General features: G+C 50.1%; 112 protein-coding genes, 3 tRNA genes and 4 pseudogenes (1 of these 119 running past the window's edge). 64 read left to right on the top strand and 55 right to left on the bottom strand.

Annotated features, from left to right (window positions below; all coding sequences use genetic code 11):
• The 7 genes in view from OGX84_RS16650 to OGX84_RS16620 are tightly spaced (at most 6 nt apart) and all read left to right on the top strand, a layout consistent with a single transcriptional unit that may run on beyond the window.
• Positions 1-248 carry the 3' end of a FliM/FliN family flagellar motor switch protein gene (locus OGX84_RS16650; protein WP_047458648.1) on the top strand. It extends 637 nt beyond the left edge of the window, so 248 of the gene's 885 nt are visible here — the last part of the coding sequence; its start codon lies beyond the left edge, outside the window; the stop codon is at positions 246-248.
• Complete coding sequence (gene fliN / locus OGX84_RS16645; protein WP_012133720.1) at positions 241-639, top strand: flagellar motor switch protein FliN; 399 nt, start codon at positions 241-243, stop codon at positions 637-639. The genes OGX84_RS16650 and fliN overlap by 8 nt, the downstream gene beginning before the upstream one ends.
• Positions 636-1,388: a flagellar type III secretion system pore protein FliP gene (gene fliP, locus OGX84_RS16640; RefSeq protein ID WP_047458650.1), complete on the top strand. Its 753-nt coding sequence runs from the start codon at positions 636-638 to the stop codon at positions 1,386-1,388. Before fliN ends, fliP begins: the two co-directional genes overlap by 4 nt.
• Before the next feature lie 2 nt (positions 1,389-1,390).
• Positions 1,391-1,663 carry a flagellar biosynthesis protein FliQ gene (fliQ, locus tag OGX84_RS16635; protein WP_012133722.1) on the top strand — a complete coding sequence of 91 codons (273 nt, stop codon included), beginning with the start codon at positions 1,391-1,393 and terminating at the stop codon, positions 1,661-1,663.
• A 6-nt stretch (positions 1,664-1,669) separates the two neighbouring features.
• Positions 1,670-2,443: a flagellar biosynthetic protein FliR gene (fliR, locus tag OGX84_RS16630; RefSeq protein WP_012133723.1), complete on the top strand. Its 774-nt coding sequence runs from the start codon at positions 1,670-1,672 to the stop codon at positions 2,441-2,443.
• Entirely contained in the window at positions 2,443-3,576 is a 1,134-nt protein-coding gene (flhB, locus tag OGX84_RS16625; protein WP_012133724.1) for a flagellar biosynthesis protein FlhB, read from the top strand. Before fliR ends, flhB begins: the two co-directional genes overlap by 1 nt.
• On the top strand, positions 3,563-5,659 hold the full coding sequence (locus OGX84_RS16620) for a flagellar biosynthesis protein FlhA (RefSeq protein WP_153258145.1): 2,097 nt from the start codon (positions 3,563-3,565) through the stop codon (positions 5,657-5,659). Before flhB ends, OGX84_RS16620 begins: the two co-directional genes overlap by 14 nt.
• 60 nt (positions 5,660-5,719) lie before the next feature.
• Here OGX84_RS16620 and OGX84_RS16615 read toward each other — a convergent pair whose 3' ends face one another.
• On the bottom strand, positions 5,720-6,709 hold the full coding sequence (locus tag OGX84_RS16615; protein WP_012133726.1) for a lysozyme inhibitor LprI family protein: 990 nt from the start codon (positions 6,707-6,709) through the stop codon (positions 5,720-5,722).
• 168 nt (positions 6,710-6,877) lie between these two features.
• On the opposite strand from OGX84_RS16615, the gene OGX84_RS16610 reads away from it, so the two are divergent.
• Positions 6,878-7,135: a hypothetical protein gene (locus OGX84_RS16610; RefSeq protein ID WP_024130634.1), complete on the top strand. Its 258-nt coding sequence runs from the start codon at positions 6,878-6,880 to the stop codon at positions 7,133-7,135.
• Between the two features lie 126 nt (positions 7,136-7,261).
• On the opposite strand, the gene OGX84_RS16605 is transcribed toward OGX84_RS16610, so the two are convergent.
• A complete protein-coding gene (locus tag OGX84_RS16605; protein ID WP_158661222.1) occupies positions 7,262-8,722 on the bottom strand; it encodes an EAL domain-containing protein in 1,461 nt (486 codons plus the stop codon).
• Positions 8,723-8,954: 232 nt separating this feature from the next.
• The gene (locus OGX84_RS16600; protein WP_047458657.1) at positions 8,955-9,299 is read right to left on the bottom strand and encodes an anti-adapter protein IraM; all 345 of its coding nucleotides are present in this window, start codon (positions 9,297-9,299) and stop codon (positions 8,955-8,957) included.
• 311 nt (positions 9,300-9,610) lie between these two features.
• On the opposite strand from OGX84_RS16600, the gene OGX84_RS16595 reads away from it, so the two are divergent.
• Positions 9,611-10,141, top strand: coding sequence for a hypothetical protein (locus OGX84_RS16595; RefSeq protein WP_012133729.1), 531 nt, complete (start codon positions 9,611-9,613; stop codon positions 10,139-10,141).
• Between the two features lie 115 nt (positions 10,142-10,256).
• On the opposite strand, the gene cueP is transcribed toward OGX84_RS16595, so the two are convergent.
• A complete protein-coding gene (gene cueP, locus OGX84_RS16590; RefSeq protein WP_012133730.1) occupies positions 10,257-10,805 on the bottom strand; it encodes a copper-binding periplasmic metallochaperone CueP in 549 nt (182 codons plus the stop codon).
• Positions 10,806-11,227: 422 nt separating this feature from the next.
• Here cueP and OGX84_RS16585 point away from each other — a divergent pair, with 422 nt between their 5' ends.
• Positions 11,228-11,419 (top strand): hypothetical protein, encoded by a 192-nt coding sequence (locus tag OGX84_RS16585; protein WP_012133731.1) that lies wholly within the window; start codon positions 11,228-11,230, stop codon positions 11,417-11,419.
• A gap of 76 nt (positions 11,420-11,495) precedes the next feature.
• Here the strand turns inward: OGX84_RS16585 and OGX84_RS16580 are convergent, their stop codons facing one another.
• Complete coding sequence (locus tag OGX84_RS16580) at positions 11,496-12,251, bottom strand: AraC family transcriptional regulator (protein WP_286458211.1); 756 nt, start codon at positions 12,249-12,251, stop codon at positions 11,496-11,498.
• A 106-nt stretch (positions 12,252-12,357) separates the two neighbouring features.
• Here OGX84_RS16580 and OGX84_RS16575 point away from each other — a divergent pair, with 106 nt between their 5' ends.
• The 15 genes from OGX84_RS16575 (at position 12,358) to OGX84_RS16505 (ending at position 27,656) form a co-directional block, all read left to right on the top strand.
• Positions 12,358-12,741 carry a nuclear transport factor 2 family protein gene (locus tag OGX84_RS16575; protein ID WP_230032352.1) on the top strand — a complete coding sequence of 128 codons (384 nt, stop codon included), beginning with the start codon at positions 12,358-12,360 and terminating at the stop codon, positions 12,739-12,741.
• A 773-nt stretch (positions 12,742-13,514) separates the two neighbouring features.
• On the top strand, positions 13,515-14,093 hold the full coding sequence (locus OGX84_RS16570) for a fimbrial protein (RefSeq protein ID WP_024130637.1): 579 nt from the start codon (positions 13,515-13,517) through the stop codon (positions 14,091-14,093).
• Positions 14,094-14,274: 181 nt separating this feature from the next.
• Complete coding sequence (locus OGX84_RS16565; RefSeq protein ID WP_049009526.1) at positions 14,275-14,973, top strand: fimbrial biogenesis chaperone; 699 nt, start codon at positions 14,275-14,277, stop codon at positions 14,971-14,973.
• Between the two features lie 31 nt (positions 14,974-15,004).
• Entirely contained in the window at positions 15,005-17,443 is a 2,439-nt protein-coding gene (locus tag OGX84_RS16560; protein WP_112002444.1) for a fimbria/pilus outer membrane usher protein, read from the top strand.
• Positions 17,444-17,458: 15 nt separating this feature from the next.
• Entirely contained in the window at positions 17,459-18,550 is a 1,092-nt protein-coding gene (locus OGX84_RS16555; RefSeq protein ID WP_058668655.1) for a fimbrial protein, read from the top strand.
• Positions 18,551-18,867: 317 nt separating this feature from the next.
• Positions 18,868-19,650, top strand: a complete 783-nt coding sequence (locus tag OGX84_RS16550) for a hypothetical protein (RefSeq protein WP_147491777.1) — start codon at positions 18,868-18,870, stop codon at positions 19,648-19,650.
• A 52-nt stretch (positions 19,651-19,702) separates the two neighbouring features.
• Positions 19,703-20,368, top strand: coding sequence for an EAL domain-containing protein (locus tag OGX84_RS16545; RefSeq protein ID WP_112002441.1), 666 nt, complete (start codon positions 19,703-19,705; stop codon positions 20,366-20,368).
• 45 nt (positions 20,369-20,413) lie between these two features.
• Entirely contained in the window at positions 20,414-21,001 is a 588-nt protein-coding gene (locus OGX84_RS16540; protein WP_200075537.1) for a LuxR C-terminal-related transcriptional regulator, read from the top strand.
• Between the two features lie 179 nt (positions 21,002-21,180).
• Positions 21,181-22,062 (top strand): glycine betaine ABC transporter substrate-binding protein, encoded by an 882-nt coding sequence (locus OGX84_RS16535; RefSeq protein WP_012133744.1) that lies wholly within the window; start codon positions 21,181-21,183, stop codon positions 22,060-22,062.
• 9 nt (positions 22,063-22,071) lie between these two features.
• Positions 22,072-23,616 carry an HAL/PAL/TAL family ammonia-lyase gene (locus OGX84_RS16530; RefSeq protein WP_286458210.1) on the top strand — a complete coding sequence of 515 codons (1,545 nt, stop codon included), beginning with the start codon at positions 22,072-22,074 and terminating at the stop codon, positions 23,614-23,616.
• Positions 23,616-24,239 carry an ABC transporter permease gene (locus OGX84_RS16525; RefSeq protein WP_110494632.1) on the top strand — a complete coding sequence of 208 codons (624 nt, stop codon included), beginning with the start codon at positions 23,616-23,618 and terminating at the stop codon, positions 24,237-24,239. The genes OGX84_RS16530 and OGX84_RS16525 overlap by 1 nt, the downstream gene beginning before the upstream one ends.
• The gene (locus OGX84_RS16520) at positions 24,236-24,868 is read left to right on the top strand and encodes an ABC transporter permease (protein ID WP_012133747.1); all 633 of its coding nucleotides are present in this window, start codon (positions 24,236-24,238) and stop codon (positions 24,866-24,868) included. Before OGX84_RS16525 ends, OGX84_RS16520 begins: the two co-directional genes overlap by 4 nt.
• A gap of 12 nt (positions 24,869-24,880) precedes the next feature.
• Entirely contained in the window at positions 24,881-25,852 is a 972-nt protein-coding gene (locus OGX84_RS16515) for an ABC transporter ATP-binding protein (RefSeq protein WP_112001121.1), read from the top strand.
• Positions 25,849-26,853 carry an ornithine cyclodeaminase family protein gene (locus OGX84_RS16510; RefSeq protein ID WP_012133749.1) on the top strand — a complete coding sequence of 335 codons (1,005 nt, stop codon included), beginning with the start codon at positions 25,849-25,851 and terminating at the stop codon, positions 26,851-26,853. Before OGX84_RS16515 ends, OGX84_RS16510 begins: the two co-directional genes overlap by 4 nt.
• The gene (locus OGX84_RS16505) at positions 26,850-27,656 is read left to right on the top strand and encodes a phosphate/phosphite/phosphonate ABC transporter substrate-binding protein (protein ID WP_200003487.1); all 807 of its coding nucleotides are present in this window, start codon (positions 26,850-26,852) and stop codon (positions 27,654-27,656) included. Before OGX84_RS16510 ends, OGX84_RS16505 begins: the two co-directional genes overlap by 4 nt.
• Positions 27,657-27,708: 52 nt before the next feature.
• On the opposite strand, the gene OGX84_RS16500 is transcribed toward OGX84_RS16505, so the two are convergent.
• Positions 27,709-28,641, bottom strand: coding sequence for a LysR substrate-binding domain-containing protein (locus OGX84_RS16500; protein WP_047458702.1), 933 nt, complete (start codon positions 28,639-28,641; stop codon positions 27,709-27,711).
• A gap of 171 nt (positions 28,642-28,812) precedes the next feature.
• Between OGX84_RS16500 and OGX84_RS16495 the strand changes: the two genes are divergently transcribed.
• The 9 genes from OGX84_RS16495 to OGX84_RS16455 all read left to right on the top strand — a co-directional run bounded on the left by OGX84_RS16495 (position 28,813) and on the right by OGX84_RS16455 (position 37,572).
• Positions 28,813-29,763, top strand: a complete 951-nt coding sequence (locus tag OGX84_RS16495) for a branched-chain amino acid ABC transporter permease (RefSeq protein WP_286458209.1) — start codon at positions 28,813-28,815, stop codon at positions 29,761-29,763.
• A 10-nt stretch (positions 29,764-29,773) separates the two neighbouring features.
• The gene (locus OGX84_RS16490) at positions 29,774-30,880 is read left to right on the top strand and encodes a branched-chain amino acid ABC transporter permease (protein WP_115609587.1); all 1,107 of its coding nucleotides are present in this window, start codon (positions 29,774-29,776) and stop codon (positions 30,878-30,880) included.
• Complete coding sequence (locus tag OGX84_RS16485; RefSeq protein WP_058668649.1) at positions 30,877-31,644, top strand: ABC transporter ATP-binding protein; 768 nt, start codon at positions 30,877-30,879, stop codon at positions 31,642-31,644. The genes OGX84_RS16490 and OGX84_RS16485 overlap by 4 nt, the downstream gene beginning before the upstream one ends.
• The gene (locus OGX84_RS16480; RefSeq protein ID WP_110494636.1) at positions 31,637-32,356 is read left to right on the top strand and encodes an ABC transporter ATP-binding protein; all 720 of its coding nucleotides are present in this window, start codon (positions 31,637-31,639) and stop codon (positions 32,354-32,356) included. Before OGX84_RS16485 ends, OGX84_RS16480 begins: the two co-directional genes overlap by 8 nt.
• Positions 32,357-32,383: 27 nt before the next feature.
• Positions 32,384-33,541 (top strand): branched-chain amino acid ABC transporter substrate-binding protein, encoded by a 1,158-nt coding sequence (locus OGX84_RS16475; protein WP_047458708.1) that lies wholly within the window; start codon positions 32,384-32,386, stop codon positions 33,539-33,541.
• A gap of 17 nt (positions 33,542-33,558) precedes the next feature.
• Complete coding sequence (locus tag OGX84_RS16470) at positions 33,559-34,041, top strand: L-2-amino-thiazoline-4-carboxylic acid hydrolase (RefSeq protein WP_114847662.1); 483 nt, start codon at positions 33,559-33,561, stop codon at positions 34,039-34,041.
• Positions 34,038-35,261 (top strand): Zn-dependent hydrolase, encoded by a 1,224-nt coding sequence (locus OGX84_RS16465; protein ID WP_112001122.1) that lies wholly within the window; start codon positions 34,038-34,040, stop codon positions 35,259-35,261. Before OGX84_RS16470 ends, OGX84_RS16465 begins: the two co-directional genes overlap by 4 nt.
• 268 nt (positions 35,262-35,529) lie before the next feature.
• Positions 35,530-36,513: a DUF1852 domain-containing protein gene (locus OGX84_RS16460; RefSeq protein ID WP_112001124.1), complete on the top strand. Its 984-nt coding sequence runs from the start codon at positions 35,530-35,532 to the stop codon at positions 36,511-36,513.
• 27 nt (positions 36,514-36,540) lie between these two features.
• Positions 36,541-37,572, top strand: coding sequence for a methionine synthase (locus tag OGX84_RS16455; RefSeq protein ID WP_104869049.1), 1,032 nt, complete (start codon positions 36,541-36,543; stop codon positions 37,570-37,572).
• A gap of 143 nt (positions 37,573-37,715) precedes the next feature.
• Here OGX84_RS16455 and OGX84_RS16450 read toward each other — a convergent pair whose 3' ends face one another.
• A complete protein-coding gene (locus OGX84_RS16450) occupies positions 37,716-37,895 on the bottom strand; it encodes an Hpt domain-containing protein (protein WP_047458716.1) in 180 nt (59 codons plus the stop codon).
• Between OGX84_RS16450 and OGX84_RS16445 the strand changes: the two genes are divergently transcribed.
• Positions 37,887-38,255 carry an outer membrane protein gene (locus OGX84_RS16445; RefSeq protein ID WP_258525179.1) on the top strand — a complete coding sequence of 123 codons (369 nt, stop codon included), beginning with the start codon at positions 37,887-37,889 and terminating at the stop codon, positions 38,253-38,255. The genes OGX84_RS16450 and OGX84_RS16445 overlap by 9 nt on opposite strands.
• A 518-nt stretch (positions 38,256-38,773) precedes the next feature.
• Here the strand turns inward: OGX84_RS16445 and OGX84_RS16440 are convergent.
• The 5 genes from OGX84_RS16440 to cscK form a co-directional block, all read right to left on the bottom strand.
• On the bottom strand, positions 38,774-39,799 hold the full coding sequence (locus OGX84_RS16440; RefSeq protein ID WP_012133762.1) for a LacI family DNA-binding transcriptional regulator: 1,026 nt from the start codon (positions 39,797-39,799) through the stop codon (positions 38,774-38,776).
• 28 nt (positions 39,800-39,827) lie between these two features.
• Positions 39,828-41,234, bottom strand: a complete 1,407-nt coding sequence (locus OGX84_RS16435) for a sucrose-6-phosphate hydrolase (RefSeq protein WP_047458718.1) — start codon at positions 41,232-41,234, stop codon at positions 39,828-39,830.
• Positions 41,234-42,604: a sucrose-specific PTS transporter subunit IIBC gene (locus OGX84_RS16430; protein WP_012133764.1), complete on the bottom strand. Its 1,371-nt coding sequence runs from the start codon at positions 42,602-42,604 to the stop codon at positions 41,234-41,236. Before OGX84_RS16430 ends, OGX84_RS16435 begins: the two co-directional genes overlap by 1 nt.
• 67 nt (positions 42,605-42,671) lie before the next feature.
• The gene (locus OGX84_RS16425) at positions 42,672-44,189 is read right to left on the bottom strand and encodes a carbohydrate porin (protein WP_047458720.1); all 1,518 of its coding nucleotides are present in this window, start codon (positions 44,187-44,189) and stop codon (positions 42,672-42,674) included.
• Positions 44,190-44,360: 171 nt separating this feature from the next.
• Positions 44,361-45,266: a fructokinase gene (cscK, locus tag OGX84_RS16420; RefSeq protein ID WP_012133766.1), complete on the bottom strand. Its 906-nt coding sequence runs from the start codon at positions 45,264-45,266 to the stop codon at positions 44,361-44,363.
• A gap of 100 nt (positions 45,267-45,366) precedes the next feature.
• Between cscK and OGX84_RS16415 the strand changes: the two are divergent.
• A pseudogene (locus OGX84_RS16415) lies at positions 45,367-45,723 on the top strand (DUF4113 domain-containing protein); the annotation flags it as partial.
• Between the two features lie 630 nt (positions 45,724-46,353).
• Here OGX84_RS16415 and OGX84_RS16410 read toward each other — a convergent pair.
• From OGX84_RS16410 to OGX84_RS16355, 12 genes and pseudogenes are all read right to left on the bottom strand, one after another.
• Positions 46,354-46,774, bottom strand: a pseudogene (locus OGX84_RS16410) (tyrosine-type recombinase/integrase); the annotation flags it as partial.
• A 54-nt stretch (positions 46,775-46,828) separates the two neighbouring features.
• The gene (locus tag OGX84_RS16405; protein ID WP_286458201.1) at positions 46,829-47,173 is read right to left on the bottom strand and encodes a hypothetical protein; all 345 of its coding nucleotides are present in this window, start codon (positions 47,171-47,173) and stop codon (positions 46,829-46,831) included.
• 14 nt (positions 47,174-47,187) lie between these two features.
• Complete coding sequence (locus tag OGX84_RS16400) at positions 47,188-47,556, bottom strand: TA system toxin CbtA family protein (protein WP_121265183.1); 369 nt, start codon at positions 47,554-47,556, stop codon at positions 47,188-47,190.
• Between the two features lie 20 nt (positions 47,557-47,576).
• Positions 47,577-47,894, bottom strand: a complete 318-nt coding sequence (locus tag OGX84_RS16395; RefSeq protein ID WP_275055238.1) for a type IV toxin-antitoxin system YeeU family antitoxin — start codon at positions 47,892-47,894, stop codon at positions 47,577-47,579.
• An 18-nt stretch (positions 47,895-47,912) separates the two neighbouring features.
• A complete protein-coding gene (locus OGX84_RS16390; protein ID WP_023233115.1) occupies positions 47,913-48,134 on the bottom strand; it encodes a DUF987 domain-containing protein in 222 nt (73 codons plus the stop codon).
• A gap of 8 nt (positions 48,135-48,142) precedes the next feature.
• Entirely contained in the window at positions 48,143-48,619 is a 477-nt protein-coding gene (locus OGX84_RS16385) for a JAB domain-containing protein (RefSeq protein ID WP_114263041.1), read from the bottom strand.
• Positions 48,620-48,634: 15 nt separating this feature from the next.
• Positions 48,635-49,099: an antirestriction protein gene (locus tag OGX84_RS16380; RefSeq protein WP_121265179.1), complete on the bottom strand. Its 465-nt coding sequence runs from the start codon at positions 49,097-49,099 to the stop codon at positions 48,635-48,637.
• A gap of 141 nt (positions 49,100-49,240) precedes the next feature.
• On the bottom strand, positions 49,241-52,084 hold the full coding sequence (locus tag OGX84_RS16375; RefSeq protein ID WP_275055239.1) for an Ag43/Cah family autotransporter adhesin: 2,844 nt from the start codon (positions 52,082-52,084) through the stop codon (positions 49,241-49,243).
• 72 nt (positions 52,085-52,156) lie between these two features.
• Complete coding sequence (locus OGX84_RS16370) at positions 52,157-52,843, bottom strand: WYL domain-containing protein (RefSeq protein WP_275055240.1); 687 nt, start codon at positions 52,841-52,843, stop codon at positions 52,157-52,159.
• A gap of 225 nt (positions 52,844-53,068) precedes the next feature.
• A complete protein-coding gene (locus tag OGX84_RS16365) occupies positions 53,069-53,896 on the bottom strand; it encodes a DUF932 domain-containing protein (RefSeq protein ID WP_047738083.1) in 828 nt (275 codons plus the stop codon).
• Positions 53,897-53,985: 89 nt separating this feature from the next.
• Entirely contained in the window at positions 53,986-54,849 is an 864-nt protein-coding gene (locus tag OGX84_RS16360; protein ID WP_121265177.1) for a GTPase family protein, read from the bottom strand.
• Positions 54,850-54,939: 90 nt separating this feature from the next.
• Complete coding sequence (locus tag OGX84_RS16355; RefSeq protein ID WP_121265176.1) at positions 54,940-55,851, bottom strand: hypothetical protein; 912 nt, start codon at positions 55,849-55,851, stop codon at positions 54,940-54,942.
• 393 nt (positions 55,852-56,244) lie between these two features.
• On the opposite strand from OGX84_RS16355, the gene OGX84_RS16350 reads away from it, so the two are divergent.
• The 6 genes from OGX84_RS16350 (at position 56,245) to OGX84_RS16325 (ending at position 63,512) form a co-directional block, all read left to right on the top strand.
• Positions 56,245-56,451: a helix-turn-helix transcriptional regulator gene (locus tag OGX84_RS16350; RefSeq protein ID WP_121265174.1), complete on the top strand. Its 207-nt coding sequence runs from the start codon at positions 56,245-56,247 to the stop codon at positions 56,449-56,451.
• Between the two features lie 382 nt (positions 56,452-56,833).
• Entirely contained in the window at positions 56,834-57,445 is a 612-nt protein-coding gene (locus OGX84_RS16345) for an inovirus Gp2 family protein (RefSeq protein WP_121265172.1), read from the top strand.
• 304 nt (positions 57,446-57,749) lie between these two features.
• On the top strand, positions 57,750-58,628 hold the full coding sequence (locus OGX84_RS16340; RefSeq protein ID WP_286458194.1) for a helix-turn-helix transcriptional regulator: 879 nt from the start codon (positions 57,750-57,752) through the stop codon (positions 58,626-58,628).
• A 34-nt stretch (positions 58,629-58,662) separates the two neighbouring features.
• On the top strand, positions 58,663-59,508 hold the full coding sequence (locus OGX84_RS16335) for a hypothetical protein (RefSeq protein WP_047738096.1): 846 nt from the start codon (positions 58,663-58,665) through the stop codon (positions 59,506-59,508).
• Positions 59,508-60,953, top strand: a complete 1,446-nt coding sequence (locus OGX84_RS16330; RefSeq protein WP_121265166.1) for a hypothetical protein — start codon at positions 59,508-59,510, stop codon at positions 60,951-60,953. Before OGX84_RS16335 ends, OGX84_RS16330 begins: the two co-directional genes overlap by 1 nt.
• Positions 60,954-60,989: 36 nt before the next feature.
• Entirely contained in the window at positions 60,990-63,512 is a 2,523-nt protein-coding gene (locus OGX84_RS16325) for a YeeR family protein (RefSeq protein ID WP_275055241.1), read from the top strand.
• Positions 63,513-63,701: 189 nt separating this feature from the next.
• On the opposite strand, the gene arsC is transcribed toward OGX84_RS16325, so the two are convergent.
• The 5 genes and pseudogenes from arsC to arsR all read right to left on the bottom strand — a co-directional run bounded on the left by arsC (position 63,702) and on the right by arsR (position 66,622).
• Positions 63,702-64,127, bottom strand: a complete 426-nt coding sequence (gene arsC, locus OGX84_RS16320) for a glutaredoxin-dependent arsenate reductase (RefSeq protein ID WP_121265162.1) — start codon at positions 64,125-64,127, stop codon at positions 63,702-63,704.
• 12 nt (positions 64,128-64,139) lie between these two features.
• Positions 64,140-65,429, bottom strand: coding sequence for an arsenite efflux transporter membrane subunit ArsB (arsB, locus tag OGX84_RS16315; protein ID WP_275055242.1), 1,290 nt, complete (start codon positions 65,427-65,429; stop codon positions 64,140-64,142).
• A gap of 46 nt (positions 65,430-65,475) precedes the next feature.
• A pseudogene (locus OGX84_RS16310) lies at positions 65,476-65,775 on the bottom strand (ArsA-related P-loop ATPase); the annotation flags it as partial.
• An 86-nt stretch (positions 65,776-65,861) separates the two neighbouring features.
• Positions 65,862-66,224: an arsenite efflux transporter metallochaperone ArsD gene (arsD, locus tag OGX84_RS16305; RefSeq protein WP_121265158.1), complete on the bottom strand. Its 363-nt coding sequence runs from the start codon at positions 66,222-66,224 to the stop codon at positions 65,862-65,864.
• A gap of 47 nt (positions 66,225-66,271) precedes the next feature.
• Positions 66,272-66,622: an As(III)-sensing metalloregulatory transcriptional repressor ArsR gene (gene arsR / locus OGX84_RS16300; protein ID WP_039272869.1), complete on the bottom strand. Its 351-nt coding sequence runs from the start codon at positions 66,620-66,622 to the stop codon at positions 66,272-66,274.
• A gap of 204 nt (positions 66,623-66,826) precedes the next feature.
• Between arsR and OGX84_RS16295 the strand changes: the two genes are divergently transcribed.
• Both OGX84_RS16295 and OGX84_RS16290 read left to right on the top strand, forming a co-directional pair.
• Complete coding sequence (locus tag OGX84_RS16295; protein WP_275055243.1) at positions 66,827-68,527, top strand: ATP-dependent nuclease; 1,701 nt, start codon at positions 66,827-66,829, stop codon at positions 68,525-68,527.
• 1 nt (position 68,528) lies between these two features.
• Positions 68,529-70,154: a UvrD-helicase domain-containing protein gene (locus OGX84_RS16290; RefSeq protein ID WP_286458186.1), complete on the top strand. Its 1,626-nt coding sequence runs from the start codon at positions 68,529-68,531 to the stop codon at positions 70,152-70,154.
• Positions 70,155-70,329: 175 nt separating this feature from the next.
• Here the strand turns inward: OGX84_RS16290 and OGX84_RS16285 are convergent, their stop codons facing one another.
• The gene (locus OGX84_RS16285; RefSeq protein ID WP_275055245.1) at positions 70,330-70,647 is read right to left on the bottom strand and encodes a DUF2326 domain-containing protein; all 318 of its coding nucleotides are present in this window, start codon (positions 70,645-70,647) and stop codon (positions 70,330-70,332) included.
• Here OGX84_RS16285 and OGX84_RS16280 point away from each other — a divergent pair.
• Positions 70,640-70,852, top strand: a pseudogene (locus OGX84_RS16280) (alpha/beta hydrolase); the annotation flags it as partial. The gene OGX84_RS16285 and the pseudogene OGX84_RS16280 sit on opposite strands and share 8 nt — an antisense overlap.
• A 254-nt stretch (positions 70,853-71,106) precedes the next feature.
• Here OGX84_RS16280 and lpxP read toward each other — a convergent pair.
• Entirely contained in the window at positions 71,107-72,015 is a 909-nt protein-coding gene (lpxP, locus tag OGX84_RS16275) for a kdo(2)-lipid IV(A) palmitoleoyltransferase (protein WP_248622763.1), read from the bottom strand.
• A gap of 210 nt (positions 72,016-72,225) precedes the next feature.
• On the opposite strand from lpxP, the gene OGX84_RS16270 reads away from it, so the two are divergent.
• Positions 72,226-72,609, top strand: coding sequence for a hypothetical protein (locus OGX84_RS16270; RefSeq protein ID WP_275055246.1), 384 nt, complete (start codon positions 72,226-72,228; stop codon positions 72,607-72,609).
• Here the strand turns inward: OGX84_RS16270 and OGX84_RS22775 are convergent.
• Entirely contained in the window at positions 72,575-72,751 is a 177-nt protein-coding gene (locus OGX84_RS22775; protein ID WP_353622264.1) for a YnfU family zinc-binding protein, read from the bottom strand. The two genes, OGX84_RS16270 and OGX84_RS22775, sit on opposite strands and share 35 nt — an antisense overlap.
• Positions 72,752-72,904: 153 nt before the next feature.
• Here OGX84_RS22775 and OGX84_RS16265 point away from each other — a divergent pair, with 153 nt between their 5' ends.
• Positions 72,905-73,138, top strand: a complete 234-nt coding sequence (locus OGX84_RS16265; protein WP_004132711.1) for a YnaE/YdfK family cold shock protein — start codon at positions 72,905-72,907, stop codon at positions 73,136-73,138.
• A gap of 19 nt (positions 73,139-73,157) precedes the next feature.
• Here the strand turns inward: OGX84_RS16265 and OGX84_RS16260 are convergent, their stop codons facing one another.
• The 3 genes from OGX84_RS16260 to cspF form a co-directional block, all read right to left on the bottom strand.
• On the bottom strand, positions 73,158-81,740 hold the full coding sequence (locus tag OGX84_RS16260) for a glycoside hydrolase family 94 protein (protein WP_275055247.1): 8,583 nt from the start codon (positions 81,738-81,740) through the stop codon (positions 73,158-73,160).
• 155 nt (positions 81,741-81,895) lie between these two features.
• Positions 81,896-82,060 (bottom strand): YnfU family zinc-binding protein, encoded by a 165-nt coding sequence (locus tag OGX84_RS16255; protein WP_286458183.1) that lies wholly within the window; start codon positions 82,058-82,060, stop codon positions 81,896-81,898.
• 81 nt (positions 82,061-82,141) lie between these two features.
• On the bottom strand, positions 82,142-82,354 hold the full coding sequence (gene cspF, locus OGX84_RS16250) for a cold shock-like protein CspF (RefSeq protein WP_001446195.1): 213 nt from the start codon (positions 82,352-82,354) through the stop codon (positions 82,142-82,144).
• 280 nt (positions 82,355-82,634) lie between these two features.
• Here cspF and OGX84_RS16245 point away from each other — a divergent pair, with 280 nt between their 5' ends.
• The 5 genes from OGX84_RS16245 (at position 82,635) to OGX84_RS16225 (ending at position 86,132) form a co-directional block, all read left to right on the top strand.
• A complete protein-coding gene (locus OGX84_RS16245; RefSeq protein WP_275055248.1) occupies positions 82,635-82,853 on the top strand; it encodes a cold shock domain-containing protein in 219 nt (72 codons plus the stop codon).
• Between the two features lie 301 nt (positions 82,854-83,154).
• A complete protein-coding gene (locus tag OGX84_RS16240) occupies positions 83,155-83,382 on the top strand; it encodes a hypothetical protein (RefSeq protein ID WP_275055249.1) in 228 nt (75 codons plus the stop codon).
• 280 nt (positions 83,383-83,662) lie between these two features.
• The gene (locus OGX84_RS16235) at positions 83,663-84,046 is read left to right on the top strand and encodes a nitroreductase family protein (protein WP_136546415.1); all 384 of its coding nucleotides are present in this window, start codon (positions 83,663-83,665) and stop codon (positions 84,044-84,046) included.
• A gap of 218 nt (positions 84,047-84,264) precedes the next feature.
• Positions 84,265-85,116, top strand: a complete 852-nt coding sequence (locus OGX84_RS16230; RefSeq protein ID WP_275055250.1) for an aldo/keto reductase — start codon at positions 84,265-84,267, stop codon at positions 85,114-85,116.
• A 26-nt stretch (positions 85,117-85,142) separates the two neighbouring features.
• On the top strand, positions 85,143-86,132 hold the full coding sequence (locus tag OGX84_RS16225) for an aldo/keto reductase (protein WP_275055251.1): 990 nt from the start codon (positions 85,143-85,145) through the stop codon (positions 86,130-86,132).
• Positions 86,133-86,166: 34 nt separating this feature from the next.
• Here the strand turns inward: OGX84_RS16225 and OGX84_RS16220 are convergent, their stop codons facing one another.
• The gene (locus tag OGX84_RS16220; protein WP_275055252.1) at positions 86,167-87,060 is read right to left on the bottom strand and encodes a LysR family transcriptional regulator; all 894 of its coding nucleotides are present in this window, start codon (positions 87,058-87,060) and stop codon (positions 86,167-86,169) included.
• Positions 87,061-87,208: 148 nt separating this feature from the next.
• On the opposite strand from OGX84_RS16220, the gene OGX84_RS16215 reads away from it, so the two are divergent.
• From OGX84_RS16215 to OGX84_RS16205, 3 genes are all read left to right on the top strand, one after another.
• Complete coding sequence (locus OGX84_RS16215) at positions 87,209-87,982, top strand: SDR family oxidoreductase (protein WP_275055253.1); 774 nt, start codon at positions 87,209-87,211, stop codon at positions 87,980-87,982.
• A 140-nt stretch (positions 87,983-88,122) separates the two neighbouring features.
• Positions 88,123-88,374 carry a YdgH/BhsA/McbA family protein gene (locus OGX84_RS16210; protein ID WP_275055254.1) on the top strand — a complete coding sequence of 84 codons (252 nt, stop codon included), beginning with the start codon at positions 88,123-88,125 and terminating at the stop codon, positions 88,372-88,374.
• A 57-nt stretch (positions 88,375-88,431) separates the two neighbouring features.
• Positions 88,432-88,773, top strand: a complete 342-nt coding sequence (locus OGX84_RS16205) for a helix-turn-helix domain-containing protein (RefSeq protein ID WP_275055255.1) — start codon at positions 88,432-88,434, stop codon at positions 88,771-88,773.
• A gap of 369 nt (positions 88,774-89,142) precedes the next feature.
• Here OGX84_RS16205 and OGX84_RS16200 read toward each other — a convergent pair whose 3' ends face one another.
• The 6 genes from OGX84_RS16200 to proB form a co-directional block, all read right to left on the bottom strand.
• Positions 89,143-89,655: a hypothetical protein gene (locus tag OGX84_RS16200; protein ID WP_275055256.1), complete on the bottom strand. Its 513-nt coding sequence runs from the start codon at positions 89,653-89,655 to the stop codon at positions 89,143-89,145.
• A gap of 98 nt (positions 89,656-89,753) precedes the next feature.
• Complete coding sequence (locus OGX84_RS16195) at positions 89,754-90,053, bottom strand: 4-fold beta flower protein (protein ID WP_275055257.1); 300 nt, start codon at positions 90,051-90,053, stop codon at positions 89,754-89,756.
• A gap of 252 nt (positions 90,054-90,305) precedes the next feature.
• Entirely contained in the window at positions 90,306-91,502 is a 1,197-nt protein-coding gene (locus OGX84_RS16190; protein WP_275055258.1) for a tyrosine-type recombinase/integrase, read from the bottom strand.
• A 163-nt stretch (positions 91,503-91,665) separates the two neighbouring features.
• Positions 91,666-91,741 (bottom strand) — tRNA-Thr (locus tag OGX84_RS16185).
• A 115-nt stretch (positions 91,742-91,856) separates the two neighbouring features.
• Positions 91,857-93,110, bottom strand: coding sequence for a glutamate-5-semialdehyde dehydrogenase (gene proA / locus OGX84_RS16180; RefSeq protein WP_112001149.1), 1,254 nt, complete (start codon positions 93,108-93,110; stop codon positions 91,857-91,859).
• Between the two features lie 11 nt (positions 93,111-93,121).
• Positions 93,122-94,225, bottom strand: coding sequence for a glutamate 5-kinase (gene proB / locus OGX84_RS16175; RefSeq protein ID WP_286458177.1), 1,104 nt, complete (start codon positions 94,223-94,225; stop codon positions 93,122-93,124).
• A 289-nt stretch (positions 94,226-94,514) separates the two neighbouring features.
• On the opposite strand from proB, the gene phoE reads away from it, so the two are divergent.
• A complete protein-coding gene (phoE, locus tag OGX84_RS16170) occupies positions 94,515-95,567 on the top strand; it encodes a phosphoporin PhoE (protein WP_024130644.1) in 1,053 nt (350 codons plus the stop codon).
• Between the two features lie 104 nt (positions 95,568-95,671).
• Here the strand turns inward: phoE and crl are convergent, their stop codons facing one another.
• The 3 genes from crl to gpt all read right to left on the bottom strand — a co-directional run bounded on the left by crl (position 95,672) and on the right by gpt (position 97,930).
• Positions 95,672-96,070, bottom strand: coding sequence for a sigma factor-binding protein Crl (crl, locus tag OGX84_RS16165; RefSeq protein WP_012133774.1), 399 nt, complete (start codon positions 96,068-96,070; stop codon positions 95,672-95,674).
• A gap of 57 nt (positions 96,071-96,127) precedes the next feature.
• Positions 96,128-97,372: an esterase FrsA gene (gene frsA, locus OGX84_RS16160; RefSeq protein WP_012133775.1), complete on the bottom strand. Its 1,245-nt coding sequence runs from the start codon at positions 97,370-97,372 to the stop codon at positions 96,128-96,130.
• 99 nt (positions 97,373-97,471) lie between these two features.
• On the bottom strand, positions 97,472-97,930 hold the full coding sequence (gpt, locus tag OGX84_RS16155) for a xanthine phosphoribosyltransferase (RefSeq protein WP_006685917.1): 459 nt from the start codon (positions 97,928-97,930) through the stop codon (positions 97,472-97,474).
• Positions 97,931-98,187: 257 nt separating this feature from the next.
• Here gpt and pepD point away from each other — a divergent pair, with 257 nt between their 5' ends.
• Positions 98,188-99,645: a cytosol nonspecific dipeptidase gene (gene pepD / locus OGX84_RS16150; RefSeq protein ID WP_049011679.1), complete on the top strand. Its 1,458-nt coding sequence runs from the start codon at positions 98,188-98,190 to the stop codon at positions 99,643-99,645.
• Positions 99,646-99,748: 103 nt separating this feature from the next.
• Here pepD and dinB read toward each other — a convergent pair whose 3' ends face one another.
• A complete protein-coding gene (gene dinB / locus OGX84_RS16145; protein WP_012133777.1) occupies positions 99,749-100,804 on the bottom strand; it encodes a DNA polymerase IV in 1,056 nt (351 codons plus the stop codon).
• 271 nt (positions 100,805-101,075) lie between these two features.
• On the opposite strand from dinB, the gene dpaA reads away from it, so the two are divergent.
• Entirely contained in the window at positions 101,076-101,816 is a 741-nt protein-coding gene (dpaA, locus tag OGX84_RS16140; protein WP_012133778.1) for a peptidoglycan meso-diaminopimelic acid protein amidase, read from the top strand.
• On the opposite strand, the gene OGX84_RS16135 is transcribed toward dpaA, so the two are convergent.
• The gene (locus OGX84_RS16135; protein ID WP_112001150.1) at positions 101,787-102,554 is read right to left on the bottom strand and encodes a class II glutamine amidotransferase; all 768 of its coding nucleotides are present in this window, start codon (positions 102,552-102,554) and stop codon (positions 101,787-101,789) included. The genes dpaA and OGX84_RS16135 overlap by 30 nt on opposite strands.
• Positions 102,555-102,684: 130 nt before the next feature.
• Entirely contained in the window at positions 102,685-103,263 is a 579-nt protein-coding gene (gene lpcA / locus OGX84_RS16130) for a D-sedoheptulose 7-phosphate isomerase (protein ID WP_024130646.1), read from the bottom strand.
• Positions 103,264-103,501: 238 nt separating this feature from the next.
• Between lpcA and fadE the strand changes: the two genes are divergently transcribed.
• Together fadE and OGX84_RS16120 are read left to right on the top strand one after the other, a co-directional pair.
• Entirely contained in the window at positions 103,502-105,949 is a 2,448-nt protein-coding gene (gene fadE, locus OGX84_RS16125) for an acyl-CoA dehydrogenase FadE (protein WP_286458174.1), read from the top strand.
• Between the two features lie 107 nt (positions 105,950-106,056).
• Entirely contained in the window at positions 106,057-106,827 is a 771-nt protein-coding gene (locus tag OGX84_RS16120) for an amidohydrolase (RefSeq protein ID WP_047458766.1), read from the top strand.
• A 115-nt stretch (positions 106,828-106,942) separates the two neighbouring features.
• On the opposite strand, the gene OGX84_RS16115 is transcribed toward OGX84_RS16120, so the two are convergent.
• Both OGX84_RS16115 and dnaQ read right to left on the bottom strand, forming a co-directional pair.
• A tRNA-Asp gene (locus OGX84_RS16115) sits at positions 106,943-107,019 on the bottom strand.
• A 133-nt stretch (positions 107,020-107,152) separates the two neighbouring features.
• Complete coding sequence (gene dnaQ / locus OGX84_RS16110; protein WP_024130648.1) at positions 107,153-107,884, bottom strand: DNA polymerase III subunit epsilon; 732 nt, start codon at positions 107,882-107,884, stop codon at positions 107,153-107,155.
• Between the two features lie 64 nt (positions 107,885-107,948).
• Here dnaQ and rnhA point away from each other — a divergent pair, with 64 nt between their 5' ends.
• Entirely contained in the window at positions 107,949-108,416 is a 468-nt protein-coding gene (rnhA, locus tag OGX84_RS16105; RefSeq protein WP_012133784.1) for a ribonuclease HI, read from the top strand.
• Here the strand turns inward: rnhA and OGX84_RS16100 are convergent.
• Entirely contained in the window at positions 108,413-109,135 is a 723-nt protein-coding gene (locus tag OGX84_RS16100; protein WP_199971261.1) for a class I SAM-dependent methyltransferase, read from the bottom strand. The genes rnhA and OGX84_RS16100 overlap by 4 nt on opposite strands.
• Positions 109,136-109,168: 33 nt before the next feature.
• Between OGX84_RS16100 and gloB the strand changes: the two genes are divergently transcribed.
• Positions 109,169-109,924, top strand: coding sequence for a hydroxyacylglutathione hydrolase (gene gloB, locus OGX84_RS16095; RefSeq protein ID WP_286458173.1), 756 nt, complete (start codon positions 109,169-109,171; stop codon positions 109,922-109,924).
• Between the two features lie 71 nt (positions 109,925-109,995).
• Complete coding sequence (gene mltD, locus OGX84_RS16090; protein WP_047458772.1) at positions 109,996-111,363, top strand: murein transglycosylase D; 1,368 nt, start codon at positions 109,996-109,998, stop codon at positions 111,361-111,363.
• A gap of 48 nt (positions 111,364-111,411) precedes the next feature.
• On the opposite strand, the gene OGX84_RS16085 is transcribed toward mltD, so the two are convergent.
• The gene (locus tag OGX84_RS16085; RefSeq protein WP_071260099.1) at positions 111,412-112,182 is read right to left on the bottom strand and encodes a class I SAM-dependent methyltransferase; all 771 of its coding nucleotides are present in this window, start codon (positions 112,180-112,182) and stop codon (positions 111,412-111,414) included.
• A gap of 76 nt (positions 112,183-112,258) precedes the next feature.
• Entirely contained in the window at positions 112,259-113,059 is an 801-nt protein-coding gene (locus tag OGX84_RS16080) for an endonuclease/exonuclease/phosphatase family protein (RefSeq protein WP_024130650.1), read from the bottom strand.
• 299 nt (positions 113,060-113,358) lie between these two features.
• Here OGX84_RS16080 and yafC point away from each other — a divergent pair, with 299 nt between their 5' ends.
• Positions 113,359-114,273: a DNA-binding transcriptional regulator YafC gene (yafC, locus tag OGX84_RS16075; RefSeq protein ID WP_012133790.1), complete on the top strand. Its 915-nt coding sequence runs from the start codon at positions 113,359-113,361 to the stop codon at positions 114,271-114,273.
• A gap of 24 nt (positions 114,274-114,297) precedes the next feature.
• Here yafC and dkgB read toward each other — a convergent pair whose 3' ends face one another.
• Both dkgB and OGX84_RS16065 read right to left on the bottom strand, forming a co-directional pair.
• Positions 114,298-115,101, bottom strand: coding sequence for a 2,5-didehydrogluconate reductase DkgB (gene dkgB, locus OGX84_RS16070; protein WP_112001152.1), 804 nt, complete (start codon positions 115,099-115,101; stop codon positions 114,298-114,300).
• Positions 115,102-115,264: 163 nt separating this feature from the next.
• Positions 115,265-115,341 (bottom strand) — tRNA-Asp (locus OGX84_RS16065).
• Positions 115,342-115,343 lie beyond the last annotated feature (2 nt).

The raw sequence follows: 115,343 nt of genomic DNA, 5'->3' as shown, positions 1-115,343 counted from the left end.
CTGCGCAGATAGAACGGTTGTTCGACAGTCTGCCGTTAAAACTGAGCGGGCGTCTGGCCAGCCTGAACCTGACCGTCGCCCAGATTTCCGATATTAAACCCGGGGATATCATCCCCATCGCCATTAACGAACCTTTACCGGTATTTATCGGCAAAGAACAGATTTTTGAGGCTGCTATCGTTGAAGATCGTAGCAAGCTGTTTTTGTGCGATATCTATGATAAGACAACCGAGAAGCAATATGAGTGATTTGCAACACGAGCTAAGCCAGTCTCTTGACCTGGATGACCTGAACCTTAGCGATATGACGCAGGAAGACACCGTCGAAGGGAATATCCGCCTGGATTTGCAGCCTGAAACGCGCAACACCGCGATGACGGATATCCGTAAAATGGCGCTGTTTAGCCGCATTCCCGTGACGCTGACGCTGGAAGTCGCTTCCGTAAATATCTCGCTTGCTGAATTAATGTCAGTCAACAGCGATTCGGTGGTCGAACTGGACAAGATGGCGGGCGAGCCGCTGGACATTAAAGTGAACGGCATTCTGTTTGGTAAAGCAGAAGTGGTGGTGCTCAACGATAAATACGGCCTGCGAATCATTGAATTCAACGCCAAAGAACTCGGTGAGCTCACGCGATGAACCGCTTGTTTAACAGAAGCGGCATCGCTCTGCTGCTCCTGGGTCTGCTTGTCGCACAACCGGCACTGGCTGCAAATGGCGACATTACCCTCTTTAGCACCGCCGCCAACGGCGCAGGCCAGGATTACAACGTTAAAATTGAGATCCTGATCCTGATGACCCTGCTCGGCTTATTGCCGATCATGGTGCTGATGATGACCTGTTTCACCCGCTTCATTATCGTTCTGGCGATTCTGCGCCAGGCGCTCGGGCTGCAACAAAGTCCACCCAATAAAATTCTTACCGGGATTGCGCTGGCGCTGACATTGCTGGTGATGCGCCCGGTCTGGACCACGATTTATACTGACGCCATTGACCCTTTTCAAAAAGATGAAATCACGCTGAAACAGGCGCTGGCGAAGGCGGAAGTGCCGCTGAAGAACTACATGCTGGCCCAGACGAACAATAAAGCGATGGCGCAAATGATGAGCATCGCCGGGATCGAGGGCGATGCGCGCGAGCAGGATCTCACGATCGTGACTCCGGCCTATCTGCTGAGCGAACTGAAAACCGCCTTCCAGATCGGCTTTATGATCTATATCCCCTTCCTGGTGATCGACCTGATTGTCGCCAGTATCCTGATGGCAATGGGGATGATGATGCTCTCGCCGCTGATCGTCTCGCTGCCCTTTAAGCTGATGCTGTTCGTCCTGTGCGATGGCTGGACATTGATCGTCGGTACGCTGGCCTCCAGCGTTCAGGGTCTTTAGCGATGATGAACATGGACACGGCAGGCGACATCATGGCGACCGGCATCCATCTGGTGCTGCTGATTTCCGCCGTCGCCATTATTCCCAGCCTGATTGTCGGGCTGTGCGTCAGTATTTTTCAGGCCACCACGCAAATTAACGAACAGACGCTGAGCTTTCTGCCGCGACTGGTCGTCACCCTGGGCGTGCTGATCTTCGCCGGTAAGTGGATGCTGACGCAACTGGTGGATTTTACGATCCAGATCTTTCACCAGGCGGCGGCGCTGGTCGGTTAAGCGGCGATGGGAATCGATATACAGGCGCTGTTCACGCCGCTGATGGCTCTGGTGCTGCCCTTTTTCCGCATCCTGGCGTTTTTGCAGTTCGCGCCCGTGCTGGACAACCGGGCTTTTTCCCGTCGCATTAAGATTGCCGCAGCGCTGGCGCTGTCGATCATTATCACCCCCATGCTGCCCAATAATGTTGTGCTCAGCGAACTGCTTTCGATGCGCACCGTCTTGCTGATCGGCGAGCAGCTCCTGTGGGGATTCCTGTTCGGCATGGCGCTCCAGCTCGTCTTTGTCACGCTGCAAACCGCCGGGCATATTCTGTCGATGAACATGGGGCTGGGGATGGCGATGATGAACGACCCGGTCAACGGCAGCTCCACTACGGTGATTTCGCAGATCATTTATGTTTTCTGCGCACTGCTCTTTTTCATCATGGATGGGCACCTGCTGCTGGTCACGATTCTGTTCAAAGGCTTTAGCTACTGGCCTATTGGTCAGGCGATTAACCAGCCAACGCTGACGCTGATTGTTCAGGGACTGGGCTGGATTATGGCATCTGCGACGCTTATCGCGCTGCCGACGACGTTCGTCATGCTGATTGTGCAGGGCGGATTTGGCCTGCTAAACCGCGTTTCACCAACGCTGAACCTTTTCTCGCTGGGTTTTCCGATCAGTATGCTGTTTGGGTTGCTCTGTATCTCGATGATGGTGACCAACATTCCTGATCACTATCTCAATCTCACCAATGAAATACTGGCGAAGCTCGACGCCATAAGGGTGTCGTAATGTCCTCCAGCGGCGACAAAAGCGAAAAACCCACCCCCGGAAAACTGCGCAAAGCGCGTGAAAAAGGCGACCTCCCGCGCTCAAAAGATCTGACGATGGCGGCGGGACTGCTGGCGTCGTTTTTCACCCTTGCCGCATTTCTGCCCTATTACCAGCAGTTAATCCGTGAATCGTTTGCCGCTGTCGGTGAAATGGCGGGCAGGCTCGACGATCCCACGGCGCTGAATCAGTTTATGCTGCTGAACGTCTGGGTTGTACTGCGCTTTATCGCAACGCTGATTCCGATTCCGCTGTGCTGCATAGTGGCAAGCCTGGTGCCTGGCGGCTGGATTTTTACCCCCACAAAACTGAAGCCGGATTTTAAAAAGCTCAGCCCCATTAGCGGCATCAAGCGGATGTTTTCCGCCAGCCACTACACGGAAGTCGGCAAAATGCTGCTCAAGTGCGGCATTATTCTTACCGTGTTGTACATGATGGTGCATGACTCCATGCACGCTCTGCTGCACCTGCAACAGCTTTATCTTCGTCAGGCGATCGGACAAGGGTTTGCCATTTTTCGTCACGTCTTCAGCTACTTCATCGCCGTTATCGTCATTTTCGCCCTGCTGGATGTACCGCTCAGTAAGTTCATGTTCACCAAAAAAATGCGCATGACCAAACAGGAAGTGAAAGAAGAGTATAAAAACAATGACGGTAATCCACAGATTAAAGGACGCATCCGCCAGCTTCAGCGTCAGATGGCGATGGGGCAAATCGCACGAACCGTACCAACGGCAGACGTTATCATCACCAACCCGACGCATTACGCCGTTGCGCTGAAATATGATCCACAGCGTGCCGAAGCCCCTTACATCGTTGCTAAAGGAATCGACGATGTTGCGCTCTGGATCCGTGAAGTGGGCGCTAATCACAATATCGAGGTGGTGGAATTTCCGCCGCTGGCGCGGGCAGTTTATTACACCACCCGCGTTAACCAACAGATTCCCACGCAGCTTTTCCGCGCGATTGCCCACGTACTGACCTACGTCATGCAATTAAAATCCTGGCGCGAAGGCAACGTGGAACAAAAGCCCCGCCTGAACAGGCAAATCAACATTCCTCAAGAGGTACTGAAAGCCAATGGCGAACAGTAAATTGCGCAACGCGCTGAGCGTGCTCCGTCAGGGGCAAGTCGGCGTGCCTATTCTGCTTCTCTGCGTGCTGGCAATGGTTATTTTGCCGTTGTCGCCGCTGATGCTGGATATTCTGTTTACCTTTAATATCGTCCTGGCGGTCATCGTGCTGCTGGTATCGGTGAATATGCAGCGTCCGCTGGACTTTGCTATTTTCCCGACGCTGTTGCTGATCACGACGTTAATGCGCCTGACGCTGAACGTCGCCTCTACCCGCGTGGTGTTGCTGCACGGTCATGAAGGCGAAGGCGCGGCGGGTAAGGTCATTGAAGCCTTTGGTCAGGTGGTCATCGGCGGCGATTTCGTCGTCGGTTTCGTGGTGTTTATCATCCTGATGATCATCAACTTCGTGGTAGTCACCAAAGGGGCAGAACGTATTTCCGAGGTTTCCGCGCGCTTTACCCTGGATGCGTTGCCGGGTAAACAGATGGCTATCGACGCCGATCTGAACGCGGGTCTGATTAACCAGCAGCAGGCCCGAAACCGCCGACAGGAAGTATCGAAAGAAGCAGACTTCTACGGTGCGATGGACGGCGCGTCGAAGTTTGTTCGCGGTGACGCCATCGCCGGGATCATGGTGCTGATCATCAACGTGATCGGCGGTATCTGTATTGGTATTTTTAAATACGATCTCGATGCCAGCCACGCGTTCCGCCAGTACGTACTGCTGACCATTGGTGACGGTCTGGTCGCCCAGATCCCGTCGCTGCTGCTGGCGACTGCCGCAGCGATTATCGTGACCCGCGTCAGCGAAGGCAATGACGTCAGCGATGAGATTAAAATCCAGCTTCTCTCTCGCCCGAAGGTGCTCTATACCGCCGCTTTCGTGATGTTTATTCTCGCGATTGTGCCGGGAATGCCGCACATTGCCTTCCTGAGCTTCACCGCCCTGCTGCTGTTTGCCGCCTGGCGGCAGAGCAAAGCGGTGCAGCCCGCCCAGGAAGAGACGGATATGGAGGCCATCACCGAAGCCATCGCGCCGGATGCGACGCCAGGCGTCTCCTGGGAAAGCATTCCATTGGTGGAGCCCATTGGCCTGAATCTCGGCTATAAACTGGTCACGCTGGTGGATGAGTCGAAGGGCAGCCCGTTGTCACAACGTATACGCGGCGTTCGCCAGGTCATTTCCGAGCACTGCGGCGTACTGCTGCCGGAGATCCGCATCCGGGAAAACTTCCGCCTGAAACCGGCGCAATACGCGATTCATATCAACGGCATTCGTACCGCGATCGGCGAAGTCCAGGCTGAAAAACTGATGGCGATTCCCGGCACTGAATTGTACGGGGAGATCAACGGCATACTGGATACCGACCCCGCTTACGGCATGGCGATTGTCTGGATCGACCCGGAACAAAAGGCGAAAGCGCTGAATCTTGGTTATCAGGTGGTTGACTGCGCGAGCGTGGTGGCGACGCACGTCAACAAGGTCGCCCGCGAGCATCTGCCGGATCTGTTTAACTATGACGATATTACCCACCTGCATGCGCGCCTGGCGCTCCAGGCGCCAAAGCTGGCGGAGGATTTAAATGCCGCGTTTAACTACAGTCTGCTGCTGCGCATTTATCGCCAGTTATTGCTGGAGCAGATTTCACTGAAGGATATCGTCACCATCGCGTCCACATTGCTGGAAAGCGTCACCGTGACGAAAGATCCCGTGCTGCTGACCTCCGACGTGCGCTATGCTCTGCGCCGCGCCATCGTTCACACCATTAACGGCGATCGTCAACAACTCGCGGCCTACACCATCGACAGCCAGTTGGAGAATATGCTGCTGGGCGCGCTCAACCAGGCGCAGCAGGCCGGAAAAGTGGCGCTGGATAGCTTCCCTGTCGATCCGAACATTCTGACCCAGTTGCAAACGACAATGCCGATGATTTACGAGCAGATGAAGGCGAAAGGGCTGCCGCCGCTGCTGCTGGTAACGCCGCAGCTACGTCCGGTGATCTCCCGCTATGGCCGGCTGTTCGCCAGCGGGCTGCATATTCTTTCTTATAATGAAGTGCCGGATGACGCGGATCTGAACGTCGTAGGGACGCTGGCATAACCGGCAGGAGATCGACAAAGGAGATCGCGATGACGATCTCCTTTCCCATAACGACAGGTTTTATTGATCCAGGTAACGCAGTTTCCAGCCAGCGAGCGTACGCGGCATTTTCTTGATATCGTTACCTCTGGTGCTGAAGTAGTACAACTGCATTTTTCCGGCGCTGTCGCGTTCTACCCTCGCCGCCCAGATATTGCTTTGCGTGTACATAATAATGGCCGTATGGTTGTTCGCCGCGCCACGCACCCACATAGAGACGACCGTTGCGCCGATGTTATCTATATCATCCTGATAAATGTAAACGTTGGCGGTATCCACAAACTTCTGGTAATCATCCCCCACCAGCGCGCGGAAGCGCTCATCCATTTTGGGGTCGGAGAAAATTCCCAGCGAGTACAGCGTCGCCTTCGGGCGGGGATCGTGATCCGAGCGCAGATAGCGCCCATCAATAAATGCCCCCGTCGGCATCGAAATCCGGCATCCCCAGTCCGCGTTGCTGTAGACCTGAAGCGCGCCGCTTTTACGGGGGATAAACAGCAGTTTGCAATTACTGGTATCGGCAATACGTTCGACCAGCGCCATGCCGTACAGTTTTCGGGCTTCGGCCGTAAACTCATCTTTATTCAATCCCGACCAGACGCGAATATCCGTCGTGACTGACCATTCCGCGCTCCGGCTGAACTGGATCATTCCGCCACTTAAATTGGACACACTGGTGTTCCACCACAGCCCTTCCCAGTCAAAATCTGGGGCAACGTCTGAAATAGAACTGATGCCCTGATAGTAAGCGCGCTCAATGCAGCTGTCGGAGGTACACGCCTGTAGCGACTTTTCCCATTCCTGGTACTTCTTGTGAACCTGTTGAGAAGGGTTTCTGACCAACATCGTGTGATAGATAACCGTCATTGTGCTGTCCAGCCAATGAAGATTGTCGTTGTTACAAATGGTGTTTTCTAAAGGCATAGAAGCACGCTGACAGTTAACCGCATAAGCGCTGGCAGCGGAGAATGACACAAGGAGTATCAGACAGTTAATCAGGCGACCAATCATTATGAATAATCTTTAACCAATACAGAGGCTTATTTTGGCTAAATTATGTTTTATTTGCAATAAGTCACAAGATTTTATTCACATTATGAATAATCACCTCCCTGATTTAAGTTGTTGCCGGTAAATGTCGCTTGATAACAATATGTGTTCCTCATGGATTGTTAGGTTATGAAGATAGACAGTAGTAATTACATGCTTTCGACACTCTCCTCAGGTTCGTCACAAAACGATGCCAGTCGCAAACCTCTCGGCATCACGCGTAACAGCGGGCAGGCCAGTCCACAAAGCGGCTACTGGCAATTGTCCAGCACCGCGGTATCGGCTGTAGTGAACCTAAAAAAAGGGGAAATGATGCCTTATTATCAGGGCTCGCCCGTGCAATGGCAGTTAATTCAGTATGATTTAGGTAAAGAGACGCCAGTCTGAATCATCGCTATACAGCATAATTATTATGAGCGGTAATCTGTCACGCACTTGAGATAGCTTATCGTTCATATCACGCCCCCTCCCCCGCGCAGAGTCCTTCAGGATATAATGCCTATAATCAGTATGTTACGTGACAACCTGATAACCTCTGATAAAGCGGATAAAATTCGCGAATGAAAGTGGCCGGGAGAAGAAATAGCCCTGGAAGAAATCAACATTTTTAGATCGAAGATAATCAACCTGGTACTTATGCTCCACCCCTTCCGCAGTCGTTTGAATACGCATTCTTTGTGCCATCTCGACCACACAATCAACAAGTGGCGTATTTTTCCCTTCCGAAATCAGATTAATAAACATGCGACCTATTTTAATATTCTCTGGCCGCAGGCCAGTGATATAAGACAGGTTAGAAAATCCCGTGCCAAAGTCATCCAGCGACAGCCCGACATTATGAATCTTCATATAATCAATTTTATTGGAGATATCATCATTCACTTCGATCTCTCCACGCTCGGTGATTTCAAAAACAAGTTGCAGGTTCTGTTCGCGAAACACACCTGAATACGTCCCGATGAATGAATAAAAAGAGTCCTTCACCAGATGAGCATGGCTGATGTTCAGGTTAAATTTAAAACCCGGTTTAAATACCGTGACCGAGCGTTGAATATCGATAACCACCAGATCCAGTAATCCTTTCGTCAGGTCGGCAATCAACCCGGCACGTTCTGCCACCGGGATAAAGATATCGGGAGAAACAGAACCCGCTTCACAATGTTGCCAGCGGGCCAGAACTTCCGCGCCAATCACGCGGTTTGTTTTGGCGCATACAATCGGCTGGTAGTAAGGCTGGATTTCATTTCTTCTGATGGCCACCGCAAGGTGATGAGGTAATGATGCCCGATGCGATAACAGTAACCAGAGCAATATGGATGATACGAGCGCACTGGCGATAATCATCGCAATATAGCGCCATGAGTGGGCGATCACGACCAGCGCATCCCCCAGTTCGGTTTTTCGCCAGGCAATCGTATAAAGTTTGTTATAACTTTCCGCTTTTATATAGTGTGAAAAATGCGACTCCTGCAAACTCCCCGGTTTAACGCCAGAGGCGGTTAAAATTTTATCGTTCATGCGTAAAACAATACGATCGCTGAACGCCATATTTTTGATGCGCTCAACGATAATGCGCACATCAGAAGCCGCAAATATTCTTCCCGCCGGATAAGAAACATAAAGCATCATGATGAAATCATGCGGAGAGGTGATCACCCGATCAACCCTTATGCCCTGCTGTAAAGAGAGAGCAGGACTCAGGGTGTACCCTTTGTTGTAGAGTAGCGAGGAACAATAAATCGTATTGCCCTGCGTAAAGTTAAGCGACTGAAGATGCGGGTAGCGTGTGGGGATAATATTGAGCTTTTTTTCCAGTGTCGTATTACAGGGCTGACCCAGTAACGGTTGCGCCTGCGCAATCGCCAGTCGGGCATCGCCTAATACTTTATCGACGACAAAAGCCAGACTTTTGACCTCAGATTGCAGCAGCGCCTGCTTACTTTGCTGTACGCTCGTTAACTCCAGCCACAGCACGCTGGCAAATACCAGAAAAAACAGAAAGACAGAAGCTGTAAGGATTCTTTTATCTGATTTTGTTATAAACCTTAAAGACATATCAGGTCGCTTCTTTTCTACTCAGGGCACTCTGTATTCAGGCGACACAAAACCGGCCCGTCTTAAATGACAGCAATAAAAAGGATGGATACCCAATTTGCATGTAACGACGACGTTCTGCGATGCCAGAATAGTCACGCCATAAATTATTTTATCCGGTGACAGTCCTCGCGCCATACGGACAAAGCGTGAATACGCACCGCTGCTGTCGCGCACAGTGATTGATGGTAACAACGCCATTTCCCGGGCAATCAATTCGGTTATGAAAAGAGGCCCATAACGCATTGCTGTAGGGGAAAACGTGCAGGATTTTGATGTTTCTTTTTTTCCCGTTCGCCAGGACGCCTGAATCCTCCGGGGAGATAACGGAACCTGTGCGTAAAAAATAATCGCCCTTATACCACAGAATGAACTTAAGATTTTCCGCTCCGCTGGTCAGCGCAAAGGCGGTTCCCGTTGTCGGGCACACCAGGTTATTTTCGACGCTCCACTCCATAACAAACTCCTTTTGTTGTATGTTCGTCCATTAACGCCCTAAGAGAATTACTAATACTCTGCCTCATGTCTAACAGAAATAAGAAAAATCAAAAACCTTACGCTTGAACAGAAAACAAATACTTTATTTACACATTGACAAGGCGATCTAATTTGACTTAATGAAACATATCAGCTAACTCTGCATCTATTTTTTAAAATATCAACAGAATTTATATCAATCACACAACATAAGATTTAAGTACAGGCCGGATTGTGTCGCAATGGTACTCAGGCAATTTGAGCAAAATAACAAATGAAGGAGTCTGATGTATGGATATAATATTTATTATCTCCTTAATCATAATTGGCTGCATCCTGGCGCTGTCTGGAGGATGGATACTCATTCTGAAAGCCGAAGCTAAAATAGAACAAAAAATAATGGATGGGCTGGAACTCAAAAGGAAAGAGGATCAGAATAATAAAATTCTGCAAAAATATGAGGAGCTGTTAGCAATGGAAATCGAATGGCATACGTATCGAATATCCACCATTGAGTTTTTCATTACAAAAGTGAAGAGTAAAAGCGCCACGGAAACGCCGATAACACAACCGACAATAAGCGGCGACAGCAAACTTTACTCCAAAATAAAAGCATTAATATCTATTTACTTTCCGCATCTACAGGATGATTATAATACGCTGTGTAAAGTTTCAAACTGCTCTATCTATTTTGACTTTATCTACGGCAGATGTACCAGCAGCAATAAAGTCATTACCACACTGACAGAAAAGCGAGCGCAATTTAAATCGCTGTCTACGGAATTTCAAAACAAAATCCGAAAAGAAGTCACCATTACATGATACGTGATTCACACCCGATGCGGGGCTGAGTCACCGGCAAAGGAATCGCCCTGAAGATAGAGACTGGCGAAGAATGCAGCACATCGTCAGTCATCTCTTCAGGCTGTTTATCTCTTTACGAGGCAGCGCGTAATTGCAGGTCGGTCAGGCAAGTCTGACTGTCATTCGCGGTTTTAAACGAATAAGCCGCTTTTTTCCCCTCATGACTGATTTCAATCATCCCCTCAGTGTTACGCGGCAGCCATAACCCGATAAAACCATTCTGATAACTTTTCATTTTCTTATGTATCAACACCGTACCGTTCCGATCTGTCACGTTCACATCAAACCAGGTGTCCGGCATTTCTCCCTGGCAACCTGAAAGACTGTGGTTAAAACAGGGATGGGTTTGATATTCATAAGGCGCCAGCGAGAGATAAAATTTCTCACCCAGCGGAAAGGTGTACGTTTCGCCATTCGCCGACAGTTTCAGATCCGTGCTGGTCACAGAAGCGGTATACGGTAAAGGACGCGCCTGAGGGTTTTGATCGATAGCATCCACCATTTGCTCAACCGATTTTCCCGCCAGCCCGCGTTCAGCCAAAAACGCCGTTTCCTGCGTCGATGCCATTGAGATATTACTTAGTGCAATAAATAATAATAAAGACTGAATGATTTTCGGCATAATTATTATCCTTGTACGAATTGTGTTTCACAATTATACGTCTTTTCAGGAAGAAGAAGACAAGCGCACATCAGGTAAAGTTTAGAAAAGATCTGTATGAGCGTGCTAAATAAGCAAAAAAATGAAAGACATGCAGTCTAATAAAAAAGAGTTCAAGTGACCATATCACAATTATGAACTTTTCCCTGTAAAATATATGTTATATAAACAACTAACTGATAACATGTCAACACTGATAAAAGCGTAATACATCAATGTAAACAGAACCGCCTGAGTCCAGAGTCTCATTTATTCTCTCCGGTACATTGTCCTTGCATCTTAAATCCAATGAGAAAAAATAATAATCTTGACAAGATAATTACACAGCATAAATATGAGCAACAAGAAATAAAGGCATAACCTTATAAGCATAAGGAACATTTATGAAAAGGGAACTGTTAAACATAAAAAAAACAGGAAGAAATAAAATAGACCACGACCTTAACTTAAAAATTAATGTCTTTAAAACGTTGCGACAAGAAAATGTCCTGATGAAGGATTATATTAATCTGCTGGAAAACAGAATTATTTTTCTGGAAGGCGTCATTCTGGAGAAAACGAAGAACAAATCATAAGATTCTATTATACAGGCAGGGATGTCTGACTCCGTGTGCCTTGTCGCATAAGTGACTCTATTTATGCGACCTTTTTTTAAACCACATTCGTACCATGACCAAAACGCAGATAGAACTGCCCTGGCGTCATTCCCATAAAACGCCTGAACACGGCAATAAATGCACTCACATTCTCATAACCCGCTAATTGCGCGGCAAGGCTGACAGGCTCTCCGCGCAGTAAATATTCCAGCGACAAAATGACTTTCGCTTTTTGCTTCCACTGACCGAATGTTAATCCCGTCTGCTGTATAAAAAGGCGGCTCAACGTCCTGACGCTCAGCCCGGCCTGTTTCGCCAGCTCTGCCTGACTCAGCGTACAGGCCCTGTCGGCCAGTATTTTTTGCGCAATCTGTCTGACCCTTCTGTCGTCGGGAAGGATCAATAGTGAAGAGAGCGCATCAGCATAGCGAATCTCATCGACCATAACCTGCAACAGGTGGGCCAGCCGCTCTGAAGGCTCTCCGATGGTTCCCTCCCCACAAATTTTCTCAAGCAACAGCAGTAAAAAAGGCGACGCTGCCCGAACGCACGGTGAGGAGGGAAAGACCCCGCAAAATTCCGCGCTGAAGTGCAGACTGGCGCCATATGCACTCACCGGCATCCACGCGCAATGGGGTAACGACGGCGGAATCCACCCTACCGAACCGGGCGTCAACGCCCACTGCCCTTGCTCCGTTTCGACCATCACCATGCCACGCGTGATCCAGTACAACTGCCCGCCAGGGTGATGGTGCCACTGAGTCGTATGCTTAGAGGAGTGATGTAAAGGTTGAATACTTTCTATCATCATGGCCGATTTAACGTATTTATTGTCTTACTACGGTTACTTTGCCGCTTCAGTCTGAGGGTAATCTTCCCTGTACGCAATCACGATGAGGAAGAGAACATTGGAAAATATGATGCAACGCATTGCTCAGGCGCTTGATGCCGTTATTTCCCGGCCCGGGCACGATGAACACACTATCGAATTATTTTTCACGCCCGATTATCGCCAGACGGTAAATGGCATCGACCTTGATTACGATAACTTCGTCGCGCACATGGCAAAACTAAAACAGGTTACTCGTACCATGAAGGTGAACATTCTGGCCATCGCTCAGCAGGGCAATCACGTTCTGACCCATCACCTGGTGACCGTCATCAAAACGAACGGCGAACAGGCACAAACCGAAGTCTTTGCCTGTTTCACATTAGAAAATGGCCGTATTGCTGCCTGTCAGGAATTAACCCGGTTAATCAGCGGCGCCGAAGAAGATAAAATGCTGGGAAGTCTGCGGTGATCGGGAGCGAATTAAGGGACAGATAAAGGCCGGAATGCAACGACAGAACGCAGCCCCGCCTATAAAAATACGGAGTTTGCGGTATATAACAGTCCCCATATGGCAAAGCCGTACACTCTGCTCCCCTGCCATTGCACTATTTAGTTAGCGTCAGTGCGTACCTGTAAGAATAAGCAGCAATCCCCCTCCACTCTCCTTTTTATTAAAACGCCATTTTATATTGCATGCCTGGGCGTTTTTATCCCTTTTGCTCATCCTCTTCACCCACTTTCATTTTAATAAATCTTATTAATTAAAATAATCCACCCTGAATAATGAAACAAAAATAAAACAAACAAAGAACATTTAACTACTTTTCTTTATAAATATAACATTAGCGCGCAAAATATTCTCTTTTTTTGTCGTTACCTGATTGTGTAAATCAATATTACTGAATGTAAGCATCAGATTTTTTCCATTTTACCTTTCGTTTTATAAGAATTTTAAAATTTAAAGTTACATCTCAGTTACACGATCAGTGCCATATGCTGATAAACAAGAAAAAAAACCAAAACAGCAGACTAATACACTTAATTTAAGTAAATTCTTAAACTGATATTTTAAGATTGTGTTACATCAATTAGGATCATCACCTAACCTGATGGAAATAATGATGCAGGCTCCATTTTTCCGTTTTCAGGGATTTTACGGATGTAGACAGCAAGACCAGGACGGTTTTGTGACATGAAATGTTCGTCCCCAGGACGGGAGCAAACATACTGGAGTTAATATCAATGAAAAAGCTCGCTATCTCTTCTTTCGTTATCGCGTCATCCTTTGCAGCCTTTAATGTCAGCGCTGCAACCGAGGCTTCTGGCGGTACTATCACCTTTACCGGCCAGGTTACTGATACAACCTGTACAATTAACGGCGGAAACTCTGCTGACCTGACGATTCCATTAGATCCCATCGCCGTTAGCGATGCATCTACCGCAGGTCTGATCCAGAAAAACCGTAAACAATTTACTCTGGAATTTACCGGCTGTACTTCTGCTTCCCTGGGGCAGGACGATGGCGCGGGAAATAAAAATACCCTGAATCTGATCCTGAGTTCAGACAGTATTTCTAACGATGGTCTGTATCTGAACAACACACAGTTGAGAACCGACGGCACGAAGAAAAACGTGGGTATCGCACTCAGCACGCTGGCCAATAGCCAGACGCCGCTGAACCTGCATACTAACCTTGATACGAATGTTGAAGGTGATAGCGCCACTGTCGATCTGTATGCGAACTACTATAAAGTCGGTTCAGACGCTGCCGATACCGGTGCCGTTAACACCATGCTGACTTATACCGTCGCGTATTTATAAGCAACGGGTTAATTTACTCATATAAATAAAGAGCCTGATCCGTCATTATTGACTTATTGTATTCGCGAATTATTTTCACCTTCTGGTGAGGTATTCTTATACCTGCAATTCAGGAGGGAAGAGAGAAAATAAACGCGACCAGGTATATTGATTAGATTAGGCTCTCTTTTTTCAGGTTAATATGAAACGTTCTCTCATTTTTCTAACGCTTATTGCCTTCAGCTTTAGCAGTCTGGCGAATGTTATTATTAGCAATACCAGGGTTATCTATCCTGAAGAACAAAAAGAAACAACGGTTCAGCTGATTAACCGTGGCAACAGTCCGGCGTTAATTCAGGCCTGGATAGACGAAGGTAATCCAGACTCTACGCCAGAAACCGCTCAGGTTCCCTTTTTGCTGACGCCGCCAGTGGTGAAAGTTGAAGGCGGTAGCGGCCAGCAGCTGCGCATTCGCTATACCGGTTCAGCCAACGCGCTGCCTCAGGACAGGGAGTCCGTTTATTACCTGAATGTGCTGGATATTCCGCCAAAACAGGAAAATCTTGATGGCAAAAACACGATGCAAATCGCCATTAAGTCACGCATCAAATTATTTTATCGCCCGACCGAACTCACGATTCCGGCCAGCGATTTACATAAGTATTTATCGTTTAGCGCGCAGGGTAATCAACTTGTCGCCACAAACCGGGCTCCTTATTTCGCATCGATTGCCACAATGAGTTCACGAGGTAAATCTCTTACTGGCGAACCTAAAATGATTGCGCCATTGTCAACACTGACAATACCCACGACAGGGGCGGTTTTATCGGGGCAGGCTTTGGATATTCTGTTAGTTGATGATTACGGTTCATATCAAAAATATTCATTCACCACAAAATAATATAATAATGTCCAAATGAATGGGGATGGCAATGGCTGGTAAAAAGAGTCAATACGCATGTTTATTGCCAATACTGGCGATGATGTCTATTTATAGTCGGGCGTATGCCGTGGCTTTCAATACTGACTTTTTAGCCGGTGACTCTAAAAATGCCGATATGTCGCGTTTTTATCGTGCCTATGCGCTTCCTCCTGGTGAATACCCGTTTGATGTTTTTATTAACGAGGAGTGGAAAGGCCGCCTTCCCGTTTATATCACGGATGAAGGAACGTTTTTCCAGCATGAGAATATTGCCCAGCTTGGGCTTCTTCCCTCAATAGTCCCTGCCGCAAATAGCGCCAGCGAGCGAGTGGATGTGAATACGTTACTGCACGGAGGCAGTATGAAAGTCAATGCGGCCGATATGTCGCTGCGTCTGACCATTCCCCAGGCGTATATTCGCCAGACGCTGCGCGGCTATGTCGATCCTGTCTTTTGGGATGAAGGCATTCCGGCGCTGATGCTGGGATACAATGCCAACTATAACTACAACGAAGCCAAAGGCGGCGGACGCAATCAGGAAAACGCCTATTTCCAGTTAAACAGCGGGCTGAATGCGTTTGGCTGGCAATTTCGCGATAGTTCCAGCTATAACAAAAGCAAGGGCGTGGAAGGATCATGGACAAACAATACACGCTACGTTGAGCGCGGGATCGCTGCGCTTAAATCGATCATCCGCATGGGTGACAGCTATTCCAGCAACGATCTTTTTGACTCTTTGCGTTTTCGCGGCGTCAGCATGGGCACGGATATGCGCATGTTACCCGATTCTCAGCAGGGCTTTTCCCCGATTGTACGCGGCGTCGCACAGTCTAACGCGCTGGTTAAAATTAGTCAGAACGGGCAGGTTATTTATCAGAAAAACGTGTCGCCTGGCCCATTTGAAATTGCGGATATCCTTCCTACCGGCTCAGGCGGCGATCTGAATGTCGAAGTCATTGAAGCAGACGGGCGCACCAGCAGTTTCATCGTCCCCTTTTCTTCGGTGCCAAACATGCTGCAAGAAGGGATTGGGAAATATGGTCTGTTGCTGGGGGAAGCGCGCACGGAAGAAAGCCGCTATCGCCCCCAGTTTGCCCAGGGCAGCTATCAATACGGGATCAATAACCTGATCACCGGTTATACCGGGGTAATTTACAGCGAAGACTATAACGCGTTTCTTCTCGGAAGCGGCCTTAATCTCCCGTTTGGCGCGCTGTCTTTTGACGTCACACAGTCACAAACGCAAATTCCGGCAGATAAAAAAGTCCGTGGGCAAAGTTACAAAGTCGCCTTTAGCCGTTTCTTCAATGTCACCGGGACGAACTTTGCGCTGGCGGCGTATCGCTATTCCACGAAAAACTATTACAGCTTCAATGATGCAATCGCTTTGCACAACTGGCAAAAAGAGAACGCTGACAGCCCTAATGCCAGATATATGCGCCAGAAAAACACCTTTAATATCAACCTGAGCCAGTCTCTGGGTGAGGAACTGGGTTCCCTTTACTTATCAGGAACCTGGCGGGACTACTGGAATGGTCATGGCACAACAAAAGAGTATCAACTGGGGTATTCCAACCACGTTGGCGCCGTAAGTTATACCCTCTCAGCCAGTAGCATGCGTAACGATAATCAGCGCGAAGAACGACGTTATTACCTCACGTTCTCGGTGCCCCTGAGTCTCTTTGAACGGCCCGTTTTCCTCAACAGCAGCGTTACATTTAATCGTGACGGCTATTCCGACACGAACGTGGGGATCAGCGGAACCGCAGGCGAATTTAATCAGGCGACCTATAGCGTCAGCGGCAGCAACCGTCGCGGTGGAAATAACTCGGCCAGCAGCAGCCTGAGCTATCGCACTGCGTTTACCACCTTAAACGGCAGCTATAGCGAGTCAGGAGACTATCGTCAGATCGGCGCGGGAGCCAGCGGTAGCCTGGTGGCTTATCGGGGCGGCCTGCTGACGTCCAGCCAGTTGGGCGATACCTTCGCAATTATCGACGCGCCAGGCGCTCAAGGGGCCACGCTGGGCGGCGACGGCACACGCACCACGAATACCGCCGGGAAAGCGTTGGTTCCTTACCTGTCCCCGTACCGTAAAAACCGAATCCAGTTAGATACCACCCATATGAAGGAAGGCGTTGAGCTAAAAGGCAATATCCAGGAAGTGGTGCCTTATGCGGGTTCCGTCACCTATGTGCGCTTCGATACCGACCAACGGCGGCAGTTCATGTTGCCAGCACGGGCCGTTAACGGGCGCCCTCTCCCCTTCGGCACCGAAATTTTTGACGATGCTGGCGCCAGCGTCGGATATGTCGCCCAGGGAGGAATGTTGTACCTGAAAACGGAACAGCTCCCGTCACGTTTACATATCAAAACCAGCAGTGACGGCCGCCAAAGCTGTGTTATTAGCCAGCCGACCCACGATGGTCAGATAAATATTTGCCGCTAATGGCAGGAGCAGAGGATGAAAATCACTATACGTACAATAACGTTAATTCTTGCCTGGCTACTGGGATCGATAAGCTATGGCGTACAGGCCTCCTGTAAAAGCGATTCCGGCGCGCAAAAAGAGAGCAATCTGGTGCTCAACCTGGATTCACTTTCCCTCAGCAGCGAAACCACAGGTTCGCAGAACCTGTCGCTGTCATCCGGTACGTTTAGCTGTAGTGGCGAATGGATTGGTTATGTTAACCGTGTTGCTATTATCTCTGAAATGGCCAACAGCACGGCCTATATCAATTATGGTAACTATGTATTGCAATTCACCATCGGCAATATTGTACCCACGAAAAAAGACTATAGTCGCTCTGGAGAAAGTCATATTCCCGGTACTTCGCTGAATAACGTGGTCTATACCTATAAGGCTAAGTTACTCAAAAGCGTACCGAGCGGCGCCAACCCGGCCTATGTCTATAACGTTGGCCCGGACGCAACCAGTATTACTCTTGCTCACGCTATATCCGTTGTTGATGCTTCAGGTATCGATTTCTGGTTTCCCGGCGTTAATTTAGCCGAATTCATTAAATGGATATTAGGCCTTATCGGTTCTGACGAAGAGAAACGCCTGTTCTACCAGAATATCACGATCAATTATCGTCCTCATGTCAGCACCTGTAGCATCCCGGATACGACGGTCACGCTACCGGAAACCGATCTTACCAGCCTGATATCCGCAGGAAAGGAAGCGCAGTTTTATGAAAACTTCACTCTGCATGCCGAATGCAGCGATCTGTTAGAAGGCATGAGCACACGCACCATTCAGTTTTATCTCAGTAGCGCCAGCGTCGATACGGATAAATACACCCTGAAAAACACCCAAGGAACGGCAAGGAATATTGGGGTGCGAATTATGCGTGCCGATACCAGTAAAAAAATTGCCATCAGCCAGACAGAGCTTACCGCAGGTAATATTACCAGCGAGTATGAACTCTATAAGATTGCACAGTGGGGAAGCAATTTTGATATTCCACTGAGAGCATATTATTACATCTATGGTGCAAAACCGACGGAAGGCAGAATACAAACCACGGCGAAAGTAAACATCATTTACCCATGATAAAAGGCGAGAAACAGAATAGTCATCTACTGAAATAATCAGAAGCCTCAACAAAAAAAGAAAGACATTTATACACAAAATCATTTGAGAAGCATCGAGACGGCAAGTGAATGAGCCCCCAGGAGCGTACACGTAGTACGTGACCGGGGTGAATGAGCGCAGCCAACAAAGAGGCAGCCTGAAGGATGAAGTGTATATCAACGCCTTATCATGGTGTGTTTTAATAGCATCACTATTATTTTCTTATTTTATAAATAGTTACAGTTAAATTTTACATCTTGTCATTATTGTAAACGATATGCGGATCGAAAAATATAATGCGTACACTACAGAACGATCAATTTCTTTATCTCAGCAGTGAGGACTCATCCTGTAATCCTTCCACTGCAAGATTTGATTTAGTCATGATAGAAAACTCTGTCAAGTCATTAAATAGCGTTACGCAGCCGCTCCATTCAACGTTAATTATTGATACCGATAACTATATGATTAATTTTCTTTGCAAACACCTGATCAACCCTTTGGTACTACACACCAGCCCGACATTCAGAGAAGCAAAATACAAAATAGAAAACCATATTATTGATAATATCGTCATGGAAGTTTTTACGCTGGAGGAGAGTGCGCTGGAGGCGCTTAATTTCATTTATGATATGCAGATAAACTATCCTGGCATTCGCTTAACGGTGTTTACTTTTACGCGTAACAGTTACCTGCTTCAGGTTTTGCGAAGTTTTCATTATATCAATATCGTTTCTAAGTATGAACCCATGTCCGAGCTTAATCATGCCGTTCATGCCTGCTGGCTGGATGAGGCTTTTTACAGCCAGTACATTAACGATCTCATGGCTGAAATAGAACAGCCGGATTCTTTTGACGACATTGAATGGACCGTTCTGACCGAACTGGCCCACAGCACGCCTACCCATGATATCGCAAAAATAATAAATAAACGCTATCACACGCTTTTTTACTACATCAAAAAGATCAATAAAAAGCTGCATCTAAGCACTAAAAATGAACACATAAAAATGCTGAAAGCGATAAACAGTAATCCACTAAAAAGTGCAAGCATATCTTATCGCGACCGATTTAATTAATCCCAGAAAAACCCAATGCACCGTTTATAATTAAAAAGGATATGCCATTATTATGAAACTCATGTGCCGTATCGAACCTATCATTCATGTCCAGACCGGTAGACGGATTGGCGGTGAGGTGCTCTGCCAGCCGGAAGGGGCAGATCCAGAGCTATTTTTCCGCTCTGTTTCGCCAGAACTCCTGTCACATATTGTTCAGGAACAGATATGCACGGGAGTAGCAAATCAGCACGATCGCAATGGCATTTTATTTTTGAATATTACGATTCCATTGCTTATGAATCTGGTGTGGCTCAGATCGATTCTTGCCATGTTACCCGGCCCAAAGGTTATTGAAATTGATTGCCAGCAAAGCGAGTCTTATTTTCCGCGACTTGTGCCACATATTGATGCAATTCTGACCCTAATGCGCGCTTTTAATACTCAACTTTGGCTGGACGATCTCTATGTCAGGCATATTCCGTTAATTGCGCAACTCCCCTTTCGCTTTGATGGGATTAAAATTGATAAACATGAACTCTGGAGAATATCCGCTGAACAGGATACCCCAGCAATGACAACGCTGGTAAAGCAGGTGGAATATCTGACGGATCATGTTCTGGTGGAAGGCGTTGAAAATGAATACCAGCACCGCTTTATTTCGGAGAGCGACGTACATTATGCCCAGGGATTTCTCTGGCCCGTTGATGAGCGAGAATCATTCGTAATAACGATTTAAATATTAAGGAAACCAGCATATTTCAAATATAAAAAAGGGATTCAAATGAAGTCGAAAATAGTGATAGTGTCTGATGACGTCTATTATCTGACGGGTATATCGAAAGGGATGAAAGAGTCAGGTACGCGTGTTGAGAGCATTTTTTTAAGCGATGCTGGCGAGTTTGAACGTTTCACGCTAACCACCTCTTTTTCGCTATCAAAAGATACCGTTGTGTTGCTCTCCGTCAGAGAGCCGGGTTTACTCGACAGGTTAATAACCTTTTTCTTTAGTAAGGTTACGCTGTGCATATCACCGTCAGGCCTGCATTCCCGTCGCCATTTCTTTTGCCAGCACGGTGTATATTACTTCAATAAAAACAAAACATTATCAGAATTAAACGATATTCTGATAGCTATTTCAAATAGAAAAAATACGGAAAGTAACACCATCACTGACAAAGAGTTTTTTATTCTCAGCGAGTTAGTCCGCGCCGGGAATGTGAAACGAATGTACAGCGCAATAAACATCTCTGAAAAAACGGTCTCTTACTACAAGAGGTCGGCATTAAAAAAGATGGGATTACTGAGCAGCCAAAATTACTTATGTATCCACCCGGCGCTCTCCGCTGTTAAGACCATTCAACGGCACTGAGCCCCGTCTGAAACTTGTCTGACGATGCTGGTACGAGGAGAAGTCAGCCAAATAGTAAACATTTAAAGTTTCGTTATAAGAAAGAACGAATCCCTATTTCATGCGCCGTCAATATGCTGCTAGCTTCGCTGGTTTGTATATACAAGTAAATTCATGCATTTCTTTGCGGGGAAACGGGGATGAGCATAAAAAACAAACTGGCAGCCTCCTGGCTGGCGCTGGGGTTGTTCGCAGCGCAGGCGCAGGCAGCGGATTTCGTTGTGGGCAGCAAAAACTTTACCGAACAATATATTCTGGCGGAAATCTATGCCCAGGCACTGGAGCAATCTGGTCTTTCCGTTGAACGCAAAACAAACCTGGGCGGGACGTTAATCGCCCACGCCGCGCTGCTGAAAGGCGAAATTGATATGTACCCGGAATATACAGGTACGGCGCTCAGCGCAGTGGTCAAAGGAAAGCCCTCCTCCGATGCCGCACAGGTGTTTAAGCAGGTCAGCGACGCCTACCAACAGCAATATCATCTCACCTGGCTGCAACCAGCCCGCGTGAACAACGGCTACGCACTGCTGGTGAGCAAACAAACCGCCGAGAAATACCACCTGAAAACGCTCTCCGACCTCGCCAAAGCCGCGCCGGAACTGACCATCGGCGCAGGTGCGGAGTTTGGCGACCGTCAGGACGGCCTGAAAGGGCTGGAGCAGACCTACGGCATTAAATTTAAAGCCTTCCGCCAGTTTGCCAAAGTCGGCCTGCGCTACGACGCCCTTGCTGCCGGGCAAATAGACGTCGCAAACGGCTTCGCAACCGACTGGCAAATCGCGGAAAACCAGTATGTCGCACTGGAAGACGATAAACACCTCTTTCCTCCCTACGAAGTTGCGCCGGTCGTGCGCGATACAGCACTACAGGCACATCCCCAGGTTCGCGACATTTTAAATAACATCAGCCAGTTGCTTGATAACGCCACGATGCAAAAACTGAATGCGGAAGTGGAAAAGAATAAAGAAGAACCGCGCGATGTGGCGGAAGACTTTTTGCGCGCAAAAGGCGTAATTAAATAGGGTACGACCGTGGCAACGACACTTTTTCTGGGCGACGCGCCGCTCACGCTTGATGACGTGCGAGCTGTCGCTGACTGCGGCCAGACTGTCGCGCTGGGGGCGCAGGCGCAGCAGGCCATCAGCGCGTCCTTTGATTTTCTGCTGCACAGCATCAGCGCCGGAAAGCATATCTATGGCGTCACCACCGGGCTTGGCGCTAACGTCGATACGACGCTACTGCACACGCAAAATGACCGTCACGATGAGGATCTGCTACAGGCGATTCAGCGACGAATCCCGCTGGCGCGGGCGGTCGGTGTCGGCCAGCAGGCAACGCCCGCACAGGTTCGCGCGATCATGCTGGCGCGTCTTGCGGGTTTCGTGCAGGGCGCATCGGGTATTTCTCTGCCCGTGGCGCAGACGCTGCTGGCCTTTATCAACGAAGGCATCCATCCGCGCGTTCCGCTTATCGGATCTATCGGCGAAGCGGATCTCGCGCCGCTGGCGCATATCGGACGCGCGCTCATCGGCGATGGCGAAGCGGAATATCAGGGTACGGTGGCGCCAGTCTCCGCACTGCTGAACCAGACGGGTCTGACGCCTGCGCCGCTTCGTGGAAAAGACGGGCTGGCGCTGGTGTCGTCTAACGCCGCCAGCGTCGGCCTAGCCGCGCTGCTGCTGCACGACGCCGCCCGGCTTATGAACGCCCACGCGGGCGCTATCGCGCTCTCGTTTGAAGCGTTTCGCGCTAATATCTCGCCGCTGACGCCCTGGGCGGCGCGGATGCGCCCCGCACCACAACAGGCTAAGACCGCCTCGTATCTGCTGGCGCTGCTGGAAGGCAGCCCGCTACTCCAGCCCGGCAACGCGCGTTCGTTGCAGGATCCGCTCAGCTTCCGCTGCGTCGCGCCGGTGCTGGCCTGCGTTTGCCACGCCTGGCTGAATGCCCGCGCGGCGGTGGAACTGGAACTCAACAGCGCCGACGACAATCCCGGCCTGCTGGCTGAGTCTGAACAAGTCCTGGCAAATGCCAATTTTGATGCCACGCATCTGGCGCTGGCGCTGGAAAGCCTCGGGCTGGCTCTCGCCCGCCATGCCGCATGCAGCGGCGAACGCATCATGAAACTGATGTCACCCGCCGCCAGCGGCCTGCCGCGTTTTCTCACCCGCCACGCCGGGCAGACAGGCTTCGCCACGCTGCAAAAAACGGTTTCCGCGCTGGTCAGCGATATCGCCCATCATGCCCAGCCGCTCTCCCCGCTGACGATGCCGGTAGCCGATCGGATTGAAGATTACGCCTCGCAGGCAATGGGGGTGGTCGCCAAAACCACACGACTACTGGAAAGCCTGCGCTATCTGGTGGCCATTGAACTGCTGGTCGCCGCGCAGGCGCTGGATCTTCAGGCGTCGCCACGGCCAGGACGCTATGCAACGGCATTACACGACAAGATTCGCGCTCGGGTGGCGCCGCTGGATGAAGATCGCGCCAGCGCTGGCGATATTTCCGTTCTGGCCGACGCAATAATGCAGCCGGAATGGCTTGCAGGCCAGGCCGTATTGCTGGAGACCTCCTGATGCGCTGGGCGACGCGACACTATGACGACATTCTGCTGGCGCTCTGGCAGCATCTGGTACTGGTCGGCACCGCAATGCTGATGGCGTTCGCTATTTCACTGTTTCTCGGCATTACCACCGCCCGCCGCCCGCGACTGTATGCGCTGGTGATGGCGGTCACCGGTATGATTTTTTCCATTCCAGGGCTGGCGCTATTCGCACTGCTCATCCCGTGGCTCGGCATCGGAATGCTCCCGGCGATTGTCGGGCTGACAGCCTATGCGCTGATGATCCTGACCCGCAATATTGCCACCGGTTTTCATGCCATTCCGCTGGACGTCCGCGAAGCGGCGCGCGGAATGGGATATGGCGCCTGGCGCAATCTGCGCGAAGTGGAACTGCCGCTGGCGCTACCGTTCATCATCACCGGACTGCGCATTGCCACCACCACGCTTATCGGCATCGCTACGGTCGCGGCATATATCAACGCCGGTGGACTTGGCGCGATTATTCTCGCCGGGCTGGATCAGCGCTATCCAGAGAAAATATTTATCGGCGGCGGCCTGACGTCACTGCTGGCGATCGGCGCGGATCTGTTTTTTGTCCGGCTACAGCGGCGCGTTTTACAGGGGAGAGACCAATGATAATCCAGGCATGGCTATGGGTGCTGGATAACCAGCCGCTGTTCTGGCAGGCAGTGTGGCAGCATCTGATGATGTGCGGGCTGGCGCTCAGCATCGCCCTGATTATTGCTATCCCGACGGGCGTGCTGATCGCGAACATCCCTCGCCTCGCTTTTATCATCACCAGCGGCGCCAGCACGCTGCGGACGATCCCAAGTCTGGCGATCCTTGCGGCGGTCATGCCGTTTCTCGGTATTGGCCTGCTGCCTTCAGTCGTCGCGCTGGTGGTGCTGGCCGTGCCGCCGATTTTGCTCAACACCTGCACCAGCATTCAGTCCGTGAACCCGGATACGCTCTCAGCGGCGCACGGCATGGGGCTGACGCCCTGGCAGGTCACAGGCAAAATCGTACTGCCTCTGGCGGCTCCCGGCATTCTCGCCGGCTGCCGTACCGCCGCCGTACAGGTTGTCGGCGGCGCGGCTCTGGCGTCATTTATCGGTGGCGGCGGTCTGGGGGATTTTGTCACCACCGGCATTGCCATCATGGACATGTCGCGCCTGCTGGTCGGCGCGGTGCCGATTATTCTGCTCGCTGTGGCTATCGAAGCGCTTTTCGCCCTGCTTGAGCGCCTGTTTTCTCAGCCGACGTAAAGGGCTAATACAATGATTACACTGGAAAATATTAGCAAAATTTATCCTGGCTCGCCGCGTAAAGCGCTTGACGATCTCTCCATGACGTTTGAAGAGGGAACCACCACGGCCCTGATTGGCCCTTCCGGCTGCGGTAAAACCACCACCATGCGCTTAATCAACCGGCTGGAACAACCCACTTCCGGGCGTGTCCGGGTAAACGGGCGCGACGTCGCAACGGAAGATCCGGTGATGCTGCGTCGGCATATCGGCTACGTTATTCAGAACGTCGGACTGTTCCCGCATATGACCGTCGCGGACAACATTGCCACGGTGCCGCGCCTGCTGGACTGGAGCGCCTCGCGTATTCAGGCGCGAGTGGAAACATTACTGGAACTGGTCGGGCTGGATGCCCGGCAATACGCCAACCGATTTCCTGCCGCGCTTTCCGGTGGTCAGCGGCAACGGGTCGGCGTTGCCCGCGCACTGGCGGCGGACCCGCCGGTCATGCTGATGGATGAACCGTTCGGCGCCATCGATCCGCTGGTTCGCGGGCGATTACAGACCGAGTTTAAGCAGATTCTGCAACGCGTGAAAAAGACGGTGATTATCGTCACTCACGATCTTGATGAGGCCATCAAAATGGGCGATCGCATCGCCATTATGCGCGAAGGACGCCTGTGCCAGTATGCCCCGCCCGCTGAAGTGCTCTCGGCCCCGGCGGATGAGTTCGTCGCGGCTTTTGTCGGCAGCGATGCGGCGCTGAAACTTCTTGCTATTACCCCGGTCGCCCAGGCGATGGAAACGTCTCTGAGCGCTGACCATCCACAACGGCTTGACGTCAACGCTACCCTGAAAGACGCGCTGGCGCTGATGCTTTCCCGGCGCGCCGACAGCATCACCGTCACCAAATGCGGCGCGCCCGTTGGCGTATTAACTCGCCAGCGGCTTTTCACCCACGTACGACCCGATGCGAACCATGCTACCAGTGAGAGAAATCTATGACTCAACCCATCCATTTAACCTGGCTAAACGGCCCCGACGTTGACCAACTGAAGCTCACGGATACGGAAATCCTCACGGCGGTGGAGGACGGGCTGCGGGCACAGGGAGAGAAAAAAACAGTCATTGAACCGCGCATGCATTTAATTCCCGATAAAGCGTTTAACGGCCACTTTAACGTGCTGCGCGGTTATATCGAACCGCTGGGACTCGCCGGGGTAAAAATCGTCGGCGATTATGTCAATAACTATACGCTCGGGCTGCCCTCGGAAATGGCGCTACTGAACCTGTTCGATCCGCGCACCGGGATGCCGGTCGCCATTCTGGACGCGTCAGCGATCACCGATATGCGCACCGGCGCGCTTACCGCGCTGGGCGCACGCCACCTTGCCCGCCGCAACAGTAAAGTGCTGGGGCATATCGGCGCGCGGGGAACCGCCTGGTGGAACGTTCGTCTGCTCAACAGCATTTATGATTTTGATGAAATCCGCATTCATTCGCGTCGCCCGGAAAGCCGTACCGCATTTGCCCGCCGTCTGGAGCAGGATCTCGGCAAAAAAATCATCGTTACCGATGACTGGGAAAGCTGCGTGCGCGGCGCGGATATTGTGGTCGAAGCCTCGCGTCTTAATGCGCCGACGCCGCTGTTAAAAACAGAATGGATAAAGCCCGGCGCCTTTGTTGTGCCCTACGGCACCATGAGCGCCGTGGAGCTGTCGCTCACCGACATGATGGACAAGCTGGTGGTGGACGACTGGGGGCAGTGCAAAGGCGGCATGTTTGGTTCACTGCGAGCCCACGTAGAAGCGGGAAAATTAAGTGAGCATACCCTGCATGCCGAGCTGGGCGACATTGTCGCAGGCACGAAGCCAGGCCGTGAAAATGATGATGAAACCATCCTCTTCTGGCACCGGGGGCTGTCGCTAAGCGATATTGCGCTGGGGCATACGATGCTGAAGAAAGCGCGTGCGCTGGGTATTGGTCAGGAGCTACGTTACCGATGATTGTTAACGCAAGAATGTACTCGGTAACTCCGGCTGCGGCGGAGGGGTGGAAAAGACTCCTGCCCGAAGCCGTGCGCCGCGCCGGGCTGACGGCAGAGATTGTTGACTACCCGGCCCCGGCCAGGCTGGAGGGGCTATGGGCTCGTTCCGATCTGCTGGCGGTATTCATGTGCGGCTGGCCCTTCGCGCAGCGGCGCTTTCCGGTACGCCCGGTGGCCGCGCCGGTTACGGAAGAGGCCGCCAGGGAAGGGATTCCAGGGCACTACCGCACCCTATTTATGGTGCCGACATCGTCTACCGCCAGATGTCTGGAAGAGACGTTCGGCGGGCGGCTGGCGTATACCAACCCGGAGTCGCACTCCGGCTATAACGCGGTACGCTATCATCTGTCGGCATACATTAACGAGACGCGAAAGACGCTCTATCACACGCTTGTCGGGCCGCTAATCACCCCGCGACGCGTGGTGGAAGCGCTGGCGGCGGGCGAAGCGGATGTCGGCCCGTTGGACAGCTATGCCTGGTCGCTTCTGTGCCGGTATGAGCCGGAACTAACGCGCCATGTGCGCATACTGACGCGCAGCGTTCCCGCACCGATGCCTTTACTGGTGGCAAGCGATACCGTTAATCCACAGGCCATTGCGGCGCTGCAAACGGCGCTGCTGACGCTGAATACAGAACGCGACGCCACGCTATTACGGCCTCTGGGGCTGCGGGGATTTATCACCCCGTCAGCAGACGCCTGGCAAGTCGTCTGCGACCGGGAAGAAATTGCGTTTTCCAGAGGCTATGCAACGCTGCGCTGAAAACGGCATTTCATTATGTCGCCCCTTATTCGCTTCATATGCGGTGACATCGTTATACGGTAGCCGCTTCGCGCCTTAACCAGTTCTGTAATAGCTTGCCATCCTGCGTCATTTCACTATCCTGGCGGACGCACAAATAGTAGTCGCGCCCGTCATCTATTGGCAGATCGAAAATCTTCACCAACTCGCCTTTGTCCAGGTACGGCATAATGAGGGGTTCGCGCATCAGGGCGCATCCCAGTCCTGCCTGTACACCCGCCAGCGTCAGCAGACCGTCCTCAAACAAGGGGCCGCTGCGCGGCGGGGAACGCTTCACGCCCTGCTGAATAAACCATTGATGCCAGGTGGTTCGTTCTTCATCATGCAGCAGCGGCATCTGCATCAGTTGCTCCGGGGTATCAATATGACCATGCAGTCGCAAAAACGCCTGGCTGCATACTGGCACCATGCGCCCGGAAATCAGTTTTTCACTCTGGTATCCCGCCCAGTTGCCATTGCCGAAGCGGATCGACATGTCTGAAGCATCACTCAGATAGTTGCGGTGATTGGCATACACCACGTTAATCTCGGTATGCGGATTCGCGCGCATAAACATCGGCAGGCGAGGAATAAACCAGCCCATCCCAAAAAGCGGAATCAGGCTAATCGTTACCTGCCGGGTCTGCTCCTGCTCCACCAGATGCTCCGTCGCCTGACGCAAAACGTTAAACGCCGCACGGATCGAACGATAATATTCACGCCCTTGCTGGCTCAGCGCCAGTCGTCGTCCATGCCGTTCGGTGAGCGCGATTTGCAGATATCCCTCAAGTAATTTGAGCTGATGGCTAACCGCAGATGGCGAAATCGCCAGTTCCCTCGCGGCTTGCGTCACGCTTCCTAACCGGGCAATGGCTTCAAAGGCGCGCACCGCCCGCAACGGAGGATCGTTGGCAAGGCGACTCTCCGCAAAGGAGGGTAATGTCGTCAATTGTTCTGTTTTATTCATATATTGATTTCTTTAGGCTATAACCTTGTTTTGTGATTAATAAAATAATCATATTAATCATTAAGATATAAAAATATCCGTTTATCATAAGAAATAATATATGTGTATTTTACAATTTTATTCAATTATTGGATGGTACCCACTGAAAGAGCAATTTGTCGGGTACAAACGTTGGACACACTCATACAACAACTGATAAACGGTGTGATGCTGGGCAGCATCTACGCGCTGATAGCGCTGGGCTATACCATGGTGTATGGTATTTTGCGTATTATTAACTTTGCTCACGGCGATATCCTGATGGTTGGCGCGCTCACTACGCTCTCCGCCATCAATGTCCTGAATCATACCTTCCCTGCTATGCCGCAGTTATCGCAACTCGGTGTAGCGCTGCTCATTGCGATGGCCGTCTGCGCCCTGCTGGCAATGGCGGTAGAACGTTTCGCCTATCGCAGGCTGCGTAACGCCCCACGACTGGCTCCGCTAATCTCCGGTATCGGCGTTTCCGTATTACTGCAAACCGTGGCGATGATCGTCTGGACCCGCAACCCGCTGATGTTCCCGCAGATCCTGTCGATGGCCCCGATCGCCGTGACCTCCGGCGGCGAAACTCACCCACCCGCGATTATCACTCTCACCGGCATTGCCACCGTCGGGCTGGCGCTGGCAGTCATGACCGGTCTGTGGCTGCTGGTTGAATACACTCGCCTCGGGCGAGGCATGCGCGCAGTGGCAGAGAATCCGCGGGTCGCCACGCTGATGGGCGTTAACCCAAACGCCATCATCACCCTGACGTTTGCTATCGGCGGCATTTTTGCGGCGCTGGCCGGCGTGATGATGGCGAGCAACTACGGTAACGCCAGCTTCTCAATGGGCTTTCTCCCCGGAATTAAAGCGTTCACCGCCGCCGTGCTTGGCGGCATTGGCAATATTCGCGGCGCGATGATCGGCGGGATTTTACTGGGTGTCATAGAAGCGCTGGGTGCGGGCTATCTCGGTGAACTCACTAACGGCGTCTTTGGCAGTAATTACCAGGACGTGTTTGCCTTCATCGTGTTGATCCTGGTGCTGGTATTCCGTCCGGCAGGTTTGCTGGGCGAGCGCGTGGCGCACAGAGCGTAAGGGAAAATCAATGACAACCGTACAACTGCAAGCTCCAGCCACGACGCGCAAATTCTGGTCAGGCATGGCTTTGTTCTGCATCGCATTGCTGATCGCTCCTGTCGTTGCCAGCCAGCTTGGCGGTAACTACTGGGTCCGCGTGATCGATTTCGCCCTGCTCTACATCATGCTGGCGCTGGGGCTCAATATCGTCGTGGGCTATACCGGCCTGCTGGATATGGGGTTTATTGCCTTTTATGCCGTTGGGGCTTATCTGGCCGCTCTGCTGGCCTCTCCCCATCTGTCTGAGGTGTTCCCAATCCTCACCGTCTGGTTCCCGGACGGGCTACATACCTCGTATCTGCTGATCGTTCCGGCTGCGGCACTGGTCGCTGCCGTATGCGGCATTTTGCTTGGCGCACCGACGCTGAAGCTGCGCGGGGATTATCTGGCAATTGTTACGCTGGGCTTTGGCGAAATTATCCGCATTCTGATGCGCAACCTCGATCGCCCGGTGAATATCACCAACGGTGCCAAAGGCATCACCGGCGTGGATACGCTTAACCTGTTTGGCCTGAAGTTCAGCGGTGTTTATCACTGGCTCGGCTTTAAAGTACCCGCGTTGTGGCTGTGGTACTACCTGCTGATGCTGGTCATTGTGGCGATCATTTTTGTCTGCCTGCGCCTGCAACACTCACGTATCGGTCGCGCCTGGCACGCGATTCGTGAGGACGAAGACGTGGCCCGCGCGATGGGCATTAACGTGCGCAACTATAAGCTGCTGGCTTTTGCTATGGGCGCCTCGTTTGGCGGCGTCGCTGGCGCACTGTTTGGCGCGTTTCAGGGATTTGTCTCCCCGGAATCCTTCACCTTGCAAGAGTCCATTGCCGTGCTGGCGATGGTGGTGCTGGGCGGTATGGGCCATATCCCCGGCGTGATCCTCGGTGCGGTACTCCTGACCGCCCTGCCGGAACTGCTCCGTAGCCAGGCGGCCCCTGTTCAACAGATGTTGTTCGGCACGGTACTGATTGACCCGGAAATTTTGCGTCAGCTCTTCTACGGCCTTGCACTGGTGCTGGTGATGCTGGTTCGCCCATCCGGTATCTGGCCGGTTCGCCACAAAGAGGTGAAAGCATGAGCCTGTTAACCGTGAGCAATATGTCCAAACGCTTTGGCGGCCTGACCGCCGTGGACGATGTTTCGCTTTCCATCAATAAAGGCGAGATCTACGGTCTGATCGGCCCCAACGGAGCCGGAAAAACCACCTGTTTTAACCTAATTACCGGGCTTTACCCGGCAGACAGGGGGGCGTTTTTTATTGCAGACCAACCCTATTACCCAAAACAGATAGAGAAAGTCACCGCCGCCGGGATTGCACGCACTTTTCAAAACGTGCGTCTGTTCAACGAGATGTCGGTGCTGGAAAACGTGATGGTCGGTCGCCACGTTCGTACCCGTAATGGGCTATGGGCTGCACTGAGCCGCCATAAACGCGCCCGTAAGGAAGAAGCGCAAACCCGTGAACAGGCCTGGCGCTGGCTGGAGTACACCGGCATTGCAAAGTTTGCCCATTACCGCGCCTGCGATCTGGCCTATGGCCACCAGCGTCGTCTTGAGATCGCCCGCGCGCTGGCTACAGATCCGCTGCTTCTGGCGCTTGACGAACCTGCTGCGGGGATGAATGCCGCCGAGAAGGTCGCGCTTGGCGAGCTGTTAATTCGTATTCGTGAAGATGGCAAAACCCTGCTGATGATCGAGCACGACGTCAAGCTGGTGATGAACATCTGCGACCGCCTGACGGTGCTCGATTACGGCAAAACGCTGGCCTGCGGCACACCGGATAGCGTGCGTCGCGACCCGGCAGTTATCGCAGCCTGGCTTGGAGGCAATAAGCATGTCTGAGTTACTGAAGGTGGAACGCCTGGATGTGCATTACGGCGGTATTCAGGCCGTTCGCGATATCTCCTTTACCCTGCATGAGGGTGAACAAGCCACGCTGATTGGCGCCAACGGCGCGGGTAAAAGTTCCACCGTGCGCGCCATCACCGGGCTGGAAAGTTTTAACGGCAACATTGAGTTCAATGGCAAAGCCGTACGCAAACAGAAACCGGAGACGCTGCTGCGCAACGGGCTGGTGATGGTGCCGGAAGGTCGCGGCATCTTTGCCCGCATGACGGTGCTTGAAAATTTGCAGATGGGGGCATGGTTAAGGCGTGACGCCGCCAGCGTTAAGCGCGAAATGGCAGAGATTTTTGAGCGTTTCCCGCGTCTTGGCGAACGCCAGCACCAGCTTGCAGGACTGCTCTCTGGCGGCGAACAGCAGCTGTTGGCGCTCAACCGCGCCCTGCTGAGCCGCCCGCGTTTGCTGATCCTCGACGAGCCATCTATGGGGTTAGCCCCCAGGATGGTGGAAAACATTTTTACCGTGATCGCCGGGCTGCGCGCACGCGGCGTCGCCCTGCTGCTCATTGAACAAAACGCCCGACTGGCGCTGGAAGTAACCGACAGCGCCTGGGTGATGGACAGCGGCAGCATTGTGCATCACGGCGAGTCGAAAGCGATGCTTAATGACGATCAAATTGCACAGATTTATTTGGGCGAAATGCCTGTTTAACACACTCACCAACAGCAGGGAAAAACAATGAAAACAGTAAAAATCAGTGCGCTCAGCGCCGCTATTCTGCTCAGTAGTTTTGCCTCTACAGGTGCATGGTCAGCTAAAAGCGAAACCGTGACCATCGGTCTTGCAGGCCCGCTTACCGGCCCGTCTGCCCGTATTGGTAAAGATCTGGAGAACGGCGCCCAACTGGCGATTGACGATATCAACAAGCAGCACCCGACCATCGGTGGTAAAGCGGTGACCTTCAGGCTGCAATCTGAAGACGATCAGTCCGACCCGCGCACTGCCGTGGCTGTGGCGCAGCGTCTGGTCGATAGCGGCGTGGCGGGCGTAGTCGGCCACTGGAATACCGGCACCAGTATTCCGGCGGCACGCGTTTATCACGATGCGGGTATCGCCCAGGTCGCGCCTGTTGCCACCGGTCATGCCTATACCAGACAGGGCTTTGATACCAGCTTCCGTGTGATGGGGCATGACGACGACGGCGGCCAGTTTGCCGGTCAGTACGCGGTGAATACCCTGAAGGCAAAACGTATTGCCGTGATCGACGACCGTACCGCATTCGGTCAGGGGCTGGCTGACGAGTTTATAAAATCACTTGAAGCGCAGGGCGTGAAGATTGTTGACCGTCAGTACGTTGACGACAAAACCGTGGATTTCAGCGCCGTGCTGACCGCCATTCGTAGCAAAAATGCTGACCTGATCTTCTTCGGCGGCGTGGATAGCCAGGCCGCGCCGCTGGCGCGTCGTATCAAACAGCTGGGTATGAACGCCACGCTGATGGGCGCAGGCGGCTTCGTCAGCCAGACCTTCCTGCAACTGGCCCAGAAAGAAGGCGAAGGCGTCGTGGCGCTGGAGCCGGGCCTGCCAGTTGAGCAGATGCCGGGCGGTAAGGCGTTTGAGCAAGAGTATCAGTCTCGCTACCACACCCATATTGAACTCCACGCCCCATTCGCCTATGACGCCACCCGCGTTCTGGTTGCTGCGATGGAAAAAGCCGACTCTGTCGATCCGGCTGAGTATCTGCCGGTTCTGCGCGCAATAAGCTATTCCGGCGTTACCGGGCAGATCGCTTTTGATAATGAAGGCAACCTGAAATCGCCGTCTTTCACCGTCTACAAAGTCGTGGATGGTAAATGGCAGCCGCAAACGGTACTGGGCGGCGCCAAAACGAAGTAACGCAGTGAGGCAATGTGATGAGTGATAATAATGAGCTGGGCATTCTCGCCCGCCGCAAAATAGAAGCAGAGATTATTAAACCAATCTATGAAATCCTGGTGCGCGAGATAGGGAAAGCCCGCGCCCAGGCGGTCATTGGCGAAGCCATTGAGCAGGCGGCGATCGATGCCGGTAAAGAATTTGCGCACAAGGAGCCGAATGGCACAGACGTGAAGAGTTTTATCGCCCTGCAATACCTGTGGGAGAAGGATAACGCGCTGGATGTCAAAGTGATCGACGCCGACGACAAGCAGTACAACTATAACGTCACCCGCTGCCGTTATGCCGAGATGTACCACGAGATGGGCCTCGGTGAGATTGGTCACCTGCTCTCCTGCGCCCGAGATGAGAAATTTATCGTCGGCTACGCGCCCGACGTGGAGCTGACCCGTACGACCACCATCATGCAGGGTGGCGCATGCTGTGACTTTCGCTATCGCACCAAAAAGGAAGACGTATGATCCGCGTGAACGCAGAGCGTTTATGGTCGACGCTTGAGATAATGGCGCAAATCGGCGGCACGCCAGCTAGTGGCGTCACCCGACTGGCATTAAGCAATGAGGATCGCCTCGCCCGTGATTTACTGCGCGACTGGGCGCAGGAAGCCGGGTTTCGCTGCGAAATCGATAGCATGGGCAACATGTTTATTCGCCGCGCCGGTAAAAAACCACAGCTTGCGCCGGTGATGACCGGTTCACACGTTGATTCTCAGCCGCTGGGTGGGCGATATGATGGAATTTACGGCGTTCTGGCCGGGCTGGAAGTGCTGCGTACTTTAAACGATCAGAACATTGAGACCGAACGCGATATTGTACTGGTCAACTGGACCAATGAAGAAGGCGCGCGCTTCGCGCCAGCAATGCTGGCCTCCGGCGTCTGGAGCGGGCAGTTCACACAACAATACGCATGGGCGCGTGAAGATCAGGATGGCATCAGCGTCGGCAAAGCGCTTGAGGCCATCGGTTACCGTGGCGACCAGCCCGCCGTCGCCTTCCCTGTCTACACCTGTTACGAGCTACATATCGAGCAAGGCCCGATTCTCGAAGAGGAAGGTATTGATATCGGCCTGGTGCATGCCGCTATGGGCCAGCGCTGGTTCAACGTTGTAATTCGCGGATTTGCCGCCCATGCCGGCACCACGCCAATGGCCAGCCGCCGCGATGCGTTGACCGCTTTCGCCCGTCTGGCGCTGGCGGTGGAAGATATTGGCAATCAGCACGAACCAGACGGCAGAGCGACAATCGGCATGGCGCAGATTTCACCGGGATCGCGTAACGTAGTGCCAGGGGAAGTACATTGCAGCGTGGAGTTTCGTCATCCACAGACTACCGTCCTCCAGGCAATGGAAACGGCGCTTCGCAAGGCAACCGCCGATCTGAATCAGCGCGGCATTCAGCTCGACGTGGAACGTATCTTCGATTACGCCCCCATCGCATTTGACGAGACCTGTCTACAGCGCAGCGCAAACGCGGCCCAGGCACTGGGATACAGCAGCAAACGGATGGTGTCCGGCGCCGGTCACGATACCTGTTATATCAGCAAAATCGCGCCCGCCAGCATGATTTTTATCCCCTGCGAAAAAGGCATCAGCCACAACGAGGCAGAAAACATTCAGCCGGAATGGGCAGAAAAAGGCGCTAATGTTCTGCTGCACAGCCTCCTGCCAGCTGCGCTTGAATAACAGAGCCAGGTGAACCGGTCATCAGAAGAATCACTATTCAACTTAATCGATTACAAGCATGACCGGGTTTGACCATACAGCAGACCATGAATATGACTCATGTTGTAATGAAATTAAGTCTCTTTCACTCATCCAGTGACTCTGGCATAAAAGAGACCTTACTCACTTATTGATAACATGAAGACTGCTCAATAATAAAGTCAGGTAACTCTGTAAAATCAATAAATTAATTCAGTTTTCATATCATGACTTAGGATGCAGGATCACGATGAATAACGATTTTACATTTACGATCAAAAGCAGTCGCTTCGATGAACATTATAACCCTTCTGAAAATACGCGTATTACTACCAACTTTGCGAATCTGGCCAGAGGAAAGAACCGCCAGGAAAACTTACGCAACACGTTAGTGATGATTGACAATCGCTTCAATACACTGGCGTATTGGGATAACCCCAAAAGCGATCGTTATTCTGTGGAACTTGATATCATTTCTGTTGCGATGAATATTAACGTTGATAGCAGCAGCGATACATTCCCCGCTATTGAAATATTAAAAACCAATATTATTGACAAAAAGAACAACGAACGTTTTGAAGGTATTGTCGGGAATAATTTTTCCTCTTACGTACGAGATTATGATTTTAGCGTATTACTGCCAGAACATAACAAAAACAAACCTGAGTTTAGCATTCCAGATAATTTTGGTGATTTGCATGGGAACATATTTAAACATTTCATAAACTCAAATGAATACAAAGAGCATTTCAAAAAACCACCTGTGATATGCCTCAGCGTGTCAAGTAACGATATCTATCATCGGACTGGAAATCAGCATCCTGTATTGGGTATCGAATACCAGCCAGGTGGTTCTTCGTTAACTGAGAAATACTTCAAAAAAATGGATTTGCAGGTTCGCTATTTTATGCCCAAAAATAGCGTTGCACCTTTAGCCTTTTATTTTTCTGGTGATTTACTTAGTGATTACACGAATCTTGAACTTATCAGCACCATCAGCACGATGGAGACGTTCCAGAAGATTTACCGACCTGAAATTTACAATGCTAACGCCGCAGCAGGTCAATGCTATCAACCAAATCTGAACCACCAGGATCATTCATTAACAAAAATTGTTTATGATCGGGAAGAACGCAGCCAGCTGGCTATTGAGCAAGGAAAGTTTACAGAAGAGCACTTCATCAAACCATACAAAGATATTCTTGAAAAATGGTCTGCTCACTACGCTCTTTGATTAACCGAAAATAAAAGGTCATCGATTATGAAAATATTACTACCCACTTCAACGGCTGGCAGTTTACCTAAACCTTCCTGGCTTGCTCAACCTGAGACGCTTTGGTCGCCCTGGAAATTGCAAAATGAGGAATTAATCGAGGGAAAACAAGATGCGCTACGTTTGTCCCTGGATGATCAACTACGGGCAGGTATTGATATTGTTAGTGATGGCGAGCAAACGCGCCAACACTTTGTCACCACGTTTATTGAACACCTCAGCGGCGTTGATTTTGAGAAACGTCAGATTGTTAAAATTCGTAATCGCTATGATGCGAGCGTACCGACCGTTGTTGATGCGGTAGCGCGTCAAAAACCCGTTTTTGTTGAAGATGCAAAGTATTTACGCCAGCTCACTCGTCAGCCAATTAAATGGGCGCTGCCAGGGCCTATGACGATGATCGATACGCTCTACGATGCCCACTATAAAAGCCGCGAAAAGCTGGCCTGGGAATTTGCAAAAATTCTCAATCAGGAAGCCAGAGAGTTAGAAGCTGCCGGTGTCGATATAATCCAGTTTGATGAGCCCGCATTTAATGTGTTTTTTGATGAAGTGAATGACTGGGGGATCGCCGCATTAGAAAAAGCCATTGAAGGGCTAAAATGCGAAACCGCTGTGCATATCTGCTATGGATATGGCATCAAAGCCAATACCGACTGGAAAAAGACGCTGGGGTCAGAGTGGAGACAATATGAAGAAGCTTTTCCCAAACTGCAAACGTCTAATATCGATATCATCTCACTGGAATGTCATAACTCGCATGTTCCAATGGATCTGCTTGAACTGATTCGCGGTAAAAAAGTCATGGTAGGAGCCATTGACGTGGCAACCAATACCATTGAGACACCAGAGGACGTCGCCAGTACGTTACGTAAAGCGCTTCAGTTTGTCGATGCCGACAAGCTCTATCCTTCTACCAACTGTGGTATGGCACCCTTATCTCGTCAGGTAGCCAGAGGTAAGCTCGATGCCCTAAGCGCAGGCGCAGAAATCATCCGAAGAGAACTTTCGGCTAAATGACTCTGTTAATAAGATACGGGCTATAAACCGCAGTGGGTAATATATCCCTGAGCGGCAGAACCGCATGCTGGCGCAGAAGGCGTCAGCCAGACAGCTGCTGTTTATCGCCCTCTTTCAAACAGTTCATAACTGCCCGGAGGGGGTTAAGATTTTTCTGCCAGCCACTTATTAAAGCGCACCATATCTTCCAGCACACATTCGACCAACTGTTCAATCGTTTCCCAGTCCTGCTCGTTATTGCAGGCAACTTCAAGCGCCTCACAGGTCTCTTTCAGCGGCGTATAATTCATCATCCGTGCACCGCCGTTAATCCGGTGTGCCATGCGGCCAACCTTGTCACGGTCTCGCTGTTCAAGTCGCAGTTTAAGTTTCCCGATAAATTCGCCCTGTACGCAACGGCTGGCGCCGGTGTAGCGAAAGTGAAAGTAGGTGGCTGGCAGGGTAATGACACCCGCGAGTTCGCCGGCAACACGCAAACCAACTTTACGTACTCCGTTGGTGCGGGTGCTTCTTATGAAGTTATCAACGATTTGACCCTGTACGCCACTTATCGTTATGTCGATATGGGCAATATCGAAAGTGGCCGTAACACCTTTGTAAACGCCCGTGCTCTACAGGATGAAAATCTGCGTGGACGCCTGGTCAACAATGAATTTGTGTTCGGCGTTCGTTACGTCCTTTAAGGCACTTTGACAGAGAGTTTCATCCCCCTCCTTTCAGGTATTTGTTCTCATCTTTTATGCCACTTTTTTCCTGACCTTACCGCCTTCCTGCCAGGTGGTAAGGCTTTTAACCCACAGCCCTAATGGCGAAAAAAATCTTATAATGTTGGTAGGTTCACCGATACTTCTTTGGCATTCAGTCTAAAACCCCATTAAATTCAAGTAAAATAATTGGTATTGATCCGATGAAAACATGACTGAATGCTGGACTCAACTGGGGGCACAGTTAACTTTATCCGTTTTACCAATATGAATTGCCACGGATACGCAGACTTCTCATCAATATAGGTGCCGAGTGGCTTGAATCCTGAATCGCCACGGGTTTAACAGACACCTCAGAGTCGTTTAAGATGGCTTAAAAAGAGGTGCCCATGGACGATAAGCGTATCCCGAAGAGTTTAAAATCTGAGTTTCGTGTCTGAAAAAAATACCGTTAGCCAGTGGTTCTCCGATTCTTTTTATTAACGTGTCAGGACAGACTATTGCGTCTGTTTTTCTGTTTTATATCGCCGTTGCAGTGTTGCTTTCAGCTTACGCTGGAGAGGTTCCGGGTTTTCCCCTTCAATCAATTTGCCAATAAGATCAAAGCAGTGCCATGCCAGCTGATGATTATCCTGGCGGATGGTATCGACAGGAATAGTGAGTGAGTCATACAAATAGTGATCGTCAAAGCTGGCCAGCCGCATGTTACTTTGCAGCAGGTTGTGCTGGCCCATATAGCGCAGCACCCCTTCCAGCAACCCGCAGGCGGCGGTGAACAGCGCCTTAGGTGGACGTCCCAGTCGGGCGCAAAGTTCAGCGAACATCTCATAACCGGAACCAGGGTGATAGTTGCCGTGGATGATCCACTCCGGGCGCAGTTCAACGTTGGCTTCACGTAACCCCTGCTTAAACCCCTCCAGACGGTCACGCGTCGGGGAAAGCCGCGGCTGACCGCCGAGGAAGTAGAACTCGTCAGGATGCTGGCGGGCGATATCCGCCACCAGTTCAGCCGTGGGAGTAATCGAATCGGTGATGACCAGCGGCAGAGAGCTGTCGTTCATGTGGCGATCAAATAGAACCACGGGCATCTGCTCGCTCAGTTTCTGGTAATCCGCATCATTCAACATACTGGAGGCGACAATCAACCCGTCCACCTGGCGCGCCACCATGTTATTGACCACTACGGTCTCCTGGCCTGGGTTTTCATCGCTACAGGAAATCAGCAACTGAACGCCCGCCTCCCGGCACAGGGTTTCCAGTTCGTGAGAAAAGACGGCAAAACCGTAGTTGGTGATTTCCGGAACCACCAGACCAATGGTGTGGCTGCGGTTATCACGCAGCGAGCGGGCGTGAATGCTGGGCTGGTAGTGATGCTCTTTTGCAATAGCCAGTACACGATCCCGTGTTTCTTCCGCCACCCGTAGCTCTTTGCTGCGTCCGTTCAGTACCAGGCTGGCGGTGGCTTTTGAGACCCCCGCCAGTTCCGCGATGTCTTTTATTGTGACGCGTTTTGTTTTTCTCACAACGACTTAGATCCGGCTGCCAAAACTCCTATTCTATCATGCAGCGGCGCAGCGACCAGTAGCGTAATGTGATGTCGGACGCACCTTCGAAGCGTACCCGGCCCGGATGGTCAGGAAAATAGCGGCTGCTCATCACCCCTTCGCCATGGTTGATGAAAATTTCAATACTGGAGCTGTCGCACAGAACGCGTAAATGGCTGACGTCGCCCTGCCAGTAGCGGGTCAACATTTCACCGGTTTTCAGACTGGCGCGTTCCAGACGCACACCGTGGTCATCGACCGTGAGACGCAACGCGCCGGCAAAATCGGCATTCACGTACGAAGTGCTCAGTTCAAACTCAAGACGCGTCGCCTCCAGTTCTGGCGCATCGCTGGCGCGGCCCTGCCATTGGTGTTCGGCTTCGCGAAGCTGTTCAAGTTCTCTGGCAGGCGTTTGCCAGAGCCTGCCGTCGCGATACTTCAATTCCCGCGGGCAGGTCATCTGGTGGATCCAGCCGTACGCACATGTGGGCTGAAGCATCTCTTCACCGTCCGGCACGCCCATCCAGCCGATCAGGATGCGTCTTCCGTCTTCCGCCACCGTGGTTTGTGGCGCATAAAACTCGAAACCGGCGTCAAGCTCATGCAGCTCGCCGTGGGCAAACGAAGCCGTTTCATAATCAAATGCCCCGCTCATCCAGACTGACGGATAGGTATTGAGATAGCGATGCGGTTCGCGCGCCAGCCCCTGCGGGCAGCAGATCAACACATGTGTTTCATCAAGCGCAAACAGATCCGGACACTCCCACATATACCCGGAGTCCGTAAGACCGTTCACGCCCTGTCCAGCAATCTCACCGCAGGGCTGCCAGTGGTGTAAATCATCGGATGTGAACAGCAGCACTTTGCCCTGCTTTTGCAGATCCTGCGCACCGAGCACCATGTACCACTGCCCATCATGGCACCACACCTTCGGGTCCCGTACATGCCCGGTGTACCCTTCCGGCAGGGGCAACACTGGCCCCTGCTTGGTAAAACTACCATCGTCATTTTGCACCGCCAGACACTGCCAGGCGATGCGACCGCCGTCGTCAAACTTGACGTTGCCGGTGTAGCACAGGGTCAGCACGCCGTTGTTATCCACGGCGCTGCCGGAGTAACAGCCGTTACGGTCATACTCTTCGTCGGGCATCAGGGCAATTGACTCGTGCTGCCAGTGCACCAGATCCACGGAGCTCCAGTGTCCCCAGCACTTATAGCGATGATCGCAGCCCAGTGGGTTCCATTGATAAAACAGGTGGTAGCGCCCGGCAAACCAGATAAACCCGTTCGGATCGTTCATCAGCCCCGTTACCGGCGCGGGATGCCACTGCGGATAATGGCTGTCCGCCAGTGCACGCGGCTGGCCTTGCATTACTGCCTGCAACACGGCAGGCCAGCGGGAAGCTAAAGTCATTATTCAGAGTCCGTCTTATATTTCAGCAGCAGGGAGACGGTGAACGCCACACCGAAAGCAATCACCATGCCGATAATATAGTTAAGCAGCGAGCTGGCCTGTACTATTGCCATGCCCGGAATAGCAGTCAGTCCCACGGCGGTCATGTAGACATGCACCGACACCACCCAAGCACCGCCCGCCGCGCCACCGATCAGCGCCGCGATAAACGGCTTCACGAAGCGCAGGTTGATACCAAAAATCGCCGCTTCGGTGATGCCCAGCATCGCAGAGAACGCCGACGGTAATGTAATGGCTTTGATTTTGGCATCGTTGGTTTTGAACCACACCGCCAGACACGCCCCGCCTTGCGCCACATTCGCCATCGCCCAGATTGGTAGCAGGAAGTTAACGCCTATCGACGGATTCCCCAGCAGTCCGGCCTCGATGGCGTGGAAGCTGTGGTGAATACCGGTAATAACAATTACCGAATACAGACCACCAAACAACAGCCCGGCCAGCCAGCCTGCATGAGCAATCAGGGTACTCAGGATGAAGGAGATACCGTCTCCCAGCGCGCGGCCCGCAGGGCCAATGATCAACAGCGCAATAAAGCCGGAGATAATAACAGTCAGGAACGGGGTCAGGATCAGATCTAACGCATCCGGGATCGCCCGGCGCAGCTGTTTCTCCACTATGCTCATAAACCACACCGCCAGCAGTACCGGGAACACGGTTCCCTGATAGCCAATCATGGCGATTTCAAAACCGAAAAAGTTCATGGTGTGGAAGCCGGACGCCACGCCCCAGGCGTTGGTCAGCGCCGGGTGCGTCAGAATGCCACCCAGCGTCGCCCCCAGATACGGGTTACCGCCAAATTCCCGGGCTGCGGTAAAGCCAATCAGGATCGGCAGAATAATAAACGCCGCCGAGCTGCACATATCCAGCATGATGTAAAGCGCGTTATCCGCATTCACCCAGCCGTAGGTTTTTACCATCCCAAGCAGGCCCATCAGCAAACCGGACGCCACAATGGCAGGAATGATTGGCACGAAGATGTTAGACAGCAGACGAGCAATACGCTGGAACGGGTTCAGCTTACGTGCGGCGATATCTGCAGCTTCGGACTTGCTGGATTCGCTAATCCCCGCAGCCTGAATAAACGCGGCGTAGACCTTGTTAACCACACCGGTACCAAAAATCACCTGCATCTGCCCGGAGTTACGAAAACAGCCTTTCACCCCTTCGACCTTGCCAATGGCCTGCTGATCGGAAAGCGCGTCGTCAATCAGAACCAGACGCAGACGCGTTGCGCAGTGAGCGGCGCTTGCGATGTTCTCTTTGCCTCCGAGCAGCGGGATGAGTTCGCGGGCGATATTATCAAAATCCATATATACCTCTGCCTGACTTCATTTTTATGGTGTTTAAAACGCTCCCGCCACGCAGGAGCGTGAAGGCTTAGAACCAGGTTTCCATCTGAACCCCAAAGTTCCATTCCCCGCCAGCATTGAAGCCGCTGCTGCCAAAGGCGTCATCGCTGGCGTAGTTATCCAGTTTACTGCTCCAGTCCATCCAGGTGGCGAACAGACGCAGCTCCGGACGGCTGAAGAAATCGCCGATCTTGCCTGCTTTTAATGTCGGGGCGAAAGTCAGCTTGTAGAAACTCCCGTTGACCGCATTACGGTCTTTGTAGCCTTCAGGATTCAAATCCATGTACTGATAGCTACCTTCGAACGCCAGGGCGAAATTCTGCGTGACCTCTTTAATCAGACGAGTGTTGAGCGTGACCCATTCATAGCTGTCGCCTTTGACGTAACGGTCTTTACTGCTCTGCGCCAGGACTGCAGGTGCAATATGCCAGCCGCCGCCCAGAGGCGTGACACCATAACTGGCAAAGCGCCAGGTATCAGCTTCAGACAGCAGTGCGCCATCGGAACCAATACTTTTTACTTCCGCACCCAGGCCGTGGCCATACAGCAGCGCCGTTTTGGCAGATCCCTCCCGCAGGCCGTAGAAACTCTTGTTGTGCAGGCCAGCCATAGCGTGAACACCGTTATTCGCCGCATCAGTTTTAATCAGGTCACCGTTGCTGTCTTTACGGTCATCGTTGTCTTTAGCCCGCAGACCACTCACCATCAGTTGGAACGGTCCGGCAAAGTGGTTCATGCTGAGGATGTAGTTCTGAACGTTGTTGTCGATCTCCTCCTCGCTGCCAAAATTGCGCCCATAGACAGAGAAGTTACTGTGCAGCGTGTCGTCCCACTTCACGTCATACACACCGCCGCCCGTACCGGCCAGGAACACCACGTCAGAATCCAGCCAGTGAATGTCAAAGTTATCGCGGTCAAAACGTTTTCCCGCCCAGAAGGTACTGCCTTTCAGCGCACCGGTAAAATCAGGCAAATTGCCCAGTTCAGCAAAGGCCTGGCGAATATTGAGATCACTGCTGTCCGCTGACCAGTCGTTATAGGTTTTCTGCCCGTCGGCCAGCATGGCCTTAAAGCGCGTGGTTGCGCCGTTGTCCAGGGTCTGCTTGTGTTCCACGTTTAGCTCGACGTAGGTATCTGCTTCATTCCCCAGACGCCCAATCGCCCCGCCTGTTTCCCCGGCTGGCGTCAGGTACGGGCCACTTTTGCTGCTCGAGGCTGCGTCGTTCATCAGCAGGCCGGAACGAGCATAGCCGTGAAACTCAAATCCACTACTCTGATCGGCTTTCTTTTCCAGCGCGGTAGTCCGCTGCGCCACCTCCCGGGTGATGGTTTGCGCCTGTTGCTGGGCGGCAACCAACTGCTGCGTTTTTTGTTCTGCTGCTATGGCACGTTTCTCAGCCACCTGTGCGCGGGTTTCTGCGTCCTGAAGACGCTGCTCCAGCGCCGCAAGGCGTGATTCGATACTCGTCATATCCGTCTGGGCAAGAACAGAGGTACTGCCGATCAGCATGCCTATCATCACGGCAATTCTGCGTTTTTTATACATTTTGTCGCATCCTGAAAGAAGTTATTGAATATTGCTAATCAGCTAAACCGGTTTAGGAAAGTGATACTAAACTGATGGATTCTGAATCGGCAATGCTTTTTGCTAAACCGGTTTAACAATTGTGATCAGGGCAACAATTCAGGCCACCGATAGGCAGCCTGCGGAGGGATATTACAGTTCGTGGAGATACGGCAGTGCAGTCATTGCCCCTTTGGCCGTTGTGGCGAGTGCGCCGCAGCGTTGTGCGAGTCCGATTATCGGGGGGAGATGATGGGGAATGGCAGAGCCTGCTGACGCCAGTCCGTAGAGAAGTCCCGCCACGAAGGCATCCCCTGCGCCGGTGGTGTCAACGCATTCCACTGACGTCGCGGGATAGTGGGTCATCGTGCCCTCATGCCAGGTAATCACCCCCTCTTTACCCCGAGTTACCAGCACCAGACTGGCAGGACAGCTTTGCATTAACGCCGTCAGACCGTCCTGTACCTGATGCTCCCCCGTTAAATAGCTCAACTCTTCCACGGAAAGTTTCACCACATCGGCTTTGGTCAATGCCTGCGCAAGGCACTGGCGCAACTCGGCATCATGACGCCAGAGATCGTGGCGGATGTTGGGGTCGAAGCTGACAAAACCACCGGTCTTTCTGATGGTTTCCATTGCCTGAAGTGTAGCGGAACGAGAGGGTTCTGCGCTCAGGGCAATCGAACAGACATGCAGCCACTCCCCAACCTGAAATGGCGGGAGATCATCAGATGTCAGGAACAGATCGGCGCTCGGGCGTACCATAAACGTAAACGAGCGTTCACCCTGTTCGTCCAGATCAACCACCACCGTTGATGTGCGATGCTGCGGGTCCCGCCGCATCCACTGAACGTCGACCTGTTCGTCCGCAAGCATCTTTTGCATAAACCTGCCGAATGGGTCATCACCGACTCTGCCGATAAACGCGCTTTTGCCGCCGAGGCGGGCAATGCCAACCGCGACATTGGCCGGTGCGCCCCCGGGGCATTGCAGTAATCTGCCCTTACCATCCGGCAGAAGATCCACAACCGCGTCGCCAAGCACCCAGATCTTTTCCATGTAATCCTCATAGCTAAATAACGTTAAACCGATTTAGCTATTTAAGCACAAGCCAGGATACTGGGAAATACATGGGTTAGAGATCCCCGGAAAGACCGCTAAGCTGCGAGGAGAACGACAATATTGCCGGCACGTCAAAAAACGTCACTATTTGCAGTCAAAGAGACTTACTACAGCAACGTGGCCAGCGAAAAGTTGCGTCTTCCCACCCACGATACATGTGACATCATCACCGCCGCTGTAAAGGCTCTGGATCGTATCTTTCTTGAGGGCCATTGTTACGCGAAGGCAGGTGTGATGCTGAATGACTTTACCCCTTCTGGCGTTTCTCAGCTTAACCTGTTTGACGAGTTACAACCTCGGAGGGATAGCGCCGGAATGGCAAATGAATAGTGAAATGCTCTCACCATCTTATGCAACAAAATGGTCAGATCTTCCTCGCGCTTACATTTGCTAATTCTGACCACCCGGTATATACGCTGGTTAACCTGCAGGCGGAGTAATCTGCTTCAGCGACTTTGCAGCTTCCTCTTCAGACATATGAAACTGAACGCGATGATACGCAGTGACATCGAGTGCAAACACCTCCGTAGAGACAACCCAAAAAACTGAAAGTAATGACGGTAAAAGGCTGCAAATATTTGGGCATCGGTCATTACGCACAGTTGACACTGGGTAGTACAAAAAAGTCTTAGCTTGAGATATTTTCCTTTTTCCAAACGGACCCCATCATGTGCAATGTCAACACCTGACAGAGTAAATGTCATGAATTTAACTACATGATGAGAGATATAATGAACGGGACAATAACTTTATATCATCATTTATGGCGATGATTGAGTAATGAAATATCCAGGCGGAAAAAGCAAGTGCTTTCAGCGGCTCATTAATATTATGCCGCAGCACCATACTTATATTGAAACCCATCCAGGTGGTGGGACTGTCATGCGCAATAAATTACCGGCCGACAGAAATATAGGTATTGAGCTTGATATCAATATAGTACAGCGATGGCGTGATGAGGAAGATAACGTATGTGAACGTGTTCACACAGATGCGGTATCGTTCCTTCGGAACTATAAGTTTAAACGATAGCGTAGCGAAAGACTTCACTACAACGCTGGCGAACCTTCTTTGCCTTCTCTGTCGCGCCACGGCTTTCCATTCGACGTAGCACATTCAGTAGAACCTAAAGGCCTCCAGAACGTCAGAAGCATACCCTTCTGACCATCGGCTTCGTTCCGTGCCATTCAAGCGCCACGGCCTGAAACGTGTTGTTGAGCTGCACATCAACCCGCTTTTCTTCTTTCCTGGCAAAATGATGGATCGATACCTTCGGCCAGCTTTTTCTTGGCTTCATCACGTAGTGCCCTGGCTTGTGCAAGGGAGACTGCCGGATAGACACCAAAAGCCATACGCTTCTCTTTTCCATTGAAGCGATATTTCATCCGCCAGTATCGAGAACCAGAGGGAACGACTTCAAGATACAAACCAGCTCCGTCTGCCAGCTTGCAGGCTTTCTCTCTGGATTTAGCGACATCAACCTGTCGGGCATTTTAGCTTCATTGGGGGCATATCCCTGGACCGAGCACAGAATACCCCCACTTGTGCCCCCAACTGTAACTTGATTCCGGTTGAGTCCAGTTGATAACAGGAGATAAGATACGGGCCAGAAGGCGCAGTATACGGGCTTTGAGTTGATTTCGGTAGACCTGGGAAGAATTTGGAATGGTGATAATAGGAACATAACACATCGCATATTCTCTTTGATAAATACATATATTTTCTTGTTTCATCTTTATAAATGCCCCCTTTTGTGCCCCCACCTTGTTTTTCATGCGACTCGATGAGACTTTCATCGAGTCGTTAATCTCATCAAATTCTTCACGTATCGTGGAAACCTTCACAGATCTCCATCCCCTCACAGCCGTGATCGGCTAAGAACAATATTACTTACCTCCCTGTAAGAACACCGGCTCATCAGCCCGCACGCTTTCCTAGCTTGAAGAATGTCTGTCGTAGTCAAATATGGTGCTTGTATCTGAGAGGTAAATCCATTGCGATCGATACGAACTAACTCATATTTCTCTACCAGAAAGTTAACGGCATTAGCCAGAGTGATACCGGCATCGATATGCTCCTTTATAACGGTTTCATCGCTAAAAGGTGTGTCGCTTAGCATTAGGCCATAGTGCTGCTCAAGCAGACGAGTAAGTAACATTTGCCAGACTGCAACGGGCGACAGACAGGGCTTCGCCGCCCGCGAAATTGTAGCAGGTAGTTTTTTCATGTTTGCTCTCGTGAAATTTGTTAGCGTTGTGTGGGATAAATGGCGATGTATACGTAGCCGCAACTACCCAGGGTATCGGCTTCGCAGGTGAAACCGTTGTGGTACAGGGTGACACAGTGGGCATGGCGGGGATTCATTTCACCAGTGGTCAGCATCGATTCCATCTGGCTGATAAAATGCGGAAATGCCACATCCAGCTTAAGACATTCTGCTTTGCTGAACTTACCGGTGATACTGGCCCGGTCAGCCAGATAATGCAGCCGGTTCCCCTCCTGCACCAGACGGGCTCCCAGGCGTGGAGTGATATTCCGCTGCAGGCCCCAGGTGATGTTACTCATTACAGTTCTCCACTATTGTCAGTTCAGGGTGATACTCATCAGGCAGGCATAAGGCCCGTTGCGGTCCTGGCGGCGTTCGGCGTATACCGCCAGCACGCCGGGAATGTCAGGAACTACCTTACCGGTGTAATGACAGACACTGCCGTGCCACTGGTATCTGCCGGTGCAGTATCGAAAAATGCGGGAGGCCGGATGCTGACGGTAAATCGTCATCGCCCGGCGTTTACTGATAATTTTCATGTAATACCTCAAAGCAGACCGTGTTCAGCGAACGACAATATCTGCGTGCCACCGACGATGAGATGGTCAGGCACACGGATATCAACGAACTGAAGCGCCTGCACCAGACGCTGCGTTATGGTCTTATCTGCCTGGCTGGGAGTGGTGTCGCCGGAAGGGTGGTTATGCGCCAGTATCACTGCTGCCGCATTGAAGTACAGGGCGCGTTTGACCACTTCCCGGGGATGAACCTCGGTGCGGTTAATCGTGCCACTAAAGAGCGTCTCATGAGCGATAAGCTGGTTCTGATTATCCAGATACAGCACCCGGAACTCTTCCCGCTCAAGTGCGGCCATATGCAGTCGCAACCACTCCCGAACGGCATGAGTGGAGGTGAAGGCTACCCCAGGCTCATGCAGGTGCCGCTCCAGAGCCCTGAGCGCCCGCTGAATGAGACGCCGGTCCTGTGGCGTCATCTCGCCGGGTAAAAAGGAAAGCTGTTTCATCCGTTGTTCCTCCTTTCAGTCGATGATACGCAGAATGGCGTGAGCTTCGGGATGCTGCAGGGCATAGTCCCGCAGGCGATAATAGTGTGCGGTCATTGCGTCACATTCTGTACGACAGGCGTGATGGCTGTATTCAATCAGGCAGATAGCAATACCTGCGGCTTCTGCGCTCATTTGCGCACCATTACCGTTCATGCTGTTGAAAAGATGCCATTTATCGTCACTGTCAGCATCAGGAGCCATAAACGCGCCGCCATTGCTGAGCGTGTAAAAGGACCAGATACCACCGCTGTACTCATCACAGAAGCGGTCCATCCAGGCGAAAATGCGGGGCTTCAGGATTATCCACTGCGGAATGGAACCAAAGTGTGTCGGCCAGAATGAGAGCCGCTGACGATCGGGCACAACAGAGGCGGTAATACCTGTCGCTGGCGATTGTTCCTGAAAGGGCGTAACGCTATTGCTATTGAATGCGTTCATGATGTTTCTCCGAAATAAAAAGCCAGCGACTGTGTGCTGGCGTGAAGTCGATTACATAACGTTAAAAACAAAAAGCCCCTGCTGCATAAGCAACAGGGGCCGGATGAGAGTGGTTATCTCTGTTTTAGTGGGGCTGTGCTATCAGAAGGCGACTTTCAGCGTGGCCTGCCCGTTGTAACCGTCAGCGCTGTTACCGCTGACACTACGGGTATAGCCGCCCTGAATACCCAGCGTCACGTTCTGGCGGATAAGTGCATCGATACCCGCCTGGAGATCAACCGCTGTGCCATCCTGAGACGGGGTAAAGGTAACATTGCTTCCCGCCGTGGCCGTTCCCATGCTCAAATCACCATCTGAGCTGAAGGTACGAATAACAGACGGACGCGCCCACCAGTTCACCGGCAGTTCGCTTACGCTGCGTTTCGTGCTGTCGCCAAAACCTGCCTGTGTGGAAGTACCGTTACCGAAGGCCATCTCTGACTGGCTGCCGAAGCGAACACCGGCACGAATATGCTGTACGCTACCGTCACCGAGGTTCACGTAGCCGCCATTGTCATAGCCGTTATTCAGGGACAGCCCCTGCCAGACATACTGAAGCTGCGGCTCCAGTATCAGGCCACTGGTCACACTGAACGACAGGCCCGTTTCCAGCGAGCCCAGCCAGCCCCAGCCGTGGGTAGCGAAACTGTCTGCATCAGACGTCGCTTTCAGGTTATGACGGGAGCCCTGAGCCACCACATCCGCCCACAGGCCGCTGGCGGCATGCACGGCGGTCAGGTAACCGCCCAGGCTGTACACATCGTCACGGGCAGTCCCGGCGCGGGAGCGGTCATCGTCTTTTACATCAACAGAAGAATGTCCTGCTGCACCGTACACACCGGCTTTCAGTGATGGCGTACTCAACATGTCACCACCCAGCTGTACGAAGCCGTAGCTGCCGCTGCTTTCCGGTGTCGCACCCTGTGCAATTCCGCCGTTATTATCATGTCCCATGTGACCGCCCTGGATGCGTCCCCAGACTCCGCTGTCACCTTTGACCGCGCTGCGCTGGTTGTAACTGCCTGCCAGTGCGCGGTCATAGTCCATGCTCTGCGCAAACAGCGAAGCATAAAGAGCAACTTCAGCACGATAGCCAGCTTCGCTGGTCAGATACCAGTTTTCATCCGCAGCACCGTGGTTCAGGATGTAGTTATACGCACCAGCCTGCAGTTTGCTGCCAAGTGCAAAGGCCCCGGCATCCGTCGTGGCACCGTTAATCGCATCCACTACTTTGATGCCGTTCCCCGTGGTGGCGAGGCCCAGCCCGGCATCACCGGCATTGGTGAAATTCAGCCAGGTTTTACCCGTTGCCTGCCCACCATCAATAACCAGCATATCAGCCGGGAAGTCTGGGTTAGCCAGATTAATGCTCATGTTAATGGTGCCCCCCTGGCCGACAATGTTTGTCGTGGTGAGCTTGCGGGGAGTAAAGGTAATATCAGAGGAAGCAGCAAACAGGCGAGTTCTGGCGGCATCGCTTTGCTCAGGCGCGAAGGTTATCGTACCGGCATTTTCAATGGTGCCGGTACTGATGACATCCCCCGTAATCGTCAGGTTTGCATGCTCAGCCAGGCTGGTGGTTCCGGCCAGCCCACCGCCATTTCTCACACTCAGCTCGCCGCCGCTGCCAACGGCTGTATTTTCCGCTATCGCACCGGATTTAACGCTAAAGTGACCGCCGTTTTCCAACCAGAGCCCACTGGCTTTGCCAGATGCAGCATCAATACTGAATTCACCATGCGCGTTTGTACCGCTGACCGTTGAACCGCTGTCGGCAATCAGGGCACCGCCCTCATTTATAGTCACGTTTGTCGCCGTTCCGCCGTTGTTAACCGCCAGCACACCGCCCTTATCGACCATTGTTGTGTCTGCGGCATTGTCAGTGAGGACATCCAGTCGCCCCCCATTTTCCAGCACCACATTGCTTGCGTTACCGGAAACCGAATCAACACTGAAGCTGCCTAGCCGGTTGGTGCCGGACACATCCGCAGCCGTATTTGTCACCAGTGCGCCACCGGCATTGATAATGACATCTGAGGCTTTGCCACCCGCCACCACGCTGAGTCTGCCGCTGTTATTGACCGTGGTATCGCTGACCTGAGCGCCGTCCTTAACTACCTGCCAGCCACCGTTGTTGATGACGGTATCCGTTGCTGCCGCACCGGAATGAACGTACTGATAGCCGCCATTTAGCGTGGTATTTTCTGCACTGCCATGAACGCTCTGGTCACCGCCAGCATTCACCGTCGTAGCGACGACGGTCCCTTGCTCGAAAACGACCTGGCGGCCATTTTCATTGATGGTTGTATTTGTTGCGGTACCAGAAACAAACATCCCGTCGCTGTTTTCCGAATCCGGACCACCCTGTGCGCCGGTATTCACAACGGTGCCAATTGCCTGAGCCCCCCCTTTAACTACCATGTAGCCGCCTTCATTAATGACGGTACCGCTGGCAATCCCGCCGGAATGTACCCATTGCTCGCCACCGTTCAGTACCGTACCGGAAGACTGACCGTGTACGCTCTGACCACCACCGGTATTTATCGTTGTATCGCTGGCACTGCCGCCTGCAAGCACCGCCTGAAGACCGTTACTGTTTATGGTGGTGTGGTTTGCTACGCCACCATCCTGTACGAACTGGCCGCCCTGATTGTTATCTTCATCATCGCTGCCGTACTCAAGCCCAGTGTTAATGGTGGTGTTATTCGCCTGCCCGTAAACCAGCTGTGTGTCGTTATTGCTGATAACCACCCCGTCAGTCGTCTCCCCGACAGGTACAGAGGTCTCTGCCGCCAGTGCTGTACCAGAGGTCAGTCCGGCAACGGCTAGTGCGAGTACTGCGCCAGTACGCTTTCCTTTTGCTTTTGCCAGTTCTGAAACAACCACAAATGCGCCAAGAACTTCGTTCCAGACCAGCCGATAGCTGGTATTCAGATTTCGCTTCATCGTATTAACCTTGTTGTGTGTAAATAAAAAAGCCAGCATCCACTCTCCGTGGATGCTGGCTGGTGAAAAACTTCAGGGTGAGGTAAATGCATTCAGCGACTGCTGGATGCAGCGGAAATGCGGCAGAGCCCGGGCAAAACCGGTATTCTCTGCCATCCGCCAGAGCCTCTCGTTACGTCTGAATATCTCCGTTGTGGGCTGTACCACATGGATTTCATTCAGGGTGAAAACAGCCGGACGCTCCTGATATTCAGCGATCAGATACCAGTGACCTTCCTGCATCATCAGCCGATACGGTGCCAGCCGTTCGCAACGCTGTCCGTCAGCGAGCAGCGTGACGCGATAGCAGGCGGTAATGGCTTTGACCAGACGATAGAATGACAGTGACGCTGACGGGCTGGTTATACCCATAGCTTCACCCGCCAGACAGGGCGCGTCGTTGCAGTTCAGCAGCAGGCTGACCAGTCGACGGTCCAGCCCCGGAAACAGATCGGCTACACCTGTACGGTGAGCGAAGGTCAGCACATCCAGCTCGGCCTGCGCACCACTCACGCCCGTCCGCAGGCGGTAACAACCGTTGCTACATTCAAGATCCAGATACATTAGCCGTTCGCGAAAATCGCGGTACAGAGTACGTGCAGATACACCAAACTCTGCGGTCAGCCTGCGCATATCCAGCGTTTCGCCTGCGACAAGACGACTGATAATCAGCGACAGCCTGATCGCCAGCCTGTCGTGGCGGCGCTCTGTCTGTGTCATTATCATTTCTCCATACGAGTTAACTGACTGAAAGGGTTATGATTCTAAAGAAGGGGTCTGACAGGGTATGTCCGGGGCAATAACTATTTTTCGATGGACAGGAAGCCACTGCTCACTGGGTAAGCCGTTTTTTTGTTCAATTAATCAGCAATACAAGAAGAGGTGAATTGACAGGGCATGTCATTCTTTAACGAGGCATTAACTTTTCAGATGCAGAATCTGAAGTTAAACAGACTGAAACTGTGACAACATCGTTTCCGCCATCACCCACAGCGCACGGTTGAGTTTTACGTCCCCGTCAATGCCACGCACCGCACGGGTATGCGTTCGTCCGCCTTTAGCATTGCGTCCACTAAGCCCGCCCTTAATCAGGTTTTCCTGTACACGCTGATAAGTGGTCCACAGATCATTGCTCTCATCCTGCCAGCGGCGTGGGGAGAGTATCTGCGATTCAGTAACAGGCTGGTGGTCCTCACCAAAGCGATACGTAAGCGCTGCTTTCGCAAGTGCCTGCTGCGCAGGTGGCGGTAGCATCAGAGACTGCATGGCATCGCGTTTCTCTTCCACCCGGTCAAAAATCCCAAGCACTTCATAAGCCCCTTCAATCACCTGACTCACCACATCACCTTTATGTGGTACCCGCACCTCACCAAACGATTCACCGCAGACAAGCCCGTTCTGACACACCGCACGAAATAATCCCGGCAGCATTTGATACGAACTGGTGCCATCATGAGAGTTAAGCAGAATGATTTCCGGCACCTGTTTACCTGTAATTTGCCCCTCCCGCCGCAGGCGAAGCATGTGCCTGGTGTGTTCCCGACGCCCCGGGTCACGCACGCGGGTCTGACAGGCAAAGAATGGCTGAAAGCCTTCGCGCTGCAGGCTGTCCAGCAGGGAGATGGTTGGAATATAGGTATAACGTTCGCTGCGGGATTCGTGTTTGTCCTGGCTGAAAACGCTGGGCACCACACGAAACAGTTCTTCGCGGGTTAACGGACGGTCACGACGGATAAGATTTGCTGCGCCAAAGCGCGAAGCCAGACGGGTCATAAACAGGCTCCTCATAATGGAAAACAATAATAGAAAGCCCTGCCGCACAGGCGACAGGGCTCATGGAATAACAGGTTGGAATTAAACGCTCAGAAGAAGAAATCCCAGACAGCACGGGCCACTGATACCACGGTGGTGCGCATGGCCTGAATGATGGTCCGCACCGGAGTCGGTATCAGCGGGAAAGTACTCACCGTATCCAGCACCGCACCGATAGTTTCACCAAAATCAACGCGCGCTTTTTCCTGGACTACTGTTGTGCGAAAGGGAGACTGCAATTGCGCTACCACCGGGCTGCTGGCCACGCTCGGCAGGCAACGAATCATTCTCTCCGCCATTGTTCGTAATCCCCACTTAGCCCGGACCGATACGGCACATACAGGATGAACAGGCTGGAACAATTCATGCAGCAGGCAAATTTTATGGCTAATGTTTTGCTTCTGCTCTGTGGATAAGTAACCGCCACCGCTAGTGGGTTCGGTCTTGTCCGACTGACTAATAACAAACAGCACCTTATGCCGGTACGACTCACCAATTATCTGATGATAAAAATGCTCATCCACCGCCAGCGCCCGATCATCGGCCTTGATCAGCCACAGCACCAGGTCGAGCCGGGGAAGCTGATCACGGTACAGCCCGGCATACTCGCTATCGCGTGCACTACTTTCCCCTACGCCGGGCAGGTCTACCAACGTCATAACGCGCTCGCCAACCTGAAGGCGAAAGCGCAGAGGTTCCCGGGTACAGGCTACCACATCGCTGACAGGCGATACCTCACCAGCAAACAGGGCATTGCAAAGGCTACTTTTGCCTGCTCCCGTTTTACCCATAATACCTATAACCGGTTCATACTCAGTTATCTGTCTTATTTGTTGCAATAAATGCTCAGTAACCCATTCAGGTAATCCAGATACCGGCTTTAGCAAAGAAGAATAACCGTATTTATTTTTCATAACACCACCCTCTTATTGATAATAAAAAGGCAGCTTACACGGCTGCCTTTTTGAATCCTTCATGGGGATGATATATATCCAAAAAAACATTCAGCGTGGATTCAATTTTTGCCTCCATGCCAGATGAATAGCATATTCAATAACTCTGGCATTTGAGATCCCTTCTCTCACAGATATATCACGAAGCTTATCATGAGTCTCCTGAGAAATGATCACGTTAAGGGCTTTATTTTTATCTGCACGCTTCTTCTCTCGACTTTTCTGTGTGCTCAATGCACTTTTAAATTTTCTTATGAATAGTTCTCTTTCTGCTTCAGTCCTAAAAAAATCCTCACGCCAGATAAAATATGATGCATAACAGTATGCGATTTTTTCTTCTGTTCCTTCAGCATGCCGATACCTTTGCAAGGTAACATTATTTTCCTGCAAATAATTCAGCAACCAGTCAATGGTTACCCCTGCTTTCCCATTAACATCAGAAAATAAATTTTTCTTTGTGATTAATTCATTCCACTCATTATGTAATTTTAGAATATATTGCCTGGTATTGCCTTCAGAAATACTTTTTACAACTTTATCTTTGATAAGCCGCACCCGAAGATTATGGACCGGTGGAATATCGAATCCTAAAGTGAATGGTTCATTTAACAGAGAATTTCCTACCTGAATAGGGAAAGTGTTTGTATAGGGTGCATAACCCGAGGTAACGTGATCTTGATCTGTTTTACAAAGTAACCAATAACTAGCCCTGGAGTCTGTGGTGAACCATTCAAGCTCATCTTCACATGGAATCTCTTTTTTAGCTTCAACCCGGGTGTTATTGATAAAAGTATCTACTTCTCTTTCGGAACCTTTATTCCCACTCAATAATAAATTGCGCACTCTCTTTTCATAGTTTGCAAGATTTGCTTCGGACGACTCAGGAGGAATATCAACCTCGAATTTCTTTAATTTAAAGTACAAAAATAAAATGAGATTCCTTTCATCATAAAATGAAACCACCACCACCCCCTTGTCACTACGTGATTATAGGTACAAAAATACCCATTTTTGCACATTAACTCAATGAGTTATTGTTGATAACGTGTATACGGTCACGAAAATTTGGCTTCTTGAGGATTGGGGGATAGCAGAAGGGAAGAAGTAAAAGAACTGTTTGGGTACTGGATTACAAAGGGATATAAAACTCTAAGCGCAAATATAAACAGATTGAAATAGCCATTACGAATTATAAAAAACCTTACTGCTTTATATGCATGAAGTGGGATATTTCAATTTCCAGAATCACTTAAAAGGCTCATTATAATTTTTACATAACAACCGGTTGTTATGCCAGAACGCAAACTCAATTCCAAATTGAGCTCTACCACACTAATAACAACCGGAGAATCTAATATGACAACTGAAACACTATTAACTGAAGACAAATTAGTTGACATGTTATTTATCACCACCCTAACTGGATTAACTGATAAGTGGTTTTATAAATTAATTAAAGATGGTGAATTTCCAAAACCTATTAAGCTAGGGAGAAGTTCTCGCTGGTTACAGAGTGAAGTTGAAAATTGGTTAAGAGAACGAGTTAAAGCATCGCGAATCTGAAATGAAATTACGCCCACACCCCAACAATTTAAATATCGGACTGCATATTTACATCATAAACATCATTATATAACCCACATGTTAACTTCGGAGTAAAAATAAATGACCACCAGCTAATAAAACCACATCTTGCATGACACACATTAAAATTAACGCCCCGGATTGGTAATATATACAACAATATACAACGCATCCAACCATCAACACACTCATCCATTGCAAGTATATAAAAGACAACAGTCAATACACTCTGCACATATACACAACCCCACAAATCAAACTAACAAACATTCAAATCAAAACCATAAATCACCATTTAATTACCTCGTCAACCCAAGGTAAGAAATCACCCTAGATACTATACAGACAACAGGAATTTATGATGCTTAACGATATTTATCTTGATCAACGTCATTCCCCATTCAATACAATGTATCTGCAACGGATGCTTAGCGTAATTAATAACGCTACAGCACAATATCCACGAACAATGGCTGTTCGTGTAGACCTACGACTTCCTGATAACCATGATGAATGTAAGGCTGGTCTTATCTCTCGATTTATAGAATCACTAAATGCAAAGATTGAAGCACGATATCGAAGCAAACAAAAGCAGGGTGTTCGATGCTACCCATGTCATTTACGTTACGCCTGGGTCCGGGAGGTTGGAGAAGTAAACAAGAAGTCTCATTACCACATGGTACTCTTTGTGAATAAAGATACTTTCAACGGGTTAGGGGCGTACAGTGAAAATGGAACTGGATTAGCCAGCCTGATACAGGCAGCCTGGCTGAGTGCTTTACAGTTGAGCCCTCCCCCCGGATATCGAACGCTGGTACATATCCCGGACAACCCATTGTATTACCTGGACGTCAACGATTTAGACTACAAAACGGTTTACGATAAACTCACTTTCAGGCTGAGTTATTTTGCGAAGGAGCGCACCAAGTCATACAGCCGGAATGAACGCTCATTTGGCTGCAGCCAGTCCTGAGGCAAAACAAACTAGCTCTACAAAAATTTTTAAGCCTGGCTCTAATCGACTGAATCTCAGCATACTCCGCTTTTGAAGCCTTGACACGTCAGTTGTTCTTTCACCTCTGAGTGGCTGCTCGCGACTGTCTGCAGGAGACTGATTATGTTATTGACCGCAAAAGCCATTAACTGACTTTTCGACTTAATCTCCTTAAGTTATGTGAGAAATTTGCCGATATGAAAACATGATCCCCCAGTCGCTACTGACATGCCCTGTCAGTAGCGACTGGTAATCTCAAGGAAAAATTACAAGGAGAACGCGCATGAGCGGGCATGAGGTAATGGTACAAAGAATAACCGCTATTATTGCAGAACTTTACCAGTACGGTTTTGTATCACGTAAGAAGATGATGGACGAATTCAACATCAGTGAGCGTACTTTGTATCGTGATCTTAATCGTCTGGGCGACAGAATCGTCCCCGATGGTGATGGTATTTACAGGCTGGCTCCCGCTTACGCTAAACCTCAGGCTCTAAAAGAACAACAAAATCTCATCAATGCCCTGGGGATGGCAGAGTTATTCCCTGTAAAAAAAATCTTCTCCCAGCCTGACATGACTTCACTGATCATCAGATCGCTGCCCGGAGATCCAGAAGCGAAACGCGTACTTGAGAATAACTATAGTGTGTTCGATAAAGCGATTCGTGAAAATAGCCTTTGTGAATTTCATTATAAAGGGAAACATCGGACCGTCGCGCCTTATAAGCTTATTAACATAAAGAGCGTCTGGTATCTCGGTGCGGTAGAGAATGAAAAGGTTAAAGGATTCCAGCTCACCAAAATTCATTGGCTGAAATTTAAATCAGAGCACTTCACACCACAACCCCATATCACACAATACTTTGCTGAAGAAGATGATGTCTGGTTTTCTTTGGATAAGCAGATTGTACTCCTTAAAATTTCAGCCGACGTAAGCCATTTTTTTAAACGTCGAAATGTTCTGCCTGTCCAAAAGTTAATTCGTCAGGAACCTAATGGCGACTTGATCGTGCAAACCAAAATGGCACACGAAAACCAGCTATTTCCATTATTACGTTATTGGTTACCAAACCTCACTATTATTTCCCCGATTAGCCTACAACAACGTTTTTATCAGAAGCTCAACCAGCAGATAATAGAAATGAAAAACCCATTGCAGTGAAATTATTTTTGACAACATACAGCAGGAGTAAAAAATGTTACGTGGTTCAGAAAGAAAAGAAGCATTAGCCAGTCTCAAAAGTGCAACTAACCGTTATGAAGTACAGGCTAAAGACACCCAGGATGAGATCACTGCCCTCTTTCTGTTACGCCAGAAATGCAGTAAGGACCTGATTGCCCGTGGTGAAAATTTTGTTAATCGACTGGCGAATACACCGAAAGAGTTTGATAAATCCTGGAGCGAATTGAAAGCGGAAATCGCTGAATTTGATAACGTGGTGGAAAAACTGGAAGAAGAATACCGCGCATCACATATTGGTAAAGGAACGGCTGCTGCGGGGGTTGCCGTTGGGGCGGGGGTCGCCGCATTTGCCCCTACGGCTGCGCTGGCGGTCGCAACAACTTTTGGTACAGCATCCACGGGTACCGCTATTGCTACGTTAAGCGGAGCTGCCGCAACAAATGCAGCCCTGGCATGGCTCGGCGGCGGCGCACTGGCTGCGGGTGGCGGTGGCATGTCAGCAGGAAGCGCACTACTGGCTCTGGCGGGTCCAATAGGCTGGGGGATTGGTGCTGTAGGCATCGCTGGCGGAACCCTACTAGCCCGTCGCAAAAACGGTAAAATCATTGATGAGGCACAACAGGAAGAGCGCCAGGTTCGCGCAAAAACCAGCGAACTTCGCGTGATGGAACGTGGTGCGCAAGAACTCAAGATGCTCACATCCGAGCACTATCATGGTACTGAAAGCATTATTGATGTGCTGGAAAAGGCTGCGCCTCAAGACTATTGCCAGTTTAATACCCATCAGAAAGATCAATTAGGGGCATTGATTAACCATATCAATGCATTATCAAAACTGATCAACAAGAAAATCCAGTAATGAGCATTAACCATAATACAGTTGGCGACCAGCTTATCGGCAGCGCGGTTAACGCCATTAATCAGACCCGCATTGATAGTGAACTGTTAAAACTATCGCAGCAGGAGCGTGCATTTGAGTTGGCTGGCGAACAAATGCAAAAGGTGCGTGATTTCATCGCGTCACCGGGTAACATCCTGGGCTCAATGAGCACCAAACACGGTGAAATTGCTGAGCAGGTAGAAGTTGGCGTGCGCAATGCTCGCCAGGCAATAGAAGAAAGGGTTCAGGATGCCTCTGATCTTAGCGCCACGTTTGACGGAGTGGGTCGAACCGCTCCGGCGGATTATATGATAGATGGCGTTGACGTGCAGTCAAAGTTTATCAACGGAGTTAATAATAACCTGAACCATGTCCTTCAGCACATGGAAACCTATCCCAATTTTACCCAGGGAGAATCCTTTTACCATATCCCCAAAGACTCCTGGCAAACGATTCAGAATGTTATTGATGGGAAGCCGGTGGAGGGCTTGAGCGAAAAAACAATACAGGCTATCAGGGATAAAGTTGCAGAAATTGAAAGTACAACGGGAAGATCCTTTAATGATGTCGTGCGTCCTGGAGTTTCTGATTACAAAGATGTTCAGTGGGGAAAAATTGACGAAACGCTTGATAAACATGATCAGGAATTAGCGGAACAGAACGAGGCAAAAAAAGCAGAAATTATTGACAATCACCAACCCTCCCTAAGTGAAGGCATGCGTGCAACCGCAATGGGAGCCGCTTTCGGTGGAACCTTTGCTCTTGTAACAGGTATATATAGCAAATACCGTGATGGTAAAAATATATTTCGTGGAGATTTCAACAGACAGGACTGGCAGGATGTCGGCTTAGATACATTGAAAGGTGCCGCTATTGGCGGTGTATCCGCCGGAGCAATTTATACCCTGACCAATTATGCCTCTCTGGGAGCACCGTTCGCCAGCGCGCTGGTCACTGCCGCTAAAGGTGTAAGCAATCTTGCTCTCTCCTATCAGCGCGGTGAGATTAATGCTGATGAATTTACCGATCTTGGCCTTATCATCTGCGCGGAATCGGCCATCGTTGGCGCAATGTCTGTCGCAGGTCAGGCAATCATCCCTGTGCCTGTTTTGGGGGCATTGGTTGGTTCTATCTCAGGGAAGTTTATGGTTACCGTAGCTAAAAATCTGGACAGTAAAGCACGCCAATTGCTGGCGAAAAAAATGGAGCAATTTACATGTCGCTTAAGTGAGATTGAGCAGAAAGCACTCAACCGAATTTTGAACGAGTTCGCGGCGCTGGGTGAGCTTACCGCAGCTGCATTTAGCGTGGAAAACAATCGCCGGTTGCTGGAAGCAAGCATCACGCTTGCCCAGGCCCACGGTGTTGAAGAGGTGAAGATAATCAAAAATGCGGATGATCTTGACACATTTATGATGGCGTAGCACTCGAATAAAAATTACAGCAAGGATAAAACCACAATGCTACAGATAATTGGTGCGTTAATTTTACTGGTAATCGGTTTTGTTATTATAAAAGCGTTGTTTAAGGCATCTCTCAATATTCTAGGTGTGATATTAGGATTGGGTGCATTGATTGTTGCAGGCCCACCTTTATTGGCGGGCTATATTGTAGAGCGCGTAACCTATGCGCTTCACTCACGTTGGCTGCTGGGTGTACCTCTTGCCATAGCAGGAATGGTGATTAGCTTTATGTGGGGACTTGATGGTAAACATATTGCCTACGAAGCTTATTCATTTGATTCAATGAAGTTTATTTTAACCGCTGCATTTGCCAGTGGCCTGCTTGCAGTACCTGTACAAACCAAGGCTATTCTACAAAACGGGCTTATACCAGCCGATATCAATGCCAAACTTAAAGAGTATTATTGCTGTTTTTATGCGTCTTACTTTTTGATGGCCTGCTCTGCGGCTACACCGTTTATAGCCTGGCAATATAATATCTCATCTTCACTGATGTGGTGGACAGGATTGCTATACTGGATAGCAGCCTTACTGACACAGTTCTATGCGGCAAACCAAATTCAGGAACTCAAGAAGTTAACTAATGCCATCAATACAGGGTTAAATGAGCAAAAAGCGATCAATAACAAACTTTGGCTGACGGAACTAAAAGAAGGAAGTAACCTCTCAGCAGAATTCGTAGAGACTATCTATCTCAAGTTGGTCTCACAGCATATTTTTCAGGGCGATACTCGAGAGCAGGATCTGGCTGGTGAAAACTGGCTTTTAAATGATGCCTGGTATGAAAGAAAGATGGCTGAATTTAATGAGCAGTTAAACAGTAAAATAGTACACTCATCAGATGAGCTAAGAAGCCTTTTTGGTAATAGGCTGAATTTACCCTCTGCTGCGAATGATGATCTCCTGAACCGTTATCTTGATGGTGGGAACTATTATTCTTTTTCGGATGGTCGAAAATTTGTCTCGTTTCACTATGTCGACGAGCTTTGTACCTGCACTTCATGCGGTTTGAGCGAGATTAAAAACGCAAAACACCAGGGCGGTGGTGGGAGCCAGGAATGGTATTGCTCTGATATTTGCCGGGAAACGGAAAAACTCTGCATTGAAATTCACAAGCGACCACAGGCTGAATTTATTTCCAGTGCAGCAACAAACGGTCTGATTCTCATGACACTCCCGGAGGCCTGGAATACTAACGAAAAAATGTTTGCAGTGGGAGGACAAGGACATGGTTTTGCAGCCGAACGGGGAAATCATCTTACTGACAAAATCCAACTAAAAGATGCACATATTCTCGGTGATGATAATGCGAAAAATGGTGCAGACAGGCTGGTTAACGGTTCAGAGATTCAGACCAAATACTGTGCAACCGCTGCACGTAGCGTCGGTGCTGGTTTTGACGGACAAAACGGTAATTATCGCTATTATGACAGTAACGGAACCCCAATGCAGTTAGAGGTTCCGAAAGACCAGTATTCGAAAGCGCTTGAAACGATGGAGAACAAAATTCGCGATGGCAAAGTCCCCGGCGTTACCGATCCTGCAGAAGCCACAAAACTTGTACGTCAGGGACACCTGACTTATAGCCAGGCACAAAACATTACTAAGTTTGGCACGTTCGAATCTATCACTTACGACATTGCGGAAGGATCTATCATCAGCCTCGCAGCTGGAGGTATCAGCTTCGGTCTGACAGCTTCTATTTTCTACCTCAATACCGGCGATCGTAAGGCTGCGTTGCAAACGGCAGCAATACAGGCAGGTAAAACATTTACCCGCACACTGACAGTTTATGTGACGGTACAGCAATTACACCGTATCAGTGCCGTTCAGGGGTTACTTAAAAATATTGATTTTGCCGCTGCCAGCCCGACAGTTCGTAATGCGCTTCAACAGGGAGTCGGAGCTAACAATCTCAACTCCCTTAACAAGATGATGCGTGGCACACTGGTTACCTCTTTCGCACTGGTCGCCGTGACCACTGGTCCGGATATGATCAAAATGGTGCGAGGTCGTATTTCTGGGGCACAGTTTATAAAAAATCTGGCAGTTACTTCATCTGGTGTGGCTGGGGGTGCAATTGGTTCTATTGCTGGCGGAATGATGCTTAGTCCATTAGGTCCTTTCGGTGCTTTAGCAGGACGCGCAGCTGGTGGCTTGTTAGGCGGTATGATTGCCACAGCTATTTCCAAAAAAATAGCGGGTGCACTGGTTGAAGACGACCGAGTAAAAGTGCTGGCTCTCATCCAGGAACAGGTTACATGGCTTGCAACAAGTTTCATGCTTACAGAACACGAACTTGAAAACCTGAACGCGAATCTGGCAACAGTAATTGACCAAAAAACCCTGGAGGTTATCTTCGCCGCAAAAGAGCAAGACCGAGCAACGGCCAATATGCTGATTAAACCACTTGTAGTAAGTGTGGTTAAGCAACGACCGGTCCTGAGCTATGAACAATCGCAAATCTGCGAATTGGTCGATCAGCTTGATACATCGGTTTCATTATCTGCTGTTGCATAATGAAAGGTATAAATTCATTACCATCGTGATATGGTGCTTCAGACGAAGCAAACTTAAATACCATTAACCCCATGATACTATTGTAAAATCCAAAAAAACAATGGTAATCATCATAATGAACTGGTTCGAACAGACTTGCGGAAGAGTTTGGAGAATTAACAAATAAGGGGGCATTTGCCCCCTTCATCTTTATTTCAGTCGTTTACCTGCATCATCAACAACTTTCTCACCGTCTTCCTTAGCAAATGCGCCTTTTTGCGCATCCGGAAGAATATCCAGTACCACTTCGGAAGGACGGCACAGACGTGTTCCCAATGGTGTCACCACAATCGGGCGGTTAATCAGGATCGGATACTGAAGCATAAAATCGATTAACTGATCGTCAGTAAACTTATCTTCCGCAAGCCCCAGTTCTTCATAAGGTTCAACATTTTTACGCAATAGTGCCCGTACCGTTATCCCCATATCTGCAATGAGTTTGAGCACCTCATCGCGTGAAGGTGGATTTTCAAGGTAAAGAATAACGTTCGGTTCAGTACCGCTGTTGCGGATCATCTCCAGCGTATTACGAGACATGCCGCAGGCTGGGTTGTGATAAATGGTGATGTTGCTCATATCAGTATCTCATTACAACGTGAAAGAGAGACGTAGCGCCAGCGCTGCCAGTGTTACAAACAACACAGGAAGAGTCATGACGATCCCGGTGCGGAAATAGTATCCCCAGGTGATGGTCATATTCTTCTGTGAAAGGACATGCAGCCAGAGCAGCGTTGCCAGGCTACCAATAGGTGTTAATTTTGGTCCCAGATCGCAGCCAATCACATTGGCATAAATCATCGCTTCTTTGATAACGCCTGTTGCGGTGCTGCCATCAATAGAGAGAGCTCCAACCAGCACGGTAGGCATGTTGTTCATGATGGAAGACAGGAAAGCCGTCAGGAAGCCAGTACCGAGCGTCGCGGCCCAGAGTCCTTTATCCGCCAGTACATTCAGCACACCAGAAAGGTATTCGGTTAGCCCGGCATTGCGCAGACCGTAGACCACCAGGTACATCCCCAATGAGAAGATGACAATCTGCCATGGCGCACCGCGCAGCACTTTGCCAGTGTTAATGGCATGGCCTCGTTTAGCTACTGCAAACAGGATCACAGCTCCAACAGCCGCAATCGCGCTAACGGGAATACCGAGCGGCTCAAGGACAAAAAACCCAACCAGCAGAAGAATTAAAACTATCCAGCCGGTTCTGAAGGTTGCCAGATCTTTAATCGCCTTTGCCGGTGCTTTCAGGAGAGCCAGGTCGTAAGTCGGTGGAATATCTTTGCGGAAGAACAGATGTAGCATCACCAGTGTGGCGATAATAGCGGCAATATCCACTGGCACCATTACCGACGCATACTCAGTGAAGCCCAGTCCAAAGAAGTCCGCCGAGACTATATTCACCAGGTTCGACACGATAAGCGGCAGGCTAGCCGTATCGGCAATAAAACCGGCAGCCATGACGAATGCCAGCGTGGTGCCTTTGCTGAACCCTAATGCCAGCAGCATGGCGATGACTATCGGCGTCAGAATAAGTGCCGCACCATCGTTGGCAAACAGTGCCGCCACCGCCGCACCGAGCAGAACGATATACGTAAAGAGCAAACGTCCACGACCGTTACCCCAGCGGGAAACGTGCAGTGCTGCCCATTCGAAAAAACCGGACTCATCGAGCAGCAGGCTGATAATAATTACGGCAATAAAGGTCGCCGTCGCGTTCCAGACGATATTCCACACCACCGGAATATCGCCCACATGCACAACGCCAGATATCAGAGCCAGTCCCGCGCCCAGCATTGCGCTCCAGCCGATCCCTAATCCCTTCGGTTGCCAGATAACCAAAACAATGGTCAGGACAAAAATAGCGCCTGCCAGTAACATAAATCCTCCAGACAGGACGGCTCTGACGCCCTGTGTATACAAAAAATTAAACTGCCAGCTCTCTGAGTTTCTCGATGCCAGTGGGCTCTGATGCCAGTACGGGTACTAACGCTATGCGGCTTGCATGCTAGTTCTTCACAGCCTCGATCTGAGGAAGTTCTTGTTGAGCACGCAGACAAAGCAGTGGTGAATGAGTCTGTGCAACAGAAAGGCTGTTATTGATAATCCAGCCCCAGGGATGAATCCCCGCGCGCTCAAGATCGGACTGCAGGTTTGCAGCTTCCAGTACAGGTGTGGTTTCAGGCAGAGTGACCAGCAGGACTTTGGTACGTTCCGGGTCCTGAATCGAAGTTTTTCCTACACCTCCCTTACCGGTGAAAAACAGGTAAGACGGGATATTCTGTAAGAATTTCATATGTCCTCCTGACATACTCAACAACAGGAAGTTTTACCACCACAGCAACTGGCGGGAGCTAAACCCACCTTTTCCAGCGGTATACCAAACCAGCGAGCCAGTTCAGCGCGTTTCGGGTATCGCCCGGCCATCACTGTTTCACCATCCAGTAACAGCAGCGGAAGCCCTTCAGCTCCAGAAGCTTCAAGGAAAGCTTTCGCTTTCTCATTCTGAACGAAGCTCATAGGCTGCTGCGCCAGGTTGTAACGTTCGATCTGGACCCCACGCCCTTTCAGCCATTGAACATCAGCAGAAAAATCGACCAGAAGCTGATCGACATCTGAACCACAAACGCCGGTACTGCAGCACAGCGCCGGATCAAACACCGTTAACGTTTTCATCTTTAACACCTCACATTCGTAAAAACATATATGTATAGGCAAATTTTTTAGATACAAACAGCCTTACCGCTGCCAGAGCAGTTGGCTGATGCCAGCTTACGGGCGATGGCCTGTACGTCGTCCTGTTGGCTTAGCCAGGCCTGCTCAATCACCTGGGCAGCCCAGGAAGGAATATGCGGAGATAAGCGGTAATGAACCCATTTTCCCTGCTTGCGATCCAGCAATAGGCCACTCTCCCGAAGCATTGCAAGGTGGCGGGAGATCTTGGGCTGTGACTGTTCTAGCGCAGTGCAAAGGTCGCACACGCACAGCTCTCCCATCTCTCTGAGCAGCAACACGATGCCCAAACGGGTTTCATCGGAGAGGTTTTTGAAGAGTTGTAATGCTATGATTTTCATCGAATTTAACGAAGCCTTGAAATTGTGTTGCTTAAAGAATAGATGCATTACATATGGTAAATCATATATTTAACATCATGGTAGTCCCTTCGTTTAACCAAATCAACTAATAGATCTTCCGCAAAAAATGAGCAAAATTCGGTTGCATAGTTTACGTGATACCTCATCATGAAATAGATTTTTACTTTAAAGAGGGATTTTAAGTTGGAAATATCATCTCTGAAACTCAAGGGTTTTAGAAACTTTAAAGATGCACACATCAATTTTAACTCAAATACTCTGGTCATCGGTGCCAATGATGTTGGCAAAAGTAATATGTTGCATTCGCTAAGAATGCTATTAGATAAAAGTATATCAGATTCAGAAATTGAACCAAATGAACTTGACTTTCATTTAGAAAACGGAAAATCATGTGAAGAATTTGAAATTATTATTCATTTTAAAGATATCAATGAAGATGCAGTACTTTCAATTTTGAAAGGGAATGTCAGTGACTCAGGTGAATCGTTCATTAAGTACATTGCACAAAAATCCGATCTCAGCTATAAACTTTTTATTGGTGAGTCTTTAGAGTCTTTACAAGAAATCAACTCTCGCTATTATCTTAAATTCGTTAATTTAAAATATATTCAATCACAACGAGATTTAGAGAGGTTTATTCGTAAAGAAAAAAGACAACTATTAAAAATCGCACAGCAATCATTGAACTCTGAAGAAAGAGAAGAAGATGACGATTTGTTAGGAGAGATAAGTATAGATTTACAGTCTATTAATGATAAAATATCTCAACTTATATATGTAGAAAGAGCTACAAAAGATGTCAACGATGAGCTAAAAAAACTTGCGCATCATTACTCAGAGTATTCTGTGCAACTAGATACTGGGGCAATTGGAATAAATGACTTTATTGACAACCTACAACTTGGAGCTAATACAAATGGTTCTAATGTTATGCTTGGAGGAGACGGGCGAAACAATCAAATATTATTAGCTTTATGGAAAGCGAAAAGTATTAAGGAACATGATATCGAGAACGAGGTTATCTTCTATGTTATCGAAGAACCTGAAGCACACCTACATCCTCACCAACAAAGAAAACTGGCTGATTATTTGATATCAGAACTTCCAGGTCAAACGATCATTTCATCCCACTCACCACAAATAGCTGTAAACTTTGAACCAGGCTCAGTAATAAGGTTGCTTGACCGTGCTGGACACACAGTAGCCGCAAGTGAAGGGTGTTCTAAAGATATTTCAGATGGCTGGGAAGGAATGAGCTATCGGATGAGTATATTGCCAGCAGAATCGTTTTTTTCAAATGGAGTTTTCTTAATCGAAGGACCATCAGAAGTTTTATTCTACCATTCTTTAGCCGAAAATTTAAACATTGATCTTGATTATTTAAATATTTCACTGGTTTCAGTGGACGGAATATCATTTAAAATTTACGTAGCTATACTAGATGCTTTAGAGATCCCATGGGTAATGCGAACGGATAACGATATATCTAAACTTAAAGATCAAGACAAGTGGCAATATTCAGGTATAAACCGATGTTTAGATATAGCCGGTTTGGAAAAGTTTGAACATAGCGACATACAAATAGTACCTATAGATACTCTGACCAGCGGTGATTGGCAAACAGTTTCTGAAGAAATAAATAAATGCGGGGTATATTTATCCAAAGTTGATTTAGAAACTGATCTGGTAGGAGAATTAAGCGCACCAATTTTAAACGCTTTAGGTAAGAAAAATGACCAAGGTGCGATAGAGTACTTACAAAAGAAAAAAGCATTAAGAATGCGAGAACTTCTTAAAGATATAAAAACAGACCTTCACAAGCTTAATGCCGGTGAATTAATTAAACCGTTAAACCATCTTGTAAAAATAATTAGAGGTGAATGAAATGAGTACTTTCTCACCAACACCTCAGCAAGCATTAGCCATTGACTACACTGGAAGCATGGTAATAACAGCATGTCCGGGAAGCGGTAAGACTACGGTTATAAAAGAAAAAATCAGAAATATTACCGACTGTCTTCCAGAGCATAAAGGGGTCATTGCAATTACATTCACAAAAAAAGCAAGTTCAGAACTGGAACGTAGATGCAAGGCTGAAGGACACAATGTAAAACATAGTTTCTTTGGTACTATTGATAGTTTTTGCTTAAAGGAAATAATTATTCCATTTCTTTCAAGGGTATGGGGAGGAACACCAACAGAATGCAAAGTCTTAAAGAAATTGGAATCTCCATATAACCATTTCATAGAAAGCAATTTTGCTGGCACACCATCAGTTATTAATATCAATGAGGACCCTGGGTATAAAAAACTATACGATGAGGGAATACTTTGGATGGGGTCATTCTCGGCCTTAGCATTAAAAATAATTAATGAATCATCTGCTGCGAAGCGGTATATCAAAGCAAGATATAGCCATATATTCATAGATGAGTATCAAGATTCGTCTTTATCTCAGCATGAGCTATTTCTAAAAATAAACGAACTTGGCTTATGCTCCATTGCTGTTGGTGATGTTTGGCAATCAATCTATGAATTTAGAGGAGGGAATTCGGAGCTTCTTTTAGAATTGGTAAGTAATACAGAATGCTTTAAGCATTTTGAGATAAATTTCAACCATAGATGCCACCCATCAATAAGCAATTATGCTTCAAGATTGCTTGAACCATCCTATGTTTTACTACCTGCGGATGAGATAAGAGTATTTAGGAGACGACTTAATGGAAATCTTAAAGATGCTGCTGTTACGATTTCCTCTTGGATTTCAGGATGGCTGAGTAGTGGCGAATGGAAGTTAGAAAAAGCAAATCAAATAGCCATTTTAGCAAGAAAAGAAAAATCACTAACATTATTCTGCTCTGGATTAAACTTAAACTTCAGGCTTTATGTTGACACACCTCTAGATAAAATTGGTACTGATTGCTCAGATCTATACAAAGATCTGTTAGCATACAAGTACGGCTCTATAAGTACAGCACAAGAGTTTATTAACAAAGTTTTTGATGGGGTTATAGTAGATGATAACACTCTGCTCTTACTAAGAAAAAAAATAAAAACAATTAGAAATGAATTAAAAAATGAAGATTTAATACATAAGTTTCATGATATTGCATATATTTTAGGGATAAATTCAACAGAACATACTGATGGGGCTGTAATAAGAACAATCTCAGACGATATTTTAGTCAAACAATTCAAACCATTAGATGATAATGAGATACAAGTAATGACCCTTCATAAATCTAAAGGACTGGAATTCAAATTAGTATTTCACCTAGATTTAGATGAATGGTCTTTCCCATTTAGAGAATATAACAGCGAAGACAGATACACACCTCGATACCCGACGCTTCAACAAGAACTTAACCTCCACTACGTTGGTATAACCAGAGCTGAGAATTGTTGCATCCTTATTAACTCATCTCTCAGAGAAAATGCATCTGGGGACTTTAAAAACACAGATGAATCATATTTCTTCAAATTACCTCAGTTAAATAATCTGTATAGTTGAACTTTGTAATCATTTACATAGGAGGGATAATTCAAAAAAACCTCCTTTAATTTTAACACTCAACACACTAAGTGTAAAAATATGAACACCAACATGCCGATTATTAATTTTCGCAATTGCTTTTATAAGGAGCAACATTCCAGAAGAACGGCTGCTAAGTTAGCAGCCTGCAGAATTAAAGCTTAAAAAATTTATTATCTTGAGATAATTCAAGAATAATATAACGAGTATATTTCTGGTAATCTTCTGTTATTAATTTATCAGACAGCATAGATACAATATGTTGCCCTGACAATTTAATCGACTCATCAAAAATTTTGCGAACGTGTTGAATATCGATTTCATCAATAGAATCGTGTAGTACAAAGTTAGGTCTCAAAGCTTTTATATCACAAACGGTCTTGATATATGCTAGATCGAAAGTAACAACCTCAAGTCTCTTTAACCCACCTTCGTTATTTGACTCCACATCATCTACATGTGGGGTAGCCATGCCCGCGCAGGACAGCTGGCGCGTACGTCTGGCGATGGCTCGTGAGTGGCGTGACGTGGTGAACAAGCATGGCGGGGATGTGACGGTGACGCATCTGCCTGAAGTGGGAATCAAAGGGAATACCCACTTCCCGTTCTCTGATTTAAATAATGTGCAGATTGCTGATTTGGTTAGTCAATTTTTGAAGGAAAAAGATCTGCAGTAGGAAGAGCCAATATTGAGCCTTCATTAATGAAGGCTCAATACAAACATCAGTTTTATCAAAAAAATAAAATGGGAACGTGACGGTCTGCTTTGAGCGAAAAGAGGACCTTCAAATCCTAACAGGTTCCATTGATTAGCCTTGGCTGTCAGTTACGCCATCGTTAACATGAAGCCGATCGAATAATTCCCTATCCATTTTTTACAAATACGCAGTGGCAAGAAAGACAGATTCTGGCTCATGACAAGTAGAGTGATTCATTTGTATAAAGAGACTTCGCCTTCAGGACGCGTTTTGAACCTGCGATGCATCCACAGGTATTGCTCAGGGGCTCGGAGAATTTCACGCTCGATGATCTTGTTCATATAAGCCGCTGCGGCGACCTTGTCTTCCCCTGGATAGCCTGACAACGGATTGCTGATATACATGTGATAACCTTTTTTATCGCTACGTCGGATCATGCTAAGTGTGATCAAGTGTGCACCAGCGAGTTTTGACAGAGCATACGTTCCGTTCGTCGTGGCTGCTTTTTTTACCGAGAAAAAAGGTGCAAAAACGCTTCCCTTAGACCCATAATCCTGGTCTGGTGCAAACCAAACGGCTTCACCAGCTTTTAGCGCATGAACAAAACCAGATAAATTACGTCGATTAATCATAGCCTTATTTGAACGCATACGCCCTTTTGTCTGTACCCATTCCATTAGTGGATTATTGTGTGGGCGATACGTTGCCATCATAGGATGGCATAAACCCATTACTCTTCCACACAATTCAAGGGACATAAAATGAATCCCGACAACTATTACTCCTCTGGTCGCACCGGTCAGGTTTTCAAGCCCTTCGACATCAAACCATTTTTTGACTCTCGCATCGCTCCAGAACCAGGCCATTCCTGTTTCCATCAGTCCCAGCCCGAGAGAAACAAAGTTTTTATTGACCATCTGGCTCCGGGCAAACGGTGTCATCTCGGGAAAGCAGAGTTCGATATTTCTAATCGCAATTCCTTCCCGGCGTTTCAGAAAGGGTCTGGATATTTTTCCAAGGCCGGAGCCCAGAATGTGTAAAACCGGGTAAGGAAGTTGAACGAGAAGCCACAGCAGACCCAAACCAGACCAGGTAAGCCAGTAGCGGGGATAAAGTAAATTATGAGTAAAAGTCTGTGCCATAAATTTCCTTAATGCTAATGAAGGTTATAACGCAAAAGGAAAACAATGAGGCAATTCGTCTTTAGCGATACATTTTATTTTAGACAATTTAAATTTATCTAAATTCAGAATAAAACAAATAATTTTGCAATGACTGGTAAAGGATTTAAAGAGTCATGAATGAATTGTAAGCCAGTAAAGTTATTCTGTTATAAATTCATGGATTTATCATTGATACTCAAGAAATTGTCTTCTGGATTCATCATCATCAAGGTACTCAAAAGAAAGAAGGCGAATTTTGGTAAGTTTATAAAACCACTCGCAATCGTTTCGTTGAATAATTTCGCCAGGTTTGAAACATATCCCGGATGCCACCCGGATAATCGCATATTTACCATTACTAAACCTGACCCGGTGAATACAGAAAGGTTGACCGGCCTGCCCGTGACAGCTGTTCGACAGGATATGCCCTTCAATAAAAACAGATTTTTTAAATTTCATCATCATACCCTCGACAACCGCAGCACAGGAGAAATGTTGTCATTTCCCGACATCACTTACGTTAAGTGGCAGAAGCTGATCAGCCGCCGATACACCAGCATTCTGAAGGTCTGAACAACAGTCCGCAGGCAGGGCACTCAAGAACCGCATCTTTTCTTAGTTTACCTGCTTTCTGATCAGCTCTGTGTGCGCATACCGGGCAGGCAACATGAACCGGTCTTCCTTTAAAATACCTGAGCCCTTTAGTATAAGACATAAATAATTCTCTGAGGAATACAGTAATTATTATACGCTTTGATATAAAAATAACTGGCATAAGTTATGTTAAGTTGTGTCTGAATCAGGATATCAGATATTGAAAACTGAACGTCTGATTTATGATACACTACCCTTCCGTGAGAAATTTATGATGAAATCAGAAGACACCCTTGACTGGTATCCGGCACAACTACCGCCAGTGAAAATTATTCTTGGCGAAGCCGTGCTGGCTGTGGGCAAACAGGGCCGACCGATTAATACCCGCACCTTGCTGGAATACCTTCAGGTCATGCAGGACAAACAAAAAAGGCGGGATGACAAAATCGCCATGCAGACTGCGATTGATGTTCTCAGGGATAATCAGCGCATTAACGGCAGACGTTAATGCGCCTCTGGGATAAGTGTTATTTCTGAATGATCTCAACCGTATGGTTTTGTCCATCATTCTTCAGCGGTATTCTGTCATCAGAGAGGAGAACACCATCCAGTGTCACGCGATATTCTGCATCGCCGCGTGAGACACTAATCTGATAATGGCTTTCGGCATACTGATAGGCCATAGAAAAAGACGGCCACTCATCCGGTAACCGGGCATGAACAGTAAAGTCAGCGCCGGTGCGTTTTATCCCCAGTAATTCCTCGGTAAGCAAACGCCAGGCCCAGCCAGCAGAACCGGTATACCAGCTCCATCCTGCGCGTCCGGTATGGGGAGCGACGCTGTAGACATCAGCACTCATGACATAAGGCTCAGCTTTATAAATCCCGACAGAGTCCGCATTCAGAGTATGATTTATAGGGTTGAGCATTGACCAGAGTTGCCAGGCACGTTCGGCATTCCCCATCCGGGCAAATGCCATCACGGCCCAGATGGCGCCATGAGTATACTGCCCTCCGTTTTCCCGCACACCGGGCAGGTACCCCTGTATGTAACCTGGATTTGGACCGTGTCCATCGAAAGGAGGCGTTAACAGTTTAATCAGTCCCCCTTCGTTATCCACAAGATGCTTATCCAGCGCCCGCATGGCCTTTGCACACCGCCCCGCGCTCGCGACCCCGGACAATACAGACCAGCTTTGCGCAATCGCATCAATCCGGCAGTCCTGTGAGGCTTTCGACCCCAGGGGAGTACCATCGTCAAAATATCCACGCCGGTACCATTCACCATCCCAGGCGTGGGCTTCGAGATTGCTTTGCAGGCGCAGAGCCTGTGAACGGCACATCGAGGCGACACTTTCATCCAGCCTGCGCTCCGCCAGCGCAGCAAACCGTTGCAAAATATCGTACAGGAAGAAGCCCAGCCAGACGCTTTCGCCTTTGCCTTCGATACCCACCCGGTTCATCCCATCATTCCAGTCACCAGCCCCCATCAGCGGCAGGTCATGCTCCCCGAACCGCAGCCCATGTCGAATAGCTTTGACACAGTGTAACCAGAGAGTCTCTTCGGTGCCGCTGATGACCGGCGTGTCATAGACAGACTCTTCACCAGGCTGAAGCGGGCGTCCCTCCAGATAAGGAATGCATATTCCCAGAGCATCCATATCCCCCGTCGTTTCAACATAGTGGCAAACGGCAAGCGGCAGCCACAGGTAGTCATCGGAACAACGGGTACGGACACCGTTGCCGTGTGGCGGGTGCCACCAGTGCTGCACATCCCCCTCGATAAACTGCCGGGAGGCACAGAGTATTATCTGTTCACGCATCCGGTTCGGATCGGCATGGCTCAGTGCCAGTGAGTCCTGCAGCTGATCGCGAAAACCAAATGCACCGCCAGACTGATAGTAGCCACTACGGGCCATAAGACGACAGGCTACCGTCTGATACAACAGCCAGCCATTAACCAGTAAATTTATGGACGTGTCGGGGGTGTTAACTACGATTTTATCGAGCACATTGTGCCAGTGATTATGAATCCGGTTCAGCTCCTGGCGGACCGTATCCTCGTTCATGTAACGGGCCAGCGTCTCCTGAGCATAAACATCATTCTCCTCTGCGCCGAGGATAAAAATAAATGTCCTCTGGTCCCCGTCAATTAATGTCACCGCCGATTGCACCGCTCCGCAGGGATCCAGACCGGCCCCCGTCTTACCAGAAAGCTTTTGCAGTTTCATGGCCGACGGGGCGTGAAGGGAACCATTACGGCCAATAAACTCCCGGCGGTCCCCTGTCAGAGAACAGTCATTACCGCTGACGGCAAAAAATGCAGTTCGGCCGCCACCATTATCACCATAAAAGTTGTTCGCAAGTACCCCGCAGCCGCCGGGCGTTCTGGCCACATGTGTCACAATGTGAGGAGCTGAGCGAGTTCGTGTTTCTCCGAGCGTCCACTCTACATAGCCTGTGACGGAAAGTTGACGTGTCCGTCCCGAAGAGTTACTGAGCGTCAGGAGCACCAGTTTAACCGGATCCTCTTCGGCAACCAGGACCGTCAACTCGCTGTCGATACCACTCTCTCGATGGGCAAAAACGCTGTAGCCAAAACCATGGCGGGTCAGGTAATCACCGTGTCCGCGAATAGGTAAAGCCGTTGGCGACCAGCACTCCCCGCTCTCTTCATCGCGCAGGTAAAATGCCTCGCCGCTGCGATCGCTCACCGGATCGTTCTCCCACGGCGTCAACCGGTATTCATGTGCATTCTCATACCAAGAGTAGGCCTGTCCTGCCTCTGAGATCACGCTGCCAAAACGGGAATTTGCCAGTATGTTCGACCAGGGAGCCGGTGTAAGCGCATTTTCCCGAAGGACGATCTGATACTCCCGCCCATCCTGAGAAAATCCACCGTACCCATTGAAATGGCATAGCTGACTGATATCAGGGCTCCAGTCCGTATGTTGATTACGTTCGCGCACAGCACGCGGAATGAATGCCCTAGCCGGCGATTTCAGGGTATGAATACGCTGATTAAGCTGCTCATTAATACCCCCAGCGCGGTCATCAAGATAAAGACAGGCCACGCTCATCAAAAGCAACTTATCCTCAGCGGAGAGATGCTCACCGTTGCGGACAAAAAGCCCGCCCTTTTTATCCAGCAGACTGGCTTCAGACCCGGCATAAATTAACTCCATAATCTGATTTTGTAATCCCTGCTGGTAGCCGCCGGGGCTGTTATTCAGGATAACCAAATCAACATCCAGCCCTTTCTGTCTCCAGTAACGGTGTGCCTGAATCAGTGTTGTCACTGAGGCAATACTTTCTTCGCTGGTTATACTGAGCAGCACTATCGGCAGATCGCCTGAAATTGCCCAGCCCCACAGACCGGACTGACCACGCCGGTTGCGGCTGATCACCAGACCTTCGGCGCGAAGCTCCTGGGCAGGGTAAAGCACAGCGCTGGCGAGACGATTAAACAAAGTTGCATCATCTTCACTGGCATTCATCTGGCGTAATACCACCAGACTGTGAGACCAGGCCAGTTCAAAGACGCGATCGGCAATAGGGTAATCGCGATATTTTTCCAGCAGCGCCAGGCTCTGCTGGCGGGTCTCGCTGATACCATAAATGATATCAATCGTGACCGGATGCCCCGGTTGTAGAGTGATGGAGTGACGTATTGCCAGTATCGGATCCAGCACTGACCCCGACGTGTTGCTGAGCGTCCCTCCCGTCTCTATTGCCAGGGCATCAGCAGGGTTTCTGCCACGACCAAGAAATTTTGCCCTGTCCGTTTCAAACGAGACGTTATGTCGGTTATCGCCATGCACCACCATCATGTGAAACAGGCAGGGGCTCGCTTCATCCGGAGAGCGCGGGCGCCGGTGGCAAAGAATGGCGCCACGCTCAGGATCCAGCTCAGTCTGAATAAACAGATTGCTGAATGCAGGGTGAGCCAGATCGCTGGCATCAGGTGCCATTACCACTTCAGCATAGGTTGTCAGTTCCAGAGAGCGGGGCTGGCGACCACGATGGATCAGTGTGAGCCGTCGCAACTCAACATCATCCTCCGGGGAGATCACCACCTGAGTTTTGACGCTAAGTTCTCCGAAGGTGCGTCGGAATTCAGCCCCCGCATCGGTGAAGAAAACTTCCTCGTCTTGTCCGCTGAAGTTGCCTGTCGGTTGCCAGGTATTGCTCCATACATCCCCCGTCTGTGTATCACGGATGTAGCAGAATGCTCCCCAGTTATCACGGGTGGTATCACTGCGCCAGCGTGTGAGTGCAATATCATTCCAGCGACTGTAACCACCGCCGCCCGCGGTCAACATCAGATGATAATGGCCGTTGGACAGGAGTTGAATATCAGGAGCTGGTGTATCCACGCTATAGAAAATACGGGGTTCATAGCGAACGGGTTTGACCCTGCCCTCATGAGATTCAAAGTGACGGCGCGGACTGTACAGATCGACCGCATCCGGCACGCGCTCCTGTAACAGGAGACTCGCTGACCTGAATACCGTACTGGACATAAAGCGTTCAGTCATGGGGGCGTCAAGCAGCACATGAGCCAGCGCCTGAAATGCCATACCCTGGTGATGCGCCATCCAGGACTGTACGACCGCATAAAGCTGGCCGGTTGCAAGACGTGAGGGGGTATAGTCCAGCGCTTCATAAAAACCGTATTCGCCGCATGCACCATTTTTTTGCAGCCTGAACAGGTTCTCACAGGCTCTCTGTGGGGAAACCATCAGCGCCAGCAGTGTGGCGTAAGGAGCAACAACCATGTCATCGGCAAGCCCCCTGCGCAGACCAAGACCCGGTACGCCAAATGCCTGATACTGATAATTATGCTGAACATCAAAAGCATGATAGCCAGACTCTGAAACACCCCATGGTACCCCGCGTTCTTTCCCCCAGAGAATCTGGCGCATAACCGCCGACTGACTCATTTCATCGAGCAGGCTGCCGGGCCAGGTGGGCATCACCAGATTCGGCATCAGATATTCAAACATGGACCCACTCCATGACATCAGGGCAGTTTCATTATCAATCGTGGTAAACAATCGCCCCAGCGCATACCAGCTTTTAAGAGGTAACTGATTAGTCGCAATGGCAAGAAAACTGGTCAGGCGGATTTCAGACGGCAGGAGATCGTAGTGGCTCTTGTCAGGCGTATTCGTGTCACAGTTATAACCGATACTGAGCAGACTGGTTGCTTCACTGTACAGAAAGGCGAAATCCATTCTCGCATGCTCATCCAGCCGCTGTTCTAGCTCGGTGATAATATTGAGTCGCATTCGGGCCTGCTCCGTCGCTGACGCCTGTGATGTTCCTGTACCGGTTGATGTCTGACGGGCAAGCTCGCTCAGCGTCGGCAGCGTCTGTTCGTCCCACGATACAGGTAACCAGCCAAGCAATAACGACCACTCATTGCAGAACTGAACCAGTTGATTCTCCAGATGTCCTGCCCAGCGAATCTGAAGGGGCGCCCCCTGATGACATAACGTGGACAGATGGTTGCACTGGATGCTCATGTTTTTCAGTTCACTGAAAAATGCCTGTGGAGAGAGTGACACCGCGCTCAGGCAGTGTTTGCGCAGCAGTCTCAGGTTGTCAGGTGGGTTCTGACCCCACTGTTTTTCCAGAATATCCAGCGTATCGTTCAGTCCTGCCAGTATCTGTTGGCTGTTTAAAACAGGCTGATGACGCATGGCGGACAGCCCTGCACGCAGCGTCAACAAATGCCCGGCCATATTGCCGCTGTCGACGCTGGAGATATAGCGTGGACTGAGGGGGACCAGCGTACGGGTGTCATACCAGTTGTAGAGATGGCCCCGGTAGTGCTCCATTTTATCCAGCGTGTCGAGCGTGAGCGACACGCGCCGGAGCACCTCTCCGCCAGGCAGGTAGCCAAAGTCCCATGCCGTCAGGTTAGCCATAAGCGAAAGACCAATATTGGTAGGGGAAGTTCGATGTGCCACCGTCGGTTGTGGTATTTCCTGATAATTATCAGGCGGAAGCCAGTTCTCTTTTGCTGTGGCAAAGGTTTCAAAAAAAGCCCAGATTTCACGGCTTGTCTGGCGTAACAGCTGTTTTTGTTTCTGATTTGGCGAAAAAACCTTACGCACGGGCTGGCGACTCAACCAGCTCATCAGCAGCGGTGCCACGCACCATAACAAACCGATCGGCAACGCAATCCACAGTAGCTGGGGGGCAAATTGTCCGGTCAGTATTATCAGCGCCACGCCACCGACAACATTCAGCCACATCGCCTGATAAAAACGTGCAACAGTGGGTCTGGCCTGATTGCTGTCCTGGCTGTGGCTGACCCACTGGCTGAGGTGACGCCTGCTTATCCCCAATCGCCATAGCGTCACGGCGATCGCTTTCAGTGAATATCCGGCTTCGTGCGGCAGTATCGCAACATTAAGACCGATTCCAGACAGACGCTTCAGCGCGCCCGACCCCACCAGTAACAGATGCGGCTTCAGGCGGCGGCGCAGAGGTTTATGGAGAAGGTCATGGGTGATGCATAGGATGGCTGGCAACAGCCAAATCAGTGATAAGATGCCCAGCCAGTAAACCGGATTGGGTACCCCAAGCAGGGTGAAGAACAGCAATACAAGTAAAGAGGGAGCGACCAGACTGCGACGCAGATTATCAAGTAATTTCCAGTAAGAAAGCGCAGTCAGCGGATTCCTGGCCCGGGCTCCATCGGCTTTTCGGACACGTGGTTTCAGCCAGTTAAGCAGTTGCCAGTCGCCCCGGATCCAGCGTGAACGCCGCGCAACATCCGACAGATAATTATTAGGGTACTGTTCGTAGAGTAACACCTCACTCAGCAGACCCGAGCGCGCATAGCACCCTTCGAGTAGGTCATGGCTAAGAACCAGATTTTCCGGGCAGGTGTTGGCAGTGGCCTGCATAAAAATGTCAACATCGTAAATCCCTTTGCCCACGAACGATCCTTCCCCAAAGAGATCCTGATAGATATCCGAAGACATCATCGAATAAGGGTTATTGCCGGGTATGCTGCTTCGCAGGCCTGCGTAACGCCCCTGACCGTTGCGTGGTATCTCCTCCGCAAGACCGGGTTGTAAAATACCAAATCCTTTGACCACCCTCTGGCGTACCGGATCATACTCTGGCGTATTCAACGGATGGGCCATCGCCGCGACCAGTTTGTGAGCCGTATCGCGCGGCAGCACCGTATCACTGTCCAGGGTAATAACGTATTTAATGTGACCCGGTAAAATGTGAGCAGGCATGTCTGCAACGCTGACGAATTGCGTCCCCGGATGGCGCAACCAGCTGTTCAGTAACGCCAGTTTTCCCCGCTTGCGTTCATAGCCCATCCACATTCCTTCCTCGGGGTTCCATTCAGGCTGGCGGTGTAACAGATAAAAACGTGGTGGACCGGAGGGGTAGCGCCGATTCAGCGCCTGCGTATCGGCGATCGCCTGTCTGAGCAGCGCGTGACTTTCCGGCGAGGGTTCATTTTCAGAATCAGCAAAATCAGTGAGCAGCGCGAACCTGAGATTTTCGTTTTCATTCCCAAGCCAGCAGACTTCAAGACTGGAGAGGAGCTGGCTGAAACTTTCGTGGCTGGTCAGCATGCAGGGGATGACGACCATGGTGGCACTGTCAGCGGGAATTCCGGTTGAAAAATCCATCCCCGGCAAGGGGCGAGGAACGCGAAAACGGGTGGTTGCGTCACTGAGTAAATCACTCATTAACTGAGTTAAAGCGATAACCAGAGGCAATATCACCGCGATTAACAGCCAGTCTGCGCCCTGCATGGCAGTTTCGTGCAATATTGCCGCGGTCGCTGCGGTTGTCAACAATGCCAGGCTGCCAAGCCATGACAGCAGGGTTATTCTGTTGAAACTGTGCCGCAAGCGTATGAGTCCTGAAGTGTCTGCCAGGAGATGAATTTCCAGCGCCTGTCGACCTTCGCCCGCGAGATAATAACCAACATGATGTTCCGGTGTATTGGGTGCTTTTTCCTCTGAAAGCGCCAGCACCCTGTCAGCAACCTCATGCTCGCTGAGACCACTGTCTCTGGCCAGGATCTCTACAACGTGGCGGTAATGATCTCGGGTATTGAAGTGCATCCGGGGATAGATCCCGGCAGGATCATTGCGTAATGCCTGTTCAACGACGCTTATCGTTTCGGCGAGATCAGCCCAGTCCGTTTCACTCACTAATCGGAGACCCGCGATGCTGTTACTGACAGACAGCTGGCTGGCGGCAAGCTGTTGATTGAAACTATGTATGAGAACGTCGGTGGTGAGCCCCTGTTCCCGAAGGCACTGATCAACCCAGGTCAGAGGTAACGACAGCGCGTTGCCATGCCCCTGCAGGCGCCGCATCAGCTCTGCGACAAACGCGCTGGTTAACGGGGGGCGAGAGCGCGCCATATCAGCAACCACCATGATTAAATTACCAGGTGCACTCTTTGCACATTCGAAAATCCTGGTTATCCACGTATCGGCAAGGTTTCTGTCCTGCTGCGCATTTATCACTTCCATGCTGATACGACGAAGATTTTCAATCAGCGCCAGGCGCAGCATTCCCGGTAGTGCCCAGACTTCACCTAGCGTCAGCGGTGTCACCTGTTGATAGGCAGTGAGATAGCTGGTCAGGCTCGCGGCATCCCAGCGGCCATCACCGTGAGCAACTGCCTCTGATGCGATATGATAAATTCGTGGGCAATTCAGTGGCGATACCAGCGACGGGAGACCTTTTCCAAAACTTTTCGGCAAGTGCTGGCGGACGGTACGGATTTGTTCCTCAATAAGATAATAATTGTCCAGCAACCATTCACCGGCGGGCATGATACTGGTCTTTTTACCCGCGTTAAGCTCATAGCAGTTTTGGGTGATGACGTCCTCATTGTCGCCAAGCCGTTTCAGAAGATAATAAGGATGTTTATCCGGCGATACTTTATGAGTCTGCGCCAGCTTCTGACCGTAGCGCTCCATCTGGACGGTCGAAAAGAGTTCTGACCGCGGTGTGCTTTCACTCGCAGGATCGTTCGCCGAAAACGTTACGTTTTCGGCAGCATTCATCGGAATACGGGTGCGGTTAAACCACGCTCTTGGGTTCATTTTCATAGCATTGCTCTGATGCGACGTTAACGCGCAGGAGCAGTTGCGAAATCAGTTCAGAAACGTTCTCTCAGGATGGGCGTCAGGCATCAGGGATTTAACAACTGCCGGAATCTAACATAAGTATAGGACATGGGCTCTGATCTGCGGTTTTACTCGAACTAGCGTTGGAAGATAAACAGAGATTTACATCCGGGGCAAAGCATGGCCTGGTTGAGCCGGATTTTTGACAACGGTTGTGCTGATTTTAAGCCACAAACAGGACAGGCAGCAGTGGCAGTGGACGCACTGCTGAAGAGTTTCATTGCATAATTGATAACAGACATAACCATTAACCTTTCAATGAATGAGCTTCACCGTACCACATATGGTTAAGTTTTAATCTATTTATTTTGACACACTGAAAATCAGGAAAGATAAATGTTCGCAGCCACAGGCCCCCTGAGACCGTTTATCCGGCAAAATTCTATGCGGCTTCCAGGGATGAGTAATTCTGATTCGCGGGAGTTAACGGCTGAAATGTGAAGCAGAACGTCTTTTCGGCCATCAGATGGGATGATGAGGCCTTTACCACTAAGAATGTCAAAGCTTTTGACAATTCCTGTCATTTTATGGGACAAGTCAATTCCTTATTGAAAACACGTTAAGACTATACATTGAAAATAGTATTCAGCCACTTTTATTTTCCTTGCAGGACCTCTGGACGTCTAAAATATAATTTGCTTATATTGATTCCCTGTGCCTTAATGAATTCCAACAGTTCGATGTACTAACGAACGTTAAACATTTTCCGGGCAGTCCTCATTACCAGGCGCTATCGCTGATATCCCCTCCTTATGAGTCTATACGTTTAATACTATACGTTTACGATCAATACAATCATATATAACGGGAGTCAGTATGACCTCAAGAATTACAGGCCTGGTAAAATGGTTTGACGAAGACAAAGGTTTTGGCTTCATATCTCCTCTTGATGGCAGCAAAGATATCTTTGTCCATTTTTCTGCACTTAATGGCGACAACTTTAAAACTTTATTTGAAGGACAGAAAGTTGAATTCGCCATTCACAGCGGTGACAAAGGTCCTGCTGCTGCAAACGTAATACTTTGCGATAAATAAATCATTGTGGATCTGCGATAACGATGAAGGATTATTCCTGAGTAGACAGATCCATAACTTAAATCAGATGAAAGTCGTTTATTCTTAATATCAGGTCAGCATATTTTTTCGCAATTATGAGTGTACTGACCGATGTGATGAAGTGCAGGACTGCTGCATAAAAGTCTGAAAGCAGAAGCTAACTGCTTGTTAAATAATAAAGTGCGTAAGAGGCGAGGCTGCCTCCGAAAGCATCACGTCTTTGCTTTTACCTTAATGGCATCTGCCAGTTGACATTCACGCGAGAACAAGGTAATAGAATATGATAAAAGTCCTTGTTTTCTTTAATGCTGAATCCTGTAAAGTCACGACAGTTCTGGAAGGTATATCCTCTATCAGGCAGGAATATCCAAACGGTGAAGAAACACATCTTCGGATTATGTCTGCAAGTTTTCCTTCCTTAACTGGCGATCATGGTATTGTTTACGTAGCTTCTGACAGGGAGTTAACGTCACAGGAGATACTTAATGCGGCCAGGAAATATTTATAGCATTTTTGTTATGCTCTATGCTTCACGTTTAACTGCATACTCACCCTATTTATCAGAAGCGAACAAAAAATGAGTTAATAACATTTATGGCCTGCTAACAGCAGGCTTTTTTTCACATTCAACTTTTTAGAACTTCCCTCTGAAAAGAGAGAATAATTCACTTTCCTCTGACAAAATGCAGGCTCTCTCGCCCTACCTACCATCTTGCCTTTTGTGAGAAATCTTACTAAGCGGCAGGGCTAATTAACTTATTGACTCTTCTGCTTTAAGTTCATCAGGTATGACTGATGCAACAAGACATAAGGATAAATGCGAGGATTTTGAGCAGCGTCGCGATGATTCACGTCGTAACCTGGAATTCTTTGGCGCGCCCCATGTTGTGCTGCTTTTTATGCCAGAAGTGGGCGATAACGTTCGTGTTGCGGGTGACATAGGTATGTACGCTCAGACGCTTCTGCTGTCTCTCACCGCTCCCGGGTTAGGAGGCATTCCGCAGAACATGCTGGGCTTTTATGCCGAAACCATCCGCAAAGAACTGCGTGTGGACCCCGCGTTGAAATTACTGTTCGGCATCTCTCTGGGCTACCCGGGCCGGGATTACCCTGCAAATCAAGACAGAATTAATAAAGCGCCCCTCGGTGAAAGTGTCATCTTCCATCAGTAACTGAAATGCTTTATTAAATGTACTGGCTAAGTGTCAGCCAAGATACCTAGAACTGAATAACATGCACAGCCCAATGTCCGCTTCTGGCACAAAGCCGACCTTCCCCCCTCCCTAAAAATTAATGAACACATCTAATAAACCCTAGCTAATTACCCCATCTAATCGAATAAATCACTTTGCGTTATGCTTTTCCAACACAACAGCTGAAGGATAACGTCATGCAAACTGTAAAACTGAACAACGGTATTGAAATGCCCCTGTTGGGCTTTGGGGTGTTTCAGATGTCTGATGCCGCTGAATGCGAAAGAGCAGTTATTGATGCCATCGATACGGGATACCGCCTGATCGATACCGCCGCGTCTTACCAGAATGAAACCCAGGTCGGGAACGCACTGAAACAGACCGGTATCGCACGTAACGAACTTTTTATAACGACCAAACTTTGGCTACAGGATACCAATTACGAAGGCGCTAAAGCACAGTTCGAACGCTCTCTGAATCGGCTGCAACTTGATTACGTCGACCTGTATCTGATTCACCAGCCTTATGGCGATGTCCATGGGGCATGGCGTGCTATGGAAGAACTGCAGCAGGCAGGCAAAATTCGCGCCATTGGTGTCAGCAACTTCCATCCTGACCGACTGGCCGACCTTATCGCCTTCAACAAAGTTGCCCCTGCGGTGAACCAGATTGAAGTTAACCCCTTCAACCAGCAGCTGCATGCTGTTCCATGGAATCAAAGCCATGGCATTCAGCCGGAAGCCTGGGCACCGTTTGCTGAGGGTAAAAATGGCCTGTTCCAGCATCCCGTGTTAACGGCGATTGGCCAGAAGTACGGCAAAAGCGTGGGTCAGGTTGTGCTGCGTTGGATCTTCCAGCGAGGCATCGTTTCGCTGGCGAAATCGGTGCGCAAAGAACGCATGGCAGAGAACATCAACATTCTCGATTTTGAACTCAGCTCTGAAGATATGCTGCAGATTGTTGCCCTCGACACTGCAACCAGCGCCTTCTTCTCTCACCGCGACCCGGCGATGGTGGAATGGCTGACTAGCCGCAAACTTGATGTTTAAGTCGCGATAAAAGAGGTATTCATTCAATGCAAAAACGTTATCTGGGTAAATCCCGACTCGAAGTATCCGCGCTTGGGCTCGGCTGCATGGGCTTAAGCCATGGCTATGGCCCGGCGACAGATACTCGTCAGGCTATCGAGCTCATTCGCGCTGCGGTTGAACGTGGCGTCACCTTCTTCGATACCGCTGAAGTGTATGGCCCCTTCCTTAATGAAGAAGTTGTCGGCGAAGCCTTAAAACCGTTTCGTGACCGCGTGGTCATCGCCACTAAGTTTGGTTTTACTTTTGGCGACGACAACAAGCAGCAGATTTTAAACAGCCGTCCGGAGCATATCCGTGAAGCGGTGGAAGGATCATTACGCCGTCTCAAGACTGATGTTATTGATCTGCTGTATCAACATCGTGTCGATCCGGATGTCCCCATTGAAGATGTTGCGGGAACAGTGAAGGACCTGATCGCTGAAGGCAAAGTTAAACATTTCGGTCTGTCCGAAGCGGGTGCACAAACTATTCGTCGTGCGCATGCCGTACAACCTGTCACTGCCCTGCAAAGCGAATACTCAATGTGGTGGCGCGAGCCTGAGCAGGAGATCCTGCCGTTGCTGGAGGAACTGGGCATTGGTTTTGTGCCCTTCAGCCCATTAGGCAAAGGCTTCCTGACGGGATCGATTAAGCCAGGAACCACTTTTGGCAAGGATGATTACCGCAGCACCGTGCCGCGTTTCGCCGAGCAGGCGATTGAAGCCAATGAAAAGCTGGTCTCATTGCTGGGTGAACTGGCGGCAGAGAAAGGCGTGACGTCTGCGCAAATTGCGCTGGCATGGCTGCTGGCACAAAAGCCGTGGATTGTTCCTATCCCTGGTACCACCAGACTGCACCGGCTGGAAGAAAACCTGGCGGCTGCCGACATCATTCTTTCGCAGGATGACTCACGGCAGATAACCCAGGCGCTTGAAACCATTAAAGTCGTCGGCGAACGTTACTCTCCTGAGCATCAGGCTCGCGTGGGCCGTTAACACTCGAACGGGCCCTCTGCGAATGGGGGACCCGTTATTCCTGGTAGCGAAGTGCATCGATCATCAGCGCAAAAGCGGGCGGATGCTGCTTACGGCTCGGGTAGTAAAGGTAATATCCGGGGAAAGACGGACACCAGTCCTGCAAAACCTGAATAAGCTCTCCTGACTTTATATAATCCTGCACCCTGTCTTCAGGTATACAGGCGATGCCAAAACCTGATAACGCCGCATCAATCCTTTCTGCCTGCAGATTAAACGTTACCTGCCCTTCCACTCGGACCCGTAACGGTTTCCCTTCCTTCTCAAACTCCCAGTGGTAAAGCCCACCGGCTGTCGGCAGGCGCATATTGATACACCGGTGATTTTGTAGTTCGTGCGGCGTTTCAGGTGCAGGATTTGCCTCGAAATAAGACGGCGCTCCCACTACTGCCATTCTCATATCCGGCCCAATTCTTACCGCAATCATGTCCTTATCCACGCTTTCGCCCAGGCGGATCCCGGCATCAAAACGCCCCTCAACAATATCGACAAAGCCGTTATCCACCACCAGTTCGAGATTAATTTCCGGGTATTCCCTGAGGAAGGGTTTTAGCTTCGGCCATACCAGACTTCGCGCGGCATGCTCCCCGGCTGATAAACGAATATTTCCGGAGGCGGTGCCGTTCAGCTGAACCAGCGATTCCAGCTCCTGTTCAAGATCGGCAATACGCGGTTCAAGGCAGGCAATAATTCTCTCACCGGCCTCTGTGGGGGCAACGCTTCGGGTCGTGCGGGTCAGAAGGCGGATATTCAGCCTTTCCTCCAGGGCCCTCATCGCGTGGCTGAGTGCAGACTGAGAAACGCCCAGTTTGCCCGCTGCTTTGGTAAAACTTCGCTCCCTTGCCACCACAAGAAAGATTTGCAGTTCGTTGAAGTTTTCTTTCAGCATCGGAGATTTCCTTATGGAGGCATTCCCTTCATCGCACACTCATGAAGGGTGTTCATAGACACAATCATTTTAGCCCTGTTACTGACAATAATGATAATTGATATTCTGACCATATCGAAAATAAGTCCGAATTATCAGAAGGTTTATCATGAAAATACTCGTTGCAGGGGCGACCGGAGGTATTGGTCTTCATGTCGTGAATATCGCTATCGAAATGGGCCATCAGCCCGTCGCGCTGGTCAGAAATAAACACAAAGTAAAATTGCTTCCTCGTGGCACGGATGTTTTATACGGCAATGTTTCAATGCCTGAAACACTCACCGAATTACCGAAAGATATTGATGCTATCATCTTCACGCTCGGTTCTGATGGTCAGGGGCGTATTGGTGCCAGAGCGATCGATTACGGCGGAGTGCGTAATATTTTACGAATTTTCAAGAATAGACCTGTTCGTATCAGCCTGATGACCACGATTGGCGTGACTGAACGGCTCAGCACCTGGAATCAACGCACTGAGGTTCATGACTGGAAAAGACGTGCCGAGCGTCTGGTCAGGGCCAGTGGTCACCCCTATACCATCGTCAGGCCCGGCTGGTTTGATTACAACAATGATGATGAGCACAGAATCGTTATGCTTCAGGGAGATCGTCGCCATGCGGGCACTCCGGAAGATGGTGTGATATCCCGGGAGCAAATCGCCCGAGTGCTGGTTGATGTTCTGAGCAACGACGAGGCAAAAAATAAAACGTTCGAGCTGGTGGCTGAGCGAGGCGAAGCACAGCAGGATCTTACCCCACTCTTTTCAGATTTGCAGGCTGATGATCCACAAAAAAATGATGGGGTTCTGGACATAGACAATATGCCTCTGAGTGAAGAACCTGACTGCATTATTAACGAGCTGAACCTGTATTCAAAAAATTAACCAATCTACCACCCTGACAATTTTGTCATATAGCGGTCAGTCTCATGACAGCTTAGGTCTGTATATTTGAATGTACAGAGGGGAGAGTTCCCCTGATACGAATCCAGTTTCAAACATTGAGTTTAAAAGAGGTATTAGATATGAAATCACTACTTATTACTTCATTAGTCATGGGATTTATTGCAGTGAATGCCGCATCTGCCGCTCAGGAAATTAACCATGCAGATGGGAAAGAAAAGATAGGTTTAGTCTCAGCCAGCAATGCCTATACGCTTGATGAATTATCGAATGCGCTCTCTCGTAAGGCTGATGAGCAAGGAGCAACATCGTTCAAAATTCTGTCGACTACGGGGAATAACCGACTGCACGGGGTTGCTGAAATCTATAAGTAAATCAAAAAAAATCCCAAACAGGATGTGTTACAGCCCTCTTATAGTGAGCGTCGTTCTATGTTCAGAACAGAAGACATCGTCGATGAGATAACTCAATGGATTGATTCAAACTTACATAAGCCGCTGAAGATAGAGGATGTTGCTGCGCGGGCAGGATACTCCAAGTGGCATCTTCAGCGGATTTTTGTACAGGTAAAAGAAGTCAGCCTTGGAAAATATATAAGAGATAAAAAACTTAAACTTGCAGCTAAAGATCTCATCGAGACTAATGAGCCAGTGATGGGTATAGCCTATAAATATGGATTCGATTCCCAGCAAACATTTACGAGAGTCTTCTCTAAAAAATACAAATTGCCACCATTGAGATATAGACATGCCGAAAGTCGAAAAAAACACTAACACTTTAAAGTTATTAACCTTACATAACATCACCAAATAATATTTTATTTCGGCATCAAAAATTGGAGGCCTTTTTATCAAGAAATTTCTTGTCGGAAACATAACTCCAGCTTTGTTTTAACATACAACGTCTAGACCATAACCCTCAGCTGTTACATATCAGCAGAAAAATCGACCAAAACTAGATGGATATATCAATCACATATCCATCCTAGCAAACCATGAGCTTTTAGATATCCAGAGTACCTTTGTAGTCGATTCATGGTACTGAGCGGACAAGCTAACTGAATTGAGGATCCGCTCGGAGCGAAAAGAGGAAGTTGTGATACCTAATGGAAAACTAGTTCAAACTCTCGAAATTAAACTTACCTAATAATCACTCGTTGAAGATTTACACAGTTCGCTTTGAATTTTGTCCAATAACTCATCGGTTAAACCGTATTTTAGTGCAGCGTTACGTGCTATAGGGTAGAGGATATCTTCAACAGAATTAAATAGCTCGATTGAATCATTAAGCTCTCTAATCATCTGATCCCGTCCATTTTTATTAATGAAATCTACTGCATGATCGACAAAAAAAGAATGTGCTAGCCAGTTTCTTTTTTTTAAAGTTGTTGAAAGCATGATTTCAATATTACCATCAAGAAGCTCAAGTTTTCTAATCAGGCCTAAAAGCTGCCCCATTGTTTTCTCAGATAATACCTTATCAAACTTGTCAAACTCTAATTCCCACTTATCGCGGGTAGTAAATGTGGGTACATTTTTCGTAAAAAAATCGAAGAAAATAAGAAGTTGAACTATCGACTGCTCTACACATTGTGCTCTATACATCGCAAGACCAAAGTATGCGTAGACCTCTTTACAGTGTTCAGAAGTATCCATGATGTGACCTTGCCAATTCAAATTATCTTCATAATGTGTACTAACATAGCATGAAGTCAGCAACCTCCACTCCTGGCACAGAGCGGAAATTGGCACAGCTATTCGCCAAACAAGTCAATTGATACATCAGGAAATCCGTAATTACGAGTCCCTCTATTACCTGGGTTGTCTGGATTTCCCACGTTACCTGGGTTTCCCGGATTACCTATATTCCCTAGATTCCCCAAATGCTTGTTTAGTACCATGCTTTCATGGAGTTCACCAACATATTGACCAAAAAGTCTGTGGACATGTGTTCCGCGAAGTTGCCCGACAGCACTACCGTTCATGCTATGTATATATTTCCCACGGATAAAGCCTACGGCGCTTCCTTTTGAATTATAAATATAATCTGTCATTTTATTACCTCATCTTTTCTTAGTTAACTCTGACCTAAGCCATCTTATAAAAAATAAACACTGAAGATCTTCTGTTTCATCACATAACCATGACCTTACTGCTTTAACCTCTGCTTTTGGCACTAAGCAGACAGTCAGACGCAAATGTAAATCAGTACAAAAAAATTACTGGGGTTGAACTCCTCCAAAACGGAGGAGCTAAGCTTTAGATTTCACACTACCTACTAATGAACGACCAATTTAAGGTTTGTATCATAAGACCATGATTATCTTATGTTTTCTAATGTTATCAATATAATCCGCATACCACTGCATCATCTCCCTCCTTCCTTCCAAATACAACGCATGGTTATACGTCCCACGGATCGCATTCTTATCGACATGCGCAAGCTGGGTTTCAATCCATGCCGTATTAAACCCTTCCTCATGCAAAATTGTACTCATCGTGTGCCTAAAACCATGTCCAGTAACCTTCCCCGTATATCCAATCCGCTTAAACACCTGATTAATACTCGCTTCACTCATCGTTTTGCGGGGATCATTCCGCCCAGGAAACACAAGAGGATATTGCCCAGACATCACTTTGAGCTGCTGTACGATCTCTAGTGCTTGGGTAGAGAGGGGGACAAGGTGAGGCCGTTTCATCTTCATTCGGTCGGCAGGAATTTCCCACACCGCTTTCTCAAGATCAAACTCACTCCAGAAAGCACCTCGAAGCTCACCGGTGCGAACTCCCGTAAGGATCAGCAAACGTGCGGCAAGAACAACTAGCGGGCTTCCTGTATAGCTGGATAGGGCTTCAAAGAAGTCTGGTAACTCTTCAACAGTCAGGAAGGGATAATGCTTCGATTCATGCCCTGACATCGCGCTGGTTAGATCCGCTGCAGGATTGTATTCCGCACGACCAGTAACTATGGCGTAACGAAAGACTTCACTGCAGCGCTGGCGAACCTTCTTGGCCTTCTCTGTCGCGCCACGGCTTTCCATTCGACGCAGCACATTAAGCAGAACCAGCGGTTTGATTTCATTCACCGGCAGCTGGCCGATATAGGGGAAAATATCTTTATTGAAGGCCTCCAGAATGTCAGAAGCATACCCTTCTGACCATCTGCTCACCTTCGTACCGTGCCACTCAAGCGCCACAGACTGGAACGTATTATTGAGTTGCACATCGCGAACCAGCTTTTCTTCTTTCTTGGCAAACGCTGGATCGATACCTTCGGCCAGTTTTTTCTTGGCTTCATCACGTAGTGCCCTCGCTTGTGCAAGGGACACTGCTGGATAAACACCAAAAGCCATACGCTTCTCTTTTCCATTGAAGCGATACTTCATCCGCCAGTATCTGGAACCAGAGGGAACAACCTCAAGATACAAACCAGCACCATCTGCCAGCTTGTAGGCTTTCTCTCTGGGTTTAGCAGCGTCTACCTGTCGCGCATTAAGCTTCATTGGGGGCATCTCCCTGGACCGAACACAGAATGCCCCCACTTATGCCCCCAACTGTAACTTGATTCCGGTTGAGTCCAGTTGATAACAGGAGATAAAATACGGGCTTGAAGCCGCAGTATACGGGCTTTAAGTTGATTTCGGTAGACTTGGGAAGAGTTTGAAATGGTGCCGATAATAGGAGTCGAACCTACGACCTTCGCATTACGAATGCGCTGCTCTACCAACTGAGCTATATCGGCCCTGAAAGGACATGACCACGAGTGTGAATCACGGGGTAGAAGGTTAAAACTAACCGGATGATGCGTCAATAGCCTTGTGAATCAAGTGGCTGATTTTGCATCACTCCGGTTTTAATTACGCACGAATGGTATCGTCACCAATGCCGATCCACTTGTAGGTGGTCAGCGCTTCCAGCCCCATTGGGCCGCGTGCGTGTAATTTTTGCGTACTGACAGCCACTTCCGCGCCAAGGCCAAATTGTCCGCCATCGGTAAATCGGGTAGAAGCATTGACGTAAACGGCGGACGAATCCACTTCATTCACAAAACGATCGGCGTTGCGCAGAGTGCGCGTCAGGATCGCATCAGAATGTTGAGTGCCGTGTGCACGAATATGCGCAATTGCGTCATCCAGGCCGGCCACGATTTTCACGTTCAGATCCAACGACAGGAACTCGTCGTCATACTCTTCGGCTTTCACCGCTACCACGTTCGCCGGGCCTGATTTCAGTTGGGCCAGCGCCGCATCGTCAGCATGCAGCGTGACGCCGCTTTCCGCCATTTGCTTGCTCAGCGCAGGCAGAAAACGCGCAGCGATATCCTGATGCACCAGCAGCGTTTCCACCGTGTTGCAGGTACTCGGACGCTGGGTTTTCGCATTGACGATGATCTTCAGCGCCGGCTCGATCTCCGCACTGTCGTCAACAAAGATATGACATACGCCAATCCCGCCGGTGATCACCGGGATCGTCGACTGCTCACGGCACAGCTTGTGCAGGCCCGCGCCGCCACGAGGGATCAGCATGTCGATGTATTTATCCATACGCAGCATTTCATTGACCAGCGCGCGATCCGGGCTGTCGATCGCCTGGACTGCGCCAGCAGGTAAGCCGCAGGCTTCCAGCGCTTGCTGAATCACCGCAACCGTTGCCGCATTGGTGCGATACGTCTCTTTACCGCCGCGCAGAATCGCCGCGTTGCCGGTTTTCAGGCATAACGAGGCGACGTCAACGGTCACATTGGGACGCGCTTCGTAAATCACGCCAATGACGCCCAGCGGAACACGACGACGTTCCAGACGCAGCCCGCTGTCCAGCAGACCGCCATCAATCACCTGTCCGACCGGGTCGGCCAGGTTACACACCTGACGGACGTCATCGGCAATCGCTTTCAGGCGCGCCGGTGTCAATGCCAGACGATCCAGCATCGCTTCACTGAGGCCGTTTTCACGCGCCTCGGCAACGTCCTGGGCGTTAGCGCTCAGGATGCTTTCAGTTTGCGCTTCCAGTTCGTCCGCTATTTTTTCCAGTACGCGGTTCTTCTCGCGGCTGGAGAGTAGCGCCAGTTTGTAGGACGCCGCTTTGGCAGCAATGCCCATTTGTTCCAGCATACGTCGGCTCCTTAACGGGTAATCATGTCATCGCGATGGACAGCGACCGGGCCATATTCATAGCCAAGAATCGCGTCAATCTGCTGAGAGTGGTGACCAGCAATACGGCGCAGCGCGTCGCTGTTATAACGGGTGACGCCGTGGGCGATATCGCGCCCTTCCTGGTTACGGATGCGGATCACTTCACCACGCGAAAAGTTACCTGTCACGCTTTTAATGCCTTTTGGCAATAATGAGCTACCGCGTTCCAGAATCGCAGATGTCGCCCCTTCATCCACCGTGATTTCACCGGCAGGCGGCGCGCCAAAGATCCAGCGTTTGCGGTTTTCCAGCGGGGAGGCTTGCGCATGGAAACGGGTTCCCGCAGAAATGCCTGCCATAACATCGCCAATCACGCCCGGCTTGCTACCCGCCGCGATGATGGTGTCGATTCCGGCACGACAGGCAACGTCGGCAGCCTGCAATTTGGTGCCCATTCCCCCGGTTCCCAGGCCAGAGACGCTGTCGCCCGCAATCGCACGCAGCGCATCATCAATGCCGTACACGTCTTTAATCAGCTCAGCCTGCGGGTTGGTTCGCGGATCGGCGGTAAACAACCCTTGCTGATCGGTCAGTAACAACAATTTGTCGGCGCCCGCCAGAATGGCGGCCAGCGCGGAAAGATTGTCGTTATCGCCCACTTTTATTTCAGCGGTCGCCACGGCATCGTTTTCATTGATGACAGGGACAATATTGTTGTCCAGCAGCGCACGCAGGGTGTCACGCGCGTTCAGGAAGCGCTCTCTGTCTTCCATATCCGCACGCGTCAGCAGCATCTGCCCGATGTGAATACCGTAGATAGAGAATAGCTGTTCCCAAAGCTGAATCAGACGACTCTGCCCCACCGCCGCCAACAGTTGTTTAGACGCTATGGTCGCCGGGAGTTCCGGGTAGCCAAGATGCTCACGCCCGGCGGCAATAGCACCCGACGTGACGATCACAATACGATGGTCTGCGGCATGTAGCTGCGCGCATTGACGAACAAGTTCTACGATATGGGCACGGTTCAGGCGGCGCGATCCGCCCGTTAGCACACTGGTGCCGAGTTTTACCACCAGCGTCTGGCTGTCACTCATGATTCTCTGCCATTCAAAATAGGGGAAAATGATATCAAACGAACGTTTTAGCAGGACTGGCCCCGGTTGCCAACAACCAGAGCACAAAGCATGAAATTTTGTTGCGCAGGATCAGCAAGCGTAGCGGCAGTTTCTGACAATTTTATTACCGCAATAATAAATCATCCTTTTTTAAAAATATTCTTAATTTGTCATAAAACCTTCATTGCAGAGCGTTAAAAACCATCCTGTTTTTCACGGGGATCACTCCCAGCGAATATTAGCGCGTAATTTTAAATCAGGAATGAAAATGAAAAAGAGCACTCTGGCATTAGTGGTGATGGGTATTGTTGCATCGGCATCCGTGCAGGCAGCAGAAGTGTATAACAAAAACAGTAATAAACTGGACGTGTATGGCAAAGTAAAAGCGATGCACTACATCAGTGATGATGACAGCAAAGATGGCGACCAGACTTATATCCGCTTTGGCTTTAAAGGCGAAACGCAGATTAACGATCAGCTGACCGGTTACGGTCGCTGGGAAGCTGAGTTCGCCGGTAACAAAACAGAAAGCGAAGGCGGTCAGAAAACCCGTCTGGCTTTTGCGGGTCTGAAGCTGAACGATTTCGGTTCGTTAGATTATGGTCGTAACCTGGGCGCCCTGTACGACGTTGCCGCGTGGACGGATATGTTCCCTGAATTCGGTGGCGACGGCCTTGCACAGACCGACAACTTTATGACCAAACGTGCCAGTGGCCTGGCAACTTACCGTAACACCGATTTCTTCGGCGTTATCGATGGTCTGAACTTAACCCTGCAATATCAGGGTAAAAACGAAAACCGCGACGTCAAAAAGCAGAATGGCGACGGTTTCGGCACATCTCTGAGCTATGACTTCGGCGGCAGCGACTTCGCCATCATCGGCGCATACGCCAATTCAGACCGCACCAATGAGCAGAACCTGCAATCTCGCGGACAAGGTAAAAACGCGGAAGGTTGGGCGACGGGTCTGAAATATGACGCCAATAACATTTACCTGGCGACTATCTATTCTGAAACCCGCAACATGGCGCCTATTTCCGGTGGTTTCGCCAATAAAGCGCAAAACTTCGAAGCGGTTGCCCAGTATCAGTTTGATTTCGGTCTGCGTCCTTCCCTGGGCTATGTTCAGTCTAAAGGCAAAGATATTGAAGGTATCGGTGATGAAGATATCGTGAAATATATCGATGTGGGCGCAACATATTATTTCAATAAAAATATGTCCGCGTTCGTTGATTATAAAATCAACCAGATTGACGATGATAACAAGCTGGGCGTAAGCAGCGATGATATCGTCGCGATTGGTATGACGTACCAGTTCTGATTGTCTTAATTTGCCGGATGACGACGCTCAGGCGTCTTATCCGGCCTACTCTTTTGCACTGTTGCAGGCCGGATAAGCGTAGCGTCATCCGGCATTATTCTATGTTACGCCGTTAACTTCACCGGTTCTTTGAAGTTATCGGCGGGTTCCAGCGCCAGATTCAGCGAAGTCAGCAGTGCACGCAATTTTTCATGAAACTCGCGCAGGGTGTACTCCAGGCGTTCAATCACTTCGGTCTCTTTAATCGGCACGGCGGTCCAGTTACCTTCTTTGTCAAACAGGCCAAACTGGTAGCTGTAGGTAAAGCGTTTTTCCTGCGCTTCCAGTTCCATCCACCAGCCCCAGAATTCACGTTTCTCAGGCGCTGGCTTCACGTTGACGCAAACAGCCAGGCAATCGAAAAAAAAACGATTATCTTCGCACTGCCCTTCGCGTATATACGGGCCAAGCGCAGTGAATTTCTTGATCAATCTACTTTTCGGGTGTCCACTCGGTAACGTCATTGCGATCTCCTTTGGTGAAGCAACTGTTTTACCAAAACAATAAAATTTAGCAATCCATTAACACAATCTGTGATTGATCCAACCAGTAATTTCTTTCAGCGCAGTGTCAAAATTGCGATACACCGGATTAAATGGAATCTCCATCAGCTTACCGTCGGAAGATGACGAGGTGATGAGCCGGGACTCCTCTTCCGGGCTAAACGGATCGTTTTTCCAGAAGCCAGATAACATCGGCGTTGGGCAGCGTCTGCCGAGCAACCCCTGCACCTTCAGTGAATAACGATTTAGCTCAACGCGCAGCGCTTCATCTGACGCATCATGCATCCCCAGACGGCTTGCCAGCACGTCAAGATACATTTCCGGCACCGTCCCCTGACGTTGTGAATCGCTTAACAACGCATGGACCACCGGCCCCAGACAGGCTACCGCTTTCAGTCGCGGCGCTTCCAGGTAGGCCAGACGTACCGCAACGTTAGCGCCAAAACGAAAACCAAACGCCACCACCCGGGTATGATCAACCCACGGCACCCCAGGCAGCGCTTTCAACACATGCTGATGCAGCAGACTGGAGTCCTGGGTGAGCTTCCATTTTGACGAGAATCCAACCGACGGCATATCCAGCGTCAGCATCGCCATACCGCGCGGCGCGAAGTAACGTTCGAACAGGGTGTAATAGTCCGTTTGCATGGAGTCCAGGCCGCCGCACATCAGTACGGTCGGGAACGGGCCATCCCCTTTCGGCATATGCAAAAACGCAGTGACAGGCGCGCCGCCGGGGATCGAAAACGCCATTTCACGCAGCGAGCCCGGCAAGCGTTGCGCGGCCTCTTCATACGCGCGGTTCGCCAGCGCCTGCGCCTGCTCCGCCAGCTCATCCCCTTTAAGATGCGGGTAAGCCGCAATGTTGTAGAGCGAGGAAGCGTGCAGCCAATGACGCCCGCTGCGCTGTGGGTCTGTTTCCTGGCAGGCTTTCTGCTGCCATTCCATCGCCTGTTTCGACCATTCAAAGATCCAGTTACCGCCACGGTAGCCAATCACCGTGTCATACAGCTCTTTGTCGGTTCGCTCGGCTTCGCTCATTACGATACGCGCCTGCACATCAAGGATTTCTCGCGGATCGATACCGCGCCAGATCCACATCAGACGGTTGATCATGCGATACCAGTGCGGCACGTTTTTACCATCCAGAGTGGACTGCACGGACGGCTGCGTTCCGTGATTGAAGCGCCGGACAAGCGTCGACGTTTCAGGATGTTTGAAGCGGGGTTTAAACAGGGTTTCGCTGAGGTTAGCCTGTGACATTCGTGCAGCCTCCAAGGGTACTTACTGAGGCCTATTGTAACGTGTGTGCGGCTAAAAAAAACAACGCCCGGCATTGCCAGGCGTTGAAAATTTCAGTGATTAGCGACCAGAGATTGGCGGGACGAATACCACGCCCATATCCCACGGCTGCTCAATCCAGGTGTCCTGCGGGATATCAATCACATAATCATCCACCAGCGGGCGGCCAGCCGGTTTAGCGAAGATAGTGACGAAATGAGCTTTAGGGTACATTTCGCGGATAGCAACAGCAGTACCGCCGGTATCGACCAGATCGTCGATCACGATGAAACCTTCACCATCGCCTTCCGCACGTTTCAGCACTTTCAGTTCGCGCTGGTTGTCGTGGTCGTAGCTGGAGATGCAAACGGTATCGACATGGCGAATACCCAACTCACGCGCCAGCAATGCGCCCGGTACCAGACCACCACGGCTGACGGCAATAATGCCTTTCCATTGTTCAGAAGGCATCAGGCGGCTTGCCAGTTTGCGTGCGTGAATCTGCAACATGTCCCAGGTGACGACGTATTTTTCGCTCATGTGAAGTGTCCCAGCCTGTTTATCTACGGCTTAAAAATTGAGGGTGAACCAGGTTGCGCGAGATTATAGAGACCTGACGCGCTAAAAACCAGTGTTTCGCGGAATCCAGCCCTCTTTTTACGTGCTTTATACTACCCGAAGACCAGGAAAGTGGTATTCTCAATCGCATCTCGCAAGCCCGACTTGTGGTGACAATCAATCTGCTAACCCTGTGGCCTGCAAGAAAGTTTTGCAGGACATCGTCAAGGAGACTTATCGTGTCTGAACTGTCTCAATTATCTCCACAACCGCTGTGGGATATTTTTGCAAAAATCTGTTCTATTCCTCATCCGTCCTACCATGAAGAGCAGCTCGCTGAACACATTATGGGCTGGGCCAAAGAGAAAGGTTTCCACGCTGAGCGCGATCGGGTCGGTAATATCCTGATTCGTAAACCTGCCACCGCAGGTATGGAAAACCGCAAACCAGTGGTTTTGCAGGCGCACCTGGATATGGTTCCGCAGAAAAACAACGACACCGTACACGACTTCACCAAAGATCCGATCCAGCCTTATATTGACGGCGAGTGGGTAAAAGCCCGCGGCACCACGCTGGGCGCGGATAACGGCATTGGTATGGCTTCCGCGCTGGCCGTTCTGGCTGACGACAACGTCGCACACGGCCCGCTGGAAGTGCTGCTGACCATGACGGAAGAAGCCGGTATGGACGGCGCATTCGGCCTTCAGCCAGGCTGGCTACAGGCCGATATTCTGATCAATACCGACTCCGAAGAAGAAGGTGAGATCTACATGGGCTGTGCAGGCGGTATCGATTTTACCTCTAACCTGCCGCTGTCCCGTGAAGCCATTCCGGCGGGCTTCCAGAGCTTTAAACTGACGCTGAAAGGCCTGAAAGGCGGCCACTCCGGCGGCGAAATCCACGTCGGTCTCGGCAATGCCAACAAGCTGCTGGTGCGCTTCCTGGCGGATCATGCTGAAGAACTGGGTCTGCGTCTGGTTGATTTCAACGGCGGTACGCTGCGTAACGCTATCCCGCGTGAAGCCTTCGCCACCGTTGCCGTAGCGGCAGATAACGTCGATGCGCTGAAAACGCGGGTGAACGCTTATCAGGAGATCCTGAAAAACGAGCTGGCAGAGAAAGAGAAGAATCTGGTGGTTCTGCTGGAAGCAGCCGCTAACGACAAAGCGGCGCTGACTGCCTCGTCCCGCGATGGCTTTATCCGTCTGCTGAACGCCACGCCAAACGGCGTGATTCGCAATTCCGACGTAGCGAAAGGCGTGGTTGAGACGTCCCTGAACGTGGGCGTTGTGACCATGACCGACAACAACGTGGAAATCCACTGCCTGATCCGCTCGCTGATCGACAGCGGTAAAGACTACGTGGTGAGCATGCTGGATTCACTGGGTAAACTGGCCGGCGCGAAAACCGAAGCAAAAGGCGGCTATCCGGGCTGGCAGCCAGATGCGAACTCGCCGGTAATGCACCTGGTGCGTGAAACTTACCAGCGTCTGTTCAATAAGACGCCGAACATCCAGATTATTCACGCGGGTCTGGAATGCGGTCTGTTCAAAAAACCGTACCCGGATATGGACATGGTCTCTATCGGGCCAACCATTACCGGCCCGCACTCTCCAGATGAGCAGGTTCATATCGAAAGCGTCGGTCACTACTGGCGGCTTCTGACTGAACTGCTGAAGTCTATTCCGGCGAAGTAAGTCGCTACGAAACATTGCCGGATGGCGGCGTAAACGCCTTATCCGGCCTACACGCTGATTTGTAGGCCGGATAAGCGCAGCGCCATCCGGCAATACATCAAAGTCACAGCCCCAGCAGAAGCTGTCTTTCCAGTTGCGGGTCCAGTAGCGTAACGTGTAACCCTACCAGCCGCACGCCCCGCCCTCCCCGCCGCTCATTCCAGGTTTTACGCGCCGTCGTGATTAAATCGTCCTTGCTTAAACGCGGCCAGACGTGCTCCTGAGTGGTCAGCTGGAAATCGTTAAATTTTAATTTAACCCCCTGACGGGCGATGAGCAGGTCAGGCTTCACTTTTGCCAGCCGCCTTTCCAGCTCTGGATATAACCGCTCAATGATCGCCTCGCATTCCGCCCATTCGTGAATATCCTCCGCCAGCGTACGTTCAACGCCTATCGATTTACGCAGTCTTTCATTGTTCACATCCCGCTCATCAATCCCCTGGCTACGCTCCCATAACACGCGGCCAAACTTACCAAAGCGCTTGAGTAACATCGCCAGATCGTACTTTTGCACGTCTTCACAGGTACGCAGCCCCATCGTTTCCAGCCTGGCCGCAGACACTTTACCCACCCCCGGAATTTTCCCCAGCGGTAAGGTTTTGAGAAACTCAGGAACATCGGCGGGGGTAATCACATATTGCCCATTCGGTTTATTAAGATCAGAAGCAATTTTTGCCAGAAACTTAACCGGAGCAATACCTGCTGATGCGGTGAGCTGGAGTTCGTTAAAAATCGTCTGACGGATTTCCTGAGCGATAAGCGTGGCGGAGCCGTGGCAATAAGTGCTGTCGGTGACGTCCAGATAGGCTTCATCCAGCGAAAGCGGCTCTATACGCGAGGTATAACGAGAGAAGATTTCACGGATATGCTGCGACGCTTCTTTATACGCCTCAAACCGCCCCGGCAATAGCGTGAGGTGCGGGCAAAGCTTAAGCGCCATACCGGTCGGCATCGCGCTGCGCACGCCAAATTTGCGGGCGGGATAATTTGCCGTACTGATAACGCCCCTGCGCTCGCGGCTGCCGCCGATAGCAATGGGAATATCACGCAGGGCCGGGTTATCGCGCATTTCAACCGCCGCGTAAAAACAGTCCATATCAACATGTATGATTTTGCGCATGGCTCACCTCTGCAATACTGTTTAAGTATACAGTATATTTTGTATTGTGAGAAGCGAGTGGAAATTAAGCCGCGGCAGAATGCGCCGGGTTCTGACTGCCTTGACGGCTAAATTTCAGTATAAAGAGAAACTAAATTGTAAACGCATCGCCTGGGGCTTGCGAAAAACTGCCGTGGTGATAATGTGAGCGCACCAAATACGGATTAGTCTGATTTGGGGACTCTGTTTGCCGTTCTGGCGTGTGTAACCGTTTTATCAAGGAATAAGCAGTATGCGTAAAATCGCATTTTTTCTTGCGATGCTTCTGATCCCGTGCGTCTCATTTGCCGGTTTGCTAAGCAGTAGCAGCCCAACCACGCCAGTCAGTAAAGAATATAAGCAGCAGTTGATGGGGTCGCCTGTCTATATTCAGATCTTTAAAGAAGAGCGTACGCTCGATCTGTACGTCAAGATGGGTGAGCAATATCAATTGCTCGACAGCTACAAAATTTGCAACTATTCCGGTGGCTTAGGCCCCAAACAGCGCCAGGGTGACTTTAAAAGCCCGGAAGGTTTTTACAGCGTCCAGCGTAATCAGCTCAAACCGGACAGCCGTTTCTATAAGGCCATTAATATCGGTTTTCCGAACGCCTATGACCGCGCACACGGTTATGAAGGTAAGTATCTGATGATCCACGGCGCCTGCGTCTCCGTCGGTTGCTATGCCATGACCGACAGCGGCATTGATGAGATTTTCCAGTTTGTAACCGGCGCCCTGGTATTTGGGCAATCCAGCGTACAGGTGAGCATCTATCCCTTCCGCATGACCGATGCAAATATGCAGCGCCATAAGTATTCGTATTACAAAGATTTCTGGACGCAGCTAAAACCGGGCTACGACTACTTTGAGCAAACCCGTAAGCCACCAACGGTTTCCGTTGTCGATGGCCGTTACGTGGTCAGCAAACCGTTGAGCCATGAAGTGGTTCAGCCACAGCTGGCGTCAAACTATACGCTCCCCGAGACAAAATAATCGCCATTCGCCTGGCATAATCTTTTGCCAGGTTTCATTTCCTGTCAGCGGCTGCGTTGCAATCACGGTAACCACATCATTCGGTGTGGTTTGTGAACTGAAGTCGATTTCCACATCCTGATCCAACAGCGTGGCGACGCCAAACGGCGCGCGGCGGGTGATCCAGAATAAATTGGTCGAGCAATAGGCCATAACATAGCGCCCGTCTGACAGCAGCATGTTGAAGACACCTTTCTTACGGAGTTCTTCTGCCAGCGTCGCAATATATTTAAATACCGCCATCATATTGCCCGGCGTGCGCGGATAACGCTGCGTCAGCTTATGCAGCAGCCAGCAGAACGCTTTTTCGCTGTCCGTCTCACCAACCGGGCGAAAATTACCGGTTTCAAGCGATTTGTAGCCGCTGAGCTGCCCGTTATGCGCATACGTCCAGTTACGCCCCCAAAGCTCACGGGTAAACGGATGCGTATTTTCCAGCGCCACTTCCCCACGATTCGCCTGGCGAATATGGGCGACGACGGAACAGGATTTGATGGGATAGTCTTGCACCAGTCTGGCGATGGGCGAATTAAAACTGGGTTGCGGATCTTTAAATGTGCGACACCCTTTACCTTCATAAAACGTAATGCCCCAGCCGTCTTTGTGCGGCCCGGTTCCTCCACCACGCTGAACCAGCCCGGTGAAACTAAAGCAAATATCGGTTGGCACATTGGCGCTCATCCCGAGCAGTTCGCACATACATCACCTACCTTAAAACGCTGAACCGCCTGATGGCGCTGCGCTTATCAGGCCTGGACAAATCAAATGTAGGCCGGATAAGACGCTTTAACGTCGTCATCCGGCAAAAACACAGTAAAGAATTATCCGCTTACTTAACCATCTCTTTTTCGATCAATTGGATCAGGATATGAATCACTTTGATATGGATTTCCTGAATACGATCAGCATAACCGAAATGCGGCACGCGAATTTCAATATCCGCCGTCCCTGCCATTTTACCGCCGTCTTTCCCGGTCAGGGTGATGACTTTCATTCCCTTCTCGCGTGCTGCGGCAATCGCTTTAATCACGTTACCAGAGTTGCCCGAAGTTGAGATCCCTAACAGCACATCCCCTTCACGGCCAACCGCTTCAACGTAGCGAGAGAAAACATAGTCGTAACCAAAATCATTACTGACACAGGAGATATGGCTGACGTCAGAAATAGCGATCGCCGGGTAGCCTGGACGGTTTTCACGGTAGCGACCGGTCAGCTCTTCGGCAAAATGCATCGCGTCGCAATGAGAGCCGCCGTTACCGCAGGAAAGTACCTTGCCACCCGCTTTAAAACTGTCTGCCAGCAGGACCGCCGCGCGCTGAATAGCGTGAATATTGGCTTCATCTTTTAAAAAATTGGCCAGCGTTTCCGCCGCTTCGTTCAGTTCGTTACGAATAAGATCCTGGTACATGAGGATATCCTTCAGCATGAATGTAATTGACAGATGCAGTGTACCGGATAGCGCAGAAAGCGAGAAGCACAAGCCACAGGAATGCCGCTGGCTTTTGATTTTTTGTGCCGGTGAAAACGGCAACAATGTGAGCTTCGTTGTAATTATTTTGTAAACACATTGCTAAAAGAAATGACATCCACTACAACCATATCATCACAAGTGGTCAGACCTCCTACAAGCAAGGGAGCTTTTCGTTATGATGATTTTGAGTATTCTCGCAACGGTTGTTCTGCTCGGCGCGCTGTTTTATCACCGCGTGAGCTTATTCCTCAGCAGCCTGATTTTACTCGCATGGACAGCCGCGCTGGGCGTTGCTGGCCTGTGGTCTATCTGGGTGCTGGTTCCTCTGGCCATTATCCTCGTACCGTTTAACGTTACGCCGATGCGTAAGTCGATGATCTCTGCGCCAGCGTTTCGTAGCTTCCGTAAAGTGATGCCGCCGATGTCGCGCACGGAGAAAGAGGCCATTGATGCCGGTACAACATGGTGGGAAGGCGATCTCTTCCAGGGCAAACCTGACTGGAAAAAATTGCACAACTATCCGCAACCGCATCTGACCGCTGAAGAACAGGCGTTCCTGGATGGCCCGGTAGAAGAAGCCTGCCGTATGGCGAATGATTTCCAGATCACGCACGAATTAGCCGATCTGCCGCCGGAGTTGTGGGACTACCTGAAAGAGCATCGCTTCTTCGCGATGATCATCAAGAAAGAGTATGGCGGCCTGGAGTTTTCGGCGTATGCGCAGTCTCGCGTGCTGCAAAAACTCTCCGGCGTTTCCGGGATTCTGGCGATTACCGTGGGCGTGCCTAACTCATTAGGCCCAGGTGAACTGCTGCAACACTACGGTACTGAAGAGCAGAAAAACCATTACCTGCCGCGTCTGGCGCGTGGTCAGGAGATCCCTTGCTTCGCGCTGACCAGCCCGGAAGCGGGATCCGATGCGGGCGCAATTCCTGATACTGGCGTCGTCTGCATGGGCGAATGGCAGGGCCAGCAGGTGCTGGGTATGCGCCTGACCTGGAACAAACGTTACATTACGCTGGCCCCTATCGCGACCGTGCTGGGCCTGGCCTTTAAACTCTCTGACCCGGAAAAACTGCTGGGTGGCGAAGAAGAATTGGGTATCACCTGTGCGCTGATCCCGACCTCAACGCCTGGCGTAGAAATTGGTCGCCGTCACTTCCCGCTGAACGTACCGTTCCAGAACGGGCCTACGCACGGCAAAGATATCTTTGTGCCGATCGACTACATCATTGGCGGGCCGAAGATGGCAGGCCAGGGCTGGCGTATGCTGGTGGAATGCCTGTCGGTAGGCCGTGGTATCACGCTGCCGTCCAACTCGACCGGCGGGGTTAAATCTGTCGCGCTGGCAACCGGGGCATATGCCCATATTCGTCGCCAGTTCAAAATCTCTATCGGCAAGATGGAAGGTATTGAAGAGGCGCTGGCGCGCATTGCCGGTAACGCCTACGTAATGGACGCCGCAGCGTCGCTGATTACCTACGGCATTATGCTGGGTGAAAAACCGGCGGTGCTGTCAGCTATCGTCAAGTACCACTGTACCCATCGCGGCCAGCAGTCCATCATCGACGCAATGGACATTACCGGTGGTAAAGGCATTATGCTCGGCGAAAGCAACTTCCTGGCGCGTTCTTACCAGGGGGCGCCTATCGCCATCACCGTTGAAGGTGCGAATATCCTGACCCGCAGCATGATGATCTTCGGTCAGGGGGCGATTCGCTGCCATCCGTATGTTCTGGAAGAGATGGCCGCCGCACAAAGCAACGATGTGAATGCGTTCGACAATCTGCTGTTTAAACATATCGGCCATTTCGGTAGCAACAAAGTACGCAGCTTCTGGCTCGGTCTGACCCGCGGCCTGACCAGCTACACCCCGACCAGCGACGCAACGAAACGTTATTACCAGCACCTTAACCGACTGAGCGCCAACCTGGCCCTGCTGTCTGATGTCTCAATGGCGGTGTTGGGCGGTAGCCTGAAACGTCGTGAACGTATCTCCGCACGCCTGGGCGATATTTTAAGTCAGCTGTATCTGGCCTCCGCCGTGCTGAAACGCTATGACGATGAAGGCCGTAACGAAGCCGATCTGCCGCTGGTGCACTGGGGCGTACAGGATGCGTTGTATCAGGCGGAGCAAGCGATGGATGAACTGCTGCAAAACTTCCCGAACCGTTTTGTTGCGGGTCTGCTGAACGTGGTGATCTTCCCAACCGGTCGTCACTACCTTGCCCCTTCCGACAAGCTGGATCATAAGGTCGCGCAGATTCTACAAGTACCGAGCGCAACCCGTTCACGTATCGGTCGCGGTCAATACCTGACGCCGAGCGAGCATAACCCGGTCGGCTTGCTGGAAGAAGCGCTGCTGGACGTAATAGCGGCAGATCCTATCCACCAGCGGATCTGCAAAGAGCTGGGTAAAAATCTGCCGTTTACCCGTCTGGATGAACTGGCGCATAACGCGCTGGCAAAAGGGCTGATTGATAACGATGAAGCCGCCATTCTGGTGAAAGCGGAAGAAAGCCGTCTGCGCAGCATTAACGTTGATGATTTTGATGCCGACGCGCTGGCGACTCAGCCGGTAAAGTTGCCAGAGAAGCAAGTGCGTAAAGTCGAAGCCGCTTAATCCTCACCTCCCCTGAAAGCCCCGCTTCTGCGGGGCTTTTTATTGCCACATTTTCGTTGATGCTCATGCTACAGTGTAAAAATGCTGTTCAACGAGGAGCCCCGATCGTGCCTGGTTTGAAAATTACCCTGTTGCAACAACCGCTGGTCTGGATGGACGGTCCGGCCAATTTACGTCATTTTGACAGACTGCTGGAAACCATCACCGGACGTGACGTCATTGTTTTACCTGAAATGTTTACCACCGGTTTTGCAATGGAAGCCGCACTTCAGTCACTCCCGCAAGAAGATGCGATCGACTGGATGCAGGCCAAAGCACAACAGACTGATGCCCTGATTGCGGGCAGCGCTGCGTTGCAAACCGAACGTGGCCCGGTAAACCGTTTTTTACTGGTTGAACCTGACGGCAACGTTCATTGCTATGATAAACGCCATCTGTTCCGCATGGCGGATGAACATCATCATTACCAAGCGGGCGATAAACGTGTTGTCGTTGAATGGCGCGGCTGGCGTATTCTGCCGTTAGTGTGTTATGACCTGCGTTTTCCGGTATGGTCCCGCAATCTTAATGATTATGACCTGGCGCTGTATGTAGCGAACTGGCCTGCTCCACGTTCGCTACACTGGCAGGCGCTGCTCACCGCACGCGCGATTGAAAATCAGGCCTATGTAGCAGGCTGCAACCGTGTTGGCACTGACGGCAACGGGCACCATTACCGTGGGGACAGCCGGGTGATTAACCCGCAAGGAGAGATTATCGCCACCGCCGAGCCACATCAGGCGACACGTATTGATGCAGACCTGTCACTCACGGCGTTACGGGAATACCGCGAGAAATTTCCGGCATGGCAGGACGCCGACCCATTCACGTTACGCTGATGATTGTTCATCCTTCTCTGCAACGATTCTGGCATTTCTACAGAGAAGGATAATTTTTGTTGAAGGCTAAAACGACGAAAGCCTGAATCATTTCTGATTCAGGCTTTCTGAATAGTGGCGGAACGGACGGGACTCGAACCCGCGACCCCCTGCGTGACAGGCAGGTATTCTAACCAACTGAACTACCGCTCCGCGTTGTGTTCCTCTTGGGAACGAAGCGCATATTACGGATTGCCTTGCACCTCGTCAACGGTTTTTCTCACGTTTTGAATCGTTTGCTGTAAAAATCACCCGGACGGCTATTTTTACGTCGTAAAACCCCGAATTACGCTCGCCAGAGGCAACTTCCGCCTTTCTTCTGCACCAGGTCGAGACGCGACTCATGCGCCATCAGCTCTTCATCAGTCGCTAAAACAACGCGTAACTTGCTGGCCTGACGGACAATACGCTGGATTGTCGCTTCACCCTGCTGCTGCTGCGTTTCCCCTTCCATTGAGAAGGCCATCGACGTTTGCCCGCCGGTCATCGCCAGATAGACATCGGCCAGAATCTGGGCATCGAGCAATGCGCCGTGCAGCGTACGTTTGCTGTTATCTATCTCATAGCGTGAACAAAGCGCATCAAGGCTGTTACGCTTGCCGGGGAACATCCTCCTCGCCAGCGCCAGGCTATCGGTGATTTTGCAGAACTCGCTTGTTTTCGGAATACCACGACTGAGCTTGGCGAACTCATAATCCATAAAGCCGATATCAAACGATGCGTTATGGATCACCAGTTCCGCGCCACGGATATACTCCAGGAAGTCGTCAACCACATCGGCAAAAACGGGTTTATCGAGCAGAAATTCATCCGCAATACCGTGTACGCCGAACGCTTCCGGGTCCACCAGTCGGTCCGGTTTTAGATAGACGTGGAAGTTATTGCCGGTAAGGCGGCGGTTCACGACCTCGACTGCACCGATCTCAATGATCTTATGGCCTTCGTAGTGGGCGCCGATCTGGTTCATACCGGTGGTTTCGGTATCGAGGACGATCTGTCGTGTAATTGCAGTGCTCATAGCGGTCATTTATGTCAAACTTGTCGTTTTACGATCGATTTCAATTACAGGAAGTCTACCAGAGATGCTTAAACAGGTAGAAATTTTCACCGATGGCTCTTGCCTGGGAAATCCAGGTCCTGGTGGTTATGGCGCTATTTTACGCTATCGCGGCCATGAAAAAACCTTTAGTGAAGGATATAGCCTCACAACTAACAATCGCATGGAGCTTATGGCGGCCATCGTCGCGCTGGAAGCGTTAAAAGAACATTGTGAAGTCACATTAAGCACGGACAGCCAGTATGTCCGTCAGGGAATTACGCAATGGATCCACAACTGGAAAAAGCGCGGCTGGAAAACAGCAGAGAAAAAGCCGGTAAAGAATGTCGATCTCTGGAAGCGCCTTGATGCCGCGCTGGGCCAACACCAAATCAAATGGGAATGGGTAAAAGGCCATGCCGGCCATCCTGAAAACGAACGTTGTGATGAGCTGGCGCGTGCGGCAGCGATGAATCCTACGCAGGAAGACGTTGGCTATCAGGCAGAGGCTTAAGCGTCTGGCTTACGGTATTGCCGGGTCGCGCCCACGGCCTGGCGAATCCGCGCTTTGCTTTTATTTTGTTTCATCGGGTTAAGCGTAAGCGGGATGGTTCGCTTACGCGCCACAATCAGTTGCAGGCAGCCCAGCGCCGGAATATGCATGCTCAGCAGCTTTCCCCCTTGCTTTGACCAGGGTAAAACATGAAAACGGCTGTAGTGCAGCACTTCAAAATTCAATAACGAGAGCCAGTCCAGTTGGCGCATCAGCGTAAACATCCGGCTGTTATAAGGTGAAGATTTACGCAAGACGGGCACCAGCTTACGCAGACCCATCAGGCTAATCGGGTTAAAACCACTCAAAACCAGCCAGCCATCATCAATTAACACCCGGTCGGCTTCACGCAGTAACCGATGTGGGTCGACGCACCACGGTAGCGTATGCGCCAACAGACAAACATCAACAGACTTATCGGCAAAGGGAAGATGTAAGGGATCGGCCTGAACCTGGACGGGCGCGCCTTGCAGGGAAATATTGACTTGATGAGAAACGGCGCACGCTTCAGAGTTGATTTCTGCGCTTAAATTACCAATTTTAAGCAAATGAAAACCATACATTTTGGCGAACCACGGGTTAAGCTGATGCTCCAGCGCCTCACGATAGTATTCACCCCAGGGCAAATCGCCCCAGCGATGGGGAGCTATGACTGTTTGAGGGATCCTTGCCGGTTTCATCACAACCTTCCGCTACGCACTAAGAGGTAATTTATGAATCTTAACAGTATTCCCGCATTTCAGGACAATTACATCTGGGTTCTGAGTAATAATGAAGGACGTTGTCTGATCGTTGATCCTGGCGAAGCGGCTCCCGTGCTAAACGCCATCAAAGAGAAGAACTGGCAGCCGGAAGCGATTTTCCTCACTCACCATCACCACGACCATGTTGGCGGCGTGAAAGAACTTCTTCAACATTTTCCGCACGTAGTGGTTTACGGACCGGCAGAAACACAAGATAAGGGAACCACGCACGTAGTCAAAGATGGCGATAGCGCCCTCGTTTTAGGGCATGAATTTAGTATATTTGCCACACCGGGTCACACTTTAGGACATATCTGTTACTTTAGTCATCCTTACCTTTTCTGCGGCGACACCCTTTTCTCTGGAGGTTGTGGACGCCTGTTTGAAGGTACAGCCTCACAGATGTATCAATCACTTAAAAAAATCAGCGCCCTTCCTGACGATACACTGATTTGTTGCGCACATGAGTATACTTTAGCAAACATGAAGTTTGCATTGAGCATCCTACCGCACGATTCGTTCATAAATGAATATTATCGTAAAGTTAATGAGTTACGCGCAAAAAACCAAATTACACTCCCCGTAATTCTGAAAAATGAGCGGAAAAATAATATTTTTTTGAGAACGGAAGATGCTGATTTAATTAATGAAATAAACAAAGAAACAAAGTTGCAACAACCTGAAGAGCGTTTTGCCTGGTTAAGGTCAAAGAAAGACAGCTTCTGACAATTCCTACTTGTCATTGGCGAACTTCGCCGTTATGATCGGTCGTCTTTTAAGCAACTATTGACACACACATGAAGGCAAAAGCGATATTACTCGCCTCTGTCCTGCTTGTGGGGTGCCAGTCGTCTCAGAACACTGGCAACGTCCAACAGCACGCACAGAGCCTTTCTGCAGCTGGTCAAGGGGAAGCAGGAAAGTTTACGAGTCAGGCACGATGGATGGACGATGGGACGTCTCTCGCGCCAGATCAAGACTTGTGGGCTTTCATTGGCGACGAGCTAAAGATGGGAATTCCGGAGAACAACCGGATACGCGAACAGAAACAGAAGTATTTACGCAATAAGAGCTATCTCCACGATGTAACTTTACGGGCAGAGCCGTATATGTACTGGATAGCCGGGCAGGTTAAGAAACGTAACATGCCGATGGAACTGGTACTACTACCCATAGTGGAGAGCGCTTTTGACCCTCACGCAACGTCTGGCGCCAATGCCGCAGGCATCTGGCAGATCATTCCGAGCACAGGGCGCAATTATGGTTTGAAACAGACCCGCAATTATGATGCGCGTCGTGACGTTGTGGCTTCCACAACGGCCGCGTTAGATATGATGCAGCGTCTGAATAAGATGTTTGATGGCGACTGGCTGTTGACCGTTGCAGCTTATAATAGCGGCGAAGGTCGCGTGATGAAGGCAATCAAAGCGAATAAGGCGCGTGGCAAAGCCACCGACTTCTGGTCGCTTTCGTTACCTCAGGAAACGAAGCTGTACGTGCCAAAAATGCTGGCATTGAGCGATATTCTCAAAAACAGCAAACGCTATGGCGTGCGTCTGCCAACCACAGACGAAAGCCGTGCGCTGGCGCGCGTTCGTTTGAGCAGCCCGGTTGAGATGGCGCAGGTTGCAGATATGGCGGGCATGTCCGTCACCAAGCTGAAGGCGTTTAATGCTGGCGTGAAAGGCTCTACGCTAGGCGTTAGCGGCCCACAGTACGTGATGGTGCCAAAGAAGCATGCAGAACAACTGCGTGAGTCTCTGGCTTCAGGCGAAATTGCTGCCGTACAGTCTACGCTGGTCGCAGACAATACGCCGCTGAACAGCCGTAGCTACAAAGTTCGCTCTGGCGATACGCTTTCCGGCATCGCGGCACGCCTTGGCGTGAGCACGAAAGATTTGCAGCAGTGGAATAGTCTGCGCGGATCTAACCTGAAAGTGGGCCAAAGTCTGACGATTGGCGCAGGCAGTAGCGCACAGCGTCTGGCCAACAACAGCGATAGCATTACCTATCGTGTGCGGAAAGGTGATTCGCTTTCGAGTATCGCCAAACGTCACGGGGTGAACATCAAAGATGTGATGCGCTGGAACAGCGATACAGCAAATCTGCAACCAGGCGATCAGCTAACGTTGTTTGTGAAGAACAGCAGCACACCTGACTCCTGATAGCATGACTCAGAAAAGGCACTGGTTTCCCCCCAGTGCCTTTTTTATTTATGCCGCTTTATGCGCCTCAACCATAATCGTATCGCTGGTAAACGAACCGTCCTCCTGCAAAGCGAAATACGCTTTTACCTCCGCGGATGCGCTCTTCTGATACAAACGAATAGCCTCAACCAGCGCCGCAGGCGTACGCATTCTCGCTACCCATGAACTGAACTCCAGCGGTAAGCGGTCCGTTAACAACGTATCGACAATCAGATTCGCATCATTCACCAGAGACAGCCACTCACCGCTGGAGTAGTTACGTACATGAGAAGTGTCGCGTAACGCTTCTACAGTCTGTAACCAGATATCGCGCACCGGATGCCCAGGCGACATCACATCCATCATAATCAACACGCCACCCGCTTTCAGAACCCGGTTGACTTCACGCAGTGCCAGCCCAACATCATGCCAGTGATGTGCAGAATAGCGGCTAATCACAACATCAAAAGCGTGATCCTCAAACGGCAGATTTTCAGCATACCCCTGTCGGGTCGCGATATTTTCTAAACCTTTCTCTTTCGCCGCCTGTACGACGACCTCAAGCATCTGCGAAGACAAATCGTAAGCCACCACCTGCTTTACGTTCTGCGCAGCAATAAAACTGGCGTGCCCGGCGCCACATCCCATATCCAGTACGCTGGCATGCGGAAAAGAGGACAGCCGTTCCGCCAGTCGCTGTAAGTCACGACCAGAAGCATGAACGGTACTGGTTAAATAGGCATTTGCCTGAGAGCCAAACTGCTTTTCGACGTTGTCATGGTGGGAGTGTGTTGTCATCGTGTTGTCCTTTGGTTGTTTGCAAAATAAAGGGCAGCACCACTTCAGGTCTGCCCCACGGCAGACCTGACACACCTTATTGCTCAGGTTTGCCGGGACTGAATTCAACGAGTAGCGGGTTATGATCGGACGCGCGCGTGACCAGTACGGAAGCCTCGCTAACGTTTAAACCTCGATAAAACACAAAATCAAGAGGACGGCCAAACGCCCGTCGGCGCTGATCGTCAGTAAAACGCACCTGCCGCAGGGACATCTCGCGCGCAAAGCGATACAGTGCGTTCATTCGTGGTCGGCTCCAGGCATTAAAATCACCGGCCATAATCACCGGGCCGCTGTGATGCGCAATTTGATCGCCAATAGGAAGTAACTGCTTACTATACACATCCACCCCAAGACTGAAGTTAACGGCGTGAATGTTTACCACCATCAACAATCGCGTATCAGGCAAAGGATAAACGGTCACCAGCGCTGACTTCGCCAGACGTAAGATGGGCTCACGTTCGCGCAGCGGGCAGCAGTAGACGGGATGAGCAGCAGAAAGCGTCATAACACCCGAAGGATGCTGAGGTAACACAAAAGCGGGAACCTGATCGGCGGCAAGATAGTTAGCGGTCGCAAACTGCACCAGTTCGGGCGTGGTTTGCGCTTCCTGTAATAAAACCAGGTGCGCATCTTTGCCAAAGTTTTTCAGCACCGATAACCATTCGGCCCGCTGCTGTTTAAAGATATTCCACACCAGAATCCGAATGCGGTCTTCACTGCTTAACGGCACTCCGGCGGGTAATGCCTGGCCAATACTCGCAAACGACCCAGGCGGTAAAATCCGCTCGGCGGGTTGTCCGGCAATATAGCGCATGGCATAAGTATTTTTTCGCACGTTTGACTTTAAAACCTCTGTAACGTCAACCAGCCCGGGCACGGACTGGTTATTCTGTTATAGGGATTTTAGCTCACACTTTCAACGAGCAGTTACATATTGTTTTGTAAGCAAGCGCTTACCTCCGTAAATTTAACCAGGAACAGCGCGAACTGGCCTATCCAACCGATCACAGGTTAACGCCGTCAGAACAGGCGCTCCGGCCACCACACCTCACGCGCAGATTGAAACCAACAGCCCAGGATGTTTTAATGAAAAAATAGCCAAAATATCAATGTAATTTTGCTTCAGGTGCAAAAATGAAAGCCACTTCAGAAGAACTCGTGATATTTGTTGCCGTAGTCGAAAGCGGTAGCTTTAGCCGCGCTGCGGAGCAACTTGGACAGGCGAATTCTGCGGTCAGCCGGGCGGTCAAAAAGCTGGAAATGAAACTGGGCGTGAGTCTGCTTAATCGCACAACACGCCAGTTGAGTCTGACGGAAGAAGGCGAACGTTATTTTCGTCGCGTGCAGTCAATACTACAAGACATGGCCGCCGCTGAAACGGAGGTGATGGAAACGCGAAGCACTCCACGCGGTCTGTTGCGTATCGACGCCGCCACGCCGGTGATACTGCACTTTCTGATGCCGCTGGTTAAGCCTTTTCGCGAGCGTTATCCAGAAATGACGCTATCACTGGTTTCCTCAGAAACATTCATCAATCTGATTGAACGAAAGGTCGATGTCGCCATACGTGCCGGGACGCTGACCGATTCAAGCCTGCGCGCCCGCCCGCTCTTTACCAGTTATCGAAAGATTATCGCGTCGCCGGATTATATTGCCCGCTTTGGCAAACCCGAAACCATTGAAGAGTTAAAACAGCATCTATGTCTCGGATTCACTGAACCGGCTTCGCTCAATACATGGCCTGTAGCATGCAGCGACGGACAACTCCATGAAATCAGCAGCGGTCTGTCGTCAAATAGCGGTGAGACGCTCAAGCAGCTTTGTCTGAGTGGTAACGGGATCGCCTGCCTGTCTGACTATATGATTGATAAAGAAATCGCGCGGGGAGAGCTTGTGGAGCTGATGGCCGATAAGCGCCTACCGGTAGAGATGCCTTTCAGTGCCGTTTATTACAGCGATCGTGCGGTCAGTACCCGCATTCGGGCATTTATCGATTTTCTCAGCGATCATGTAAAAACAGCCCCCGAAGGAGCTGTAAAAGAGGGTTAAGGATACAGAGAGAATGTTAGCCGATCAGTCCCACTCTGGCGCCAGACCTTCCGGGCTGACAAGGCGATCGTTGCAGTCCAGTGCGGCAATCGCCTTTTTATCTTCGGCATCCAGACGCAGATCGAGCGCCAGTAGGTTGCTTGCCAGGTTTTCACGTTTAGTGGAAGAAGGAATTACGGAGTAGCCTTCTCCCATTGCCCATGCAAGGATCACCTGCGCCGGAGTCGCATTGTGCTTAGCGGCAATACGGGCAATCACTTCATCTTTCAGTGCCTTACCATAAGCCAACGTCATGTAAGAGGTGATGTGAATTCCATGCTGTTTTGCCCAATCCACGACCTTGCGGTTTTGCAGATACGGAGACAGTTCAATCTGGTTAGTCGCAATGTTTTCTGCGCCGACAGCGGCAATGGTTTTTTCCATCAACGGGATAGTAAAGTTAGAAATACCGATTTTGCGCGTCAGTCCCTGCTCTTTTGCTTCCAGCAGCGCCTGCATGAACTCTTCGACAGATACCGCATCGTTTGGTGACGGCCAGTGGATCAATGCCAGATCCACATAATCAGTGCGCAGTTTTTCCAGACTTTCTTTCAGACTCAGGATCAGCTTCTCTTTGCTGAGATTTTCAGTCCAGATCTTGGTGGTGATGTACAGCTCGCCGCGCGGGATGCCACTTTCGGCAATCGCCTGACCAACAGCCGCTTCATTATCATAGATTTGTGCAGTATCAATTGCACGATAGCCCAGTTCCAGCGCTGTTTTGACCGATGCGATAACAACATCGTTTTTCAAGCGAAAAGTACCTAAACCAAATGCAGGGATTGTCATTAAGTTCCTCATTAATTGTTGTGTCGTTAACTGAGGAGGGATTATCGCGGTTGTTTTTATGCGGAAAAAGATCGTAGAACGCAGAGGATTTTTGCGAAATAAGCAATAATGGAACAGCAGGCAAGAAAAAAGCCCTGAGCGTTAGCTCAGGGCTCTTAATAAGTGGCGGAACGGACGGGACTCGAACCCGCGACCCCCTGCGTGACAGGCAGGTATTCTAACCAACTGAACTACCGCTCCAC

This window comes from Citrobacter sp. CK202, assembly GCF_030333225.1.
Taxonomy (GTDB): Bacteria; Pseudomonadota; Gammaproteobacteria; order Enterobacterales; family Enterobacteriaceae; genus Citrobacter_B; species Citrobacter_B koseri.
This window is presented reverse-complemented; position numbering and strand designations above follow the sequence as displayed.

What these genes read in the sequence shown, in the direction of transcription:
- fliN (WP_012133720.1), top strand. Translation starts at nt 241, where the DNA reads ATGAGTGATTTGCAACACGAGCTAAGCCAGTCTCTTGACCTGGATGAC.
- fliP (WP_047458650.1), top strand. Translation starts at nt 636, where the DNA reads ATGAACCGCTTGTTTAACAGAAGCGGCATCGCTCTGCTGCTCCTGGGT.
- fliQ (WP_012133722.1), top strand. Translation starts at nt 1,391, where the DNA reads ATGATGAACATGGACACGGCAGGCGACATCATGGCGACCGGCATCCAT.
- fliR (WP_012133723.1), top strand. Translation starts at nt 1,670, where the DNA reads ATGGGAATCGATATACAGGCGCTGTTCACGCCGCTGATGGCTCTGGTG.
- flhB (WP_012133724.1), top strand. Translation starts at nt 2,443, where the DNA reads ATGTCCTCCAGCGGCGACAAAAGCGAAAAACCCACCCCCGGAAAACTG.
- OGX84_RS16620 (WP_153258145.1), top strand. Translation starts at nt 3,563, where the DNA reads ATGGCGAACAGTAAATTGCGCAACGCGCTGAGCGTGCTCCGTCAGGGG.
- OGX84_RS16615 (WP_012133726.1), bottom strand. Translation starts at nt 6,709, where the DNA reads ATGATTGGTCGCCTGATTAACTGTCTGATACTCCTTGTGTCATTCTCC.
- OGX84_RS16610 (WP_024130634.1), top strand. Translation starts at nt 6,878, where the DNA reads ATGAAGATAGACAGTAGTAATTACATGCTTTCGACACTCTCCTCAGGT.
- OGX84_RS16600 (WP_047458657.1), bottom strand. Translation starts at nt 9,299, where the DNA reads ATGGAGTGGAGCGTCGAAAATAACCTGGTGTGCCCGACAACGGGAACC.
- OGX84_RS16595 (WP_012133729.1), top strand. Translation starts at nt 9,611, where the DNA reads ATGGATATAATATTTATTATCTCCTTAATCATAATTGGCTGCATCCTG.
- cueP (WP_012133730.1), bottom strand. Translation starts at nt 10,805, where the DNA reads ATGCCGAAAATCATTCAGTCTTTATTATTATTTATTGCACTAAGTAAT.
- OGX84_RS16585 (WP_012133731.1), top strand. Translation starts at nt 11,228, where the DNA reads ATGAAAAGGGAACTGTTAAACATAAAAAAAACAGGAAGAAATAAAATA.
- OGX84_RS16580 (WP_286458211.1), bottom strand. Translation starts at nt 12,251, where the DNA reads ATGATGATAGAAAGTATTCAACCTTTACATCACTCCTCTAAGCATACG.
- OGX84_RS16575 (WP_230032352.1), top strand. Translation starts at nt 12,358, where the DNA reads ATGATGCAACGCATTGCTCAGGCGCTTGATGCCGTTATTTCCCGGCCC.
- OGX84_RS16570 (WP_024130637.1), top strand. Translation starts at nt 13,515, where the DNA reads ATGAAAAAGCTCGCTATCTCTTCTTTCGTTATCGCGTCATCCTTTGCA.
- OGX84_RS16565 (WP_049009526.1), top strand. Translation starts at nt 14,275, where the DNA reads ATGAAACGTTCTCTCATTTTTCTAACGCTTATTGCCTTCAGCTTTAGC.
- OGX84_RS16560 (WP_112002444.1), top strand. Translation starts at nt 15,005, where the DNA reads ATGGCTGGTAAAAAGAGTCAATACGCATGTTTATTGCCAATACTGGCG.
- OGX84_RS16555 (WP_058668655.1), top strand. Translation starts at nt 17,459, where the DNA reads ATGAAAATCACTATACGTACAATAACGTTAATTCTTGCCTGGCTACTG.
- OGX84_RS16550 (WP_147491777.1), top strand. Translation starts at nt 18,868, where the DNA reads ATGCGTACACTACAGAACGATCAATTTCTTTATCTCAGCAGTGAGGAC.
- OGX84_RS16545 (WP_112002441.1), top strand. Translation starts at nt 19,703, where the DNA reads ATGAAACTCATGTGCCGTATCGAACCTATCATTCATGTCCAGACCGGT.
- OGX84_RS16540 (WP_200075537.1), top strand. Translation starts at nt 20,414, where the DNA reads ATGAAGTCGAAAATAGTGATAGTGTCTGATGACGTCTATTATCTGACG.
- OGX84_RS16535 (WP_012133744.1), top strand. Translation starts at nt 21,181, where the DNA reads ATGAGCATAAAAAACAAACTGGCAGCCTCCTGGCTGGCGCTGGGGTTG.
- OGX84_RS16525 (WP_110494632.1), top strand. Translation starts at nt 23,616, where the DNA reads ATGCGCTGGGCGACGCGACACTATGACGACATTCTGCTGGCGCTCTGG.
- OGX84_RS16520 (WP_012133747.1), top strand. Translation starts at nt 24,236, where the DNA reads ATGATAATCCAGGCATGGCTATGGGTGCTGGATAACCAGCCGCTGTTC.
- OGX84_RS16515 (WP_112001121.1), top strand. Translation starts at nt 24,881, where the DNA reads ATGATTACACTGGAAAATATTAGCAAAATTTATCCTGGCTCGCCGCGT.
- OGX84_RS16510 (WP_012133749.1), top strand. Translation starts at nt 25,849, where the DNA reads ATGACTCAACCCATCCATTTAACCTGGCTAAACGGCCCCGACGTTGAC.
- OGX84_RS16505 (WP_200003487.1), top strand. Translation starts at nt 26,850, where the DNA reads ATGATTGTTAACGCAAGAATGTACTCGGTAACTCCGGCTGCGGCGGAG.
- OGX84_RS16500 (WP_047458702.1), bottom strand. Translation starts at nt 28,641, where the DNA reads ATGAATAAAACAGAACAATTGACGACATTACCCTCCTTTGCGGAGAGT.
- OGX84_RS16490 (WP_115609587.1), top strand. Translation starts at nt 29,774, where the DNA reads ATGACAACCGTACAACTGCAAGCTCCAGCCACGACGCGCAAATTCTGG.
- OGX84_RS16485 (WP_058668649.1), top strand. Translation starts at nt 30,877, where the DNA reads ATGAGCCTGTTAACCGTGAGCAATATGTCCAAACGCTTTGGCGGCCTG.
- OGX84_RS16480 (WP_110494636.1), top strand. Translation starts at nt 31,637, where the DNA reads ATGTCTGAGTTACTGAAGGTGGAACGCCTGGATGTGCATTACGGCGGT.
- OGX84_RS16475 (WP_047458708.1), top strand. Translation starts at nt 32,384, where the DNA reads ATGAAAACAGTAAAAATCAGTGCGCTCAGCGCCGCTATTCTGCTCAGT.
- OGX84_RS16470 (WP_114847662.1), top strand. Translation starts at nt 33,559, where the DNA reads ATGAGTGATAATAATGAGCTGGGCATTCTCGCCCGCCGCAAAATAGAA.
- OGX84_RS16465 (WP_112001122.1), top strand. Translation starts at nt 34,038, where the DNA reads ATGATCCGCGTGAACGCAGAGCGTTTATGGTCGACGCTTGAGATAATG.
- OGX84_RS16460 (WP_112001124.1), top strand. Translation starts at nt 35,530, where the DNA reads ATGAATAACGATTTTACATTTACGATCAAAAGCAGTCGCTTCGATGAA.
- OGX84_RS16455 (WP_104869049.1), top strand. Translation starts at nt 36,541, where the DNA reads ATGAAAATATTACTACCCACTTCAACGGCTGGCAGTTTACCTAAACCT.
- OGX84_RS16450 (WP_047458716.1), bottom strand. Translation starts at nt 37,895, where the DNA reads ATGGCACACCGGATTAACGGCGGTGCACGGATGATGAATTATACGCCG.
- OGX84_RS16435 (WP_047458718.1), bottom strand. Translation starts at nt 41,234, where the DNA reads ATGACTTTAGCTTCCCGCTGGCCTGCCGTGTTGCAGGCAGTAATGCAA.
- OGX84_RS16430 (WP_012133764.1), bottom strand. Translation starts at nt 42,604, where the DNA reads ATGGATTTTGATAATATCGCCCGCGAACTCATCCCGCTGCTCGGAGGC.
- OGX84_RS16425 (WP_047458720.1), bottom strand. Translation starts at nt 44,189, where the DNA reads ATGTATAAAAAACGCAGAATTGCCGTGATGATAGGCATGCTGATCGGC.
- cscK (WP_012133766.1), bottom strand. Translation starts at nt 45,266, where the DNA reads ATGGAAAAGATCTGGGTGCTTGGCGACGCGGTTGTGGATCTTCTGCCG.
- OGX84_RS16400 (WP_121265183.1), bottom strand. Translation starts at nt 47,556, where the DNA reads ATGAAAAAACTACCTGCTACAATTTCGCGGGCGGCGAAGCCCTGTCTG.
- OGX84_RS16395 (WP_275055238.1), bottom strand. Translation starts at nt 47,894, where the DNA reads ATGAGTAACATCACCTGGGGCCTGCAGCGGAATATCACTCCACGCCTG.
- OGX84_RS16390 (WP_023233115.1), bottom strand. Translation starts at nt 48,134, where the DNA reads ATGAAAATTATCAGTAAACGCCGGGCGATGACGATTTACCGTCAGCAT.
- OGX84_RS16385 (WP_114263041.1), bottom strand. Translation starts at nt 48,619, where the DNA reads ATGAAACAGCTTTCCTTTTTACCCGGCGAGATGACGCCACAGGACCGG.
- OGX84_RS16380 (WP_121265179.1), bottom strand. Translation starts at nt 49,099, where the DNA reads ATGAACGCATTCAATAGCAATAGCGTTACGCCCTTTCAGGAACAATCG.
- OGX84_RS16375 (WP_275055239.1), bottom strand. Translation starts at nt 52,084, where the DNA reads ATGAAGCGAAATCTGAATACCAGCTATCGGCTGGTCTGGAACGAAGTT.
- OGX84_RS16370 (WP_275055240.1), bottom strand. Translation starts at nt 52,843, where the DNA reads ATGACACAGACAGAGCGCCGCCACGACAGGCTGGCGATCAGGCTGTCG.
- OGX84_RS16365 (WP_047738083.1), bottom strand. Translation starts at nt 53,896, where the DNA reads ATGACCCGTCTGGCTTCGCGCTTTGGCGCAGCAAATCTTATCCGTCGT.
- OGX84_RS16360 (WP_121265177.1), bottom strand. Translation starts at nt 54,849, where the DNA reads ATGAAAAATAAATACGGTTATTCTTCTTTGCTAAAGCCGGTATCTGGA.
- OGX84_RS16350 (WP_121265174.1), top strand. Translation starts at nt 56,245, where the DNA reads ATGACAACTGAAACACTATTAACTGAAGACAAATTAGTTGACATGTTA.
- OGX84_RS16345 (WP_121265172.1), top strand. Translation starts at nt 56,834, where the DNA reads ATGCTTAACGATATTTATCTTGATCAACGTCATTCCCCATTCAATACA.
- OGX84_RS16340 (WP_286458194.1), top strand. Translation starts at nt 57,750, where the DNA reads ATGAGCGGGCATGAGGTAATGGTACAAAGAATAACCGCTATTATTGCA.
- OGX84_RS16335 (WP_047738096.1), top strand. Translation starts at nt 58,663, where the DNA reads ATGTTACGTGGTTCAGAAAGAAAAGAAGCATTAGCCAGTCTCAAAAGT.
- OGX84_RS16330 (WP_121265166.1), top strand. Translation starts at nt 59,508, where the DNA reads ATGAGCATTAACCATAATACAGTTGGCGACCAGCTTATCGGCAGCGCG.
- OGX84_RS16325 (WP_275055241.1), top strand. Translation starts at nt 60,990, where the DNA reads ATGCTACAGATAATTGGTGCGTTAATTTTACTGGTAATCGGTTTTGTT.
- arsC (WP_121265162.1), bottom strand. Translation starts at nt 64,127, where the DNA reads ATGAGCAACATCACCATTTATCACAACCCAGCCTGCGGCATGTCTCGT.
- arsB (WP_275055242.1), bottom strand. Translation starts at nt 65,429, where the DNA reads ATGTTACTGGCAGGCGCTATTTTTGTCCTGACCATTGTTTTGGTTATC.
- arsD (WP_121265158.1), bottom strand. Translation starts at nt 66,224, where the DNA reads ATGAAAACGTTAACGGTGTTTGATCCGGCGCTGTGCTGCAGTACCGGC.
- arsR (WP_039272869.1), bottom strand. Translation starts at nt 66,622, where the DNA reads ATGAAAATCATAGCATTACAACTCTTCAAAAACCTCTCCGATGAAACC.
- OGX84_RS16290 (WP_286458186.1), top strand. Translation starts at nt 68,529, where the DNA reads ATGAGTACTTTCTCACCAACACCTCAGCAAGCATTAGCCATTGACTAC.
- OGX84_RS16285 (WP_275055245.1), bottom strand. Translation starts at nt 70,647, where the DNA reads ATGGCTACCCCACATGTAGATGATGTGGAGTCAAATAACGAAGGTGGG.
- lpxP (WP_248622763.1), bottom strand. Translation starts at nt 72,015, where the DNA reads ATGGCACAGACTTTTACTCATAATTTACTTTATCCCCGCTACTGGCTT.
- OGX84_RS22775 (WP_353622264.1), bottom strand. Translation starts at nt 72,751, where the DNA reads ATGTCTTATACTAAAGGGCTCAGGTATTTTAAAGGAAGACCGGTTCAT.
- OGX84_RS16265 (WP_004132711.1), top strand. Translation starts at nt 72,905, where the DNA reads ATGAAATCAGAAGACACCCTTGACTGGTATCCGGCACAACTACCGCCA.
- OGX84_RS16260 (WP_275055247.1), bottom strand. Translation starts at nt 81,740, where the DNA reads ATGAAAATGAACCCAAGAGCGTGGTTTAACCGCACCCGTATTCCGATG.
- OGX84_RS16255 (WP_286458183.1), bottom strand. Translation starts at nt 82,060, where the DNA reads ATGTCTGTTATCAATTATGCAATGAAACTCTTCAGCAGTGCGTCCACT.
- OGX84_RS16245 (WP_275055248.1), top strand. Translation starts at nt 82,635, where the DNA reads ATGACCTCAAGAATTACAGGCCTGGTAAAATGGTTTGACGAAGACAAA.
- OGX84_RS16240 (WP_275055249.1), top strand. Translation starts at nt 83,155, where the DNA reads ATGATAAAAGTCCTTGTTTTCTTTAATGCTGAATCCTGTAAAGTCACG.
- OGX84_RS16235 (WP_136546415.1), top strand. Translation starts at nt 83,663, where the DNA reads ATGACTGATGCAACAAGACATAAGGATAAATGCGAGGATTTTGAGCAG.
- OGX84_RS16230 (WP_275055250.1), top strand. Translation starts at nt 84,265, where the DNA reads ATGCAAACTGTAAAACTGAACAACGGTATTGAAATGCCCCTGTTGGGC.
- OGX84_RS16225 (WP_275055251.1), top strand. Translation starts at nt 85,143, where the DNA reads ATGCAAAAACGTTATCTGGGTAAATCCCGACTCGAAGTATCCGCGCTT.
- OGX84_RS16220 (WP_275055252.1), bottom strand. Translation starts at nt 87,060, where the DNA reads ATGCTGAAAGAAAACTTCAACGAACTGCAAATCTTTCTTGTGGTGGCA.
- OGX84_RS16215 (WP_275055253.1), top strand. Translation starts at nt 87,209, where the DNA reads ATGAAAATACTCGTTGCAGGGGCGACCGGAGGTATTGGTCTTCATGTC.
- OGX84_RS16210 (WP_275055254.1), top strand. Translation starts at nt 88,123, where the DNA reads ATGAAATCACTACTTATTACTTCATTAGTCATGGGATTTATTGCAGTG.
- OGX84_RS16205 (WP_275055255.1), top strand. Translation starts at nt 88,432, where the DNA reads ATGTTCAGAACAGAAGACATCGTCGATGAGATAACTCAATGGATTGAT.
- OGX84_RS16200 (WP_275055256.1), bottom strand. Translation starts at nt 89,655, where the DNA reads ATGGATACTTCTGAACACTGTAAAGAGGTCTACGCATACTTTGGTCTT.
- OGX84_RS16195 (WP_275055257.1), bottom strand. Translation starts at nt 90,053, where the DNA reads ATGACAGATTATATTTATAATTCAAAAGGAAGCGCCGTAGGCTTTATC.
- OGX84_RS16190 (WP_275055258.1), bottom strand. Translation starts at nt 91,502, where the DNA reads ATGAAGCTTAATGCGCGACAGGTAGACGCTGCTAAACCCAGAGAGAAA.
- proA (WP_112001149.1), bottom strand. Translation starts at nt 93,110, where the DNA reads ATGCTGGAACAAATGGGCATTGCTGCCAAAGCGGCGTCCTACAAACTG.
- proB (WP_286458177.1), bottom strand. Translation starts at nt 94,225, where the DNA reads ATGAGTGACAGCCAGACGCTGGTGGTAAAACTCGGCACCAGTGTGCTA.
- phoE (WP_024130644.1), top strand. Translation starts at nt 94,515, where the DNA reads ATGAAAAAGAGCACTCTGGCATTAGTGGTGATGGGTATTGTTGCATCG.
- crl (WP_012133774.1), bottom strand. Translation starts at nt 96,070, where the DNA reads ATGACGTTACCGAGTGGACACCCGAAAAGTAGATTGATCAAGAAATTC.
- frsA (WP_012133775.1), bottom strand. Translation starts at nt 97,372, where the DNA reads ATGTCACAGGCTAACCTCAGCGAAACCCTGTTTAAACCCCGCTTCAAA.
- gpt (WP_006685917.1), bottom strand. Translation starts at nt 97,930, where the DNA reads ATGAGCGAAAAATACGTCGTCACCTGGGACATGTTGCAGATTCACGCA.
- dinB (WP_012133777.1), bottom strand. Translation starts at nt 100,804, where the DNA reads ATGCGCAAAATCATACATGTTGATATGGACTGTTTTTACGCGGCGGTT.
- dpaA (WP_012133778.1), top strand. Translation starts at nt 101,076, where the DNA reads ATGCGTAAAATCGCATTTTTTCTTGCGATGCTTCTGATCCCGTGCGTC.
- OGX84_RS16135 (WP_112001150.1), bottom strand. Translation starts at nt 102,554, where the DNA reads ATGTGCGAACTGCTCGGGATGAGCGCCAATGTGCCAACCGATATTTGC.
- lpcA (WP_024130646.1), bottom strand. Translation starts at nt 103,263, where the DNA reads ATGTACCAGGATCTTATTCGTAACGAACTGAACGAAGCGGCGGAAACG.
- fadE (WP_286458174.1), top strand. Translation starts at nt 103,502, where the DNA reads ATGATGATTTTGAGTATTCTCGCAACGGTTGTTCTGCTCGGCGCGCTG.
- dnaQ (WP_024130648.1), bottom strand. Translation starts at nt 107,884, where the DNA reads ATGAGCACTGCAATTACACGACAGATCGTCCTCGATACCGAAACCACC.
- rnhA (WP_012133784.1), top strand. Translation starts at nt 107,949, where the DNA reads ATGCTTAAACAGGTAGAAATTTTCACCGATGGCTCTTGCCTGGGAAAT.
- OGX84_RS16100 (WP_199971261.1), bottom strand. Translation starts at nt 109,135, where the DNA reads ATGAAACCGGCAAGGATCCCTCAAACAGTCATAGCTCCCCATCGCTGG.
- gloB (WP_286458173.1), top strand. Translation starts at nt 109,169, where the DNA reads ATGAATCTTAACAGTATTCCCGCATTTCAGGACAATTACATCTGGGTT.
- mltD (WP_047458772.1), top strand. Translation starts at nt 109,996, where the DNA reads ATGAAGGCAAAAGCGATATTACTCGCCTCTGTCCTGCTTGTGGGGTGC.
- OGX84_RS16085 (WP_071260099.1), bottom strand. Translation starts at nt 112,182, where the DNA reads ATGACAACACACTCCCACCATGACAACGTCGAAAAGCAGTTTGGCTCT.
- yafC (WP_012133790.1), top strand. Translation starts at nt 113,359, where the DNA reads ATGAAAGCCACTTCAGAAGAACTCGTGATATTTGTTGCCGTAGTCGAA.
- dkgB (WP_112001152.1), bottom strand. Translation starts at nt 115,101, where the DNA reads ATGACAATCCCTGCATTTGGTTTAGGTACTTTTCGCTTGAAAAACGAT.